At 42.1% G+C, this 115,343-nt stretch carries 117 protein-coding genes, 11 tRNA genes, 6 rRNA genes, 3 pseudogenes and 2 other annotated features (2 of these 139 cut by a window edge); of the genes and pseudogenes, 132 read left to right on the top strand and 5 right to left on the bottom strand.

Annotated elements, in window-relative coordinates; translation table 11 throughout:
- The 27 genes and pseudogenes from rsmA to QFZ73_RS10930 all read left to right on the top strand — a co-directional run.
- Positions 1-407 carry the final stretch of a 16S rRNA (adenine(1518)-N(6)/adenine(1519)-N(6))-dimethyltransferase RsmA gene (gene rsmA / locus QFZ73_RS11060; RefSeq protein WP_307265974.1) on the top strand. 472 nt of this gene lie to the left of the window's left edge, so only the last 407 of its 879 coding nucleotides appear in the window; the start codon falls outside the window, past its left edge; its stop codon occupies positions 405-407.
- A gap of 192 nt (positions 408-599) precedes the next feature.
- Positions 600-1,478, top strand: a complete 879-nt coding sequence (yabG, locus tag QFZ73_RS11055) for a sporulation peptidase YabG (RefSeq protein WP_251436701.1) — start codon at positions 600-602, stop codon at positions 1,476-1,478.
- Positions 1,479-1,792: 314 nt separating this feature from the next.
- Positions 1,793-2,044, top strand: coding sequence for a biofilm formation stimulator Veg (veg, locus tag QFZ73_RS11050; protein WP_034316343.1), 252 nt, complete (start codon positions 1,793-1,795; stop codon positions 2,042-2,044).
- Between the two features lie 152 nt (positions 2,045-2,196).
- Positions 2,197-2,373, top strand: coding sequence for a small, acid-soluble spore protein, alpha/beta type (locus QFZ73_RS11045; RefSeq protein ID WP_251436698.1), 177 nt, complete (start codon positions 2,197-2,199; stop codon positions 2,371-2,373).
- Positions 2,374-2,695: 322 nt separating this feature from the next.
- Positions 2,696-3,565 (top strand): 4-(cytidine 5'-diphospho)-2-C-methyl-D-erythritol kinase, encoded by an 870-nt coding sequence (gene ispE / locus QFZ73_RS11040; protein ID WP_251436695.1) that lies wholly within the window; start codon positions 2,696-2,698, stop codon positions 3,563-3,565.
- Between the two features lie 61 nt (positions 3,566-3,626).
- Positions 3,627-4,451 (top strand): pur operon repressor, encoded by an 825-nt coding sequence (gene purR, locus QFZ73_RS11035; RefSeq protein WP_063235908.1) that lies wholly within the window; start codon positions 3,627-3,629, stop codon positions 4,449-4,451.
- A gap of 13 nt (positions 4,452-4,464) precedes the next feature.
- Positions 4,465-4,839 (top strand): RidA family protein, encoded by a 375-nt coding sequence (locus tag QFZ73_RS11030; RefSeq protein WP_251436691.1) that lies wholly within the window; start codon positions 4,465-4,467, stop codon positions 4,837-4,839.
- A gap of 193 nt (positions 4,840-5,032) precedes the next feature.
- Positions 5,033-5,329, top strand: a complete 297-nt coding sequence (spoVG, locus tag QFZ73_RS11025; RefSeq protein ID WP_034316332.1) for a septation regulator SpoVG — start codon at positions 5,033-5,035, stop codon at positions 5,327-5,329.
- A gap of 638 nt (positions 5,330-5,967) precedes the next feature.
- Positions 5,968-7,341, top strand: a complete 1,374-nt coding sequence (gene glmU / locus QFZ73_RS11020; protein ID WP_307265969.1) for a bifunctional UDP-N-acetylglucosamine diphosphorylase/glucosamine-1-phosphate N-acetyltransferase GlmU — start codon at positions 5,968-5,970, stop codon at positions 7,339-7,341.
- 15 nt (positions 7,342-7,356) lie between these two features.
- Positions 7,357-8,295 (top strand): annotated as a pseudogene (locus tag QFZ73_RS11015) (ribose-phosphate diphosphokinase); the annotation flags it as partial.
- A 326-nt stretch (positions 8,296-8,621) separates the two neighbouring features.
- Positions 8,622-9,602 carry a sulfonate ABC transporter substrate-binding protein gene (locus QFZ73_RS11010; RefSeq protein WP_251436686.1) on the top strand — a complete coding sequence of 327 codons (981 nt, stop codon included), beginning with the start codon at positions 8,622-8,624 and terminating at the stop codon, positions 9,600-9,602.
- Between the two features lie 13 nt (positions 9,603-9,615).
- The gene (gene ssuD / locus QFZ73_RS11005) at positions 9,616-10,788 is read left to right on the top strand and encodes an FMNH2-dependent alkanesulfonate monooxygenase (protein ID WP_307265965.1); all 1,173 of its coding nucleotides are present in this window, start codon (positions 9,616-9,618) and stop codon (positions 10,786-10,788) included.
- Positions 10,757-11,536 (top strand): aliphatic sulfonate ABC transporter permease SsuC, encoded by a 780-nt coding sequence (gene ssuC, locus QFZ73_RS11000; RefSeq protein ID WP_307265963.1) that lies wholly within the window; start codon positions 10,757-10,759, stop codon positions 11,534-11,536. The genes ssuD and ssuC overlap by 32 nt, the downstream gene beginning before the upstream one ends.
- A 13-nt stretch (positions 11,537-11,549) precedes the next feature.
- Complete coding sequence (locus QFZ73_RS10995; protein WP_251436677.1) at positions 11,550-12,302, top strand: ATP-binding cassette domain-containing protein; 753 nt, start codon at positions 11,550-11,552, stop codon at positions 12,300-12,302.
- Positions 12,303-12,472: 170 nt separating this feature from the next.
- Positions 12,473-13,111: a 50S ribosomal protein L25/general stress protein Ctc gene (locus tag QFZ73_RS10990; RefSeq protein WP_251436674.1), complete on the top strand. Its 639-nt coding sequence runs from the start codon at positions 12,473-12,475 to the stop codon at positions 13,109-13,111.
- Between the two features lie 261 nt (positions 13,112-13,372).
- Complete coding sequence (gene pth / locus QFZ73_RS10985) at positions 13,373-13,933, top strand: aminoacyl-tRNA hydrolase (protein WP_251436672.1); 561 nt, start codon at positions 13,373-13,375, stop codon at positions 13,931-13,933.
- Positions 13,934-14,038: 105 nt separating this feature from the next.
- On the top strand, positions 14,039-14,269 hold the full coding sequence (gene fin / locus QFZ73_RS10980; protein ID WP_034316319.1) for an anti-sigma-F factor Fin: 231 nt from the start codon (positions 14,039-14,041) through the stop codon (positions 14,267-14,269).
- Between the two features lie 162 nt (positions 14,270-14,431).
- Complete coding sequence (gene mfd / locus QFZ73_RS10975; RefSeq protein ID WP_307265959.1) at positions 14,432-17,968, top strand: transcription-repair coupling factor; 3,537 nt, start codon at positions 14,432-14,434, stop codon at positions 17,966-17,968.
- A gap of 186 nt (positions 17,969-18,154) precedes the next feature.
- The gene (gene spoVT, locus QFZ73_RS10970; protein WP_063235918.1) at positions 18,155-18,691 is read left to right on the top strand and encodes a stage V sporulation protein T; all 537 of its coding nucleotides are present in this window, start codon (positions 18,155-18,157) and stop codon (positions 18,689-18,691) included.
- A 221-nt stretch (positions 18,692-18,912) separates the two neighbouring features.
- Positions 18,913-20,301 carry a polysaccharide biosynthesis protein gene (locus tag QFZ73_RS10965; protein WP_307265957.1) on the top strand — a complete coding sequence of 463 codons (1,389 nt, stop codon included), beginning with the start codon at positions 18,913-18,915 and terminating at the stop codon, positions 20,299-20,301.
- Position 20,302: 1 nt separating this feature from the next.
- Entirely contained in the window at positions 20,303-20,536 is a 234-nt protein-coding gene (locus QFZ73_RS10960) for a hypothetical protein (RefSeq protein ID WP_307265955.1), read from the top strand.
- Positions 20,529-22,001, top strand: a complete 1,473-nt coding sequence (gene yabN / locus QFZ73_RS10955; RefSeq protein ID WP_307265953.1) for a bifunctional methyltransferase/pyrophosphohydrolase YabN — start codon at positions 20,529-20,531, stop codon at positions 21,999-22,001. The genes QFZ73_RS10960 and yabN overlap by 8 nt, the downstream gene beginning before the upstream one ends.
- A 23-nt stretch (positions 22,002-22,024) precedes the next feature.
- Entirely contained in the window at positions 22,025-22,288 is a 264-nt protein-coding gene (locus QFZ73_RS10950; protein WP_034316386.1) for an RNA-binding S4 domain-containing protein, read from the top strand.
- Positions 22,289-22,364: 76 nt separating this feature from the next.
- The gene (gene yabP, locus QFZ73_RS10945) at positions 22,365-22,673 is read left to right on the top strand and encodes a sporulation protein YabP (protein ID WP_034316308.1); all 309 of its coding nucleotides are present in this window, start codon (positions 22,365-22,367) and stop codon (positions 22,671-22,673) included.
- Positions 22,670-23,302 carry a spore cortex biosynthesis protein YabQ gene (gene yabQ / locus QFZ73_RS10940; protein WP_251436659.1) on the top strand — a complete coding sequence of 211 codons (633 nt, stop codon included), beginning with the start codon at positions 22,670-22,672 and terminating at the stop codon, positions 23,300-23,302. Before yabP ends, yabQ begins: the two co-directional genes overlap by 4 nt.
- 13 nt (positions 23,303-23,315) lie before the next feature.
- Entirely contained in the window at positions 23,316-23,702 is a 387-nt protein-coding gene (locus tag QFZ73_RS10935; RefSeq protein ID WP_307265949.1) for an FtsB family cell division protein, read from the top strand.
- An 81-nt stretch (positions 23,703-23,783) separates the two neighbouring features.
- Positions 23,784-24,239 (top strand): S1 domain-containing RNA-binding protein, encoded by a 456-nt coding sequence (locus QFZ73_RS10930; RefSeq protein ID WP_063235924.1) that lies wholly within the window; start codon positions 23,784-23,786, stop codon positions 24,237-24,239.
- A gap of 162 nt (positions 24,240-24,401) precedes the next feature.
- On the opposite strand, the gene QFZ73_RS10925 is transcribed toward QFZ73_RS10930, so the two are convergent.
- Together QFZ73_RS10925 and QFZ73_RS10920 are read right to left on the bottom strand one after the other, a co-directional pair.
- Positions 24,402-24,473 (bottom strand) — tRNA-Glu (locus QFZ73_RS10925).
- Positions 24,474-24,493: 20 nt separating this feature from the next.
- Positions 24,494-24,567 (bottom strand) — tRNA-Met (locus QFZ73_RS10920).
- 327 nt (positions 24,568-24,894) lie between these two features.
- Here QFZ73_RS10920 and spoIIE point away from each other — a divergent pair.
- The 98 genes and pseudogenes from spoIIE (at position 24,895) to rpsI (ending at position 106,752) form a co-directional block, all read left to right on the top strand.
- A pseudogene (gene spoIIE / locus QFZ73_RS10915) lies at positions 24,895-27,370 on the top strand (stage II sporulation protein E).
- Between the two features lie 194 nt (positions 27,371-27,564).
- Positions 27,565-28,302: a VWA domain-containing protein gene (locus QFZ73_RS10910; protein WP_063235926.1), complete on the top strand. Its 738-nt coding sequence runs from the start codon at positions 27,565-27,567 to the stop codon at positions 28,300-28,302.
- The gene (locus QFZ73_RS10905) at positions 28,268-29,266 is read left to right on the top strand and encodes a protein kinase domain-containing protein (RefSeq protein ID WP_307265947.1); all 999 of its coding nucleotides are present in this window, start codon (positions 28,268-28,270) and stop codon (positions 29,264-29,266) included. The genes QFZ73_RS10910 and QFZ73_RS10905 overlap by 35 nt, the downstream gene beginning before the upstream one ends.
- A 93-nt stretch (positions 29,267-29,359) precedes the next feature.
- The gene (tilS, locus tag QFZ73_RS10900; protein WP_307265945.1) at positions 29,360-30,754 is read left to right on the top strand and encodes a tRNA lysidine(34) synthetase TilS; all 1,395 of its coding nucleotides are present in this window, start codon (positions 29,360-29,362) and stop codon (positions 30,752-30,754) included.
- A gap of 45 nt (positions 30,755-30,799) precedes the next feature.
- Positions 30,800-31,327, top strand: a complete 528-nt coding sequence (gene hpt, locus QFZ73_RS10895) for a hypoxanthine phosphoribosyltransferase (protein WP_307265943.1) — start codon at positions 30,800-30,802, stop codon at positions 31,325-31,327.
- A 117-nt stretch (positions 31,328-31,444) separates the two neighbouring features.
- Entirely contained in the window at positions 31,445-33,505 is a 2,061-nt protein-coding gene (gene ftsH / locus QFZ73_RS10890; RefSeq protein WP_251436649.1) for an ATP-dependent zinc metalloprotease FtsH, read from the top strand.
- Positions 33,506-33,672: 167 nt separating this feature from the next.
- The gene (locus tag QFZ73_RS10885; RefSeq protein WP_251436646.1) at positions 33,673-34,452 is read left to right on the top strand and encodes a type III pantothenate kinase; all 780 of its coding nucleotides are present in this window, start codon (positions 33,673-33,675) and stop codon (positions 34,450-34,452) included.
- A 26-nt stretch (positions 34,453-34,478) separates the two neighbouring features.
- Entirely contained in the window at positions 34,479-35,360 is an 882-nt protein-coding gene (hslO, locus tag QFZ73_RS10880; RefSeq protein WP_251436644.1) for an Hsp33 family molecular chaperone HslO, read from the top strand.
- An 18-nt stretch (positions 35,361-35,378) separates the two neighbouring features.
- Positions 35,379-36,275 carry a peptidyl-prolyl cis-trans isomerase gene (locus QFZ73_RS10875; RefSeq protein WP_307265938.1) on the top strand — a complete coding sequence of 299 codons (897 nt, stop codon included), beginning with the start codon at positions 35,379-35,381 and terminating at the stop codon, positions 36,273-36,275.
- Between the two features lie 129 nt (positions 36,276-36,404).
- Positions 36,405-37,331, top strand: a complete 927-nt coding sequence (cysK, locus tag QFZ73_RS10870; protein ID WP_251436639.1) for a cysteine synthase A — start codon at positions 36,405-36,407, stop codon at positions 37,329-37,331.
- 163 nt (positions 37,332-37,494) lie between these two features.
- Positions 37,495-38,331 carry a dihydropteroate synthase gene (folP, locus tag QFZ73_RS10865; RefSeq protein ID WP_307265936.1) on the top strand — a complete coding sequence of 279 codons (837 nt, stop codon included), beginning with the start codon at positions 37,495-37,497 and terminating at the stop codon, positions 38,329-38,331.
- Position 38,332: 1 nt separating this feature from the next.
- Complete coding sequence (folB, locus tag QFZ73_RS10860) at positions 38,333-38,692, top strand: dihydroneopterin aldolase (RefSeq protein WP_251436634.1); 360 nt, start codon at positions 38,333-38,335, stop codon at positions 38,690-38,692.
- A gap of 2 nt (positions 38,693-38,694) precedes the next feature.
- Positions 38,695-39,222, top strand: a complete 528-nt coding sequence (gene folK / locus QFZ73_RS10855) for a 2-amino-4-hydroxy-6-hydroxymethyldihydropteridine diphosphokinase (protein WP_251436632.1) — start codon at positions 38,695-38,697, stop codon at positions 39,220-39,222.
- Positions 39,174-39,386, top strand: a complete 213-nt coding sequence (locus QFZ73_RS10850; protein ID WP_251436630.1) for a helix-turn-helix domain-containing protein — start codon at positions 39,174-39,176, stop codon at positions 39,384-39,386. Before folK ends, QFZ73_RS10850 begins: the two co-directional genes overlap by 49 nt.
- A gap of 23 nt (positions 39,387-39,409) precedes the next feature.
- Complete coding sequence (gene dusB / locus QFZ73_RS10845) at positions 39,410-40,408, top strand: tRNA dihydrouridine synthase DusB (RefSeq protein ID WP_251436628.1); 999 nt, start codon at positions 39,410-39,412, stop codon at positions 40,406-40,408.
- Positions 40,409-40,596: 188 nt separating this feature from the next.
- Complete coding sequence (lysS, locus tag QFZ73_RS10840; RefSeq protein ID WP_285847385.1) at positions 40,597-42,096, top strand: lysine--tRNA ligase; 1,500 nt, start codon at positions 40,597-40,599, stop codon at positions 42,094-42,096.
- A 423-nt stretch (positions 42,097-42,519) separates the two neighbouring features.
- Positions 42,520-44,070, top strand: a 16S ribosomal RNA gene (locus QFZ73_RS10835).
- 176 nt (positions 44,071-44,246) lie between these two features.
- Positions 44,247-47,179, top strand: a 23S ribosomal RNA gene (locus QFZ73_RS10830).
- A gap of 63 nt (positions 47,180-47,242) precedes the next feature.
- Positions 47,243-47,358: ribosomal RNA gene (gene rrf / locus QFZ73_RS10825) — 5S ribosomal RNA — on the top strand.
- A 10-nt stretch (positions 47,359-47,368) separates the two neighbouring features.
- Positions 47,369-47,444, top strand: a tRNA-Val gene (locus QFZ73_RS10820).
- Positions 47,445-47,455: 11 nt separating this feature from the next.
- Positions 47,456-47,531, top strand: a tRNA-Thr gene (locus QFZ73_RS10815).
- 42 nt (positions 47,532-47,573) lie between these two features.
- Positions 47,574-47,649: transfer RNA gene (locus QFZ73_RS10810), tRNA-Lys, on the top strand.
- Between the two features lie 9 nt (positions 47,650-47,658).
- A tRNA-Leu gene (locus QFZ73_RS10805) sits at positions 47,659-47,740 on the top strand.
- Between the two features lie 5 nt (positions 47,741-47,745).
- Positions 47,746-47,820, top strand: a tRNA-Gly gene (locus QFZ73_RS10800).
- 12 nt (positions 47,821-47,832) lie between these two features.
- Positions 47,833-47,921 (top strand) — tRNA-Leu (locus QFZ73_RS10795).
- Positions 47,922-47,930: 9 nt separating this feature from the next.
- Positions 47,931-48,007, top strand: a tRNA-Arg gene (locus QFZ73_RS10790).
- 8 nt (positions 48,008-48,015) lie between these two features.
- A tRNA-Pro gene (locus QFZ73_RS10785) sits at positions 48,016-48,092 on the top strand.
- Between the two features lie 10 nt (positions 48,093-48,102).
- Positions 48,103-48,178, top strand: a tRNA-Ala gene (locus tag QFZ73_RS10780).
- 158 nt (positions 48,179-48,336) lie between these two features.
- Positions 48,337-49,887 (top strand): 16S ribosomal RNA (locus QFZ73_RS10775).
- A 176-nt stretch (positions 49,888-50,063) separates the two neighbouring features.
- A 23S ribosomal RNA gene (locus QFZ73_RS10770) occupies positions 50,064-52,996 on the top strand.
- Between the two features lie 63 nt (positions 52,997-53,059).
- Positions 53,060-53,175, top strand: a 5S ribosomal RNA gene (rrf, locus tag QFZ73_RS10765).
- Together the 16S, 23S and 5S rRNA genes with 9 tRNA genes alongside form the textbook arrangement of a ribosomal RNA operon.
- Positions 53,176-53,553: 378 nt before the next feature.
- Entirely contained in the window at positions 53,554-54,015 is a 462-nt protein-coding gene (locus QFZ73_RS10760) for a CtsR family transcriptional regulator (RefSeq protein WP_251436481.1), read from the top strand.
- Between the two features lie 21 nt (positions 54,016-54,036).
- Positions 54,037-54,588 (top strand): protein-arginine kinase activator protein McsA, encoded by a 552-nt coding sequence (mcsA, locus tag QFZ73_RS10755; protein ID WP_251436479.1) that lies wholly within the window; start codon positions 54,037-54,039, stop codon positions 54,586-54,588.
- Positions 54,585-55,661 carry a protein-arginine kinase McsB gene (gene mcsB, locus QFZ73_RS10750; protein ID WP_101225857.1) on the top strand — a complete coding sequence of 359 codons (1,077 nt, stop codon included), beginning with the start codon at positions 54,585-54,587 and terminating at the stop codon, positions 55,659-55,661. Before mcsA ends, mcsB begins: the two co-directional genes overlap by 4 nt.
- Before the next feature lie 130 nt (positions 55,662-55,791).
- Positions 55,792-58,233: an ATP-dependent protease ATP-binding subunit ClpC gene (clpC, locus tag QFZ73_RS10745; protein ID WP_307265928.1), complete on the top strand. Its 2,442-nt coding sequence runs from the start codon at positions 55,792-55,794 to the stop codon at positions 58,231-58,233.
- Between the two features lie 198 nt (positions 58,234-58,431).
- Positions 58,432-59,820: a DNA repair protein RadA gene (gene radA, locus QFZ73_RS10740; protein WP_251436475.1), complete on the top strand. Its 1,389-nt coding sequence runs from the start codon at positions 58,432-58,434 to the stop codon at positions 59,818-59,820.
- A 2-nt stretch (positions 59,821-59,822) separates the two neighbouring features.
- Positions 59,823-60,896, top strand: coding sequence for a DNA integrity scanning diadenylate cyclase DisA (gene disA / locus QFZ73_RS10735; protein WP_251436474.1), 1,074 nt, complete (start codon positions 59,823-59,825; stop codon positions 60,894-60,896).
- 226 nt (positions 60,897-61,122) lie between these two features.
- Positions 61,123-62,220 (top strand): PIN/TRAM domain-containing protein, encoded by a 1,098-nt coding sequence (locus QFZ73_RS10730; RefSeq protein WP_251436472.1) that lies wholly within the window; start codon positions 61,123-61,125, stop codon positions 62,218-62,220.
- Positions 62,221-62,241: 21 nt separating this feature from the next.
- Positions 62,242-62,928 (top strand): 2-C-methyl-D-erythritol 4-phosphate cytidylyltransferase, encoded by a 687-nt coding sequence (gene ispD, locus QFZ73_RS10725; RefSeq protein ID WP_063235782.1) that lies wholly within the window; start codon positions 62,242-62,244, stop codon positions 62,926-62,928.
- A gap of 14 nt (positions 62,929-62,942) precedes the next feature.
- Positions 62,943-63,422: a 2-C-methyl-D-erythritol 2,4-cyclodiphosphate synthase gene (gene ispF / locus QFZ73_RS10720; protein WP_134784433.1), complete on the top strand. Its 480-nt coding sequence runs from the start codon at positions 62,943-62,945 to the stop codon at positions 63,420-63,422.
- Positions 63,423-63,512: 90 nt separating this feature from the next.
- Positions 63,513-64,970, top strand: coding sequence for a glutamate--tRNA ligase (gene gltX / locus QFZ73_RS10715; protein ID WP_251436471.1), 1,458 nt, complete (start codon positions 63,513-63,515; stop codon positions 64,968-64,970).
- A 42-nt stretch (positions 64,971-65,012) separates the two neighbouring features.
- Positions 65,013-65,261 (top strand) — a binding site (T-box leader).
- 85 nt (positions 65,262-65,346) lie between these two features.
- The gene (gene cysE / locus QFZ73_RS10710) at positions 65,347-65,997 is read left to right on the top strand and encodes a serine O-acetyltransferase (RefSeq protein WP_251436469.1); all 651 of its coding nucleotides are present in this window, start codon (positions 65,347-65,349) and stop codon (positions 65,995-65,997) included.
- 1 nt (position 65,998) lies between these two features.
- Positions 65,999-67,396, top strand: a complete 1,398-nt coding sequence (gene cysS / locus QFZ73_RS10705) for a cysteine--tRNA ligase (protein ID WP_251436467.1) — start codon at positions 65,999-66,001, stop codon at positions 67,394-67,396.
- A gap of 3 nt (positions 67,397-67,399) precedes the next feature.
- Positions 67,400-67,822 carry a Mini-ribonuclease 3 gene (locus QFZ73_RS10700; RefSeq protein ID WP_251436465.1) on the top strand — a complete coding sequence of 141 codons (423 nt, stop codon included), beginning with the start codon at positions 67,400-67,402 and terminating at the stop codon, positions 67,820-67,822.
- Positions 67,819-68,562 carry a 23S rRNA (guanosine(2251)-2'-O)-methyltransferase RlmB gene (rlmB, locus tag QFZ73_RS10695; RefSeq protein WP_063235788.1) on the top strand — a complete coding sequence of 248 codons (744 nt, stop codon included), beginning with the start codon at positions 67,819-67,821 and terminating at the stop codon, positions 68,560-68,562. Before QFZ73_RS10700 ends, rlmB begins: the two co-directional genes overlap by 4 nt.
- 4 nt (positions 68,563-68,566) lie before the next feature.
- The gene (locus QFZ73_RS10690; RefSeq protein ID WP_251436463.1) at positions 68,567-69,076 is read left to right on the top strand and encodes an NYN domain-containing protein; all 510 of its coding nucleotides are present in this window, start codon (positions 68,567-68,569) and stop codon (positions 69,074-69,076) included.
- Between the two features lie 85 nt (positions 69,077-69,161).
- Positions 69,162-69,794, top strand: a complete 633-nt coding sequence (gene sigH, locus QFZ73_RS10685; protein WP_094246690.1) for an RNA polymerase sporulation sigma factor SigH — start codon at positions 69,162-69,164, stop codon at positions 69,792-69,794.
- A gap of 203 nt (positions 69,795-69,997) precedes the next feature.
- A complete protein-coding gene (gene rpmG / locus QFZ73_RS10680) occupies positions 69,998-70,147 on the top strand; it encodes a 50S ribosomal protein L33 (RefSeq protein WP_251436461.1) in 150 nt (49 codons plus the stop codon).
- A 51-nt stretch (positions 70,148-70,198) separates the two neighbouring features.
- The gene (gene secE / locus QFZ73_RS10675; RefSeq protein ID WP_214751063.1) at positions 70,199-70,381 is read left to right on the top strand and encodes a preprotein translocase subunit SecE; all 183 of its coding nucleotides are present in this window, start codon (positions 70,199-70,201) and stop codon (positions 70,379-70,381) included.
- Positions 70,382-70,639: 258 nt separating this feature from the next.
- The gene (gene nusG, locus QFZ73_RS10670; RefSeq protein ID WP_063235790.1) at positions 70,640-71,173 is read left to right on the top strand and encodes a transcription termination/antitermination protein NusG; all 534 of its coding nucleotides are present in this window, start codon (positions 70,640-70,642) and stop codon (positions 71,171-71,173) included.
- 174 nt (positions 71,174-71,347) lie between these two features.
- Positions 71,348-71,773, top strand: coding sequence for a 50S ribosomal protein L11 (gene rplK / locus QFZ73_RS10665; protein WP_063235791.1), 426 nt, complete (start codon positions 71,348-71,350; stop codon positions 71,771-71,773).
- A gap of 104 nt (positions 71,774-71,877) precedes the next feature.
- Positions 71,878-72,573, top strand: a complete 696-nt coding sequence (gene rplA / locus QFZ73_RS10660) for a 50S ribosomal protein L1 (RefSeq protein WP_307265917.1) — start codon at positions 71,878-71,880, stop codon at positions 72,571-72,573.
- Between the two features lie 46 nt (positions 72,574-72,619).
- Positions 72,620-72,770, top strand: a sequence feature (ribosomal protein L10 leader region).
- A 39-nt stretch (positions 72,771-72,809) separates the two neighbouring features.
- Positions 72,810-73,310, top strand: a complete 501-nt coding sequence (rplJ, locus tag QFZ73_RS10655) for a 50S ribosomal protein L10 (RefSeq protein ID WP_251436459.1) — start codon at positions 72,810-72,812, stop codon at positions 73,308-73,310.
- A gap of 62 nt (positions 73,311-73,372) precedes the next feature.
- Positions 73,373-73,732: a 50S ribosomal protein L7/L12 gene (rplL, locus tag QFZ73_RS10650; protein ID WP_053349071.1), complete on the top strand. Its 360-nt coding sequence runs from the start codon at positions 73,373-73,375 to the stop codon at positions 73,730-73,732.
- Positions 73,733-73,927: 195 nt separating this feature from the next.
- Entirely contained in the window at positions 73,928-74,533 is a 606-nt protein-coding gene (locus QFZ73_RS10645) for a class I SAM-dependent methyltransferase (RefSeq protein ID WP_251436487.1), read from the top strand.
- Positions 74,534-74,771: 238 nt separating this feature from the next.
- Positions 74,772-78,341 (top strand): DNA-directed RNA polymerase subunit beta, encoded by a 3,570-nt coding sequence (rpoB, locus tag QFZ73_RS10640; protein WP_251436457.1) that lies wholly within the window; start codon positions 74,772-74,774, stop codon positions 78,339-78,341.
- A gap of 180 nt (positions 78,342-78,521) precedes the next feature.
- Entirely contained in the window at positions 78,522-82,121 is a 3,600-nt protein-coding gene (rpoC, locus tag QFZ73_RS10635) for a DNA-directed RNA polymerase subunit beta' (RefSeq protein ID WP_251436456.1), read from the top strand.
- Between the two features lie 293 nt (positions 82,122-82,414).
- A complete protein-coding gene (locus tag QFZ73_RS10630) occupies positions 82,415-82,663 on the top strand; it encodes a 50S ribosomal protein L7ae-like protein (protein ID WP_034305040.1) in 249 nt (82 codons plus the stop codon).
- Between the two features lie 104 nt (positions 82,664-82,767).
- A complete protein-coding gene (rpsL, locus tag QFZ73_RS10625; protein ID WP_034305038.1) occupies positions 82,768-83,190 on the top strand; it encodes a 30S ribosomal protein S12 in 423 nt (140 codons plus the stop codon).
- A 41-nt stretch (positions 83,191-83,231) separates the two neighbouring features.
- Entirely contained in the window at positions 83,232-83,702 is a 471-nt protein-coding gene (rpsG, locus tag QFZ73_RS10620; RefSeq protein ID WP_048677878.1) for a 30S ribosomal protein S7, read from the top strand.
- A 44-nt stretch (positions 83,703-83,746) separates the two neighbouring features.
- Complete coding sequence (gene fusA, locus QFZ73_RS10615; RefSeq protein ID WP_061440380.1) at positions 83,747-85,825, top strand: elongation factor G; 2,079 nt, start codon at positions 83,747-83,749, stop codon at positions 85,823-85,825.
- A 120-nt stretch (positions 85,826-85,945) separates the two neighbouring features.
- On the top strand, positions 85,946-87,133 hold the full coding sequence (tuf, locus tag QFZ73_RS10610) for an elongation factor Tu (RefSeq protein WP_307265911.1): 1,188 nt from the start codon (positions 85,946-85,948) through the stop codon (positions 87,131-87,133).
- Positions 87,134-87,555: 422 nt separating this feature from the next.
- Positions 87,556-87,864 (top strand): 30S ribosomal protein S10, encoded by a 309-nt coding sequence (gene rpsJ, locus QFZ73_RS10605; protein ID WP_019244375.1) that lies wholly within the window; start codon positions 87,556-87,558, stop codon positions 87,862-87,864.
- A gap of 40 nt (positions 87,865-87,904) precedes the next feature.
- On the top strand, positions 87,905-88,534 hold the full coding sequence (gene rplC, locus QFZ73_RS10600; RefSeq protein ID WP_034305028.1) for a 50S ribosomal protein L3: 630 nt from the start codon (positions 87,905-87,907) through the stop codon (positions 88,532-88,534).
- A gap of 25 nt (positions 88,535-88,559) precedes the next feature.
- Positions 88,560-89,183: a 50S ribosomal protein L4 gene (gene rplD, locus QFZ73_RS10595; protein ID WP_034305025.1), complete on the top strand. Its 624-nt coding sequence runs from the start codon at positions 88,560-88,562 to the stop codon at positions 89,181-89,183.
- A complete protein-coding gene (rplW, locus tag QFZ73_RS10590) occupies positions 89,183-89,467 on the top strand; it encodes a 50S ribosomal protein L23 (protein WP_057915217.1) in 285 nt (94 codons plus the stop codon). The genes rplD and rplW overlap by 1 nt, the downstream gene beginning before the upstream one ends.
- A gap of 26 nt (positions 89,468-89,493) precedes the next feature.
- The gene (gene rplB, locus QFZ73_RS10585) at positions 89,494-90,324 is read left to right on the top strand and encodes a 50S ribosomal protein L2 (protein ID WP_034305021.1); all 831 of its coding nucleotides are present in this window, start codon (positions 89,494-89,496) and stop codon (positions 90,322-90,324) included.
- A gap of 60 nt (positions 90,325-90,384) precedes the next feature.
- On the top strand, positions 90,385-90,663 hold the full coding sequence (gene rpsS / locus QFZ73_RS10580; RefSeq protein WP_034305018.1) for a 30S ribosomal protein S19: 279 nt from the start codon (positions 90,385-90,387) through the stop codon (positions 90,661-90,663).
- A gap of 17 nt (positions 90,664-90,680) precedes the next feature.
- Positions 90,681-91,022: a 50S ribosomal protein L22 gene (gene rplV, locus QFZ73_RS10575; protein ID WP_034305017.1), complete on the top strand. Its 342-nt coding sequence runs from the start codon at positions 90,681-90,683 to the stop codon at positions 91,020-91,022.
- A 3-nt stretch (positions 91,023-91,025) separates the two neighbouring features.
- Entirely contained in the window at positions 91,026-91,682 is a 657-nt protein-coding gene (gene rpsC, locus QFZ73_RS10570; RefSeq protein WP_063235795.1) for a 30S ribosomal protein S3, read from the top strand.
- A gap of 1 nt (position 91,683) precedes the next feature.
- A complete protein-coding gene (gene rplP, locus QFZ73_RS10565; RefSeq protein WP_034305012.1) occupies positions 91,684-92,118 on the top strand; it encodes a 50S ribosomal protein L16 in 435 nt (144 codons plus the stop codon).
- Positions 92,108-92,311, top strand: a complete 204-nt coding sequence (gene rpmC, locus QFZ73_RS10560) for a 50S ribosomal protein L29 (protein ID WP_034305010.1) — start codon at positions 92,108-92,110, stop codon at positions 92,309-92,311. Before rplP ends, rpmC begins: the two co-directional genes overlap by 11 nt.
- Before the next feature lie 18 nt (positions 92,312-92,329).
- A complete protein-coding gene (rpsQ, locus tag QFZ73_RS10555; RefSeq protein ID WP_034305007.1) occupies positions 92,330-92,593 on the top strand; it encodes a 30S ribosomal protein S17 in 264 nt (87 codons plus the stop codon).
- Positions 92,594-92,634: 41 nt separating this feature from the next.
- A complete protein-coding gene (gene rplN / locus QFZ73_RS10550; RefSeq protein ID WP_034305005.1) occupies positions 92,635-93,003 on the top strand; it encodes a 50S ribosomal protein L14 in 369 nt (122 codons plus the stop codon).
- A 41-nt stretch (positions 93,004-93,044) separates the two neighbouring features.
- Entirely contained in the window at positions 93,045-93,356 is a 312-nt protein-coding gene (gene rplX / locus QFZ73_RS10545) for a 50S ribosomal protein L24 (RefSeq protein WP_034305002.1), read from the top strand.
- A 29-nt stretch (positions 93,357-93,385) separates the two neighbouring features.
- A complete protein-coding gene (gene rplE / locus QFZ73_RS10540; protein WP_063235797.1) occupies positions 93,386-93,925 on the top strand; it encodes a 50S ribosomal protein L5 in 540 nt (179 codons plus the stop codon).
- Positions 93,926-93,950: 25 nt separating this feature from the next.
- Positions 93,951-94,136, top strand: a complete 186-nt coding sequence (locus QFZ73_RS10535; RefSeq protein ID WP_034304998.1) for a type Z 30S ribosomal protein S14 — start codon at positions 93,951-93,953, stop codon at positions 94,134-94,136.
- Positions 94,137-94,166: 30 nt separating this feature from the next.
- Positions 94,167-94,565 carry a 30S ribosomal protein S8 gene (gene rpsH, locus QFZ73_RS10530; RefSeq protein ID WP_034304995.1) on the top strand — a complete coding sequence of 133 codons (399 nt, stop codon included), beginning with the start codon at positions 94,167-94,169 and terminating at the stop codon, positions 94,563-94,565.
- Positions 94,566-94,595: 30 nt separating this feature from the next.
- Entirely contained in the window at positions 94,596-95,132 is a 537-nt protein-coding gene (gene rplF, locus QFZ73_RS10525) for a 50S ribosomal protein L6 (protein ID WP_251436452.1), read from the top strand.
- Positions 95,133-95,164: 32 nt separating this feature from the next.
- Positions 95,165-95,527, top strand: a complete 363-nt coding sequence (rplR, locus tag QFZ73_RS10520; protein ID WP_053349055.1) for a 50S ribosomal protein L18 — start codon at positions 95,165-95,167, stop codon at positions 95,525-95,527.
- A gap of 22 nt (positions 95,528-95,549) precedes the next feature.
- Positions 95,550-96,050, top strand: coding sequence for a 30S ribosomal protein S5 (gene rpsE / locus QFZ73_RS10515; RefSeq protein ID WP_034304987.1), 501 nt, complete (start codon positions 95,550-95,552; stop codon positions 96,048-96,050).
- 16 nt (positions 96,051-96,066) lie between these two features.
- Complete coding sequence (gene rpmD / locus QFZ73_RS10510) at positions 96,067-96,249, top strand: 50S ribosomal protein L30 (RefSeq protein ID WP_034304984.1); 183 nt, start codon at positions 96,067-96,069, stop codon at positions 96,247-96,249.
- A gap of 32 nt (positions 96,250-96,281) precedes the next feature.
- Complete coding sequence (rplO, locus tag QFZ73_RS10505; protein ID WP_034304982.1) at positions 96,282-96,722, top strand: 50S ribosomal protein L15; 441 nt, start codon at positions 96,282-96,284, stop codon at positions 96,720-96,722.
- Entirely contained in the window at positions 96,722-98,017 is a 1,296-nt protein-coding gene (gene secY / locus QFZ73_RS10500) for a preprotein translocase subunit SecY (protein WP_057276478.1), read from the top strand. The genes rplO and secY overlap by 1 nt, the downstream gene beginning before the upstream one ends.
- A gap of 58 nt (positions 98,018-98,075) precedes the next feature.
- Positions 98,076-98,729, top strand: coding sequence for an adenylate kinase (locus QFZ73_RS10495; RefSeq protein WP_307265896.1), 654 nt, complete (start codon positions 98,076-98,078; stop codon positions 98,727-98,729).
- Positions 98,730-98,897: 168 nt separating this feature from the next.
- A pseudogene (locus tag QFZ73_RS10490) lies at positions 98,898-99,250 on the top strand (M24 family metallopeptidase); the annotation flags it as partial.
- A 42-nt stretch (positions 99,251-99,292) separates the two neighbouring features.
- The gene (gene infA, locus QFZ73_RS10485) at positions 99,293-99,511 is read left to right on the top strand and encodes a translation initiation factor IF-1 (protein ID WP_028390440.1); all 219 of its coding nucleotides are present in this window, start codon (positions 99,293-99,295) and stop codon (positions 99,509-99,511) included.
- 40 nt (positions 99,512-99,551) lie between these two features.
- Positions 99,552-99,665, top strand: coding sequence for a 50S ribosomal protein L36 (gene rpmJ / locus QFZ73_RS10480; protein ID WP_003156543.1), 114 nt, complete (start codon positions 99,552-99,554; stop codon positions 99,663-99,665).
- 22 nt (positions 99,666-99,687) lie between these two features.
- On the top strand, positions 99,688-100,053 hold the full coding sequence (rpsM, locus tag QFZ73_RS10475) for a 30S ribosomal protein S13 (protein WP_034304978.1): 366 nt from the start codon (positions 99,688-99,690) through the stop codon (positions 100,051-100,053).
- Positions 100,054-100,075: 22 nt separating this feature from the next.
- Positions 100,076-100,465: a 30S ribosomal protein S11 gene (gene rpsK / locus QFZ73_RS10470; protein WP_028390438.1), complete on the top strand. Its 390-nt coding sequence runs from the start codon at positions 100,076-100,078 to the stop codon at positions 100,463-100,465.
- 177 nt (positions 100,466-100,642) lie between these two features.
- The gene (locus QFZ73_RS10465) at positions 100,643-101,587 is read left to right on the top strand and encodes a DNA-directed RNA polymerase subunit alpha (RefSeq protein WP_034304976.1); all 945 of its coding nucleotides are present in this window, start codon (positions 100,643-100,645) and stop codon (positions 101,585-101,587) included.
- A gap of 83 nt (positions 101,588-101,670) precedes the next feature.
- Positions 101,671-102,033 (top strand): 50S ribosomal protein L17, encoded by a 363-nt coding sequence (gene rplQ, locus QFZ73_RS10460; RefSeq protein WP_034304973.1) that lies wholly within the window; start codon positions 101,671-101,673, stop codon positions 102,031-102,033.
- A gap of 367 nt (positions 102,034-102,400) precedes the next feature.
- Complete coding sequence (locus tag QFZ73_RS10455) at positions 102,401-103,240, top strand: energy-coupling factor ABC transporter ATP-binding protein (protein ID WP_251436485.1); 840 nt, start codon at positions 102,401-102,403, stop codon at positions 103,238-103,240.
- The gene (locus QFZ73_RS10450; RefSeq protein WP_251436446.1) at positions 103,216-104,082 is read left to right on the top strand and encodes an energy-coupling factor ABC transporter ATP-binding protein; all 867 of its coding nucleotides are present in this window, start codon (positions 103,216-103,218) and stop codon (positions 104,080-104,082) included. The genes QFZ73_RS10455 and QFZ73_RS10450 overlap by 25 nt, the downstream gene beginning before the upstream one ends.
- A complete protein-coding gene (locus QFZ73_RS10445; protein WP_251436444.1) occupies positions 104,082-104,879 on the top strand; it encodes an energy-coupling factor transporter transmembrane component T family protein in 798 nt (265 codons plus the stop codon). Before QFZ73_RS10450 ends, QFZ73_RS10445 begins: the two co-directional genes overlap by 1 nt.
- A gap of 14 nt (positions 104,880-104,893) precedes the next feature.
- Positions 104,894-105,634 carry a tRNA pseudouridine(38-40) synthase TruA gene (gene truA, locus QFZ73_RS10440; protein ID WP_285847374.1) on the top strand — a complete coding sequence of 247 codons (741 nt, stop codon included), beginning with the start codon at positions 104,894-104,896 and terminating at the stop codon, positions 105,632-105,634.
- A 267-nt stretch (positions 105,635-105,901) separates the two neighbouring features.
- Positions 105,902-106,339 (top strand): 50S ribosomal protein L13, encoded by a 438-nt coding sequence (rplM, locus tag QFZ73_RS10435; protein WP_034304960.1) that lies wholly within the window; start codon positions 105,902-105,904, stop codon positions 106,337-106,339.
- A gap of 20 nt (positions 106,340-106,359) precedes the next feature.
- Positions 106,360-106,752, top strand: a complete 393-nt coding sequence (gene rpsI, locus QFZ73_RS10430) for a 30S ribosomal protein S9 (RefSeq protein WP_034304957.1) — start codon at positions 106,360-106,362, stop codon at positions 106,750-106,752.
- Between the two features lie 160 nt (positions 106,753-106,912).
- On the opposite strand, the gene QFZ73_RS10425 is transcribed toward rpsI, so the two are convergent.
- Complete coding sequence (locus QFZ73_RS10425; protein WP_307265890.1) at positions 106,913-108,355, bottom strand: DHA2 family efflux MFS transporter permease subunit; 1,443 nt, start codon at positions 108,353-108,355, stop codon at positions 106,913-106,915.
- A gap of 177 nt (positions 108,356-108,532) precedes the next feature.
- On the opposite strand from QFZ73_RS10425, the gene QFZ73_RS10420 reads away from it, so the two are divergent.
- The 5 genes from QFZ73_RS10420 to QFZ73_RS10400 all read left to right on the top strand — a co-directional run bounded on the left by QFZ73_RS10420 (position 108,533) and on the right by QFZ73_RS10400 (position 112,906).
- The gene (locus QFZ73_RS10420; RefSeq protein ID WP_251436440.1) at positions 108,533-109,081 is read left to right on the top strand and encodes a TetR/AcrR family transcriptional regulator; all 549 of its coding nucleotides are present in this window, start codon (positions 108,533-108,535) and stop codon (positions 109,079-109,081) included.
- Positions 109,082-109,353: 272 nt separating this feature from the next.
- A complete protein-coding gene (locus QFZ73_RS10415) occupies positions 109,354-109,881 on the top strand; it encodes an ECF transporter S component (RefSeq protein WP_251436437.1) in 528 nt (175 codons plus the stop codon).
- Positions 109,882-110,481: 600 nt separating this feature from the next.
- Entirely contained in the window at positions 110,482-110,907 is a 426-nt protein-coding gene (locus QFZ73_RS10410; RefSeq protein WP_307265883.1) for a DUF2521 family protein, read from the top strand.
- Between the two features lie 83 nt (positions 110,908-110,990).
- Positions 110,991-111,707, top strand: coding sequence for an N-acetylmuramoyl-L-alanine amidase CwlD (gene cwlD / locus QFZ73_RS10405; protein WP_251436431.1), 717 nt, complete (start codon positions 110,991-110,993; stop codon positions 111,705-111,707).
- Positions 111,708-111,847: 140 nt separating this feature from the next.
- Positions 111,848-112,906, top strand: a complete 1,059-nt coding sequence (locus QFZ73_RS10400; protein WP_251436428.1) for an Mrp/NBP35 family ATP-binding protein — start codon at positions 111,848-111,850, stop codon at positions 112,904-112,906.
- Between the two features lie 39 nt (positions 112,907-112,945).
- On the opposite strand, the gene gerD is transcribed toward QFZ73_RS10400, so the two are convergent.
- Positions 112,946-113,506, bottom strand: a complete 561-nt coding sequence (gerD, locus tag QFZ73_RS10395; RefSeq protein WP_251436424.1) for a spore germination lipoprotein GerD — start codon at positions 113,504-113,506, stop codon at positions 112,946-112,948.
- Between the two features lie 137 nt (positions 113,507-113,643).
- Between gerD and QFZ73_RS10390 the strand changes: the two genes are divergently transcribed.
- Positions 113,644-114,324, top strand: coding sequence for a KinB-signaling pathway activation protein (locus QFZ73_RS10390; RefSeq protein WP_251436420.1), 681 nt, complete (start codon positions 113,644-113,646; stop codon positions 114,322-114,324).
- A gap of 93 nt (positions 114,325-114,417) precedes the next feature.
- Here QFZ73_RS10390 and pdaB read toward each other — a convergent pair whose 3' ends face one another.
- Positions 114,418-115,170: a polysaccharide deacetylase family sporulation protein PdaB gene (gene pdaB, locus QFZ73_RS10385; RefSeq protein WP_251436416.1), complete on the bottom strand. Its 753-nt coding sequence runs from the start codon at positions 115,168-115,170 to the stop codon at positions 114,418-114,420.
- 136 nt (positions 115,171-115,306) lie between these two features.
- Between pdaB and QFZ73_RS10380 the strand changes: the two genes are divergently transcribed.
- Positions 115,307-115,343 carry the 5' portion of a hypothetical protein gene (locus tag QFZ73_RS10380; protein WP_251436413.1) on the top strand. It continues 200 nt past the right edge of the window, so the window shows 37 of its 237 coding nt (coding positions 1-37); its start codon is at positions 115,307-115,309; its stop codon lies off the right edge, out of view.

Raw genomic sequence — 115,343 nt, 5'->3', positions numbered from 1 at the left:
TGGCTGATCGAATTGCCGCAAAGCCTGGGACAAAGGAATACGGTTCTTTATCCATTGCCATTCAATATTATACGGAAGCCGAAACGGTGATGATAGTACCCAAAACGGTATTCATGCCTCAGCCTAATGTTGATTCAGCTGTAATCCGCCTTACTAGGCGCGTGAAGCCAATCGTCGAGGTCCTGGATGAGGATTTCTTCTTCATTGTGACCCGGGCGAGCTTTGCACAGCGTCGGAAAACGATTTTAAATAACTTAACCAGTCAGCTGCCAGATGGTAAATCGAAAAAAGAACTCATACTTGCCGCTCTCGAAGCCGCAGAAGTGGATCCTTCCAGACGAGGAGAAACACTGAGCATCAAAGAATTTGGCCGCCTAAGTGATGCGTTATTGCCGAATTTCAAATAAAGAAGATTCAAGTCGGAATGGGGTAACTCCCAGCTTCCGGCTTTTTTCATTTTGAAATTGGCCCATCATGATGGAACGTACCCGAAAATGTAATCAATCCCCACCTTTCACCATTCAAGAATGGTTCGCATAACTTAAGAATGAAAATAAACTAGGGCGGGCTGAAAATAAGTCTTCTCATGGGGTGGGGCCATGAATATTCAAATAAACGATATTGTTGGTCGGGTTTCTTATAAATGCGACGTGTTGTTCCGGGTAATCGATATCCGTGATATTGACGGAAGACGTGAAGCCATTCTTTATGGGGAAGATATCCGACTGATTGCAGATGCACCTTTTCAAGATTTAATGATCATTAATGATAATGAAAGAAATGATCGACAAAGGTCGAATGAGGTACTTCAAGAACAATCTTACCGCTTATTAACACAAGATCTAGAGCTGCAACAACAAAAAAATGGCTATCAATCCAGTAATGGCTATCGTTATAGCGGTGAATATTTTCAGATACCAGGGAGGGTCCTCCATGTTGATGGGGATGCATCTTACTTAAGGAAATGCATGGATCTATATCAGAAATTCGGTATTCCGGTCAATGGCATCTATTGCAATGAAAAGGAAATGCCCCAAAGAATCGGGGGGTTGTTGGACCATTATCGGCCGGACATTCTTGTTGTCACCGGTCATGATGCCTATTCAAAATCAAAAGGACCGATGTCCGATATAAATGCCTACCGTCACTCAAAGGATTTTGTACAGACAGTTAGAGAAGCGCGAAGGAGGGTTTCTCATTTAGACCAACTGATTATATTTGCCGGGGCTTGTCAATCGCATTTTGAATCGCTGATCCAAGCGGGGGCAAATTTTGCAAGTTCTCCTTCCCGTGTTAATATACATGCTCTTGATCCGGTATATATCGTCGGAAAGATAAGCTTTACGTCTTTTTCCGATCATATTCATGTATGGGATGTCCTTCGGAATACATTAACGGGAGAAAAGGGGTTGGGGGGAATTGAGACAAAAGGGGTGTTACGGACCGGGTTGCCTTTCAGGCCCTTTCAGGAAGAATGAACGAGCTGCATTTTGAAAGAATGCAGCTTGCTTTTGATGGGGTAAGAATTCGGATATCCTCACAAAAAAACCGGTTTTTTGTTGAGTATTGTCACTAGGCAATGATTTAATTACGAAAATTCGGCTTAATAAATAATGAAATAGTTCGTTTACATAATTTTTCATTTCCCAGGATATAATAAAATTGTTCGCGATTTTGCCGAATTTCAGATAAAAATATATTGACTACATTTTTAAGTGCTGATATAATTTATTATTTTGTTTGCGTATATTTGTAAATTGTGATATACTTAACTTAGTGAGGTGGACCGAAAATGCCAAAAACTCTAGCTGATATTAAAACTGCACTTGATTCAAACCTAGGTAAAAGATTGCTCTTAAAAGCAAACGGTGGAAGAAGAAAGACTGTAGAACGATTTGGAACTTTGGCGGAAACTTATCCGGCTGTTTTTGTAATTGAGCTCGACCAAGATGAAAATGCGTTTGAAAGAGTATCTTACAGCTATGCGGATGTTTTAACGGAAACCGTAGAACTAACATTTTTAAACAAACAACAAGAGATGTAACTTAAACGAGGCAGCGAACAACTTTGTTTGCTGCTTTTTGTTTTGTATAGAATATCCTGCGACCTCCCAATAAAGGCTTAAAAAGGATGTAATGAAATAGCGTATGATGCAAACACTAGGCATGTGACGGCATGTGAAAGGGGTTGCTTCGCTTGAGCAGGAAAAAAGGGATTATGTCAAATGATCTTAAAGAGGAATTGGCTAAAGAACTTGGATTTTACGATGTTGTCCAGAAAGATGGCTGGGGAGGAATCCGGGCCAGGGACGCAGGGAACATGGTAAAACTTGCTATCGAAAAAGCACAACGTCAATTGGTGAACAAAGAGTAAGATAAAACACTTAATTGTACATGCCGTCATGTTGAAAGAAGCCGGACTCTTTATACAATGTATAGCTCTATTCATTTTTGCTTACATTGTAGTTAAGGAGTCTGGTTTTTTTATGTATCGGTGAATGCTATATGGATATGTAGCAAGTCTTTTGGGATGCAGGAAGTAGCTGCTCTCCCATGTGCCTACATGTGTCTATTCTCCTCTAAGGGCCATTGTTAGCTTCATTACATTGAAATTACGATGAAAAAACCTTTAGAATATAAACAAATATGATAGAATAGGACAAGAACTTTTAAGAACGTTAAAGTAGGTGGACATATTGAAGCTTATGGAAAAAGCCCCGGCTAAAATTAATTTGGCTTTGGATGTGCTTTTCAAAAGGCCTGATGGGTATCATGAGGTGGAAATGATCATGACGACAGTCGACCTTGCTGATAGAATTGAACTAAAGGAAATAACGGGAAATCATATTCAAATTCTATCCCATAATCGATTTGTTCCGGATGATCATCGGAATTTAGCTTATCAAGCCGCATTTATTCTAAAGGAACGTTTTGGAATCAATAAAGGTGTTTCTATAACTATAGAGAAAAATATACCTGTAGCCGCAGGACTTGCTGGTGGAAGCAGTGATGCCGCAGCTACCTTGAGAGGCTTAAATAGACTGTGGAAGCTTGGTCTTTCCATGGATGAACTTGCGGAAATAGGAGCTGAAATTGGCTCTGATGTTTCATTTTGTGTATATGGAGGTACGGCATTGGCCAGAGGGCGCGGGGAAAAAATCACGCATCTTCCTGCACCGCCAAAATGCTGGGTAATCTTGGCCAAACCGACGATCGGCGTTTCGACTGCAGATATATACAAAAGGCTCCAAACTTCAAAAATGGAGCATCCGGATGTACCTGGAATGATTTCGGCTATTATGGATAACAATTATCACGATGTATGTGAGGGGTTGGGCAATGTTCTGGAACAAGTGACATTGCAGTTATACCCAGAGGTTGCCAACATTAAAGATCAAATGAAGACATTTGGTGCAGATTCGGTCTTGATGAGCGGAAGTGGTCCGACCGTTTTTGGATTGGTGGAACATGATTCGCGCATGCAAAGAATTTATAATGGACTTCGCGGATTTTGTGATCAAGTTTATGCGGTCCGATTACTGGGTAATCGAAACAATCTTGAATAGAAACGTACATTAGTGGTATAGTTGCTATATAATATTCGGAATTCACAAAGGGGGTGTCTCAATGAAATTTCGTCGCAGCGAGAGGCTAGTCGATATGACCAATTATTTATTAGAACATCCAGGGGAACTTGTTTCGCTGACTTATTTTGCTGAAAGATATAGTTCGGCAAAGTCCTCGATCAGTGAAGATTTGACAATCATTAAAGATACCTTTGAACAACGCGGGATAGGTTCTTTAACAACCGTTCCAGGTGCGGCTGGTGGAGTGAAATATATTGTATCCATCAAGGAAGAAGAAGCCAATGCCTTCATTGATGGATTATGCGATACGATCGCTAGTCCCGAAAGGCTACTTCCTGGCGGTTATCTATATATGACAGACATATTAGGACATCCGCAAACCGTGAATAAGGTTGGAAGGATAATCGCTTCAATGTATGCCAAGAAAAATGTCTCAGTCATCATGACAATGGCAACCAAAGGGATATCATTAGCATACGCCGTGGCAAATTATTTGAATGTTCCAGTTGTCATTGTAAGTAGGAATAATAAAGTAACGGAAGGTTCTACAGTGAGCATCAATTATGTTTCAGGCTCTTCAAAGAGGATTCAGACTATGGTACTCTCTAAGAGAAGCTTGGTTGAGGGTTCGAATGTATTGATTGTAGACGATTTCATGAAGGCTGGAGGTACCATTAACGGTATGGTCAGTCTATTGGATGAATTTAAGGCAACAGTTGCCGGAATTGCGGTGCTGGTCGAATCCGAGCATACGGAGGAGTGCCTTGTCGAGGACTATGTTTCTTTAATCAAGTTGACACAGGTGGTCGAAAGAGACAAAAAAATCAAGGTCAGCCGTGGGAATTATTTTACGAAAAAGGAATAGGGGGAATCATTTCATGAAAACGATACATACGGATGAAGCACCGGCAGCGATCGGACCATATTCACAAGGCGTGATCGTGGATAAGTTATTTTTCAGTTCAGGACAGATCCCACTTACTGCTTCTGGTGAAATGGTAACAGGGAATGTCAAGGAACAAACGCACCAGGTCTTTAAGAATCTCCAAGCTGTATTGAAAGAAGCTGGGGCTTCACTGGAAACTGTCATTAAGGCTACAGTATTCATTAAAAGTATGGACGATTTCGGTTCGATTAATGAAATATACGCAGAATATTTTTCTGGTCACAAACCTGCTCGCTCTTGTGTAGAGGTTGCTCGGCTTCCTAAAGATGCACTAGTGGAAATAGAAGTGGTAGCGCTCGTTAAATAAACGGGCGTTTTTTCATTTTTTTAAAGGGAATTCGTAATGGGGAATTTTCCTGTAATATAAGGGTGATTTTTAGTATTTTTGAAAACTAGGCTGAATTTTCTAAAAAAATTACAGATAATAGAAGGAGTTCACGTTTTTTTGTTGAATATGTACTTTAAGTTTTAACAACAACAAAAAGGGATGGTGAGCTTAAATGGAAGTAACTGACGTAAGATTACGCCGTGTGAATACGGATGGTCGTATGAGAGCTATCGCATCAATTACACTGGATAATGAATTTGTGGTTCATGATATTCGTGTGATCGACGGAAACAATGGTTTATTTGTAGCAATGCCAAGTAAACGAACTCCAGATGGAGAATTCCGGGATATCGCTCATCCAATCAATTCCTCGACACGCGGGAAAATTCAAGAAGCTGTCTTGACAGAATATCATCGATTGGGAGAACTTGAAACCGAACTAGAGGAAGCTGGAGCAGGTGCTTCTTAAAATAACCTTACTTTTAAACTTTAAATTTATAATTCATGCATCTAGAGCCTACTTCATAAGTAGTGCTCTTTTTTATTTATTCAAAAACAGATAAGTTTAGAACTGATCCACTCATCATACAGACATTTGCTTTAATAAATTGTTAAACCTACGTTGTTATCTTCAAAAGTTTAAGTACCCGTCCTTTTTATTTTTTAAACCTTTTTGTTCATCCTGATATTGAAATTCCTGTGGGATTAAGGGGATACCACTTACTCCATCCCAACTAATGTGCTAAAGATGAAATGAACCGGTAAACTGACTTCGGAATGGGATTTAACAGAGGGGGAAGTACTCCTGAATGGCTTGTACATAGGGCATGGCGCGATCATGGCAGTGTTTTGGGATAATGGGGGTGTCTGGTGTTATAAAGGGGAGGAGACATGGTTTCTGTATTAAGCTGTTAATGAAAATGACATCGACCATGATTTAAAATAATGCTAAAGGGTCCAATAATAACACTTGTAAGCCTGTCGGAAATCGAACTTTTTTCACCTAAACAGTTGACAATTATATGTACTTTTAATTGTTACCTTGAAAAGAATCACTATTTGAGATAATATTTTTAGTGGATAAAAAGGTGAAAATGGAGGCCTGTTATGAGTAATCGCTATGCAATAATATTGGCCGCTGGGCAAGGTACTAGGATGAAATCTAAGCTTTATAAGGTTTTACACCCTGTTTGCGGGAAACCAATGGTACAACATGTTATCGATCAAGTCAATCAACTTCAAATAGAAGATATTGTAACAGTCATCGGCCATGGAGCTGAAAAAGTACAAGAACAACTTGGTGATTCATGCAAGTATGCCTTACAAGAACAGCAATTAGGTACGGCACATGCTGTAATGCAAGCGGAAAGCGTTTTATCCGTAAAAAGTGGAACGACCCTTGTTATTTGCGGTGATACGCCTCTGATTAAAGCGGAAACGATGAAAGAGCTTATAGCATTGCATGAGCAAAGTCAGGCGAAAGCAACAATCTTAACAGCATATGCAGATAACCCTGCTGGTTATGGAAGGGTCCTTCGCGGTGAAGGCGGTCTTGTAGAAAAAATCGTCGAGCATAAGGATGCCACTGATGAAGAAAGATATGTTAAGGAAATAAATACCGGTACATATTGCTTCGATAACCAAGCATTATTTAGCGCGCTGAAAAAAGTTTCAAATGAAAATGTCCAGGGAGAATATTACTTACCGGATGTTATTGAAATCTTAAAAGAGGAAGGCGAAGTGGTGACGGCCTTCCAATCCAGTGATTTCGAGGAGACATTGGGTGTAAATGACCGGGTGGCTTTATCGCAGGCGGAGCGAATTTTACGGAAACGCATCAATGAAATGCATATGAGGAATGGTGTAACGATCATCGATCCGCTTACTACGTTCATTGAAGCGGATGTGCAAATCGGACAGGATACAGTCATTAACCCTGGGTCATTCATTAAAGGTAAAAGCATTATCGGGCAGGATTGCTTGATTGGCCCGAATACGGAAATCAGTAATTGTGAAATTGGTGATGGAACGGAAGTCCTCCAATCGGTTGTACACGAAAGCAGTATTGGAAGCTTTGTTAAAATCGGCCCATTCGCACATGTTAGACCTCAATCAGATATTAAGGATTCCGTTAAGATCGGTAATTTTGTCGAAATTAAAAAGACCGTTTTTGGCGAAGGAAGCAAGGCCTCTCACTTGAGTTATATTGGAGATGCAGAGGTTGGGGAGAATGTTAATATAGGCTGCGGATCTATTACCGTGAATTACGACGGGAAAAATAAACATTTGACGAAGATTGAAGACAATGTCTTCATAGGCTGCAATTCTAATCTGGTTGCACCCGTGACGGTGGGAGAAGGGGCATATGTAGCTGCTGGGTCAACCATCACGCAAGATGTACCGCAGGAAGCCCTGTCCGTTGCCCGGGCTCGTCAAGTTAACAAAGAAGATTATGTCAAGAATTTGAAATTTAATAAATAACCGACGGAGGTCATCATGTCAAATCAGTATTTAGATCCTAATTTAAAAGTATTCTCTTTAAATTCAAACTTCGATTTAGCTCAGGAAATTGCTGCTGCAATCGGTGTTGAACTTGGAAAATGTAGCGTAACAAGTTTCAGTGACGGTGAAGTTCAGATTAATATTGAAGAAAGTATTCGTGGCTGTGACGTTTACGTAATCCAATCAACAAGCCAACCAGTCAATGAAAATTTAATGGAACTTTTAATTATGATCGATGCTCTTAAACGTGCTTCAGCTAAAACGATCAATATTGTAATGCCATATTACGGTTATGCCCGACAAGATCGTAAAGCGCGTGCGCGTGAACCAATTACAGCTAAACTTGTCGCAAATCTTTTAGAAACGGCTGGTGCCCACCGTGTTATCACATTAGATCTTCACGCACCACAAATTCAAGGTTTCTTCGATATTCTGATCGATCACCTTGTTGCTGTTCCAATTTTAGCTGATTTCTTCAAGGAAAAAGATTTAAGTGATATCGTCATCGTTTCCCCAGATCATGGTGGTGTAACACGTGCCCGTAAAATGGCCGATCGCCTAAAAGCACCGATTGCCATTATCGATAAGCGCCGCCCAAGACCGAACGTGGCTGAAGTCATGAACATCATTGGTAATATTGAAGGGAAGACAGCAATACTGATTGATGACATCATCGATACTGCAGGCACTATTACACTAGCGGCCAATGCCCTTGTGGAGAATGGTGCTAAAGCAGTGTATGCTTGTTGTACACACCCAGTCCTTTCAGGTCCTGCCATCGAAAGGATTCAAAATTCAACGATCAAGGAATTGGTCGTGACTAACTCGATTGCCCTATCTGAAGATAAGAAAATCGATAAAATCACTGGACTTTCTGTAGCACCTTTAATTGCAGAGGCAATTATTCGTGTGCATGAGGAACAATCAGTCAGCACATTTATTCGATTGATAACAAAATTAACCAAAACACGGCGGGCCTTCGGGCTCGCCGTGTTTTGGTTTGGAATTTTCAAAAAATATTAAATTCTCAGTTGACAGATATGAATACTAATAATAAAATGGCTATACAAATTCAATTCATATTCATGGAATGAAAACCTGTACTAACGCAAGTGCATATTGGTTAACGCCGATCGGACTACCGAAGGCTCCTTTTCACTTACCATTGAACATTAGGCATCTTTTGCCCTATTGTCCTATTGGTGAAGAAAAGGAGCCTTTTATTTTTATATAAATAGTTTAAGAAGGGTGTGCAGAATATGAAGAAAAAACGAAAGATATGGCTGCTGTCCATCTTCAGCATCTTCATGCTGATAGTAAGTGCATGCGGGCATGAAAAGAACAGTTCCACAAGTGCTGATGCAAAAGAATCGGATAAGACCATCCGAATCGGTTATCAAAAATTCGGGACATTAAATATTTTAAAATCAAAAGGGGAGCTGGAAAGCCATTTAAAAGAAGTGGGGTATACGGTCGATTGGACTGAATTCCCTGCAGGACCTCAACTGCTTGAAGCCTTGAATGTCGGCAGCATTGATTTTGGGCACACAGGGGAGGCGCCACCGATATTTGCACAGGCAGCCAATGCTCCGCTTGTCTATATTGCCAATCAGCCGGCAAACCCTTCGGGAGAGGCTATAGTCGTGCAAAAGGATTCACCCATTAAAAATGTGAAAGATTTAAAAGGTAAGAAGGTTGGCTTGAATAAAGGTTCAAATGTTCATTACCTATTGGTCAAAGCGTTAGAGGAAGCAGGTCTTACTCTTGATGACATTCAGCCCGTCTACTTGCCGCCGGCTGATGCAAGGGCTGCTTTTGAAGGGAACCAAATCGATGCCTGGGTAATATGGGATCCATTTTTATCAGCGGCGGAATTGGAACTTAAAACGAAAACGATTCAGGATGGAGAAGGACTAGTGGCGAATCGTGAATTCTTTTTGGCAACTGATTCATTTGCCGAGAACGAAGAGGCTTTGAAGATTATCAAAGAAGAACTGATAAAAGTTGATAAATGGATTGAAGAAAACCCAAGGGACGTCGCTGATTTTTTATCTCCGGAAATTGGAATGAGTGTTGAGGCATTGGAAAAAACATTAAAAAGAAAAGAATATGGACTTGAGGAGATTTCCAGTACGGTTTTGGATGATCAACAAAAGATTGCCGATACATTTTTTAATCTTAAATTAATTCCAAGCAAGATTAATGTTCTGGATGCATCTGCAGATGTTAAAAAAAATTAAGGGGGAAATAAAAATGAAAGTTTTTTGGTTTTTACCATCACACGGGGAAAGTCGCTATTTAGGATCGACAAAGGGAGGGAGGGCGATCACGCTTCCTTATTTAAAACAAATAGCACAGGCAGTCGATCATTTGGGTTTTGAAGGGGCTTTGCTTCCAACAGGACGGTCTTGTGAGGATGCTTGGGTAGTGGGTTCTTCATTGATTTCTGCAACGGAAAGAATGAAATTTTTAGTAGCGATTCGTCCAGGTTTAATGTCGCCAACCTTAGCTGCGCGTATGGCTTCAAGCTTTGACCGGTTGTCGAATGGCCGTCTCTTGATCAATGTAGTAACTGGAGGGGACCCAGTCGAATTGGCGGGTGATGGCGTATTTCTGAATCATAAGGAACGCTATGGGCAAACAGATGAATTTCTCGATATCTGGAGAAAGGAAATATCTGGTGATAGAGTGGACTTTGAAGGGGAGCACTTAAAGGTTGAAGGTGCAAGTATTCTGTTGCCCCCTGTACAAAAACCGTACCCACCGCTCTATTTTGGAGGTTCATCCGATCCAGCCATCGATATATCGGGAAAGCATATTGATGTCTACTTGACTTGGGGTGAGCCGCCGGTGCAAGTGGCTGAAAAAATTGAAAAGGTACGTAAAAAAGCAGAAGAGTATGGACGTGAAGTCAGATTTGGCATTCGCATGCATGTCATTGTAAGAGAAACGGAAGAAGAAGCTTGGCAGGCGGCGGAGGAACTCATTAAATATGTGGATGACGAAATGATTGAAAATTCACAAAAGATTTTTGAACGGTTTGATTCAGTGGGACAGAAGAGGATGTCGCAACTCCATAACGGAAACAGGGATTCACTCGAAATCAGCCCTAACCTATGGGCAGGTGTAGGTCTTGTGCGCGGGGGTGCCGGTACGGCACTAGTCGGAAGTGCAGAAAATGTTGCCGCCAGAATGAAGGAATATGAAGAAATCGGAATAGAATCCTTTGTTTTATCTGGGTACCCTCACCTGGAAGAAGCGTACCGTGTTGCGGAACTATTATTCCCTTTACTCCCTGTCGAACAGCTGCAAGTTCCCGTTTCGAAAGCGACGAGTCCATTCGGGGAAATTCTGGCGAATGACCACTACCCTACAAAAGGAAGTGAAATTGAAGATGCAGAAAAAGTTAAACAAAAAGTTCAATAGGTTCTACCTCATATCATGGCTTGTGCCCATTCTCCTTTTGGTAACTTGGCAGCTGCTGTCTTTGTGGGGGATTCTGTCGGAACGGATATTGCCTGCCCCGACTGAAGTCTTTCAAGCTGGCGTCGCTTTATTGAAAACAGGGGAACTTATAGATTATATCGGCATCAGTGCCCAGCGTGCCTTCATCGGCTTTTTAATCGGCGGGATTATTGGTTTTGTACTAGGGTTGTTAAATGGATTATCATCCATTGCTGAAAGCTTGTTCGATACATCGCTTCAGATGTTGCGTAACATTCCGCATTTAGCTTTAATACCACTGGTGATTCTATGGTTTGGTATAGAAGAAGAAGCGAAAATTTTCCTTGTCGCCTTAGGGGTTCTATTTCCTATCTATTTAAATACATTTCATGGAGTGAAATCGGTTGATAAGGAATTAATTGAGGCGGCAAGGGTTTATGGGTTAAGTGGTTTTTCTTTATTTTGGAATGTGATCCTCCCTGCAGCCTTTCCGTCCATTTTGGTGGGTATCCGCTTTTCCCTTGGAATCATGTGGGTCACATTAATTGTCGCAGAAACAATATCCGCTAATTCCGGAATAGGATATATGGCCATGAATGCCCGGGAATTCATGAGGATGGATATTGTTGTTCTCAGTATTCTCTTATATGCCTTATTGGGAAAAATATCGGACGTTGCGGCCAAAGTAATTGAAAAAAGATGCTTAAAGTGGCATCCATCATATCAATGAGGAGGTCATTAATATGAAAAATGGAAATTCGTTGGAGTTACAGGGTGTAAGAAAGGATTTTGGGGAGTTTGAAGTATTAAAGGGGATGGACCTCACATTTAAAAAAGGGGAATTTGTAGCCATTGTCGGTAAGAGTGGATGTGGAAAGAGCACCTTGCTTCGTCTTGTGGCAGGACTGGAAATGCCGACGGGCGGGCAGATACTGGTGAATGGAAAGCCATTGAATGGATTAAATAAATCGTCACGTACGATGTTTCAGGATGGAAGGCTTTTTCCTTGGAAAAAAACCCTTGAAAATATTGGTGTAGGCTTGAAAGGGGATTGGAAGCCAAATGCTATGGAATTACTGGAGCAAGTGGGCCTTGCAGATCGAGCAAATGATTGGCCCTCCGTTTTATCTGGGGGGCAAAAACAAAGGGTTGCATTAGCCAGGGCATTGGTGAACCAACCTGACATTCTCCTCTTGGATGAGCCATTAGGGGCATTGGATGCTTTGACGAGAATTGGCATGCAAAGGCTGATTGAAGAACTATGGAGGAAAAGGGACTTTACTGCCTTACTTGTAACACATGATGTTGAAGAAGCCGTAATGCTTGCCGACCGTGTCATATTAATCGAAGAAGGCAAAGTCGTCATGAATAAGGAAATCAATCTGCCGAGACCACGGAAAAAGGATAGTATTCAATATTCATCACTAGCAGCTCAAATCCTTAACCGAGTGATGCAAGTTGAGGGGGAAATCGAAAACAAAGCGATTCACGCTTGAATTAGAAAAAAAGAATGAAAAAAGATTTTGCGGCGAATTCCTATGTTTACCATATGTTTATCCTCTTTTTGCTCCCTTTGGATTTTACCTTTCATGTTTAATGATTCGCCATTTAGGGAAATGTTAAATATAGAGAAACTTGTAATAATATTTAGGAAGGCGGAGGATGTATGAGTAATATATTAGCTGCAAAAGAACGTACGGATTCAAAACACTCTAATTTAAGGAATTTAAGAGAAAATGGCGAAATCCCTGCGATAGTATATGGCAATAAAAATGACAGTACGGCCATTTCAGTCAATAATATCGAGCTTCAAAAGACAATCAAGGAAATAGGCCGTAATGGAATCATTTCTTTGGACTTGGAAGGCACGAGTTATAAAGTCATGCTCTCTGACTATCAAAAGGATCCAATAAAGAACTCCATTTATCATGCAGACTTTTTAATTGTAGATATGTCCGCTCAATTACAGGCACAAGTTCGCGTTAACCTTGTCGGTGTTTCTAAAGGCGTGAAAGACGGCGGGGTCCTTCAGCAGTCCCTTCATGAAGTGACGGTTACGGCTAAACCTAATGACATTCCTGACTCCATCGATGTTGACGTTACCGAACTTCAGGTAGGGGATACAATCTACATATCCGATATCCAAACGAATAAGCAAGTTACAATCGACAACGATGGTGAAGAAGTCGTTGCATCTGTTTTGGCTCCTCGTCAGGAAGAAGAAATAAGTACGGGTGAACAGCAAGATGGCGGTATCCCTGAAAATGAAGAAGGCAGGGAAACCAAGGCATCACCAGAGTCATGATGCCGGGATTAAACAAGTGAATCGTGATATAATAGACGTAGCTCTTAACGAGTTACGTCTTTTCAATCTCTGGATGCATCAATTTAAACCGGACCATTTTTTTCGTATTGGATTCCTTTAATTAGGATTTTTCCTAATTAGTTCTCCGGACGCTTGCAGGCCAGCTTGAAATTAGGGTACTATTTTTCTAAGGTCAATGATCTTGGAAAAACTTCGTCCCAGCGTAACTCCCTAAATAACCGTAGTGACGGAGTGTGAATCATGAAAATTATTGTAGGGTTAGGGAACCCAGGTAAACAATATGAAAAAACTCGGCATAACGTCGGATTTGAAGTAATAGATGAGTTATCCAAAAGATGGTCGATTCCACTTGATCAAGCAAAACATAAGGGAATATATGGTACGGGAATGGTAAAGGGAGAAAAGGTTTTATTGCTTAAACCCTTAACCTACATGAATTTGTCAGGAGAATCCATTTCGGCTGTCATGCATTTCTTTAAAGTGGATATCGCGGATGTGGTCATTATATATGATGACCTTGATTTGCCTCCAGGGAAGCTTCGCCTTCGTCAAAAAGGAAGTGCAGGCGGTCATAATGGGATAAAATCTTCAATTGCCCATTTGGGTACGCAAGAATTCAATCGAATCAGAATAGGCATTGGCCGCCCGATTGGCCGTATTCCGGTATCCGATTATGTATTAGGGCGTTTTTCGCCTGAAGAATGGGATCATGTCGGGGCAACGATCGAAAAAAGCGCAGCTTCTTGTGAAGCCTGGATTGAAAAACCATTTATACAGGTCATGAACGAATATAACCAATAAGCAGAGAGTAGATATAAGTAAAGAATAATATCTTCCTGTTTCGCTGAATAAAATCCCTCTACTTTTGTACATACTAACACTATTACTAAAATAGGGGGTTACCAAATGGCTCTCCATTATCGATGCCGACATTGCGGAACTAAGCTGGGCTCAATCGAGGCACACTCACTGAGTACGGAGCAGTTGGGTTTTAATCAACTTACCGATGAAGAGCGACAAGAGATGATCGTTTATGATTCTGAAGGGGATATGCATGTAAGGGCGATATGTGAAGATTGCCATGAATCGCTGCAAAGAAACCCTGATTTATATGAAAACGATTATATTATTCATTAGCGGGAGAGGGCTTTGGACAAAATCCAAAGCATTTTTCCGTTTGTCTGGAATGCCAGGGCAGATAAATTTTCCGTTAATAAAGAGGACGCTTGGTAAAATGGCCAAGTTCAAATAAAAGGATTTCAAATGGTTTTCGCACGTTAAAGAGAGGGGGGAAAGAAAATGAATGGATTGCAGAACTTGTTCTCCAAACAAGATGATGTTCATTCGTTAATAGCCGGCATCGATGAAGGACTTAAGGAGCAAATCGTCTCTGGTCTGACAGGTTCCTCGAGATCACTATTGCTGGCTTCCGTATATGAAAAGACGAATAGGCCTATTTTATTAGTTACCCATAATTTATTGCAAGCACAAAAATTCCATGAGGACTTATCCAGTTTCATACCCGAGGAAGAATTATATATATATCCAGCCAATGAATTGATTGCAGCTGATTTGAGTGTAGCCAGCCCGGAATTAAGGGCCCAACGTGTAGAGGCATTGAACTTTTGGGCGGAGGGAAAGAAAGGGATTGTCATTGCGCCAATTCCCGGGGTGCGTCGTGTGCTTCCTCCAAAGGATATTTGGAAGAGGCATCAGCTCGCGTTTAATTTAGGGGAAGACATCGAACTTGAACCAACGCTTAATAAATTCATTGCCATGGGTTATAGCCGGTCTGAAATGGTTGCTTCTCCAGGTGAGTTCAGTATCAGGGGCGGTATCATCGATATTTATCCGATCACCGAACCTAATCCAATACGAATTGAATTATTCGATACCGAAATAGATTCAATAAGGACTTTTTCAAGCGAAGATCAGCGATCCATCGAGAAACTCAAGAAAGTGACGATTGGTCCTGTCAGTGAGGCTTTGCTAGAGACGGAGCATATTGAAAGAATCATAACAAGGCTCGAGAGCGGATTAAGTAAAAGTTTGAAGAAACTTAAAGATGAGAAAACCAAGGAACAGCTGGTTCAAACGGTCAGTTATGAACTTGAACAGTTGAAAATGGGGAATAAACCCGACAAAATCTTTAAATACTTAAGTTTAGCGTATGAAGATCCAGCTAGTTTAATAGATTATTTACCGGTAAATGGTTTGGTTTTCTTAGATGAAATCAGTAGAATCCAGGAAATCAATGATTCTTTGGAAAAGGAAGAGGCTGGGTGGTACACGGATCTTTTAAGTCAGGGACAAATTATCCATGACATAAAATTGGCTCACCCCATGCAGGAATTAATAATGAAATCCAGCAGGCCGTTTGTATACCTTTCATTGTTTTTACGGCATGTACCGCATACGAATCCTCAGAATATCCTGAATTTTGCCAGTAAACAAATGCAGAATTTCCACGGACAGATGAATGTGTTCAAAGCTGAACTGGAACGTTGGAAAAAAGGGAAATATACAGTCGTCATACTTGGACAGGATGAAGAACGGGTAAAAAAACTGCATTCAGTTTTAGCCGATTATGATATAGAGGCAGCAGAACTGTTTAATGCGAACAGCATTCTTCCAGGTAAAGTACAGATTTTACGCGGCAGTCTGAATAGCGGCTTTGAATTACCTATGCAAAAATTCAGTATCATTACGGAAACGGAATTGTTTAATAAGAAATCAAAGAAATCAGTACGGAGACAGAAACTATCGAATGCGGAGCGAATCAAGAGTTATTCCGAACTGAAGATCGGTGACTATGTCGTTCATGTTAATCACGGAATCGGTAAATACTTGGGTATTGAAACCCTTACGATAAATGGGGTCCATAAAGATTACCTGAATATACGTTATCAAGCGGATGACAAATTGTATGTTCCTGTCGACCAAATTGATCTTGTCCAAAAATATGTCGGTTCTGAAGGGAAAGAACCGAAGCTTTATAAGCTAGGCGGAACGGAATGGAAACGTGTCAAAAGTAAGGTTCAATCATCCGTTGAGAACATTGCCGATGATTTAATCAAGTTATATGCAGAAAGGGAAGCGGCTAAGGGCTATGCCTTTTCACCTGATGGTGATATGCAGAGAGAATTCGAAACATCATTCGCTTATAACGAAACGGAAGATCAATTACGTTCCATAGTCGAAATCAAAAAGGATATGGAACGGGAACGGCCGATGGATCGTTTATTATGTGGGGATGTTGGTTATGGGAAGACAGAGGTGGCCATCAGGGCCGCTTTTAAAGCCATAATGGATGGCAAGCAAGTTGCATTTCTTGTTCCGACCACAATCCTCGCCCAGCAGCATTATGAAACATTAAGGGAGCGTTTTCAGGATTATCCCATTTCGATTGGTCTTATGAGCCGTTTCCGGACTAAAAAACAGCAAACGGAGACGATTAAAGGATTGAAGGCCGGCACGGTGGATATTGTGGTTGGCACGCATAGGATTTTATCCAAAGATATCGTGTACCGCGATTTGGGGTTGCTTATCATTGATGAGGAACAGCGCTTTGGCGTTACACATAAGGAAAAGATCAAACGGTTAAAAACTAATGTGGATGTACTGACTTTGACTGCGACGCCGATTCCGAGGACTCTTCATATGTCCATGTTGGGCGTGAGGGATCTGTCCGTCATCGAAACACCGCCTGAGAACCGATTCCCGATCCAAACTTATGTCATGGAGTATAATGGCTCGTTGGTAACGGAAGCGATAGAACGGGAATTGGCCAGGGGTGGTCAGGTTTATTTCCTTTACAATCGGGTAGAGGATATAGCAAGAAAAGCAGAAGAAATTTCCATGCTGGTGCCCGATGCCCGTGTCACCTATGCTCATGGGCAAATGTCAGAGCAAGAACTGGAAGCCGTCATGTTCGGCTTTTTAGAAGGCGAATATGATGTTTTGGTAAGTACAACCATTATAGAGACGGGTGTTGATATCCCGAATGTCAATACGCTTATAGTGAATGAAGCGGATAGAATGGGACTTTCACAGCTCTATCAGCTGCGTGGCCGTGTGGGGCGATCCAATCGGGTGGCATATGCATTCTTCACTTATAGGAAAGATAAAGTGTTGACGGAAGTGGCAGAAAAACGTCTCCAATCCATTAAGGAATTTACTGAATTGGGTTCAGGGTTCAAAATCGCGATGCGTGATTTATCCATCAGGGGAGCTGGAAACATTCTAGGGGCTCAACAACATGGCTTCATCGATTCAGTTGGCTTTGATCTGTATTCACAAATGTTGAAAGAAGCGGTAGATGCGAAACGTAATGACCAACCAGCCGAAGAAAAGAACACCCTGGAAATTGACGTTGAAGTGGATGCTTATATCCCTGATGCCTATATAATGGATGGACATCAGAAAATAGAAATGTATAAAAGGTTCAGAGGGATTGCTTCGCTTGAAGAAGTGGAAGAATTACAGGATGAAATGATCGATCGTTTCGGTGAATATCCAGAAGAAGTTTCCTATTTATTCATGATTGCCGAAATGAAGGTATATGCTGTAATGGCCGGAATTGAAAGCATTAAACAATTAAAGCAGGAAATCAGCATTATCCTTAGGGAAAAGGTCAGCAGCAATGTGGATGGACAAAAGGTGTTCGAGCTGGGGTCGAAGTATGGCCGTATGGTGGGCTTCGGCATGGACGGCAATCGAATGAAACTGGTCCTGCACATAAAAGGCGTAGAACAAAGCAAATGGCTTAATATTCTATTTGAGATGGCCAAGGGTTTACGGTATGTAAAAAAAGAGACGCAAGCCACAAAAAACTGAATTGAATGATTGTCCTCTTGAAGAATTTTTTTAGGTACCATGGTAAAAAAATGCAACAAAAAGAAAAATTTTTTCAAAGTGCATAGAACTTACCATTAGAAAAATACTAAGTACAATAGCTGGTGATGATTTTGCTACAAAATGAGGATTTATCAAATCAATTAGATGAAAGTGAGGCAACATTAGATGAAAGCAACTGGTATCGTTCGCCGAATTGATGATTTAGGAAGAGTCGTCATCCCGAAAGAAATTCGCAGGACCCTCCGTATTCGTGAAGGAGATCCACTGGAAATATTTGTGGATAGAGATGGAGAAGTCATTCTAAAGAAATACTCTCCTATTAGTGAATTAGGCGATTTTGCAAGGGAATATGCAGAAGCACTTTATGATAGTCTTGGAAACCCAGTTATGATTTGTGACAGGGATACTTACATTGCAGTGGCAGGCGGCTCAAAAAAAGAATACTTAAATAAAAGCGTGAGTGAACTAGTGGAAAAAATCATGGAAGAAAGAAATCCTGTCTTGGAGTCTCCGAACGGACAAATTTCATTCGTTGATTCCAATGATGAAGAGGTTCAATCTTATACTGCAGCTCCGATCATTGCGAGTGGCGACCCGATTGGTGCCGTCTTGATTTTCTCTAAAGATAGTACCATTGGTGAAGTGGAACAGAAATCGGTTGAAACAGCAGCAAGTTTCCTAGCTAGACAAATGGAACAGTAACCTTGGACATGCCATTATATTTTTAAAGATGGAAAGGGCAGCAATCGCGCTGTCCTTTTTGCTCTTTCCAAAAGGTTAACCGGATGGGGCAGACATAAAGAGGGGGAGAATATTCTTCGAGGTGAATATGGAAAATGATTAACAGTATGGCTGGAATTGAAAAATAACCATTGGAATTATGCTATAATAACTACCACATATGAGTGAAAAGGGGAAAAAGAATGGCTGAAAAGCCTTATAAATCATCAAATGAACTTTTTCGGGGTGCGCTGATTTTAAGCGCAGCAGCGATTATCGTAAAAGTATTGAGTGCGGCCTATCGCATACCTTATCAGAACATTGCGGGTGACATCGGGTTTTATATCTATCAACAGGTTTATCCCTTCTACGGTGTTGCTTTTACATTATCAACACTTGGCTTTCCGGTAGTCATATCCAAACTTATTGCAGAACGGGAATCTTCCAAAAATAACTTTGCGGTCAAGGACATTTTAGTGACATCATTCGTCGTCTTAAGTTCGATAGGAATCATGATGTTTGCTGCACTATTCCTTGCCGCTGATTGGATTGCAGGATGGATGAAGGATCCGCATTTAGCCGGTCTGCTGAGAATCGTTGCCTATTCCTATTTATTAATGCCGATTTCATCTGTTTTAAGAGGCTACTTTCAAGGAATAAACGACATGTTACCGACGGCAGGTTCGCAGGTCGCTGAACAATGCATCCGTGTATTGACGATACTTGTGCTTTCCACAATATTCGTGTATCTAGGGTACTCTCCTTATATGGTCGGCAAGGGGGCAGTCTTCGGTTCGATTACCGGCGGCATAACTGGCCTGGTACTGCTTATTGCTTTCGTTATTTTAAGAGAAGAATGGAAGCTTTTTTTACGAGTGAGAATCAAACCGTTAAATTTCATCAAAATTTCCAAGGTCCTGATTTTCCAAGGTTTGGCCTTTTGCATAACTGGCTTGATCCTTATCTTGTTTCAGTTTGTCGATTCACTGCACCTGTATTCCCTGCTAAGGGAAACGGGGATGGGGGAAAGGGAAGCCAAAGAATGGAAAGGGGTATATGACCGAGGACAGCCGTTGCTTCAGCTAGGTACAGTCGTGGCCAATTCCTTTGCATTGGCGCTTGTACCTGTAATATCCGGATTCGTTCAGAGGAAAAGTGAACTTGAATTATTGAATAAGATTAAATTGGCGCTTCGTGTAAGTGCGACGATAGGACTCGCTGCTGCGATCGGGCTGGTGGTGACGATGAAGCCTGTCAATCATATGCTGTTCACGGATGCCAAAGGGACAATTACTTTAGCGATTTTCTCTTTATCGATTTTATTCACATCCCTCATAATGGCAGAAGCAGCAGTGATTCAAAGTTTAGGCTATTCGTTCGTACCGGTGATCATTACGATTGTGGGGGTGGGCAGCAAGTGGGCTTTAAACCTTGTTCTGGTGCCCCATTACAAAATCGCGGGAGCAGCCTCGGCAACAGTTCTTGCATTTATGATCATGACTGTATTATTTTATTTGGTTTTGAGAGTACATATTAAAAAGACATTAATTGAAAAGAAGCACGTGTTAATAATCTTGAAGAGTACGGTTTAACATGGGTACGGCAGTTGTTTTATTCAATGGCTTATTCGAATTGATGTTTTCAGGCGAGAGCCGGCTGTTAGCTACGATCCAAGCTTTGATCGGTGTAGGGATCGGTGCAGCCGTTTTTGTGATGACCACCCTTCGTGCAGGCTTATTTGGTGAGGAAGAACTTTCGCTTATACCCGCAGGTTCAAAGCTTAAACGATTTATAATAACGAATAGGAGTATACGAAATCATGAATGAGATTACGATAATAGGCCTTGGTGCAGGGGATTTAGATCAGCTTCCGCTAGGGATTTATAAAAAATTGATACAAACAGAACAATGCTTCGTCAGAACGATCGATCATCCGGTAATCGTAGATTTGAAAAAGGAAGGAATCAATTTCACGGCGTTTGACGGAATATATGAAAAGCACGACCAGTTTGAAGCGGTATATGAAGAAATTTCCGGAACATTATTACAAGAGGCTTCAAAGCGTTCCGTTCTATACGCAGTTCCGGGGCATCCTATGGTTGCGGAAAAAACGGTTCAGCTTTTGCTCGAAAAGGGTCCGGCTATTGGAATAGCCATTAAGCTGGAAGGCGGGCAAAGTTTCCTTGATCCCTTGTTTCAGGCTGTTAAAATCGATCCGATTGAAGGGTTCCAGCTTTTGGATGGAACAGATCTTTCACCGGATGATTTGCACATTACCCAGCATATGATAATCGGGCAGGTGTATGATGCATTCAGCGCATCCAATGTGAAGTTGACTTTAATGGAAAAACTTCCGGATGACTACGAGGTATATATCGTTACAGCGGCAGGCAGCAGTCAGGAAAAAGTGACAAAATGTGCTCTGTTCGAGCTGGACCGTCAGATGGAGTTAAGTAACTTGACGAGTGTTTATGTCCCGCCTGTTAAAGAAGAAGCGTTACAGTATCGGGAGTTTTCTAAGCTACGGCAGATCATCGCAGAACTTAGAGGTCCTGACGGATGTCCTTGGGATAAGAAACAAACTCATGAAAGCTTGAAGAAATATCTAATAGAAGAGGCGTACGAGCTGATTGATTCCATCGATGAAGAGGACGATGAGGGCATGGTTGGTGAACTTGGGGATGTCCTGCTTCAGGTGATGCTTCATTCACAAATCGGTGAAGATGAGGGCATGTTCACGATTGATGATGTGATTGAAGGCATTACGGCGAAAATGATTCGACGCCACCCTCATGTATTCGGAAATGTTGAAGTGAACGGCGAAGAAGATGTATTAGTGAACTGGCAGAAAATCAAAGAAGATGAAAAAGGGAGCGAAACAAAAGCTCTGAAATCCATACTGGATGGTATTGAGAAATCGCTGCCAAACTTACTTCGGGCCGAAGAGTATCAAAAAAGGGCTGCGAAGGTCGGATTTGATTGGGATGAGGTTTCCGAAGCCTGGAAAAAAGTCAGGGAAGAAGTGCAGGAATTGGAAGAGGAAATAGTAAGCCCGAACAGGGATGTCGAAAGAATAAAATCAGAGCTGGGCGACCTCTTTTTTGCGCTTGTCAACATTTCACGTTATTATGACATACAAGCGGAAGAAGCCGTCTACAAAGCAAACCAGAAATTCCACCAGCGTTTTACATATATAGAAGAGTGCGTTCAAAGGGCAGACAAAAAGTTTGAGGATTATACATTGGAAGAACTGGATTCATATTGGGATGAAGCCAAAGCTAAAGGACTTTAATTAAGGGAGAGATTTGAATGTCGATGAGATTGGATAAATTCCTAAAGGTTTCAAGGTTGATCAAGCGCCGCACACTTGCGAAAGAGGTTGCGGATAAAGGGAGAATCACGATTAACGGACAACAGGCCAAAGCAAGTTCGAATGTGAAAGATGGCGATGAGTTGACTGTAAGGTTCGGACAAAAGCTGGTTACGGTACGTGTCGATAAAATTCAAGAAACGACGAAAAAAGAAGCGGCTGCAGATATGTATACCATCGTAAAGGAAGAAAAGCTAGCGGAGGAGTAAGGACAGGCTTGGTTCTAATTCCACTCTTACGGACATACACTTGTACAAAATCAGTGGTACTGTGAGGGATGAAAAAATGAGCCAATATATTGATCCGAATGCTGGTTACACAAAAGGAACGACCCAAGAGCATGATGTAACGATGAAAGGCCGCCGTTTACTTGATATTACCGGTGTCAAACAAGTTGAAAGTTTTGATAATGAAGAGTTTCTGCTCGAAACGTCAATGGGATTCTTATCTATCCGGGGCCAAAACTTGCAAATGAAGAATTTAGACGTTGATAAAGGCATCGTTTCCATTAAGGGAAAGATTTTCGACCTTGTTTATTTAGATGAGCAATCAGGGGAGAAAGCTAAAGGCTTCTTTGGCAAGTTGTTCAAATGACCTTAACGATCCAATTTTATACGTTGCTTGCGATGATAGGCATGGGCAGTGGCTTTGGAGCTGCCCTGGATACGTATAGCCGGTTCCTGAATCGTTCAGAAAGGAAAAGGTGGATTGTATTCATCCATGACTTCCTTTTCTGGATCATTCAGGGTCTCCTTATTTTTTATGTTTTGTTTTTAGTGAATGAGGGAGAGTTTCGCCTCTATTTATTTTTGGCCTTATTATGCGGTTTTTCAGCTTATCAAGCACTTTTCAAAGGTTTCTATCAACGTTTATTAGAGATTTTGATAATACTTGTGATAAAGTTGGCGAGATTTATAACGGATTCGGTTCACATGCTGATATTTCTACCGATAAAATGGGTAATAGTATCTGTAATAGCCATCATCATTGGGATAGGTAAGTTCGTTTTAGCATTATTAAAATGGGCTGGGAAAATACTTCTCTTTATTTTGAATATACTCTGGAGGCCATTAAAATGGATTCTGACTTATATATGGAATTTATTGCCGGTTTTTGTTACGAAAAACGTCGGGAAGTTTTATAATAAAGGAAAAGGGATTTTATTGAAAATAAAGAATTCTATATTTAGAACGATAAATGGATGGAGAAATAAAAAGAAATGAGGAGCGATAAAAAATGAGTAGCCTGCGTAAAAGGAAAGTGGCAAAAATAGAAAATCCCTACGTCGCTCAACAAGAGAAAAAAGTACAAACCGTAGAAAAAAAGAAGCGTGGTCTTATGCGTAGATTAACTCTTTACTCAGTTTTCGCCGCTGTCTTTTTGATTTTTGCCGTTTCCACCCTCATAACGCAAAATGTTGCACTGGATGGGAAAGTTAAACAGAAGGAAGAATTGAAGGGAAAGTTAGCTGAATTGAAAAAAGACGAGACCCTTCTTAAAGAAGAAATCGTAAAGCTTAATGACGACGACTATATAGCGAAAATAGCCAGACGGGATTATTTCTTATCTGAAAAAGGCGAAATCATTTTTACCCTTCCAAAAGGGAAGGAAGATAGTGACTAATATTGACACTGTTTTTTTACTTTCGTTATAATATAGTGTGAAGAGATTTTTTTAACATTTCTAAGGAGGAACATTTTTTTTATGTCAATCGAAGTAGGCAGCAAGTTACAAGGTAAAGTAACAGGCATAACTAATTTTGGTGCATTTGTAGAGCTACCTCAAGGTTCAACCGGTCTTGTCCATATCAGTGAAGTGGCTGATAACTATGTCAAGGATATCAATGATCATTTAAAAGTCGGCGATACAGTTGAGGTGAAAGTCATCAATGTTAAAGATGGCAAGATTGGCTTGTCCATAAAAAAAGCGATAGACCGTCCTGAAGGTGAGCAAAAACCTGCATACACACCACGTCCGCGCCAAGGAAGAGGGAATGACAGCCGTTCCAAAGACTTCCGCTCGAAAGGTAATAGTTTCCAACCAAAGGAAAACTTTGAGCAAAAAATGGCTAAATTCTTAAAAGATAGCGAAGACCGCTTAACGACCCTTAAACGTAGCACCGAAACGAAACGGGGAGGTCGAGGAGGAAGACGCGGATAAAACTGCTGCTGAAAATAATAGTTTAGCAACTTTCCTGTGAAATTATTCATAGTGTAGATAAAGGCAAGCTTGCCGGCTTGTCTTCTTTTAATATCAACAATAAAAAAAGCGCCTCTGTACACTTACTTAAGATAAGTGTACAGAGGCGCTTTTGGTATTTGATGACCCGTACGGGATTCGAACCCGTGTTACCGCCGTGAAAGGGCGGTGTCTTAACCGCTTGACCAACGGGCCGTGATTTTCATGATAAAAGATAGCGGCAGAGGGGATCGAACCCCCGACCTCACGGGTATGAACCGTACGCTCTAGCCAGCTGAGCTACGCCGCCATAATGGTAAGTGCTACTGAAGCACAAGTTATATCTTACATTCGTGAGGAAAAAATGTCAACAAAAAAAATAAAGATTGTCGGTTTCCATTTCCTGATTATTTATTCGTGTTATTTTCCGCAAAAATAACCTAAAAACTTTGCTTTTCTTCAAAAAAAAAAGAACACCCGTTTCTGTAATGAAAAAAAAGGCACAAAAACCTGTATACAAATGATTGTTCAAGAAGAATTTCGTCGAACGTTTTTCTTATCCGCTTATAAAATTCTGACAAAAAAATAGACAAGCCCTCTATATAATAAAAATCACTAATACGAATGGGGTGTTGAAATGGAAAAAGTAGAAAGACCTATGATGGAACCTCTTGGAGATGTTCAGTTAAAAGAAGCGAAGGCAGGGGCCATCAATTGGATCCAACAGCTGCAAATGAAGACGGAAGACATATTCATAAAAAAAGGCATTTCTTTAGCAATTATCGGTTTTTTATTAGGACGGGCATTGATTCTTTCACAGCTGGCACCATTTGGACTTCCGTTTTTCGCAGCCGTTTTTCTCATGAGACGTGACAGGGCGCCACTGGCTTTATTCGGATTGATTGCAGGTGGGTTGACCATTCACTATTCGAATAGTTTAGTCATCTTTGCATCGGCGTTCCTGCTCCTGTTATTTCATAAGATCAAGAGGCCCGCCGTGGAAGGACAATTCAAGACGATGTCGATGTACGTCTTTGCTTCACTATTCCTGGTCAACCTGGCCGAGCAATATCTGGTATTTCGAACGATTCAGCTGTACGACTTGATGATGATAGGAGTAGAGGCGGGACTCGCAATGATTTTAACCTTAATCTTCATACAGTCCATCCCGATGCTGACCATTCGGACAAAGTCCCAATCATTAAAGACGGAGGAAATCGTCAGCATTATCATCTTGCTGGCTTCGGTGATGACCGGAACCATCGGCTGGATGATATACGATTTATCACTCGACCATATATTCTCGCGATACCTGGTCCTCCTCTTCGGGCTGGCGGGAGGGGCCGCCATAGGCTCCACTGTAGGTGTGGTTACTGGATTGATATTCTCCTTGGCAAGTATTGCAAGTCTTTATCAAATGAGCCTTCTCGCATTTTCAGGGCTTCTGGGCGGTCTGTTGAAGGAGGGAAGGAAGATAGGGGTTGCCGCAGGCCTCTTGATTGCTACGTTACTGATCGGTTTATATGGTGAGGGCACCAATAATATTATGGTGACCCTTTATGAATCACTTATAGCTGTGGCCCTATTTTTATTGACACCGTCATCCATAATCAACAAAATAGCGAAACATATACCGGGAACAGTCGAGAATTCTGATGAACAGCAGCAGTATGCCCGAAAAGTGAGGGATGTCACCGCTCAAAGGGTGGAGCAATTTTCACATGTATTTGAGGCGCTCTCTAATAGCTTTTCCCAAGTGGATGAAAGAGGGAGATTGGAGGAAGATGAGAAAGAATTCGACTACTTCTTAAGTAATGTAACGGAAAAAACGTGCCAGCTTTGTTTTAAAAAGGAACAATGCTGGTCCAAGAACTTTAATACAACCTATGACGGCATGCAGGAAATTATGCTTCAATTAAGTGAAAATAATGGTCAGCTCCCCCAAAAAACTTCGAAAGAATGGGGGAAATATTGTAGTCGCGGGCCTCAGGTCATTGGGGCGATATCACAGGAGCTTACTTATTTTGAAGCTAACCAAAAATTAAAAAGGCAGGTGAAGGAAAGTCGGAAACTAGTGGCGGATCAACTGCGGGGCGTTTCGGCAGTAATGGATGATTTTGCGAAAGAAATTCAAAGGGAAAGGAAGAATCATCATGTACATGAAGAATCCATTTTGGAAGCCATCCAGGATTTTGGACTGCACATAGGTCATGTTGAAATATACAGTCTAGAACAAGGGAATGTTGATATAGAGATGAGTGTCCCATACTGCCAGGGCAGAGGGGAATGTGAAAAGTTGATTGCACCTATGCTTTCTGACATTTTAGGGGAAACGATAGTCGTTCATTCAGAAGAGTGTGCAACGTATCCAAACGGGCAATGTGAGGTGATATTTAGGTCAGCGAAAAAATTCACGGTCGAAACGGGTGTGGCTCATGCTGCCAAGGGGGGAGGGCTTGTATCAGGAGACAGTTATACGACCATGGAGATTGGTTGTGGCAAATTCGCAATAGCCATTAGTGATGGAATGGGAAATGGGGAAAGGGGCCCATTTTGAAAGTACAGAGACATTGAAGCTGCTTCAAAAATTTTTACAATCGGGAATAGAAGAAAAAATAGCCATTAAATCCGTAAACTCCGTATTATCTCTACGCACTACCGATGAAATATTTTCGACTCTTGATTTGGCAATGATTGATCTTCAGGACGCAAGGGCTAAGTTTTTAAAAATCTGTTCGATACCGAGTTTCATTAAAAGGGGGGATAGGATAATAAAAATTGAATCAAGCAACCTCCCTATGGGAATCATCCAGGATTTCGATGTTGATGTTGTATCAGAAGAGCTGAAGGCTGGGGACATATTAATCATGATGAGCGATGGAGTGTTCGATGGCCCCTCACATGTCGAAAATATCGAATTCTGGCTTAAACGAAAAATCAAGGAAATGGAAACAGACGATCCGCAGGAAATCTCTGATTTAATATTGGAAGAAGTCATCCGAACAAAAGGGATCATAGATGATGACATGACAGTGGTGACTTCGAAAATTAAGCATAACACACCGAAATGGGCATCCATTCCCGTTTCTCCAAAACGCAAAAAGGCCCAGTAGGGGCCGTTTATATATATATAAAATAAATAAAATCAAAAATGAGGTGGTGAAATGGAAGACGGATAAAGGGTAAAGAGATGAACTCTTTTCAATCACTCCCCTCCATGATATGACTTGATGCGATGTCTTTGGCGTATAATTTCCCCCTTTTTAGTCAATTATGGTAACAAATTGATAGGAAGGGAGAGCAAAACATGAAGGCAGGAACATTAAGACAGATTTTGCTTATAACCGACGGATGTTCAAATCATGGTGAGGAGCCGTCTGCCATGGCTGAATTAGCAAGGGAGCAAGGCATAACCATCAATGTCATAGGTGTCATGGAAAATGATGTGATAGATGAAAAGGGTCTTAAGGAAATCGAGAAGATTGCTGGTTCAGGAGGTGGCGTAAGTCAAATAGTCTATGCCCAGCAGTTATCCCAAACTGTCCAAATGGTGACCCAAAAGGCAATGACTCAAACTATACAGGGAGTTATCAATCGCGAACTTCAACAAATACTTGGAGATTCAAAAACGATGGAGGATCTTCCGCCGGATAAACGAGGGGAAGTGATGGAGGTGGTCGATGAGCTTGGGGAAACAAGCAAGCTCGAAGTGCTGATTCTTGTTGATACCAGTGCAAGCATGAAACATAAACTGCCTACAGTAAAAGATTCCTTATTAGATCTTTCCCTTAGTATGAATGCAAGAATGGGTGACAGTCGTTTTTCCGTATTCGTATTTCCTGGGAAAAGAAATGATGTTGAAAAGTTGCTGGATTGGACCCCGAACCTTGAAGCCTTGACGGCAACTTTTCCTAAGCTTAGTACAGGGGGACTCACTCCGACAGGTCCAGCCATTCGTGAAGCTTTAACATATTTCAATAAAAAACGTTCATTGAGGGGATTGTTATCACATGATGATGAACAATACTTTGAGGAATCAATGTAAACTCCTGCCTGGCAGTTTGGTCACTGGAAAATGGAATAAAAATCAGTACAAAATAATTAAGGAATTGGGGTGTGGAGCGAACGGGATCGTCTATTTGGTTGAAAGCGAAAATGGTCATTATGCTTTAAAGCTCAGTGATAATGGGACGTCCATTATTTCGGAGATGAATATACTAAAATCCTTCTCAAAGGTCCAGGGGTCTACCCTTGGACCTTCCTTTTTGGAAGCGGATGATTTCATGAAAACAGGAAAACAGCTCCCATTTTATGTCATGGAATATATCCACGGACACGATTTTTTGCGTTTCATCGATAAGAAAGGATCATCTTGGATTGGGGTCTTAATGCTTCAGCTTTTAACCAGTTTGTCTGCCTTGCATACCAATGGCTGGGTGTTCGGGGATTTAAAACCTGAGAATTTGATCGTGACTTCACCAGCCTATAAGGTGCGGTGCGTGGATGTTGGCGGAACCACCTTAATTGGGCGATCTGTTAAAGAATTCACCGAGTTCTTTGACAGAGGTTACTGGGGACTTGGATCAAGAAAGGCCGATCCGCAATATGACTTGTTCGCTGTGGCGATGATTATAATCAATTCTGCCTATCCTGGACGCTTCCACAAGAAAGGGGAAGGGTATAGACAGCTTAACGACTTGATTAAGCAGAAAAAGGAATTGCACCCATATAGAAAGATGTTGGATAAAGCACTCCAAGGGCAGTATGATTCTGCCCTTCAAATGCGGGAGGATTTGGTCACGGTGCTAAGTAAGCAAAACCACTCGAAGAAAAAGGGCCCGATTCAGGCAGCGACGGGTCAGCCACAAACAATGCAGCCTTCAACGAGGCAAGCAAGAAGGTCCCAGAACCATTCAAATAAGAAAAGTGGCGGGTTTTTTGAAACTTTCTTGCTGGTTGCCATCATATCGATGCTCTATGTTCTTTACATATATGAACAGTTGTTATGATATAGTTATTAGGTGAATGCCATGGAATAGTTGAAACCATTTCATGTTTGAATCGTATAATACTAATACCTGTCCATAAAGAAGGAAGATTGTATGTTAAAGGAAAAAGTCCTGAGCACCATTTATAGAAACGAATTGATTGAGGAAAACTCGAAGTTGCTAATAGGCGTTTCCGGAGGACCGGACTCGTTGGTGCTTCTCCATATCCTTAAGGAAATTCAATCTCTTTTTCATTACGAGATGACCGTTGCAAGTGTTGACCATATGTTCCGTGGTGAAGAATCCTATGAGGATTATAAATATGTCGAGCATATATGTGAACGGTGGGGCATTGCATTTGAGGGAAAAAGGATCGATGTTCCTGCCCGGATGGAGCAGACGGGGGAAAGTTCACAAATAACGTCAAGAAAGTTGCGTTTTGCTTTCTATGAAGAAATGATGGATAAGCATCATGCCTCTACACTTGTCCTGGGGCATCATGGAGATGATCAAATTGAAACGATGCTCATGCGTTTAACAAGAGGGGCGACAGGTAAGGCAAGAGCAGGCATTCCTATAAAGAGACGTTTCCATACCGGGAATCTGATCAGGCCTTTTCTTGAAATCACGAAAAGCCAAATAATCGAATATGCGGGCCTTCATAATATTGAACCAAGGTATGATCCGAGCAATGAAACGGGTGTCTATGCAAGAAATCGTTTTAGACATGTAGTTCTTCCATTTTTAAAGAAAGAAAATAGAAAGGTTCATGAGCATTTTCAACGATTCAGTGAAGAGCTTTATGAAGATGAAGAGTTTTTCTTGAACCTGGTTTCAAGCAAAATGTCAGAGGTTTGGATCCAACAGGATAAGGAACAAGCGGTTATTCAGATTGATAAGGTTCTCGCGATGCCTAAACCTTTACAAAGAAGGGCGATTCAACTAATATTAAACTATCTTTATTTGGAGAGACCTTCATCGCTTTCGGCATTACATATTGACCAACTTTTAGTTTTGTTTTTGAATCCTCAACCATCTGCAGAATTGCATCTTCCGGAGGGCCTTATTGCGGAAAAATCATATCAAACTTGCACTTTTAGATTTTTTCGGCAAAAAAGCCATGAATATTCCCTTAAATTACAAATTCCCGGTGAGACTATTCTTCCGAATGGATATAAGATTAAAGCGCACTATATAAAAGAAGAAATTCCGGTACTTAGAGGAAATCACTCTTTTATTCTTCCCGAATCAGCTGTTCAGTTTCCTCTTACAGTCCGAACCAGGAATGAAGGCGAACGGATGGCGGTCAAGGGATTAGGTGGAACTAAAAAGTTGAAGGATATTTTTATTAATGAAAAGATCCCGATGCTAGAAAGAAATGTGTGGCCGGTCATCATCGATCAAACGGGAACGGCCATTTGGCTACCTGGTTTAAAGAAATCGAATGTGGAGCCGGATATAATTTCTGATGAAAAATCTTTAATCTACTTAGAATATAAAAAAGCTTAATTCTTCATGGGGGGCAATTAATTACAATGACCATGCAAAACGACATTGGAAAAGGTTTTAATAACAGAGGAAGAACTTCAAAAAAAAATCAGGGAATTGGGTGCGCAGCTTGAAGCTGATTACCAAGGTAAGTTCCCGTTGGCCATCGGAGTGCTGAAAGGCGCCATGCCATTTATGTCAGATTTACTGAAACGTGTGGATACACATCTTGAAATGGACTTTATGGATGTTTCAAGCTATGGTAACTCCACTGTATCTTCCGGTGAAGTGAAAATCATCAAAGATCTTGATACATCAGTTGAAGGCCGGGATATTTTAATCATCGAAGATATTATCGACAGCGGTTTAACTCTTAGCTATCTTGCGGAACTTTTCCGTTATCGAAAAGCAAAATCAATTAAAATCGTTACCTTATTGGATAAACCAACAGGCAGGAAAGCGGATATCACTCCGGACTATGCCGGATTCATCGTTCCGGATGCATTTGTTGTCGGATATGGTCTAGATTTTGCGGAAAAGTATCGTAATCTCCCGTATATTGGCATATTGAAGCCTGAAATTTACTCGAATTAATCGTACCTGTTTGAAAGAGAAGACCAGATAAAAACAGCGGTGTTAAATTATTGTAATTCATTAATTTTGTATGATAGTATTTACTATAGTTTGTTTACCCGTGGGAGGAGGTAAGGGATGAATCGGATCTTCCGTAATACCATATTTTATTTACTGATCTTTTTGGTCATCATTGGGATTGTAAGCATTTTTAATAATAACAATGAACCAAACGTAAAATTGACCCAAGATGAATTCTATAAGCATTTGGAGAGTGGGGACGTTACATCACTTACGATGCAGCCCGAAAGCAGTGTTTTTGAAATCACAGGAAAGCTCAAAGGTTATGAGGAAAACAAATTCTTTGTGACGTACGTGCCTTTCAGTGAGTATTCGCAAAGCCGGATCAATGATGCCGTAACCAAGCTGGATAAAGACATCATCACTGTCGAACCTCCAGAAAAGACAAGTGGCTGGGTGACATTTTTCACTTCCATCATTCCATTTGTAATCATTTTTATCCTCTTCTTCTTTTTACTTAACCAAGCTCAGGGCGGCGGCGGTGGCCGCGTCATGAACTTCGGGAAAAGTAAGGCGAAATTGTATAATGATGATAAGAAAAAAGTACGCTTCAATGATGTTGCCGGAGCGGACGAAGAAAAGCAGGAACTTGTCGAGGTCGTTGAATTCTTGAAAGATCCTCGCAAATATGCCGAGCTTGGAGCCCGTATTCCTAAAGGGGTACTTTTAGTTGGGCCTCCTGGTACAGGTAAAACTTTACTTGCGCGAGCAGTAGCTGGTGAAGCCGGAACTCCTTTCTTCTCAATCAGTGGTTCTGATTTTGTTGAAATGTTTGTGGGTGTCGGTGCATCCCGTGTTCGTGATTTGTTTGAAAATGCAAAGAAGAATGCACCATGTATCATCTTTATCGATGAAATTGATGCAGTCGGACGTCAACGTGGCGCAGGTCTTGGTGGCGGTCACGATGAACGTGAACAGACATTGAACCAACTACTGGTGGAAATGGATGGTTTCGGTGGTAATGAAGGAATCATAATCATTGCTGCGACTAACCGTGCTGATGTATTGGATCCGGCATTATTGCGTCCAGGACGTTTTGACCGTCAAATAACGGTAGGCCGCCCTGATGTTAAGGGCCGTGAAGAAGTGCTGAAAGTGCATGCGCGTAATAAACCTTTAGCAGAAACAGTCGATTTGAAAGCGATCGCTCAGCGTACTCCAGGATTTTCTGGTGCAGATCTTGAAAACTTACTGAATGAAGCGGCGCTTGTTGCTGCCCGTCAAGATAAGAAGAAGATCGACATGTCCGATTTGGATGAAGCTTCGGATCGCGTTATCGCTGGACCTGCCAAGAAAAACCGTGTCATTTCCAAAAAGGAAAGAAATATCGTAGCGTGGCATGAAGCGGGCCATACCATTATTGGATTGGTTCTGGATGATGCCGAAGTCGTTCATAAAGTTACGATTGTCCCTCGTGGTCAAGCTGGGGGTTATGCAGTTATGCTGCCGAAAGAAGATCGTTTCTTCATGACGGAACCTGAGCTTAAAGATAAAATCGTAGGACTATTGGGTGGCCGTGTATCCGAAGAAGTTACATTCGGAGAAGTGAGTACCGGTGCGCATAACGACTTCCAGCGTGCAACGGGCATAGCTCGAAGCATGGTTATGGAATATGGCATGAGTAAGCTCGGACCACTTCAATTCGGTAATTCCCAAGGTCAGGTCTTCCTAGGCCGCGATTTCAACAATGATCAAAACTATTCAGATGCAATAGCATATGAAATCGATCTTGAAATTCAACGTATCATCAGGGAAGCTTACGAAAGATGTAAGACGATTCTTACTGAAAATCGTGAAAAACTTGATTTGGTTGCAAAAACCTTGCTTGAAGTGGAAACACTTGATGCTGAACAAATCAAAAGTTTATTCCATAATGGTAAATTGCCTGATCGGGATTATACGGCTCTGAATGGGAATTTGACCACTGATGAGAATGTCAAGGTGAACATCAATACGAAGAAGGAAGAAAAAGAGGCCCTATTAGATCCATTGGATAAGAGAGGACCTGAGGACCTTGAAATAACGGAGGAAGGATTGAATACTCCTCCAATTAAGGAAGGTGCACCTCAAGACCAGCCGCTTTCCTTCCCGAACGAAGATGACAATAAAAAGTCTTAAATTGATTAAATTCAAAAGGGTATTTCCGCCTCGGAAATACCCTTTTCTTAACCCTTGAATTAATTGTGATGAAGTTTCTGGGATACCTTTCGAAAAGTGCGACTAATAGCGTGGGAAATAACAGTGTGGTATGATGTTGGAGAATAATTTACCGGAGTGATGAAACGATGATTTTTGTATTGGATGTTGGTAATACGAATACTGTATTAGGCGTATACGATGAAGATATTTTAAAATATCATTGGCGAATTGAGACTAACCGTCACAAGACAGAAGATGAGTATGGAATGGTCATAAAGTCTTTGCTGCAACATGAAGGTCTTTCGTTTGATCAATTTGATGGAATCATTATTTCTTCGGTAGTTCCGCCAATTATGTTTGCGCTTGAACGCATGTGCAAAAAATACTTTGGAATTAAACCGCTTATAGTCGGACCTGGAATAAAAACTGGATTGAATATTAAATACGAAAATCCCCGTGAGGTGGGAGCGGACCGAATCGTTAATGCTGTTGCAGGCATTCATGAATATGGAAGCCCTCTCATTATCGTGGATTTTGGCACGGCAACGACATATTGCTACATAAATGAGGATAAACAATACATGGGCGGGGCCATTGCTCCGGGTATAAACATTTCTACTGAAGCACTTTATTCAAAGGCAGCCAAACTTCCAAGAATAGAAATCAGCCGGCCTGAAGGGATTATTGGGAAAAATACGGTATCCGCCATGCAGGCTGGTATTTTGTATGGATATGTTGGACAGGTAGAAGGAATCGTTAATCGAATTAAGGCGCAAAGTAATATAGAACCAACGGTAATAGCGACAGGTGGACTGGCTACCTTAATTGCTAATGAGTCTACTGTGATTGACGTTGTGGAGCCATTTTTGACCTTGAAGGGGTTGCAGCTGATTTATAAACGTAATCGTGAGCAAGTGAAGAAGTAATACACAGCATGGAAGGAGCAAAATAAATGAAGGATTATCTGATAAAGGCGTTAGGCTATGAAGGACAGGTTCGGGCATATGCTGTTTCAACAACAGACACCGTAGGAGAAGCTCAACGACGCCATTATACATGGCCTACTGCTTCAGCTGCCCTTGGACGGGCTATGACGGCAGGCGTTATGATGGGTGGAATGTTAAAAGGTGAAGAAAAGCTGACGATTAAAATCGAGGGAGGTGGACCGATTGGTTCCATCCTGGTCGACAGCAATGCAAAGGGAGAAGTCCGCGGATATGTCACACACCCGCAAACCCACTTTGATTTGAATGAGCAAGGAAAGCTGGATGTAAGGAAAGCGGTAGGCACCGATGGATTGTTGACTGTTGTCAAAGATATTGGTCTTCGTGATTACTTTTCAGGGCAAGTACCGATTGTATCGGGAGAATTGGGTGAAGATTTCACTTATTACTTTGTTACTTCCGAACAGGTGCCTTCATCTGTGGGAGTTGGGGTTCTGGTGAATCCGGATAATTCAATCCTTGCAGCGGGTGGATTTATCATTCAGTTGTTGCCAGGTGCATCCGAAGATACGATTTCCAAAATCGAAAATCGACTAAGCACGATAACTCCTGTTTCCAAGATGATTCAAAGTGGCATGACTCCCGAAGAAATCCTAACCGAAATTTTAGGTGAGGGCAATGTGAATATACTGGAAAAAATGGATGTCCAATTCTCCTGTCAATGTTCTAGGGAAAGAATTGCGAATGCATTGATTAGCCTAGGGAAAGCTGAGATTCGGGATATCATTGAGACAGAGGGACAAGCGGAGGCGCAATGTCATTTTTGTAATCAGACCTACCAATTCTCGAAGGAAGAACTCGAGGAACTAGAAGCAGAAACCAAAAAATAATATACGGGGGATAAGGGTTTGCCAAAACAAAAGCTTCGGGCGATTATTGCTGGCCTTGCCTTGTTGAACCTATTGACTATCATTATCTTTGTCATAAAACCAATAATCATTTCTAAAACCGTCATTGGGGAAGAAACGGCCGCAAAGGTTGGATCCAAGGATATTTCCCGGGACGCATGGATGACTGAGCTCGAAAAAAGATATGGGGAAGATGTACTTGAGGAAATGGTCGATAAAGAGGTAGTGAAACAGGCAGCTGAAAAATACAAAGTGAAAACTTCGGATGAAGAGCTTGATCGGGAACTTAAAATGATGAAAACGATGTATGGGACTGCCGGTCAGAACCTTAATAAAAGTAACGATCAACTGAGGCAGGAAATTCAGTCGAGTCTCCTCCTCGAGAAGCTCCTCACCAAGGACGTTTCGGTTTCCGAAACAGCAATGCGGAATCATTATGATGATAATAAGGATATTTACAGAATCCCTACTGCTTTCCATATTTCCCATATTACCTCGTCTACAAAAAAGCAGGCAGACCAAATCATACGTGAACTGGAGAAAGGTGTCTCCTTTGATGTCTTAGCGATGGAAAAGTCCCTTGATGAATTCACTGCCAATCAAGGAGGCGACATGGGTTTTATATCAGAGGATAACGAGCAAGTCTCCAAGGAATACATTACCGCTGCCGAGAAAATGAAGGTAAAGAAGTGGAGTGATGCAATCCAAACGGAAGATGGCTGGGCCGTTCTCTATCTGCATGAAAGGATAGAAGGCAAGCAGTATGAATACGAAGAAGTTAAAGACAAGATTCACCGCCAAATAGCTCTTGAACAGATTCAGGCACCGGTCTCAGGGGAAATTTTCTGGGACGAATTTGATGTAGAATGGTTTTATGGATTAAAAGAACAAAAGTAGGTCAATGGTTGTGTGAGAAAATTTAGAATATAGTATATAATCATTGACAATGAACTATTAAAACTGGTAACTTTAAATTAATAAAACCAATAAACATACTCGGTATTGAAATGATAAGGAGTGGAGAAAATGGCACGTATAGCTAATTCTGTAATCGATTTAATTGGACAAACGCCTATTGTGAAGTTAAACAAGCTTCAAAATGAAAACAGTGCAGATATTTATTTGAAACTTGAGTATTTTAACCCGGGCAGTAGTGTAAAAGACCGTATCGCCCTTGCGATGATCGAAGCGGCAGAAAAAAATGGTAACCTCAAGCCAGGTGATACGATCATTGAGCCTACAAGCGGAAATACTGGAATAGGACTAGCGATGGTAGCTGCGGCTAAGGGTTATAAATCAATTCTGGTCATGCCGGAGACGATGAGCTTGGAACGCCGTAACTTGCTTCGCGCTTATGGCGCAGAGTTAGTTCTTACTCCTGGACCTGAAGGGATGAAGGGTGCAATCGCAAAGGCGACTGAGCTGTCCAAAGAAAAAGGTTACTTCATTCCACAGCAATTCGAGAATGAAGCCAATCCTGAAGTTCATCGGAACACTACAGGCCCTGAAATCGTTGAAGCTTTTGGTGATGAAGGTCTTGATGCATTCGTTGCCGGAATCGGTACTGGCGGAACCATAACAGGTGCTGGTGAAGTCCTGCGTGAAAAATACCCTGACATTAAAATTTATGCTGTTGAGCCTGCGGACTCTCCGGTATTATCAGGTGGGACTCCAGGACCTCATAAAATCCAAGGAATCGGTGCAGGCTTCGTTCCAAGTATTTTGAATACAGATCTCTATGACGAAATCATTCAGGTCAATACAGAGGAATCATTTGATTATGCCCGCCGCGCAGCAAAAGAGGAAGGAATCCTCGGTGGAATTTCTTCTGGAGGCGCAATAGCGGCTGCCATTAAAGTGGCTGACAAACTGGGAAAAGGCAAAAAGGTACTTGCTATCATTCCAAGTAATGGTGAACGTTACTTAAGTACACCATTATATAATTTTGAGTAAGACCAGACACTAAAAATGAGAAGCGAAGTTCCTCAGGGGCTTTGCTTTTCTTTTTGTAGTAAAGTCTGCAGAAGTGTTTCAAATCTTAATGGAGCTTGCACTATGCCTATGTAAATGGGTACACTCGTATATATAGATTTCTTTAGGTGAAGGAGAACGTTGGATGTCATTAGCTGGAGCGTCAAAAATAAAATGCGGTTCATTTGATTTGGATTACAGCAATAAAACCTTAATTATGGGGATTTTGAATGTTACGCCGGACTCCTTTTCGGATGGCGGGAAATATAGTCGGATAGATGCTGCTTTGAAGCATGCCGAACGGATGGTCAACGACGGAGCGGATATATTGGATGTAGGCGGAGAGTCCACCCGTCCTAACTATGAGAGAATATCGGATGAAGAGGAAATAGAAAGAGTAGCCCCGATTATTGACGCCATATCCCGTAATATCGAGGTTCCAATATCGGTTGATACGTATAAATCAAGAGTAGCGGAAGAGGCGGTAAAAGCGGGAGCCCATATATTAAATGACATTTGGGGGGGAAAAGCCGATTCCTTGATGTCAAAGGTTGCTGCGGAATATAAGGTGCCGATTATTTTGATGCATAACAGGGATAATATGGGTTATGGACATTTTGTCCGGGATGTACTTCAAGATTTATTCGAAAGCATCAAGTTGGTAAAGGATGCGGGAGTCAAGGATGAAAACATCATTCTCGATCCAGGAATTGGCTTTGCTAAAGATTTAAAGTTGAATTTGGAAATGATGAGGAATCTTGATAAGCTGGTATCATTAGGTTATCCCGTACTGCTAGCCACATCAAGAAAGTCCATGATTGGACATGTTCTGGACCTGCCGCCTAGTGAGCGGATGGAAGGAACAGCCGCCACAATCTGCCATGGCATTCAACAAGGCTGTCAAATGGTTCGTGTACATGATGTGAAGGAAATGGCACGGACTGCAAAGATGATGGATGCTCTATTAGGAAAAGGTGAATGAAATGGATAAGATATATGTGAATAAAATGGAGTTTTACGGTTATCATGGAGTTTTTCCGGAAGAAACGAAGCTTGGTCAGCGGTTTAAAGTGGATTTAATCGTCCAGACTGATTTAGCCAAGGCAGGGAAAAGTGACAACCTTGAAGACTCAATCAACTATGGCGAGTTATATGAAGTGTGTAAAAGTGTTGTTGAGGGAGAACCTTTTAAGTTAGTGGAAGCTGTAGCTGAAAAAATTGCCTCTGAACTACTTGATAAATATTCTTCCATCGAGACATGCACCGTGAAGGTTTATAAACCAGATCCTCCAATAGCAGGTCACTATGATTCGGTTGCTATAGAGATTGTAAGGGGACGCTGATTGTGGTAAATATTGCTTACCTTTCAATAGGTTCGAACTTAGGGAATCGCCTTGAAACATTCCAAAGGGCTTTCCAATTATTGTCTGAAAATCCGCATATCAAATTGGTGACATGCTCTTCTTTATATGAAACGGACCCGATAGGATATGAAGACCAGGACTGTTTTTTAAATGCTGTCCTTAAAGTGAAAACCGATTTAGAACCCGAAAGATTACTTCACGCTTGTATGAAAATTGAACAGGATTTAGGGAGAAAAAGGGAAATTAGGTGGGGTCCCCGTACTTTAGACCTTGACATTTTGTTATATAATCATGAAAATATTGAGACAGAGATTCTTTCAGTCCCGCACCCTCGTATGCACGAGAGGGCTTTTGTTATCGTGCCTTTAATGGAAGTGGACCCTGATATATCACTTCCGCAAATGCTTGCACCTTTGAGCGACCTGCTTGAACAGATTTCGGATAAAGAAGGAGTTCGATTATGGAAGGTGAAAAATGGGGAAGGCGTATTCGCGCTTTTCGAAAGTTAAAGGGTTATACCCAGGAAGGGTTTGCGAGAGAAATAGGTGTTTCCGTTTCATTGCTGGGAGAAGTCGAACGAGGGAACCGCACCCCTTCAGAGGCATTTTTACTGGAAGTGGCGGAAATTCTTCATGTTTCCATTGAGGAGCTTCAGCCGCCTGAGGATAAATGAAAGAATGTTTTAGGAGGTCCAACGTGTTAAAAATAGGCGATATAGAAATGAAGAATCCCGTAGTGCTGGCGCCGATGGCGGGAGTCTGCAACTCGGCATTCCGCTTGACCGTCAAGGAATTTGGTGCTGGTCTTGTTTGTGCGGAGATGGTCAGTGACAAGGGAATCGTTATTCAAAATGCTAAAACGATGAATATGCTTTATATAGATGAAAGAGAAAAACCGTTAAGTTTGCAAATCTTTGGAGGAGAAAAGAAAACTTTGGTCGAAGCTGCACAATTTGTAGATAAAAATACAAATGCTGACATCATTGATATCAACATGGGCTGCCCTGTACCTAAAATCACCAAATGTGATGCGGGTGCGAAGTGGCTTCTCGATCCAAACAAAATTTATGAGATGGTCTCAGCGGTGGTTGATGCTGTTGAAAAGCCGGTAACGGTGAAAATGCGCATTGGCTGGGATGATGAGCATGTTTTTGCGATTCAGAACGCTCAGGCTGTTGAACGCGCAGGCGGTAAAGCCGTTTCCATGCATGGCAGGACACGAGTTCAAATGTATGAAGGAAAAGCTAACTGGGACATCATCCGTGAAGTGAAGAAGTCAATTAATATTCCCCTTATCGGTAACGGTGATGTGGAAACTCCACAGGATGCGGAAAGAATGCTGAAGGAAACGGGTGTTGATGGAGTCATGATCGGCCGTGCAGCTTTAGGTAACCCGTGGATGATTTACCGGACTGTAAAATATCTGGAAACCGGTCAACTGATGGATGAGCCTTCAGTTCGTGAAAAGATGGACGTTTGCGTGCTTCATATGGATCGTCTGATTGCGTTGAAAAATGAAAATGTAGCTGTTCGTGAAATGCGTAAGCATGCTTCTTGGTATTTAAAGGGTGTTAAAGGGAATGCTCAAGCTCGCAAAGGAATTAATGAATGTGAAACAAGGGAAGATGTTGTAAAGCTTCTTTATGGACTTGTGGATGATATCGAAGCTAAGCAACAAAATATCCAAATGGTCTGATGTTTGACATTACCTTCCTATTTACCTATAATACGCTTATCTTAAACTGCCAGTAATCCTGGCAGTTTTTATATGTACATAAACAATGTTTTATGATAAAAAGCTGTTGAATTCCTTTACTTTATGTAAGAATAAATATGTATGCAAAAGAGTTTCTGATTAATTATATAAGGCTTTTATTAATAAAGATGGAGATGATTTTCGTGAGTCATGAAGAATTGAATGACCAACTGCAGGTAAGGCGCGATAAAATGCAGGCCATGATGGATAATGGACAAGACCCTTTCGGGAGCAGATTCGAGCGCACACATAACACTCAGGAGCTAATCAGTGCTTATGGTGAATTAGAAAAGGAAGATCTTGAAGAAAAAGAAATTGAAGTTACGATCGCTGGCCGTGTCATGACGAAGCGTGGAAAAGGGAAAGCGGGATTTGCCCATATCCAGGATATTAGCGGTCAAATCCAAATCTACGTCCGTTTGGATAACATAGGTGAAGATTCTTACCAAATTTTCAACCAAACGGATCTTGGCGATATCGTAGGGGTAACTGGCGTTATTTTCAAAACGAAAGTCGGGGAACTTTCCATTAAAGCTAAAGAATATGTGTTCCTTGCTAAAGCGCTTCGCCCGTTGCCTGATAAATTTCATGGCCTAAAGGATGTTGAAGAGCGTTATCGGAAACGTTATGTCGATTTAATTACAAATGAGGAAAGCAAAAACACGTTGATCATGCGCAGTCGTATTGTACAAGCCATGAGACGGTATTTGGACGATCATGGATACCTTGAAGTGGAGACGCCTCTATTGCATTCTGTTGCCGGTGGAGCTGCTGCACGTCCTTTCCTTACTCACCATAATGCCTTGGATATGCCTTTGAATTTAAGGATTGCCATTGAACTTCATCTGAAACGCTTAATCGTTGGCGGGTTGGAGAAAGTTTATGAAATTGGCCGGGTTTTCAGAAATGAAGGAGTATCAACAAGACATAATCCTGAATTCACATTGATCGAATTATACGAGGCTTATGCGGATTACCAAGATATCATGAGTTTAACGGAAAACCTGATTGCCCATATAGCTCAAGAAGTCCTGGGTACGACTACCATCCAGTATGGGGAGTATGAGATAGAGTTGAAACCGGAATGGAAACGACTTCACATGGTTGACGCTGTAAAAGAATATACTGGTGTGGACTTCTGGACTCAAATGAGTAAAGAAGAAGCCCAACAGCTTGCTAAAGATAATGGGATTGAAGTTAAGGAATCCATGGAGTTCGGCCATATCGTAAATGAATTCTTTGAACAAAAGGTGGAAGATAAGTTAATTCAACCTACATTCATCTATGGACATCCAGTGGAAATCTCTCCTTTAGCAAAGAAAAATCCGGAAGATTCCCGTTTCACAGATCGATTTGAGTTATTCATTGTAGGTAGGGAGCATGCAAATGCCTTCACGGAACTTAATGATCCTATTGATCAACGTCAACGCTTTGAAGCTCAATTAAAAGAACGAGAGCAAGGTAATGACGAAGCTCATGAAATGGATGAAGATTTCTTGGAGGCGTTAGAATACGGAATGCCGCCTACTGGCGGACTGGGAATTGGTGTTGACCGTTTGGTTATGCTATTGACCAATTCTCCTTCTATACGTGACGTCCTGTTATTCCCTTTAATGAGACATCGCTAATATAGGCAAAATGAGTTTTGATTGCAGGGCCGAATTCGGATGGCTGGGATCATTGGGCGTAGCTCCTGATCCTGGTAGGTCCAATTCGGTTTTTGTTTTTTAATTATAATTTCATGTCTTTTAATAGATTGGATTTTAGGGTTTGAAAGAAAAACAACATTATCTCAAAAAAACTTTATAAAAGGTATTGCGCAGTTAACTTAATGGTGTTATATTTATATCTGTCGTTACGAACGAGTTGCAAACAGATTACAAACTTTAAAAAGTTTTAAAAAACTTGTTGACTCAGAGTAATGAAAATGTTATTATAAATAAGCTGTTCCGAAAGACATTGCTCTTTGAAAACTGAACAAAACAAAGCGCCAACGTTAAATTTTAAGTGAGCACACACTATCAAAAAAGCAAATGAGCAAGTCAAACATTTCTCCGGAGAGTTTGATCCTGGCTCAGGACGAACGCTGGCGGCGTGCCTAATACATGCAAGTCGAGCGAATCGATGGGAGCTTGCTCCCTGAGATTAGCGGCGGACGGGTGAGTAACACGTGGGCAACCTGCCTATAAGACTGGGATAACTTCGGGAAACCGGAGCTAATACCGGATACGTTCTTTTCTCGCATGAGAGAAGATGGAAAGACGGTTTACGCTGTCACTTATAGATGGGCCCGCGGCGCATTAGCTAGTTGGTGAGGTAATGGCTCACCAAGGCGACGATGCGTAGCCGACCTGAGAGGGTGATCGGCCACACTGGGACTGAGACACGGCCCAGACTCCTACGGGAGGCAGCAGTAGGGAATCTTCCGCAATGGACGAAAGTCTGACGGAGCAACGCCGCGTGAACGAAGAAGGCCTTCGGGTCGTAAAGTTCTGTTGTTAGGGAAGAACAAGTACCAGAGTAACTGCTGGTACCTTGACGGTACCTAACCAGAAAGCCACGGCTAACTACGTGCCAGCAGCCGCGGTAATACGTAGGTGGCAAGCGTTGTCCGGAATTATTGGGCGTAAAGCGCGCGCAGGTGGTTCCTTAAGTCTGATGTGAAAGCCCACGGCTCAACCGTGGAGGGTCATTGGAAACTGGGGAACTTGAGTGCAGAAGAGGAAAGTGGAATTCCAAGTGTAGCGGTGAAATGCGTAGAGATTTGGAGGAACACCAGTGGCGAAGGCGACTTTCTGGTCTGTAACTGACACTGAGGCGCGAAAGCGTGGGGAGCAAACAGGATTAGATACCCTGGTAGTCCACGCCGTAAACGATGAGTGCTAAGTGTTAGAGGGTTTCCGCCCTTTAGTGCTGCAGCTAACGCATTAAGCACTCCGCCTGGGGAGTACGGCCGCAAGGCTGAAACTCAAAGGAATTGACGGGGGCCCGCACAAGCGGTGGAGCATGTGGTTTAATTCGAAGCAACGCGAAGAACCTTACCAGGTCTTGACATCCTCTGACAACCCTAGAGATAGGGCTTTCCCCTTCGGGGGACAGAGTGACAGGTGGTGCATGGTTGTCGTCAGCTCGTGTCGTGAGATGTTGGGTTAAGTCCCGCAACGAGCGCAACCCTTGATCTTAGTTGCCAGCATTCAGTTGGGCACTCTAAGGTGACTGCCGGTGACAAACCGGAGGAAGGTGGGGATGACGTCAAATCATCATGCCCCTTATGACCTGGGCTACACACGTGCTACAATGGATGGTACAAAGGGCTGCAAACCTGTGAAGGTAAGCGAATCCCATAAAGCCATTCTCAGTTCGGATTGTAGGCTGCAACTCGCCTACATGAAGCCGGAATCGCTAGTAATCGCGGATCAGCATGCCGCGGTGAATACGTTCCCGGGCCTTGTACACACCGCCCGTCACACCACGAGAGTTTGTAACACCCGAAGTCGGTGAGGTAACCTTCATGGAGCCAGCCGCCTAAGGTGGGACAGATGATTGGGGTGAAGTCGTAACAAGGTAGCCGTATCGGAAGGTGCGGCTGGATCACCTCCTTTCTAAGGATAATTACGAGAGCGCTTTTGTTTTGTTCAGTTTTGAATGAGTGATTCATTCAAATAGGAAAGACAAACATCACGATGTGATGGATTCTTTCTGCTTTGTTCCTTGAAAACTAGATAATAGATAGAAGGCAATTAATTTTTTTCAAAGCATCTGTAAGATCTTTTTTAACGGTTAAGTTAGAAAGGGCGCACGGTGGATGCCTTGGCACTAGGAGCCGATGAAGGACGGGACTAACACCGATATGCTTCGGGGAGCTGTAAGTAAGCTTTGATCCGGAGATTTCCGAATGGGGAAACCCACTGTTCGTAATGGAACAGTATCTTTACCTGAATACATAGGGTACTGAAGGCAGACCCGGGGAACTGAAACATCTAAGTACCCGGAGGAAGAGAAAGCAAATGCGATTTCCTGAGTAGCGGCGAGCGAAACGGAATTAGCCCAAACCAAGAGGCTTGCCTCTTGGGGTTGTAGGACACTCAACATGGAGTTACAAAGGAACGGGGTAAATGAAGCGATCTGGAAAGGTCCGTCAAAGAAGGTAAAAACCCTGTAGTTGAAACTTCGTTCCCTCCTGAGTGGATCCTGAGTACGGCGGGACACGAGAAATCCCGTCGGAAGCAGGGAGGACCATCTCCCAAGGCTAAATACTCCCTAGTGACCGATAGTGAACCAGTACCGTGAGGGAAAGGTGAAAAGCACCCCGGAAGGGGAGTGAAATAGATCCTGAAACCGTGTGCCTACAAGTAGTCAAAGCCCGTTAATGGGTAATGGCGTGCCTTTTGTAGAATGAACCGGCGAGTTACGATTTCATGCGAGGTTAAGTTGATGAGACGGAGCCGCAGCGAAAGCGAGTCTGAATAGGGCGAATGAGTATGAGGTCGTAGACCCGAAACCAGGTGATCTACCCATGTCCAGGGTGAAGTTCAGGTAACACTGAATGGAGGCCCGAACCCACGCACGTTGAAAAGTGCGGGGATGAGGTGTGGGTAGCGGAGAAATTCCAATCGAACCTGGAGATAGCTGGTTCTCTCCGAAATAGCTTTAGGGCTAGCCTCAAGATGAGAGTATTGGAGGTAGAGCACTGATTGGACTAGGGGCCCCCAACGGGTTACCGAATTCAGTCAAACTCCGAATGCCAAATACTTATTCTTGGGAGTCAGACTGCGAGTGATAAGATCCGTAGTCGAAAGGGAAACAGCCCAGACCACCAGCTAAGGTCCCAAAGTATACGTTAAGTGGAAAAGGATGTGGAGTTGCTTAGACAACCAGGATGTTGGCTCAGAAGCAGCCACCATTTAAAGAGTGCGTAATAGCTCACTGGTCGAGTGACTCCGCGCCGAAAATGTACCGGGGCTAAACGTATCACCGAAGCTGTGGATTGACACCATTAGGTGTCGATGGTAGGAGAGCGTTCTAAGGGCGTTGAAGTCAGACCGGAAGGACTGGTGGAGCGCTTAGAAGTGAGAATGCCGGTATGAGTAGCGAAAGAAGGGTGAGAATCCCTTCCACCGAATGCCTAAGGTTTCCTGAGGAAGGCTCGTCCGCTCAGGGTTAGTCGGGACCTAAGCCGAGGCCGAAAGGCGTAGGCGATGGACAACAGGTTGATATTCCTGTACCACCTATACATCGTTTGAACGATGGGGGGACGCAGAAGGATAGGGTAAGCGCGCTGTTGGATATGCGCGTCCAAGCAGTTAGGCCGGAAACGAGGCAAATCCCGTTTCCATTAAGGCGGAGCTGTGATGGCGAGGGAAATATAGTACCGAAGTTCCTGATTCCACGCTGCCAAGAAAAGCCTCTAGTGAGATGTAAGGTGCCCGTACCGCAAACCGACACAGGTAGGCGAGGAGAGAATCCTAAGGTGTGCGAGAGAACTCTCGTTAAGGAACTCGGCAAAATGACCCCGTAACTTCGGGAGAAGGGGTGCTTTTTAGGGTGAATAGCCCAGAAAAGCCGCAGTGAATAGGCCCAGGCGACTGTTTAGCAAAAACACAGGTCTCTGCGAAGCCGCAAGGCGAAGTATAGGGGCTGACACCTGCCCGGTGCTGGAAGGTTAAGGGGAGAGGTTAGCGCAAGCGAAGCTTTGAACCGAAGCCCCAGTAAACGGCGGCCGTAACTATAACGGTCCTAAGGTAGCGAAATTCCTTGTCGGGTAAGTTCCGACCCGCACGAAAGGTGTAACGATCTGGGCACTGTCTCAACGAGAGACTCGGTGAAATTATAGTACCTGTGAAGATGCAGGTTACCCGCGACAGGACGGAAAGACCCCGTGGAGCTTTACTGCAGCCTGATATTGAATTTTGGTACAGCTTGTACAGGATAGGTAGGAGCCTGAGAAGCCGGAGCGCTAGCTTCGGTGGAGGCGTTGGTGGGATACTACCCTGGCTGTATTGAAATTCTAACCCGCGCCCCTCATCGGGGTGGGAGACAGTGTCAGGTGGGCAGTTTGACTGGGGCGGTCGCCTCCTAAAGAGTAACGGAGGCGCCCAAAGGTTCCCTCAGAATGGTTGGAAATCATTCGTAGAGTGTAAAGGCACAAGGGAGCTTGACTGCGAGACCTACAAGTCGAGCAGGGACGAAAGTCGGGCTTAGTGATCCGGTGGTTCCGCATGGAAGGGCCATCGCTCAACGGATAAAAGCTACCCCGGGGATAACAGGCTTATCTCCCCCAAGAGTCCACATCGACGGGGAGGTTTGGCACCTCGATGTCGGCTCATCGCATCCTGGGGCTGTAGTCGGTCCCAAGGGTTGGGCTGTTCGCCCATTAAAGCGGTACGCGAGCTGGGTTCAGAACGTCGTGAGACAGTTCGGTCCCTATCCGTCGCGGGCGCAGGAAATTTGAGAGGAGCTGTCCTTAGTACGAGAGGACCGGGATGGACGCACCGCTGGTGTACCAGTTGTCTTGCCAAAGGCATAGCTGGGTAGCTACGTGCGGACGGGATAAGTGCTGAAAGCATCTAAGCATGAAGCCCCCCTCAAGATGAGATTTCCCATGGCGCAAGCTAGTAAGATCCCTGAAAGATGATCAGGTTGATAGGTCAGAGGTGGAAGCGTGGCGACATGTGGAGCTGACTGATACTAATAGATCGAGGACTTAACCAACGCTTTAAAAAAATGAAATACCTTCTTATTATCTAGTTTTGAAGGAACGACGTTCCTGATATGTTTGGTGGCGATAGCGAAGAGGTCACACCCGTTCCCATTCCGAACACGGCAGTTAAGCTCTTCAGCGCCGATGGTAGTTGGGGGTTTCCCCCTGTGAGAGTAGGACGCCGCCAAGCAGTTATATATGGAGGATTAGCTCAGCTGGGAGAGCATCTGCCTTACAAGCAGAGGGTCGGCGGTTCGATCCCGTCATCCTCCACCATTTTTACACTTGCCGGTGTAGCTCAACTGGTAGAGCAACTGACTTGTAATCAGTAGGTTGGGGGTTCAAGTCCTCTTGCCGGCACCATTTTCATACAAGCTTGATATAGCATATATAAATAGTTTATATGAGCCATTAGCTCAGTTGGTAGAGCATCTGACTTTTAATCAGAGGGTCGAAGGTTCGAATCCTTCATGGCTCACCATTATATTATGCGGGTGTGGCGGAATTGGCAGACGCACCAGACTTAGGATCTGGCGCCGCAAGGCGTGGGGGTTCAAGTCCCTTCACCCGCATGTTTGCGGAAGTAGTTCAGTGGTAGAATACAACCTTGCCAAGGTTGGGGTCGCGGGTTCGAATCCCGTCTTCCGCTCCACTATTTATTTATGCCGGGGTGGCGGAACTGGCAGACGCACAGGACTTAAAATCCTGCGGTAGGTGACTACCGTACCGGTTCGATTCCGGTCCTCGGCACCATCTTAATATGCGCCCGTAGCTCAATTGGATAGAGCATCTGACTACGAATCAGAAGGTTGTAGGTTCGACTCCCGCCGGGCGCACCATATTTTTTCGGGAAGTAGCTCAGCTTGGTAGAGCACTTGGTTTGGGACCAAGGGGTCGCAGGTTCGAATCCTGTCTTCCCGACCATGATTATTTTGGGGCCTTAGCTCAGCTGGGAGAGCGCCTGCCTTGCACGCAGGAGGTCAGCGGTTCGATCCCGCTAGGCTCCACCAAAAAAACTTGACAAGCCCATTTGGATTTGTTATGATATGAAAGTTGATTCTTTTAGAAGAGTCAAATTGCTCTTTGAAAACTGAACAAAACAAAGCGCCAACGTTAAATTTTAAGTGAGCACACACTATAAAAAAAGCAAATGAGCAAGTCAAACATTTCTTCGGAGAGTTTGATCCTGGCTCAGGACGAACGCTGGCGGCGTGCCTAATACATGCAAGTCGAGCGAATCGATGGGAGCTTGCTCCCTGAGATTAGCGGCGGACGGGTGAGTAACACGTGGGCAACCTGCCTATAAGACTGGGATAACTTCGGGAAACCGGAGCTAATACCGGATACGTTCTTTTCTCGCATGAGAGAAGATGGAAAGACGGTTTACGCTGTCACTTATAGATGGGCCCGCGGCGCATTAGCTAGTTGGTGAGGTAATGGCTCACCAAGGCGACGATGCGTAGCCGACCTGAGAGGGTGATCGGCCACACTGGGACTGAGACACGGCCCAGACTCCTACGGGAGGCAGCAGTAGGGAATCTTCCGCAATGGACGAAAGTCTGACGGAGCAACGCCGCGTGAACGAAGAAGGCCTTCGGGTCGTAAAGTTCTGTTGTTAGGGAAGAACAAGTACCAGAGTAACTGCTGGTACCTTGACGGTACCTAACCAGAAAGCCACGGCTAACTACGTGCCAGCAGCCGCGGTAATACGTAGGTGGCAAGCGTTGTCCGGAATTATTGGGCGTAAAGCGCGCGCAGGTGGTTCCTTAAGTCTGATGTGAAAGCCCACGGCTCAACCGTGGAGGGTCATTGGAAACTGGGGAACTTGAGTGCAGAAGAGGAAAGTGGAATTCCAAGTGTAGCGGTGAAATGCGTAGAGATTTGGAGGAACACCAGTGGCGAAGGCGACTTTCTGGTCTGTAACTGACACTGAGGCGCGAAAGCGTGGGGAGCAAACAGGATTAGATACCCTGGTAGTCCACGCCGTAAACGATGAGTGCTAAGTGTTAGAGGGTTTCCGCCCTTTAGTGCTGCAGCTAACGCATTAAGCACTCCGCCTGGGGAGTACGGCCGCAAGGCTGAAACTCAAAGGAATTGACGGGGGCCCGCACAAGCGGTGGAGCATGTGGTTTAATTCGAAGCAACGCGAAGAACCTTACCAGGTCTTGACATCCTCTGACAACCCTAGAGATAGGGCTTTCCCCTTCGGGGGACAGAGTGACAGGTGGTGCATGGTTGTCGTCAGCTCGTGTCGTGAGATGTTGGGTTAAGTCCCGCAACGAGCGCAACCCTTGATCTTAGTTGCCAGCATTCAGTTGGGCACTCTAAGGTGACTGCCGGTGACAAACCGGAGGAAGGTGGGGATGACGTCAAATCATCATGCCCCTTATGACCTGGGCTACACACGTGCTACAATGGATGGTACAAAGGGCTGCAAACCTGCGAAGGTAAGCGAATCCCATAAAGCCATTCTCAGTTCGGATTGTAGGCTGCAACTCGCCTACATGAAGCCGGAATCGCTAGTAATCGCGGATCAGCATGCCGCGGTGAATACGTTCCCGGGCCTTGTACACACCGCCCGTCACACCACGAGAGTTTGTAACACCCGAAGTCGGTGAGGTAACCTTCATGGAGCCAGCCGCCTAAGGTGGGACAGATGATTGGGGTGAAGTCGTAACAAGGTAGCCGTATCGGAAGGTGCGGCTGGATCACCTCCTTTCTAAGGATAATTACGAGAGCGCTTTTGTTTTGTTCAGTTTTGAATGAGTGATTCATTCAAATAGGAAAGACAAACATCACGATGTGATGGATTCTTTCTGCTTTGTTCCTTGAAAACTAGATAATAGATAGAAGGCAATTAATTTTTTTCAAAGCATCTGTAAGATCTTTTTTAACGGTTAAGTTAGAAAGGGCGCACGGTGGATGCCTTGGCACTAGGAGCCGATGAAGGACGGGACTAACACCGATATGCTTCGGGGAGCTGTAAGTAAGCTTTGATCCGGAGATTTCCGAATGGGGAAACCCACTGTTCGTAATGGAACAGTATCTTTACCTGAATACATAGGGTACTGAAGGCAGACCCGGGGAACTGAAACATCTAAGTACCCGGAGGAAGAGAAAGCAAATGCGATTTCCTGAGTAGCGGCGAGCGAAACGGAATTAGCCCAAACCAAGAGGCTTGCCTCTTGGGGTTGTAGGACACTCAACATGGAGTTACAAAGGAACGGGGTAAATGAAGCGATCTGGAAAGGTCCGTCAAAGAAGGTAAAAACCCTGTAGTTGAAACTTCGTTCCCTCCTGAGTGGATCCTGAGTACGGCGGGACACGAGAAATCCCGTCGGAAGCAGGGAGGACCATCTCCCAAGGCTAAATACTCCCTAGTGACCGATAGTGAACCAGTACCGTGAGGGAAAGGTGAAAAGCACCCCGGAAGGGGAGTGAAATAGATCCTGAAACCGTGTGCCTACAAGTAGTCAAAGCCCGTTAATGGGTAATGGCGTGCCTTTTGTAGAATGAACCGGCGAGTTACGATTTCATGCGAGGTTAAGTTGATGAGACGGAGCCGCAGCGAAAGCGAGTCTGAATAGGGCGAATGAGTATGAGGTCGTAGACCCGAAACCAGGTGATCTACCCATGTCCAGGGTGAAGTTCAGGTAACACTGAATGGAGGCCCGAACCCACGCACGTTGAAAAGTGCGGGGATGAGGTGTGGGTAGCGGAGAAATTCCAATCGAACCTGGAGATAGCTGGTTCTCTCCGAAATAGCTTTAGGGCTAGCCTCAAGATGAGAGTATTGGAGGTAGAGCACTGATTGGACTAGGGGCCCCCAACGGGTTACCGAATTCAGTCAAACTCCGAATGCCAAATACTTATTCTTGGGAGTCAGACTGCGAGTGATAAGATCCGTAGTCGAAAGGGAAACAGCCCAGACCACCAGCTAAGGTCCCAAAGTATACGTTAAGTGGAAAAGGATGTGGAGTTGCTTAGACAACCAGGATGTTGGCTCAGAAGCAGCCACCATTTAAAGAGTGCGTAATAGCTCACTGGTCGAGTGACTCCGCGCCGAAAATGTACCGGGGCTAAACGTATCACCGAAGCTGTGGATTGACACCATTAGGTGTCGATGGTAGGAGAGCGTTCTAAGGGCGTTGAAGTCAGACCGGAAGGACTGGTGGAGCGCTTAGAAGTGAGAATGCCGGTATGAGTAGCGAAAGAAGGGTGAGAATCCCTTCCACCGAATGCCTAAGGTTTCCTGAGGAAGGCTCGTCCGCTCAGGGTTAGTCGGGACCTAAGCCGAGGCCGAAAGGCGTAGGCGATGGACAACAGGTTGATATTCCTGTACCACCTATACATCGTTTGAACGATGGGGGGACGCAGAAGGATAGGGTAAGCGCGCTGTTGGATATGCGCGTCCAAGCAGTTAGGCCGGAAACGAGGCAAATCCCGTTTCCATTAAGGCGGAGCTGTGATGGCGAGGGAAATATAGTACCGAAGTTCCTGATTCCACGCTGCCAAGAAAAGCCTCTAGTGAGATGTAAGGTGCCCGTACCGCAAACCGACACAGGTAGGCGAGGAGAGAATCCTAAGGTGTGCGAGAGAACTCTCGTTAAGGAACTCGGCAAAATGACCCCGTAACTTCGGGAGAAGGGGTGCTTTTTAGGGTGAATAGCCCAGAAAAGCCGCAGTGAATAGGCCCAGGCGACTGTTTAGCAAAAACACAGGTCTCTGCGAAGCCGCAAGGCGAAGTATAGGGGCTGACACCTGCCCGGTGCTGGAAGGTTAAGGGGAGAGGTTAGCGCAAGCGAAGCTTTGAACCGAAGCCCCAGTAAACGGCGGCCGTAACTATAACGGTCCTAAGGTAGCGAAATTCCTTGTCGGGTAAGTTCCGACCCGCACGAAAGGTGTAACGATCTGGGCACTGTCTCAACGAGAGACTCGGTGAAATTATAGTACCTGTGAAGATGCAGGTTACCCGCGACAGGACGGAAAGACCCCGTGGAGCTTTACTGCAGCCTGATATTGAATTTTGGTACAGCTTGTACAGGATAGGTAGGAGCCTGAGAAGCCGGAGCGCTAGCTTCGGTGGAGGCGTTGGTGGGATACTACCCTGGCTGTATTGAAATTCTAACCCGCGCCCCTTATCGGGGTGGGAGACAGTGTCAGGTGGGCAGTTTGACTGGGGCGGTCGCCTCCTAAAGAGTAACGGAGGCGCCCAAAGGTTCCCTCAGAATGGTTGGAAATCATTCGTAGAGTGTAAAGGCACAAGGGAGCTTGACTGCGAGACCTACAAGTCGAGCAGGGACGAAAGTCGGGCTTAGTGATCCGGTGGTTCCGCATGGAAGGGCCATCGCTCAACGGATAAAAGCTACCCCGGGGATAACAGGCTTATCTCCCCCAAGAGTCCACATCGACGGGGAGGTTTGGCACCTCGATGTCGGCTCATCGCATCCTGGGGCTGTAGTCGGTCCCAAGGGTTGGGCTGTTCGCCCATTAAAGCGGTACGCGAGCTGGGTTCAGAACGTCGTGAGACAGTTCGGTCCCTATCCGTCGCGGGCGCAGGAAATTTGAGAGGAGCTGTCCTTAGTACGAGAGGACCGGGATGGACGCACCGCTGGTGTACCAGTTGTCTTGCCAAAGGCATAGCTGGGTAGCTACGTGCGGACGGGATAAGTGCTGAAAGCATCTAAGCATGAAGCCCCCCTCAAGATGAGATTTCCCATGGCGCAAGCTAGTAAGATCCCTGAAAGATGATCAGGTTGATAGGTCAGAGGTGGAAGCGTGGCGACATGTGGAGCTGACTGATACTAATAGATCGAGGACTTAACCAACGCTTTAAAAAAATGAAATACCTTCTTATTATCTAGTTTTGAAGGAACAACGTTCCTGATATGTTTGGTGGCGATAGCGAAGAGGTCACACCCGTTCCCATTCCGAACACGGCAGTTAAGCTCTTCAGCGCCGATGGTAGTTGGGGGTTTCCCCCTGTGAGAGTAGGACGCCGCCAAGCCATTTAAAAAGATCAGCCATCCGGCTGGTCTTTTTTGATGTTCGTAATTAAAAAAAGTTTTATATTTCTAGGGACAGCATAGGGCTGGCCTTATTTGAGTTGGTTGCAATATCATGAGGAGGAATGGGTAAGCAGGGGAATTGGGCAGAGTTTAAGTGGTGAAATCTTAAAGAGAAGAAAAAAAACCAGGTTTTGCATGTATCTTTTCAGGGTATTTATGTAAGATATTTCAACTTTTAATGTTCAACGGGGTATGTAACTACATATAATTTGGAGAAAATGGATAATGCAGAAAGAAAGTGCGTTTAAGTTGCAAAATGGATTATTCCTTGTATAATAATAGTCAAATATAGTCAAAGTCAGAATGGAGGAGGCTGAGTGAGAAACATATCTGATGTTATCGAAACTTATTTGAAGCAAGTACTTGAAATAAGTCAAAAAGATATCTTAGAGATTAAAAGAAGTGAAATAGCAGATAAATTTCAGTGTGTTCCTTCTCAAATCAATTACGTAATCAATACCAGGTTTACAATCGAGAGAGGATACGTTGTAGAGAGTAAGCGTGGAGGCGGCGGTTATATACGCATCATGAAAGTCGAATCACAGGATTCCGTGCAACTTATCAACCAATTATTATCGCTTATTGGTACCAGGGTAACTCAATCGATGGCTGAAGGAGTCATTTCAAGGCTGATGAATGAAGACGTCATTAATGAAAGAGAAGCAAAGATTATGATGAGCGTCATAGATAGATCGGTGATTTATATCGACCTACCTGACCGCGATGAGCTTAGGGCAAGAATTTTAACTGCGATGCTTACGACTTTAAAATATAAATGAAACTGGCAGAGGTGATGAACGTTGATTTGCCAAGAATGTCATCAAAGGCCTGCTACCCTGCACTTCACCAAAATCATCAATGGAAAAAAGACTGAAGTCATGATTTGTGAGAAATGTGCTCAGGAAAAAGGTGAAATGTTCATGGATGCAGGTGGACCTGGTTTTTCAATAAATAATTTATTAGCAGGATTGTTGAATATGGAGTCGAATATTCAACAGACAAAGGCAAATGCATTTCCCAAAACGGAAGAGAGGCGTTGCCCGCATTGTCATCGATCTTATAAAGAATTTGTCCATATTGGTAAGTTTGGCTGTGCCGAATGTTATAAGACGTTCAATGAACAGTTAGATCCCATTTTAAAGAGGGTTCATAGCGGCAATACAGCACATATAGGGAAGATTCCAAAAAGGATTGGTGGCACCATATATCTTCGAAAGCAAATTTTGGATTTGAAAGAAGTTTTAAAGGTCCACATTGATCAAGAGGAGTTTGAGAAAGCGGCAGAGGTAAGAGATAAGGTTCGTTCCCTTGAAAAAAGGTATGAAGCACAAGAGGGAGGCGAGGAATTATGAGCTTGGAAAAGTTTGTAGAAAACGCCTTGAGTTCCTGGATGAGTGCAGAAGGGCCGGAAATCGATATTGTATTGAGTTCGCGGATTCGGCTGGCCAGGAATTTCAAAGACTTTACCTTCCCGACCTCCTTTTCTAATGAAGAAGCTAAAAAAATCATTGAATTGGTCAAAAAAAGAATCGAAGAGGAAGTAACTCCAGAGATTGGAAAACTTGAACTTTTGGAGATTGACCAATTGCAGCCACTGGAAAAGCGCGTTCTTGTTGAAAAACATTTAATCAGTCCTCATTTAGTTGAAGATTCAGCGAAAAGCGCATGTCTCCTTTCGGAAAATGAAGAAATAAGTATCATGATAAATGAAGAGGATCATCTCCGTATTCAATGTTTAATGTCGGGGTTGCAGCTAAAGGAAACCTTAAAGATTGCAAATGTTCTTGACGATTGGATTGAAGAATCCATAGACTATGCATATGATGAAGAAAGAGGATACCTAACTAGTTGTCCGACTAATGTGGGAACAGGATTAAGGGCTTCAGTCATGATGCATCTTCCGGGCCTGGTCCTTACACAGCAGATGAATAATATCATACCTGCTATCAACCAATTGGGGTTGGTGGTTCGAGGGATTTATGGAGAGGGCAGTCAAGCGTTAGGGAATATTTTTCAAATCTCTAATCAAATTACTCTTGGAAAGTCGGAAAGGGATATCGTTGAAGATCTAACAAGTGTAGTGCAACAAATCATAGCCCAAGAACGGTCAGCGAGGGATGCATTAGCGAGGACTTCCCACATACAATTAGAAGATAGAATTTTCCGTTCATATGGGATTTTGTCCAATGCTCGAATCATCGAGACCAAGGAAGCAGCTACCTGTATCTCCGATGTTAGGTTAGGGATAGATCTTGGGTATATAAAAAATATTTCTAAAAGCATTCTAAATGAGTTGATGATTTTGACACAGTCGGGATTTTTACAAAAGTACGCAGGTGGCCCTTTAAGACCCCATGAAAGGGATATCCGTCGAGCAGCACTCATTCGGGAACGCTTGAATTTTACGGAATCTTCCTCCTCATAGAGGTCATTGACCTCTTTAGGGAGTATTAAATTTCATGTAATAGATATGGAGCAAGAAGAAGCTTCTGCCATTACTTAGAGAATTGCCAGCAACTTTATTCAAAACGAAAATTCTTAAGGAGGAATTCCCTATGATGTTTGGTCGTTTTACTGAAAGAGCCCAGAAAGTATTAGCATTAGCCCAAGAAGAGGCAATCCGTTTAGGTCATAATAATATTGGCACGGAACATATTTTACTGGGCCTGGTCCGAGAAGGTGATGGTATTGCAGCCAAAGCGTTATATGCTCTTGGATTAGGTCCGGAAAAGATTCAGAAAGAAGTGGAAAATCTAATTGGCCGCGGACAGGATACGGCTCAAACGATACATTATACCCCAAGAGCCAAGAAAGTGATTGAGCTTTCCATGGATGAGGCAAGAAAATTAGGTCACTCATATGTTGGGACAGAGCATGTTCTTCTAGGTCTTATACGAGAAGGTGAAGGTGTAGCTGCACGTGTATTGAATAATCTGGGAGTAAGTTTAAATAAAGCTCGACAACAAGTATTACAGCTTTTGGGCAGTAATGAATCAGGTGGTCATCAGGGTTCAGCCGCTTCAAATGCAAGCACACCGACACTGGATGGCCTAGCCCGTGATTTAACGGCGATTGCCAGGGAAGGAAGCTTGGATCCCGTTATCGGAAGAAGTAAGGAAATACAGCGTGTCATTGAGGTATTAAGTCGTCGTACAAAAAATAACCCAGTATTAATCGGTGAACCTGGGGTAGGTAAAACAGCCATTGCTGAAGGGCTTGCCCAACAGATTATCAATAATGAGGTACCTGAAATTTTACGTGATAAACGCGTAATGACACTTGATATGGGTACTGTTGTGGCTGGTACTAAATACCGTGGTGAATTTGAGGACCGATTAAAGAAAGTTATGGATGAAATACGTCAGGCGGGTAATATCATTCTATTCATCGATGAATTGCATACATTGATTGGTGCAGGTGGTGCAGAAGGTGCCATTGATGCCTCCAATATCCTTAAACCATCATTGGCACGTGGTGAATTACAATGTATCGGTGCAACAACTTTGGATGAGTACCGTAAGTATATTGAAAAGGATGCTGCGCTTGAACGTCGTTTCCAGCCAATCCAAGTCGATGAGCCGACTATTTTGGAATCCATCCAAATTCTCAAGGGGCTGCGTGACCGTTATGAAGCGCATCACCGCGTATCGATTACTGACGAAGCGATTGATGCTGCAGTCAAATTATCCGACCGTTATATTTCCGATCGCTTTTTACCGGATAAAGCGATTGACTTGATTGATGAAGCTGGTTCCAAGGTTAGGCTGCGCTCATACACAACGCCACCTAATTTAAAGGAACTTGAAGTGAAGCTAGATGATGTTCGTAAGGAAAAGGATGCTTCCGTTCAGAGTCAGGAATTTGAAAAGGCTGCATCGCTTCGCGATACAGAACAACGCTTAAGAGAACAATTGGAAGAAACGAAAAAAACTTGGAAAGAAAAACAAGGCCAGGAGAACAGTGAAGTGACTGTGGATGACATTGCACACGTCGTATCCAGCTGGACGGGAGTGCCAGTCACTAAATTGGCGCAAACAGAGTCAGACAAACTGCTTAATATGGAGTCAATTCTCCATGATCGTGTTATTGGGCAGGAAGAGGCCGTCATTGCTGTTTCTAAAGCAGTACGACGTGCAAGGGCAGGTTTGAAAGATCCTAAACGTCCAATTGGTTCATTCATCTTCTTAGGACCTACAGGAGTCGGTAAAACCGAGCTAGCCCGTGCTTTAGCTGAATCCATTTTTGGTGATGAGGATGCCATGATCCGCATCGATATGTCCGAATATATGGAGAAACATTCGACTTCACGTCTTGTTGGATCCCCACCAGGATATGTTGGATACGAAGAAGGCGGTCAGTTAACGGAAAAAGTGCGGAGGAAACCATACTCCGTCGTTCTGCTAGATGAAATAGAAAAGGCGCATCCGGATGTCTTCAATATTCTTCTTCAAGTATTGGAAGACGGAAGACTGACAGATTCCAAGGGGCGCACTGTCGATTTCAGGAATACGATTCTGATCATGACATCGAATGTAGGGGCGTCGGCCTTGAAAACTGATAAGTATGTCGGCTTTAACATCCAGGATACTGGCCAGGACTATAAAAATATGAAAGGGAAAGTGATGGAAGAACTCAAACGTGCATTCCGTCCGGAATTCCTGAATCGTATTGATGAAACAATCGTGTTCCACTCATTAGAGAAGGATCATTTGAAACAAATCGTTACATTAATGTCAAATCAGCTTACTACCCGTTTGAAAGAACAGGAGATATATTTGGAGCTGACAGATGCGGCTAGAGATAAAATTGCTACGGAAGGTTTTGATCCGGAATATGGGGCACGGCCAATCCGCAGGGCGCTTCAGAAGCATGTGGAAGATTATCTATCCGAAGAGTTGCTTAAGGGCAACGTGAAAAAAGGGCAAACGGTCGTAATGGATGTCGTGAATAATGAGTTTGCAATCCGACAAGGCGAGCCTGTTAATGTAAGTGAATAACCTGATTCTAAACTTCGAGGTACACGCAGATTCTTTTGCAGTGTACCTCTGTTTTTTATCCATAGGTAGATAGGAGTATAAATGGGACCGGCAGGGTGAATATTTTTTTAAAAAAACTTAGCCTTAAGAAGGTTTAAATAAAACAGAGATATAATATCCTTAATATAGATATTTTTTCCAAAGGAAGAGGAGTAATTTATGGCTGTAAAGAAGAAAACAAAATTTATGTGTCAGTCTTGTGGTTATGAGTCCGCGAAATGGATGGGGAAATGCCCAGGATGCGGTGAATGGAACAAAATGGTCGAGGAAACCGAAATCGTTAAACCAGCTAGAAAAGGCGCTTTTACCCATTCAGAGGTTAGAAGTTCCGGGGAACGGGAGAAGGCAGCACCCATAACGACTATTCAATCAGAAAAAGAACCACGGATTAAGACGGATTTAATGGAATTGAATCGTGCTCTTGGGGGCGGGATCGTACAGGGATCACTTGTATTGATCGGTGGGGACCCGGGTATCGGTAAGTCCACCCTGCTTTTACAGGTATCATCCCAATTGGCGCATAAACAGAAAAAAGTGCTTTATATATCAGGTGAAGAATCAGTCAAGCAGACCAAATTGAGAGCGGACCGGCTTGGGACCATGTCGGAAAATCTATTCGTTTATGCTGAAACCGATATGGACTATATCCAACAGGCAATTACAGAGGTAAAACCGGATTTGGTCATTATTGACTCCATTCAAACGGTATACCATTCTGAGGTTACCTCTGCCCCGGGAAGCGTTTCACAAGTGAGGGAATGCACAGCCTCACTCATGCGCATTGCTAAAACGAACGGGATCGCGATTTTTATCGTCGGACACGTTACAAAGGAAGGGGCCATTGCGGGGCCACGGCTGCTTGAGCACATGGTTGACACCGTATTATATTTTGAAGGAGAAAGACACCATACATATCGAATTATACGTGCGGTCAAAAATCGCTTTGGTTCGACGAATGAGATGGGTATTTTTGAAATGAAGGAGCATGGTTTGGAAGAGGTTGCGAACCCATCGGAAATTTTCCTTGAAGAACGGTCGCAAGGAGCTTCGGGCTCCACAGTCGTCGCATCCATGGAGGGCACAAGGCCAGTGCTTGTGGAAATTCAAGCATTGATTTCACCTACGAGTTTTGGCAATCCAAGACGAATGGCCACGGGAATTGACCACAATCGAGTTTCGCTTTTAATGGCTGTTCTGGAAAAGAGGGTGGGATTGCTGCTCCAAAACCAAGATGCGTATTTAAAGGTTGCTGGTGGCGTCAAGCTGGATGAACCGGCAATTGACCTGGCTGTTGCAATAAGCATTGCATCAAGCTTCCGTGATAAACCAACAAACCCTGCAGATTGCATCATTGGTGAAGTGGGGCTTACTGGGGAAGTAAGAAGGGTTTCACGAATTGAACAAAGGGTGCAGGAAGCGGCGAAGTTAGGGTTTGAGCGGGTTATAATACCGGCTAATAATATAGGGGGATGGACCGCGCCGAAAGGTATTAAGATCGTTGGCGTTTCATCGGTTGCGGAGGCTCTTAAACAAACGTTAGGGGGTTAAGTATGACAGATAAAAAAGGGTTTGAGAAAACAAAATTGGAAATCCTGCAAATTGTGGCTCCAGGTACCCCGCTTCGGGAGGGTATTGAAAATGTCCTGAGGGCAAATACAGGTGGTTTGATAGTCGTCGGATATAACGAGAAGGTGCGAACGATCGTGGATGGCGGCTTCGAAATCAACTGCAGCTGTACCCCCAGCACATTATATGAGTTGGCGAAGATGGACGGGGCCATCATTTTAAATGAAACTGCCGATAAGATCATTTTTGCAAATGCCCAATTAGTGCCGGATAATAGTACCCCTTCCACTGAAACGGGAATGCGGCATAGGACAGCGGAGCGTGTGGCAAGGGAGACCAAGTCGTTGGTCGTCGCAATCTCACAGCGCCGGAATGTCATCACTTTATATCAAGGCAATTTCCGGTATGCCCTTAAAGATATAGGAGTCATACTTGCTAAGGCTAATTTAGCCATCCAGACCCTGGAAAAATACAAGGTGGTCCTGCAGCAGAGCATATCGGTTTTAGGTGCGCTGGAGTTTGAGGAAATCGTGACCTATGCCGACCTTTTGCAGGTATTTCACCGTTATGTAATGGTGCTCAGAATCAAGGCGGAGCTACTAACGTACCTTAATGAGCTTGGTACGGAAGGAAGATTGATCCGTTTGCAAATGAATGAAATCCTGGCAGATATTGAAACGGAAGGAAAATGGCTTATCAAGGATTATACCTCCAGTAATGATGAAAATCCTGAGGAAATCATTTTTAGGCTTCAAGAGTTGGCCATGCAGGAAAAACTGGATGAAAGCATACTTCTTAAGGTGCTGGGCTATCATGGATACATACATCTTGATGAGTCAGTACATCCCCGTGGTTACCGTATTCTTCATAAAATCCCACGCTTACCGGGTTTGATCATCGAAAATTTAGTGAAACAGTTCGGAAGCTTTAGTGAAGTCAATAAAGCTTCCGTTGAAAACCTTGACGATGTGGAGGGTATAGGCGAAGTCCGGGCCAATAAAATCAAAGAAGGACTCCGCATTTTAAAAAATCAGCTGGTCACAAATAGAAGGATGTAAGGTGCAGCTGACCTTCAGAATTTTCCTGAATTAGCTTGAAATTGATTGGTGTTTATTTTTGACACTCAAAACTCAGGGTGCTAGGCTAATATTACGAAAAAGATAAGAATTCATATTTGTAAATCCACTAATTCCTTAAGTGAGTTTAACGTATATAATGAAAACGAATTTTCGAAGGTTTCATTTTATTTTATTGGTCAATAATGAGTAGAGGGAGGTGAAAGGGATGTTAAAACGCATTATACAAGCATGCTTCTTAATAGTCGGCGGAACACTTGGTATGTTGCTTATTCCAGAATTATTAATTGTATTACATGCAGACGATATTGCTTTAATAAACAATCCTTATGTAAGTGTACTGTTGGGTGCCATTATCTTTTATCTTATTACTTTTTGGGCTGTAGATCATGTGATCTATTTTATGAAGTGGCTGGAGGAACAGCTTGTAAAGATACCAAGTACGGATATAATCTTTGGCAGCGTCGGTCTTTTAGTGGGACTGCTTGCGGCGTTCTTGGTTGGTTCCGCCTTTAGTGCCATCAAGGTTCCTATTTTAAATACAGTGGTTCCTATCATCCTTACGCTTTTATTTGGTTATCTTGGTTTCCAGGTGGGCTTTAAAAAACGTGATGAACTATTGAATTTATTCACGAAAAGCAATAAGAAAAAGAATGCAGACGGAGAAGCAAGCGAAGAAGATGAAGAGGGGTATAGCAAGCGGTTGAAGATTCTCGATACAAGCGTCATCATTGACGGTAGAATTGCGGATATCTGTCAGACAGGCTTTCTCGAGGGTACCATAGTCATTCCTCAATTCGTATTAAACGAACTGCAGCACATTGCCGATTCATCTGATGCATTGAAAAGGAATCGTGGAAGACGTGGTTTGGATATCTTGAATCGGATTCAAAAAGACCTTCCGATTAAAGTGGAGATGTACGAAGGGGATTTTGAAGACATTCAGGAAGTGGACAGTAAACTGGTGAAGCTTGCCAAAATATCGGGCGGAATGGTCGTTACCAATGATTTCAATTTAAACAAAGTATGCGAGTTTCAAAATGTGGCGGTCCTTAATATCAATGACCTGGCCAATGCGGTTAAACCTGTTGTACTTCCTGGGGAAGAGATGAATGTTCAGGTCATCAAGGACGGGAAAGAGCAGAACCAGGGCATCGCTTATTTAGACGATGGCACGATGATCGTTGTCGAGGGTGGCCGTGACCATATCGGGAAACGCATCGATGTACTTGTCACAAGTGTTTTGCAAACCTCTGCAGGCCGTATGATATTCGCTAAACCGAAACTATTAGAAAAAGCATTATAAAGAAGAGTAGGAGAAACCGTTATGTTTTATGAAGTAGTGATACCTGCAGCTGGACAAGGCAAAAGAATGAAGGCGGGCAAGAATAAACTTTTTATTGAACTATCGGGTATCCCGATTATTGTTTATACACTGCGTGTCTTCGAAGAAGATCCTGACTGTCGGGGGATTATCCTTTCGATAAACCCGGCAGAAAAGGATTATTTCAGTCAATTGATAGCGGCGTATGGGCTTAAAAAGGTCAAGAAACTGGTCATGGGAGGCAAGGAGCGTCAACAAAGCGTTCATAATGGACTGCAACATGCAGGAGAAGAAATCATCCTGGTCCACGACGGTGCCCGCCCTTTTATCAATCTTGGGCAAATCAGTGAATTGACTACTGCCGCCTCCCTTCATGGAGGTGCCGTAATTGCAGTGCCCGTTAAGGATACGATTAAAAAAGCGGCAAACAAAAAGGTAGTGGAAACAGTGGAACGATCAAGCTTGTGGGCGGTACAAACTCCACAAGCTTTTCGTGTATCCATATTAAAAAGGGCATATGAACAGGCAGAAGCGGAAGCGTTTTTAGGGACGGATGATGCAAGTTTGCTAGAGCGGATCAATGAACAGGTAGTTATTATTGAGGGCAATTATGATAATATTAAAATTACGACTCAGGAAGACCTATATTTTGCAGAAGCGATTTTACATAAACAACATGGAAAACGATGATTGGGGAGAATGATATGTTTAGAATAGGACAAGGATATGACGTTCATCAGCTTGTGGAGGGCAGACCTTTGATTATTGGCGGGATTACGATTCCGTATGAGAAAGGTTTGCTAGGGCATTCGGATGCGGATGTCCTTCTGCATACTGTTGCCGATGCCTGCTTGGGGGCAATAGGTGCAGGGGATATCGGTAAGCATTTTCCGGATACCGATCCTGAATTTAAAGATGCCGATTCGGCAAAACTGCTGCAGTATATTTGGGCGATTGTAAAAAAAGAAGGATATTCCCTAGGCAATGCGGACTGTACAATCATTGCACAAAGCCCGAAAATGGCACCGTATATTGAGGAAATGCGAGGCAGGATTGCTGAACTTTTAGATGCCTCGATAGACAGGATTAATGTAAAGGCGACCACTACCGAGAAACTTGGATTTACAGGCAGGAGCGAAGGAATCGCGGCACAGGCTGTGGTCTTATTGGTTAAATCAAACTAAATTCGTTTTTAGAGTGGATGCCTTTATCCCAATGTATTTAAATGATAATATATACAATAGAATAGAACGACTGGGAGGTCTATATATATCATGAGCAGCGATATTCGAGTTCGCTATGCACCGAGTCCGACTGGACATTTACATATTGGTAATGCACGGACTGCTTTATTTAATTATTTATACGCACGAAATAAAGGCGGGAAATTCATCATCCGTATTGAAGATACCGACCAAAAGAGAAATATTGAAGGCGGGGAAGAAAGTCAGCTTAAATATTTGAAATGGCTTGGTATGGATTGGGATGAAGGTGTTGATGTTGGCGGTGAATACGGGCCATATCGTCAATCCGAAAGGAACGACCTTTATCAGGAATTGTATCAAGAGCTTTTAGATAAGGGTTTGGCATATAAATGCTATTGTACGGAAGAGGAGCTTGAAGCAGAGCGTGAAGGACAGGTCGAACGGAATGAAACACCAAAATATTCAGGGAAGTGCAAGCATTTAACTGAAGAAGAGCAAGCGGAACTAGTGGCTCAAGGAAGAAAACCGAGCATTCGCTTTGCCGTTCCGGCTGGGAAGGTCCTTACTTTCAAAGATATGGTTAAGGATGAGGTTTCGTTTGAAACAGATGGCTTTGGTGATTTTGTCATCGTTAAAAAGGATGGCATTCCAACCTATAACTTTGCAGTGGCCGTCGATGATCACTTGATGAAGATTTCCCATGTCCTTCGCGGTGATGATCATATCTCCAATACTCCAAAACAATTGATGATTTATGAAGCTTTCGGCTGGGAACCGCCGGTATTCGGACATATGACGCTGATTGTAAACGAAAGCAGGAAGAAACTGAGTAAACGTGATGAGTCGATCATTCAATTCATTGAGCAATATGAAGAGCTTGGTTATGTACCAGAAGCTTTATTCAATTTCATTACATTACTGGGATGGTCTCCGGTCGGGGAAGAAGAGATTTTCACGAAGGAAGAATTCATTAATCTTTTCGATGCTGATCGGCTGTCTAAATCACCTGCACTTTTCGATAAACAAAAGCTTACATGGATGAATAACCAATATGTGAAGCAATTGGACGGAAATCGTGCAGTGGAATTGTCAATGCCTCACTTAATTAAAGCCGGGAAGGTTTCTGAGACACTGACTGCCGAAGAAGAAGAGTGGGTACATGGGCTAGTTTCCCTTTTTCAAGAGCAGATGAGCTATGGAGCGGAAATAGTTGAGCTATCTGAACTGTTTTTCAAGGATGAGGTCGTGTTCGAAGAAGAAGCTAAGGAAGTACTGGCTGAAGAACAGGTACCGGAAGTCATGAAAGCTTTCCTTCAGGAGATCGAAGGGCTTGAAGAATTTAACGCGGATGAAATCAAGAAGTCGATTAAAGCCGTACAAAAAAGCACAGGTCATAAAGGGAAAAAATTATTTATGCCGATAAGGGCGGCCGTAACGGGTCAAACACATGGTCCTGACTTACCTAAGGCGATTTCATTACTGGGCAAAGAAAAAATTAAACAGCGTATTCAGAGTATTTTATATTAACAATTTGTCGAAAATGTAATATAGTATTTAATAATCTTACAAAAGAACGCGTAGATGGGGAGAAGTAAGTAAACGAAGCTTTTTAGAGAGAACCATAACCTGCTGAAAGTGGTTCAAGCCTCTCGTTTTCTGAAATGCACCCTTGAGTCCTTTGCTGAACTAACCTATAGTAGGCACAGGCGGAATGTCCTCCGTTACAGGGATTAAAGTTGGGGATGAAAAAACAGGAAAAAGCTTTACCTGGTTCGTACATTCCAAACAGAGTGGAACCGCGCTTTAAGCGTCTCTGTCTATTTGGACAGAGACGCTTTTTTATATGCTTTAAAAGCTTCAAAAGGGGATGTTGGAAAAGGACGGAACATAGGGGGGAATCATTTTGTTAAAGATGTTTAAAGAGGATATCGAAGTGGTTTTTGATCAAGATCCTGCGGCGCGCAGCTATTTGGAAGTCATATTGACGTACGCGGGTTTACATGCGATTTGGAGTCATAGGATGGCTCACGCACTATTTAAGAAGAAATTCTTTTTCCTGGCAAGAAGTATATCTCAAATCAGTCGGTTTTTTACCGGAATTGAAATTCATCCAGGGGCGACGATTGGCCGTCGTTTCTTCATTGACCATGGCATGGGGATCGTCATTGGCGAAACTTGTGAGATTGGCGACAATGTATCTGTCTTTCAAGGTGTAACCCTTGGGGGGACAGGAAAGGAAAAGGGAAAACGTCATCCTACGATAAAGGATAATGTGTTGATTGCTACAGGAGCAAAAGTGCTGGGTTCCATCACTGTTGGGGAAAACTCAAAAATCGGTGCAGGATCGGTCGTTTTAAAGGAAGTGCCACCTAATTCTACAGTGGTGGGCATTCCAGGCAAAGTGGTCATTCAAGATGGTATCAAAATTAACAAAGACCTAAATCATTGTGATCTTCCTGATCCAATCGCTGATCGCTTTAAAGAATTGGATAGTGAAATCAGGACCTTAAGAGCGAAGCTGGCTGAGCAGAAGCAGGAAGAAAGGAGTTTATAATATGGCGATTAAAATATATAACACAGCTACAAGAAAAAAGGAAACCTTCGTCCCGATTGAAGAGGGAAAGGTGAAGATGTACGTATGCGGACCCACTGTCTATAATTACATTCATATTGGTAATGCAAGACCGGCAATCGTATTCGATACCGTTCGTAGGTATTTGGATTACCGTGGATATGATGTCCAATTCGTTTCGAACTTTACGGATGTGGATGATAAGCTGATTCGTGCGGCAAAAGAGTTGGGGGAAGATGTCCCTACCATATCAGAGCGTTTCATCAAGGCCTATTTTGAAGACGTGTCGGCATTAGGCTGCAAAAAAGCGGATGTGCACCCAACCGTGATGGAGAACATGGATGCAATCATTGAATTCATCTCGGCATTGATTGAAAAAGGATTCGCTTATGAATCTGAAGGGGATGTGTATTACCGGACTCGTAAGTTTGAGGGGTATGGAAAACTTTCACATCAGTCCATCGATGAGCTTCGAGTGGGTGCACGTATTGAAATAGGGGAGAAAAAACAAGATGCCCTAGATTTTGCCCTTTGGAAAACGGCCAAGGATGATGAAATATCTTGGGAGAGCCCATGGGGCAAGGGGCGTCCTGGCTGGCATATCGAATGCTCCGCAATGGTCAAAAAGTATTTGGGCGATACAATCGATATTCATGCAGGAGGTCAAGATCTGGCTTTCCCGCATCATGAAAATGAGATTGCACAATCCGAAGCATTGACGGGTAAGACCTTTGCGAATTATTGGATGCATAACGGGTATATAAATATTGAGAATGAAAAAATGTCTAAGTCCTTAGGCAATTTCGTCCTTGTGCATGACATCATTCAGAAGCATGATCCACAAGTGTTACGCTTCTTTATGTTATCGGTACATTACCGTCATCCCATCAATTATAGTGAAGAAGTGCTTGAAAATGTAAAAGCATCCCTTGATCGCTTAAGGACATCATATCAAAACTTAAAGCATCGCCTTCAAGTAAGTGACGGATTGACTGAGAATGATGATGTTTGGTTGGAGAAGCTGAATGATTTACATGAACAATTCATTAAGGAAATGGATGATGATTTCAACACAGCAAATGCAATATCCATGCTCTTTGAACTTTCCAAACAGGCAAATTATTATTTGATGGAGAAAAACACAGACAAGAAAGTGATTGATGCTTTCCTTGATAAATTCAACACCTTATTTTCTGTCCTTGGTTTGTCCCTTGAAGAAGAGGGGCTTTTGGATGAAGAAATTGAAGGGCTGATACAGCAGAGAATTCAAGCGCGGAAAGACCGCAATTTTGGGTTATCTGATGAAATTCGTGATCGCTTGAAAAACATGAATATCATATTAGAGGATACCCCTCAAGGTACAAGATGGAAAAGAGGGTAATTAATGCTTCATTACGATAGTAAGGTAGATGCAAAAATGCTGAACAGTCTTGCTTTAGCATATATAGGTGATGCTGTATACGAAACGTATATACGGCATCACCTCATTCAAAAAGGAGCGGTCAAGCCCAATCTACTTCACAAAAAAGCTACATCTTTTGTAGCTGCCAAAGCGCAAAATAAAATCATCCACTTTTTCCTGGAGTCAGATTGGTTATCGGAAGAGGAATCCGCTGTCGTCCGGCGTGGCCGAAATGCAAAATCCGGTACGGTACCGAAGAATACAGATGTGCAAACATATCGCTACAGTACAGCCTTCGAGGCACTTATGGGATTTTTGTATTTATCCGGTCGAATAGATAGAATGGAAGAACTCATCAAAAAATCCATTGAATACATTGAAGAAGAAAAGGGGAGTAACCCATGAGCGAAGAATATATCATTGGCAGAAACCCCGTATTGGAAGCACTTCGCTCCGAACGGGATATTAATAAAATTTGGATAGCTGAGGGCTCGCAAAAAGGCTCGATGCAACCACTCATCGGTCTGGCGAAGGAAAAAAAGGTATTCGTGCAAATCGTACCGAAGAAAAAAATTGACCAAATGGCAGAAGGCATCCATCAAGGCGTTATCGCACAAGTGGCTGCATATGAATATGTGGAGTTGGATGACTTATTCGCAAAAGCGGCTGAACGGGACGAAGCACCATTTTTCATGATCCTTGATGAAGTAGAAGATCCGCATAATTTAGGTTCGATCATGAGGACGGCTGATGCAGTCGGGGCCCATGGAATCATCATTCCAAAAAGAAGAGCGGTGGGCTTGACGGCAACAGTGGCAAAAGCTTCGACGGGTGCAATTGAATATATTCCGGTAGCCCGCGTTACAAATTTGGCAAGAGCAGTGGAAGAGTTGAAAGAGCGAGGGGTATGGATAGTCGGTACCGATGCGAAGGGCAGCGATGATTACCGTAACATGGACGGAAAGATGCCTATCGGACTTGTTATCGGAAGCGAAGGAAAAGGAATGGCCCGGTTAATGAAGGATAAATGTGATTTTCTAATCCGTCTCCCTATGGCAGGACAAGTGACTTCGTTAAATGCATCGGTAGCAGCCGGTTTATTGATGTATGAGGTTTATAGAAAAAGAAATCCCCTAGGGCAATGATGCAATGAATATTCTGTTGGTGGACGGTTATAACATTATTGGAGCTTGGCCGGAACTGAGAGAATTAAAAGAACGGGATCTTGCTGCTGCAAGGGACCGGTTGATAGAAATGATGGCGGAATATCAAGCATTTACCGGATACCGTGTAATTGTCGTATTTGACGCTCAATATGTTCAGGGAATTGCCCGGATATTCAAAAATCACAAGGTTGATGTAATTTTTACAAAAGAAAATGAAACTGCGGATGAAAGAATAGAAAAGATGGCCATTGAACTGAATAATGTCAAAACGCAAATTCAAGTGGCAACTTCCGACTTCACGGAACAGTGGGTGATCTTTGGCCAAGGGGCCCTAAGGAAATCTGCTCGTGAACTGCTTATTGAAGTGGAAGAAATTCAAGGCGAAATCAAGAAAGATGTAAGAAAAACAACGACGATAAGACCCGTGGCTAAAATTCCTTTAAGTGAAGAAGTGGCAGAAATTTTCGAAAAATGGCGCCGAGGTAAAATTTGAACCATTGACGGGTAAAATTTACCTGCTGTATAATATTTCTATCTGAGTCAGGTCAGGGGGATATAATGTGGGTCTCAAATTCGGAATGAAGCTGAACGAAAAGTATCTGCAGTTTGAGGATGATGAATTGATAGGGTTAGTGCACACTGGAGACAGTGAAGCGCTGGATTATTTGATCCAAAAGTATCGTAATTTTGTAAGAGCGAAGGCAAGGACTTATTTCTTGATTGGTGCCGATAAGGAAGACATCGTGCAAGAAGGTATGATTGGTTTATATAAAGCCGTCCGTGATTTTAAAGGGGATAAGTTATCTTCTTTTAAAGCATTTGCAGAACTATGCATTACAAGGCAGATCATCACAGCTATCAAAACAGCAACACGTCAAAAACATATTCCGCTCAATTCCTATGTTTCCCTGGACAAGCCCATTTATGATGAGGAATCGGACCGAACTCTAATGGATATTATATCGGGTACGAAAGTTTTGGACCCGGAAGAACTGATCATCAACCAAGAAGAGTTTGACGATATCGAATTAAAGATGGCCGAGCTCCTGAGTGATCTTGAGAGAAAAGTGTTAGCTCTTTACCTGGATGGACAAACCTACCAAGAAATTTCGGAAGAGTTGAACCGGCATGTTAAGTCAATCGACAACGCCCTTCAGCGGGTGAAAAGAAAGCTCGAGCGCTATCTGGAAGTAAGGGAAATCAGTTTATAATCCCTCCGCTTTTTCCGCTTAATTTCATCTGTCCCTTCTCCACATGGAAGTTTATTATTCACTAAGATTTTTTTAATGGAAGTTAAGTAAACCGATGTTTTGGTTCCCGGTGTCCATAATGGTCTAAACCCGCTTTGATATTGACAATAAAAAACAGTCGTGATAAGGTTTTATGGATATAGTAGATAGGATAGGTGTATCTAATGCGAAAAAAAATAGTTCTTGCCTGCACGGATTGCAGTTCAAGGAATTATAGTTATGAGAGCAAACAATCGACAAGCGGCGAACGACTGGAAATCAAGAAATTTTGCAGTACGTGCAATTCACACTCGATTCATAAAGAAACGAAATAACCGTTTTATAAATAGATTGACAGAAGCTTCTAATGCTTGGAGGATACATTCATGAAACGTTTTACCGAATTTTTCAGCGGAGTAGCTCGGGAAATGCAAAAAGTAAGCTGGCCGAAACGCAAGGAGCTTACCAAATATACAATCGTGGTAGTAACGACTGTATTGTTTATGGCTTTATTCTTTACAGTGGTCGATTTGGGCATTTCCGAATTAATTCGCTTAGTTATTGAATAAGAGATTCGAAAATAAGGTATAATAGTGATAGAATAATATGTGTCAGCAGAAAAGCCCGGAAACGGGTTTTTTAATTTGTCTTTTTTAAGAAGTGAAGAAGATCAAAATCGAGCACTGCTGTAATATGAATCATCACAATATATTCTAGTTAAGTCGGGATGACGCCGGTATGGTTTTTTTGGCTAAAACGTTCAAAGATAAAGATTAATAAAGAAAATGATTGATTGCAGGGAGGGAAGGACGTTAAAGTCCTAACACATGGAAAAGAATTGGTATGTAGTTCACACCTATTCAGGTTATGAGAACAAAGTTAAGGCTAACTTGGAAAAACGTGTTGAAACTATGGGGATGGAAGACAAGATCTTTCGCGTTGTAGTTCCAGAAGAAGAAGAAACAGAAGTGAAAGATGGCAAAAAGAAAGTGACCAAAAAGAAAGTGTTTCCAGGTTATGTATTGGTTGAGATCATCATGACGGATGATTCATGGTATGTTGTCCGGAATACGCCTGGCGTAACAGGTTTCGTAGGTTCATCTGGAGCTGGGTCAAAACCGACTGCATTGCTGCCGGAAGAAATTGAAGTTGTTCTTAAACGAATGGGCGTGGATGAAAGTAAAATCGAAGTTGATTTTGAACTCGGTGATACGGTTCAAGTTAAAGAAGGACCATTTGCAACCTTTGCAGGGCCGATTGAAGAACTTGATAAAGACAAAGGGAAAGTAAGGGTCCTAGTCAATATGTTCGGTCGTGATACACCGGTTGAACTTGATTTTAATCAAGTGGAAAAATTATAAACGGAAAAAAACTTGAAATTGCCTTTTGAAAGTGGTAAAATTTCAAAGGTCAGTATGTTTCAATTTTTAGGCCTCAACGATACAAGCATTCTTTATTAATATATAAAGAATTCAAGATGAGTGGGAGGGTATTACCCTATTACCACATCACGGACTTATAAGGAGGTGTGTCTCGTGGCTAAAAAAGTAATTAAAATGGTTAAATTGCAAATTCCTGCTGGTAAAGCGAATCCTGCACCGCCAGTCGGTCCTGCATTAGGTCAAGCTGGTGTAAACATCATGGGATTCTGTAAGGAGTTCAACGCTCGTACAGCAGATCAAGCTGGTCTAATTATTCCTGTTGAAATCACGGTATTTGAAGACCGTTCATTTACATTCATTACAAAAACTCCACCGGCTGCAGTATTGCTTAAGAAAGTAGCTGGTATCGAGTCTGGTTCTGGTGAACCTAACCGTAAAAAAGTTGCTACAGTCAAGCGTGATCAAGTGCGCGAGATTGCTGAAACTAAAATGCCTGACCTAAACGCTGCAAGCGTTGAAGCTGCAATGCGTATGGTTGAAGGTACTGCTCGCAGCATGGGTATTGTCATCGAAGACTAATCCATGTAATTGCTATTTGTTTCTACGGGGTTGCGATTGATACTCGCAACCTTTATTCGTGGGAGGTCATTCCGTTAAAACCACAATTTAGGAGGATTTATATCATGGCGAAAAAAGGTAAAAAGTATCTTGAAGCAGCTAAGCTTGTAGAAGTTTCTAAGGCTTATGCTGTAACTGAAGCAATCGAAGTTGCTAAAAAAGCAAACTTCGCAAAATTCGATGCGACTGTTGAAGTGGCTTTCCGTTTAGGCGTAGACCCTAAGAAAGCTGACCAACAAATTCGTGGAGCTGTTGTTCTGCCGAATGGTACTGGTAAAACTCAACGCGTATTAGTGTTCGCTAAAGGCGAAAAAGCAAAAGAAGCTGAAGCTGCTGGTGCTGACTACGTTGGCGAATCTGACTTCATCAACAAAATCCAACAAGGATGGTTCGAATTCGATGTAATCGTTGCGACTCCAGACATGATGGGTGAAGTTGGTAAACTTGGCCGTGTATTAGGACCTAAAGGATTAATGCCTAACCCTAAAACTGGCACAGTAACATTCGACGTAACAAAAGCTGTTAATGAAATCAAAGCTGGTAAAGTTGAATACCGCGTAGATAAAGCTGGAAACATCCATGCTCCAATCGGTAAAGTATCTTTCGAGGATGCTAAACTAGTGGAAAACTTCACTACTATCTATGATACATTAATGAAAGTTAAACCTGCGGCTGCTAAAGGAACTTACATGAAAAACGTTTCTGTAACAACTACAATGGGCCCTGGCGTGAAAGTTGATTCTTCTACTTTCAATAAATAATTGACATTCCAAAACTATTATTGTTATAATAAGTTTTGTTGTGAATAAATGAATATCATTTGTACCGTAGACAGTAGGTGCTCGTTACGAGCTTAATTCCCTGCCGAGGTAATTCGATAATAATAGTCACTGACTATGACTTTTGAAATTACTGCCTTCATGTCTGCAATAGAGATGAAGGCTTTTTCTTTGAAACGGTATAAATGTTTTCAAGCAAATCTACAGGAGGTGTAAGGATGAACGCAATTATTGAACAAAAGCAAAAAATCGTTGCTGAGATTACTGATAAATTAACTGCAAGCCAATCAACAGTAGTTGTTGACTACCGTGGATTGACTGTTGCTGAAGTAACAGAACTTCGTAAGCAACTTCGTGAAGCTGGCGTTGAGTTTAAAGTTTACAAAAACTCTATGACTCGCCGTGCTGCGGAAAGTGCTGAACTTAGCGCTTTGAACGAATCATTAACAGGACCAAACGCAATTGCATTCTCAACTGAAGATGTTATTGCGCCAGCAAAAATCCTTAACGATTTTGCGAAAAAACATGAAGCTTTAGAAATCAAAGCTGGAGTTATCGAAGGAAATGTTGCAACTGCTGAAGAAATTAAAGCTCTTGCAGAACTACCTTCACGCGAAGGCCTACTTTCAATGTTACTCAGCGTGCTACAAGCACCTATGCGCGGACTTGCTATTGCTACAAAAGCAGTTGCAGATCAAAAAGAAGAACAAGGCGCGTAAGCTAACCGCTTATTTAGCCTATTGATTCAAAAAAAACCAACCATTTCGAGGAGGAAATAAAAATGACTAAAGATCAAATCTTAGAAGCAGTTAAAAACATGACTGTTTTAGAATTAAACGACCTTGTAAAAGCAATCGAAGAAGAATTTGGCGTAACTGCTGCTGCACCTGTAGCTGTAGCTGCTGCTGGTGGCGCTGCTGCTGAAGAGCAAACTGAGTTTGATGTAATCCTTACATCTGCTGGAGATCAAAAAATCAAAGTTATCAAAGCTGTACGTGAAGTAACAGGTCTTGGACTTAAAGAAGCAAAAGAACTTGTTGACAACACTCCAAAAGCAATCAAAGAAGGCGCTTCTAAAGAAGAAGCTGAAGAAGTTAAAGCTAAACTTGAAGAAGTTGGAGCTGGCGTTGAAGTTAAGTAATCTTGCATAAACAAAAAGCTCGCTATCACTGGCGGGCTTTTTTTCATCATTTTTAAAGAAATGATGAAAACTGGCCGTTAATGATTTAATAACGAGGATTTCGTTATTCGGACATTCCGGCGTGCAAGCATCCATTCTTCAATTCTCTTCTCTCATTAAATCTTCAATATTCCTTTCTGATAGGGGGAGATGACTCTGACAGAGCATTACTACTCACATAAACCGGATGTCGTAAGCAATCCGAAATTTTGGGATTTCACATTAAAGGGACGTGCCTTTCGCTTCAAAAGTGATAATGGTGTTTTTTCGAAAAAGGAAGTTGATTTCGGATCGCGTCTTTTGGTTGAGAGTTTTAACCTTAATGAAGCTGTGGAAGGAGATATTCTCGATGTTGGTTGCGGTTATGGACCAATCGGAATATCGATTGCGGCAGCTTATCCCGATAGAGCGATAGAAATGATTGATATAAATAGCCGGGCAGTTGAATTGTCAAAAGAGAATGCCGCTTCCAATGGGATTGCAAATGTGAAGATTTACGAAAGTGATCGTTTTGACAAAGTTGGCTCCAATCAATTCGCGGCGATTCTTACGAACCCTCCCATTCGCGCAGGTAAAAGTGTAGTCCACGAAATTTTAGAAGAAAGCTATCGCAGTTTGGTAGCTGGTGGAGAATTATGGGTTGTCATTCAAAAAAAACAAGGGGCTCCATCCGCAATGGATAAAATGGAGCAATTATTTGGAAATATTGAAGTGCCCGTTAAGAAAAAAGGTTACTATATACTATTAGCCAAAAAGGTTTGACTCTAAATTTTCGCTATGTTAGTATTATAAAATGCATATATATAATTCCGTAACTATGCAATTTTTATACCATTGGTGTATAACCAATGGATAATATGGGAAAAATATATAAATAATAGTTCGTTTTATGAGAAATAGTGGTTTTTAAAATAAAAACCATTTTCTTTTTGTCTATGGAAATGATTCCTTTTCCGAGGCAAATGGATCCTTATAACGCTTGATTTAAGGGGTGAATCAGTTGACAGGTCAACTTGTTCAGTATGGACGACACCGCCAACGTAGAAGTTATGCAAGAATTAGTGAGGTTTTGGATCTTCCGAACCTGATTGAAATTCAAACAGCTTCTTATCAATGGTTTCTAGATGTAGGTTTAAAAGAAATGTTCCAGGATATTTCTCCTATTGAGGATTTTACAGGTAATTTATCGTTAGAATTCATCGATTACAGCTTAGCTGAGCCGAAGTATTCTGTGGAAGAAACAAAAGAACGCGATGTTACGTATTCTGCACCACTTCGTGTGAAAGTGCGCCTTGTTAACAAAGAAACAGGGGAAGTGAAAGACCAGGATGTATTTATGGGCGACTTCCCGCTGATGACTGAAACAGGTACATTTGTCATCAATGGTGCTGAACGGGTAATTGTATCCCAATTAGTGCGCTCACCGAGTGTTTACTACAATGGGAAAATGGATAAAAACGGTAAGCTTGGATTCTCTGCGACCGTTATTCCTAACCGTGGCGCATGGCTCGAATATGAAACAGACGCCAAGGATGTTGTGTATGTTAGAATCGATCGCACCAGGAAATTACCGATTACGGTATTGATGCGTGCCCTTGGATTCGGAACAGATCAAGAAATCATCGATTTAATCGGAGACAACGAATATCTTCGCAACACTCTTGAAAAGGATAACACCGAGAGTGTAGAAAAAGCATTACTAGAAATCTATGAGCGTCTACGCCCAGGTGAACCGCCTACTGTCGAAAACGCCAAAAGTCTTTTAGTATCACGCTTTTTTGATCCGAAACGGTATGATTTAGCTAATGTAGGCCGTTATAAAATAAACAAAAAACTGCATATTAAGAACCGTTTATTCGGACAACGTATTGCAGAGACTTTGATTGATCCTGAAACAGGTGAAATCATCGTTGAAAAAGGTACAATGCTTGATCGTCGTACCCTTGATAGGATTCTGCCTCATATCGAAGGTGGAATCGGATTCAAAACATTCCATCCATCAGGTGGTGTAGTAGAGGAAGAAACTCTTCTTCAACCTATTAAAGTGTTTGCACCAAACGATGCTGAAGGCGAAAAAGTGATCAATATCATCGGTAATGCCTATGTGACCGACCAGGTCAAAAACATTACTCCGGCTGATATCATTTCTTCCATCAGTTATTTCTTTAACTTATTGCATGGTGTGGGAATCACGGATGACATTGACCATTTAGGTAACCGTCGTCTGCGTTCCGTTGGTGAATTGCTGCAAAACCAGTTTAGAATTGGTTTATCCCGTATGGAACGTGTCGTTCGTGAAAGAATGTCCATTCAGGATACGAATACAATCACTCCACAGCAACTAATCAACATTCGACCAGTCATTGCATCCATTAAAGAGTTCTTTGGAAGCTCACAGCTTTCCCAATTCATGGATCAAACGAACCCGTTGGCTGAATTGACGCATAAACGTCGTCTATCTGCATTGGGACCTGGTGGTCTGACACGTGAGCGTGCTGGCTTTGAAGTACGTGACGTTCATTACTCCCACTATGGCCGCATGTGTCCGATTGAAACGCCTGAGGGACCGAATATTGGTTTGATTAACTCATTATCCAGTTTTGCAAAGGTTAATCCATATGGCTTCATTGAAACACCATATCGCCGTGTGGACCCTGAAACAGGCAAAATTACAAGTCAAATCGATTACTTAACAGCTGATGAGGAAGATAATTATGTAGTTGCCCAAGCGAATGTACGTCTATCAGATGACGGATCATTCCTTGATAATGATGTTGTTGCACGTTTCCGCGGTGAAAATACCGTTGTTCCGCGTGACCGCGTCGATTACATGGATGTATCTCCTAAACAGGTTGTATCTGCTGCGACAGCATGTATTCCTTTCTTGGAGAATGATGACTCCAACCGTGCCCTTATGGGAGCGAACATGCAACGTCAAGCAGTGCCTTTGCTGCAACCGGAAGCCCCTCGAGTCGGAACGGGTATGGAGTATGTTTCAGCGAAAGACTCCGGTGCTGCTGTAATCTGTAAACACCCTGGTATCGTAGAGCACGTTGAATCACGTGAAGTATGGGTACGTAGGGTAAGTGAGGTTGACGGACAGCAAGTAAAAGGAAACATTGATAAGTACCGTCTATTAAAATTCATTCGTTCTAACCAAGGAACGTGCTATAATCAACGCCCTATCGTAAGTGTTGGCGACAACGTTGTAAAAGGTGAAATTCTTGCTGATGGTCCTTCAATGGAAAAAGGTGAGTTGGCACTTGGACGTAACGTATTGGTAGCCTTCATGACATGGGATGGATATAACTATGAAGATGCCATCATCATGAGTGAACGATTGGTTAAGGATGATGTGTACACTTCTATTCATATTGAAGAATATGAATCTGAATCACGCGATACAAAATTAGGACCTGAAGAAATCACACGTGATATCCCTAACGTAGGGGAAGATGCGCTTCGTAATCTAGATGAGCGAGGAATAATCCGTGTGGGTGCTGAAGTGAAAGATGGAGACCTTCTCGTTGGTAAAGTCACGCCTAAAGGTGTCACGGAACTGACTGCTGAGGAACGTCTATTACATGCAATCTTCGGTGAAAAAGCACGTGAAGTAAGGGATACATCACTTCGTGTACCTCACGGCGGCGGCGGAATCGTTCTTGATGTTAAAGTATTCAATAGAGAAGACGGCGATGAACTGCCTCCTGGTGTAAACCAATTAGCACGTGTATATATCGTTCAAAAACGTAAAATCCATGAAGGCGATAAAATGGCTGGACGACATGGTAACAAAGGGGTAATCTCCAGGATCCTTCCTGAAGAAGATATGCCTTATTTACCAGATGGCACTCCAGTCGACATCATGTTAAACCCATTGGGTGTACCTTCACGTATGAACATCGGTCAGGTGTTGGAGCTTCACTTAGGTATGGCTGCACGCGCACTTGGCATTCATGTAGCATCTCCTGTATTCGATGGTGCCACTGAGGAAGATGTTTGGGGTACGATTGAAGAAGCCGGGATGTCCCGTGATGCAAAAACTGTCCTTTATGATGGCCGCTCAGGTGAAGCATTTGATAACCGTGTATCAGTTGGTGTCATGTATATGATCAAACTGGCACATATGGTCGATGATAAACTTCATGCACGTTCCACTGGACCTTACTCCCTTGTTACGCAACAGCCACTTGGTGGTAAAGCGCAATTTGGTGGACAGCGTTTCGGTGAGATGGAAGTATGGGCACTTGAAGCTTATGGTGCTGCTTATACATTACAAGAAATCCTAACCGTTAAATCAGATGATGTCGTAGGTCGTGTTAAAACTTACGAAGCGATTGTCAAAGGTGAAAATGTCCCTGAACCAGGCGTTCCTGAGTCCTTCAAAGTATTGATTAAGGAGCTTCAAAGTTTAGGATTGGATGTTAAAATTCTTAATGCCGAAGATCGTGAAATCGAAATGCGTGATTTGGAAGATGAAGAAGAAGCCAACCAAGCAGACAAAATAAGCCTTGATTCAGAAACTAAAGATATGGTCGCTTCCGAAGTAGGGGCACCTGTCAAAGAATAAAATTATAAACATATCTAGTTATTTATTACCCGCTCTGACTGGCAGCAAGATGTTCCTTTGAAGATCATGCTGCCTTGTTAGAGCCTTATTGATTCAATCAACCATCATCCGGTGTAAGATTGCCTGATATTTGACGGCAATCAAGGGTTAAACCTGGAGATTAAAAGGGAGGTAGGCCCCTTGTTAGACGTTAATAATTTTGAGTATATGAAAATTGGTCTTGCTTCACCAGACAAGATTCGTTCTTGGTCCCATGGAGAAGTTAAAAAACCAGAAACAATCAACTATCGTACGTTAAAGCCAGAAAAAGACGGTTTATTCTGTGAGAGAATTTTTGGACCTCAAAAGGACTGGGAATGTCATTGCGGAAAATATAAACGTGTTCGTTATAAAGGCGTAGTCTGTGACCGTTGTGGTGTTGAAGTCACTCGTGCTAAGGTGCGTCGTGAGCGTATGGGTCATATTGAGCTGGCAGCTCCAGTTTCACACATATGGTACTTTAAAGGGATCCCAAGCCGTATGGGTCTTGTACTTGACATGTCTCCACGGGCATTGGAAGAAGTTATTTACTTTGCATCTTACGTAGTAACTGAAACGGGCGATACAACTTTAGAAAAGAAACAGCTTCTTTCTGAAAAGGAATATCGTACATACCGTGAGAAATACGGTAAGAAGTTCCAAGCTGCAATGGGTGCGGAAGCTATTAAAAAACTTTTACAAGATATAGATACGGAAAAGGAAGTAGAGTCGTTGAAAGAGGAGCTTAAAACAGCTCAAGGACAACGCAGAACCCGTGCAATCAAACGCTTGGAAGTGCTTGAAGCATTCCGTAACTCCGGAAATGAGCCTTCATGGATGATTCTTGACGTGCTTCCGGTCATTCCACCGGAACTTCGTCCTATGGTTCAACTTGATGGAGGGCGTTTTGCCACATCTGATCTAAATGATTTATATCGCCGTGTTATCAACCGTAATAATCGGTTGAAAAGATTACTGGATCTTGGAGCACCAAGCATTATCGTTCAAAACGAGAAGCGTATGCTGCAAGAAGCCGTCGATGCTCTTATCGATAATGGCCGTCGCGGCCGTCCGGTAACTGGACCTGGTAACCGTCCGTTAAAATCTTTATCTCACATGTTAAAAGGTAAACAAGGACGTTTCCGTCAAAACCTTCTTGGTAAACGTGTTGATTATTCTGGCCGTTCCGTTATCGTAGTCGGACCAAACTTAAAGATGTACCAATGTGGTCTTCCGAAAGAAATGGCGATTGAATTATTCAAACCATTCGTTATGAAGGAGCTTGTTCAAAGAGGTCTAGCGCATAACATTAAATCAGCTAAGCGTAAAATTGAACGTTTATCTCCTGAAATATGGGATGTACTAGAAGAAGTTATTAGAGAACACCCAGTACTATTGAACCGTGCACCGACACTTCATAGACTTGGTATCCAAGCATTTGAACCAACGTTGGTTGAAGGTCGCGCAATTCGTTTGCATCCGCTCGTATGTACAGCTTACAACGCTGACTTTGACGGTGACCAAATGGCGGTCCACGTTCCTCTATCTTCTGAAGCCCAAGCCGAAGCACGCATGCTTATGCTTGCAGCACAGAACATTTTGAACCCTAAAGATGGTAAACCTGTCGTTACACCTTCACAAGATATGGTATTAGGTAACTATTACTTAACATTGGAAAGAGAAGGCGCTATCGGTGAAGGTATGATCTTTAAAGATACAAGTGAAGCATTACTTGCATACCAAAACGGATATGTACACTTGCATTCCCGTTGTGCTGTGCATGCATCGTCACTAAATAATGAAACATTCACTGAAGAACAAAACGGCCAACTTCTAATTACCACTGTCGGTAAATTGATCTTCAATGAAATTTTACCAAAATCATTCCCGTATATTAACGAACCAACACGATATAATTTGGAAACGAAAACTCCAGAGAAATATTTTGTGGAAAAAGGCGCTAATATCCCTGAATTGATTAATGCTCAACCTGCTATTGATCCTTTCAAGAAACAAATTCTTGGAAATATCATTGCGGAAGTCTTTAAACGTTTTAAAATTACCGAAACATCCAAAATGCTTGACCGGATGAAAGATCTTGGATTCAAATATTCGACAAAAGCTGGTATTACCGTTGGTGTGGCTGATATTGTCGTTTTAAAAGAAAAACAAGAAATCATTTCTGAAGCTCAAACCAAAGTGGATAACGTCTTGAAACAATTCAGACGTGGTCTAATTACTGAGGATGAGCGTTATGATCGCGTCATTTCAATTTGGAGTGCTGCCAAGGATACCATTCAGTCCAAACTTATGGACTCATTGGACCGACGCAACCCAATCTTCATGATGAGTGACTCCGGTGCCCGTGGTAATGCTTCCAACTTTACGCAGCTTGCGGGTATGCGTGGTTTGATGGCCAACCCGGCTGGACGTATCATTGAATTACCGATCAAATCAAGTTTCCGTGAAGGTTTAACAGTGTTGGAGTACTTCATCTCTACACATGGTGCGCGTAAAGGTCTTGCCGATACAGCACTTAAAACAGCCGATTCCGGTTACCTTACCCGTCGACTTGTTGACGTTGCCCAAGATGTTATCATCCGTGATGACGATTGTGGAACCGACCGCGGCTTGAAAATTTCAGCCTTGAGAGAGGGCACTGAAATAATTGAGCATCTTGAAGAGCGCCTGGTTGGCCGTTATGCAAGAAAAGCGATCAAACATCCAGAAACAAATGAAGTAATCGTGGCTGAAAATGATCTTATTACTGAAGATCTTGCTAATTATATTGAATCACTTGGAATTGAAACAGCATGGATCCGTTCTGCCTTTACATGTAACACCAGCCATGGTGTATGTAAAAAATGTTATGGACGCAACCTGGCTACAGGTCAAGAAGTTGAAGTGGGCGAAGCAGTCGGTATCATTGCCGCTCAATCAATCGGAGAACCTGGTACACAGTTGACGATGCGTACATTCCATACAGGTGGGGTTGCTGGGGATGATATCACTCAAGGTCTTCCTCGTATCCAAGAAATATTTGAAGCGAGAAATCCTAAAGGTCAAGCTGTCATTTCCGAAATCGAAGGAACAGTTGTTTCGATTAATGAAATTCGGGATAAACAACAGGAAATCGTTGTTCAAGGTGCAGTTGAATCACGCACATATACTGCACCATACACAGCCCGTTTAAGAGTAACTGTTGATACTCCTGTCCGTCGTGGTGAAGAGTTAACAGAGGGTTCCATCGATCCGAAAGAATTGCTGAAGGTTACAGACGTGCTTACTGTTCAGGAATACCTGCTTCATGAAGTTCAAAAAGTATACCGGATGCAAGGTGTTGAGATCGGTGATAAACATATCGAGGTAATGGTTAGACAAATGATGCGTAAAGTCCGTGTGCTTGATGCAGGCGAAACTGAAGTGCTTCCAGGAACATTATTGGATGTTAATCAGTTCACTACTGCAAACACAGATGCATTGCTGACTAACAAATTACCAGCTACAGGCCGCCCTGTATTGCTAGGTATCACAAAAGCATCACTTGAAACGGATTCCTTCTTGTCCGCCGCGTCATTCCAAGAAACAACCAGAGTCTTGACTGATGCAGCAATAAAAGGAAAACGTGATGAATTGCTTGGACTTAAAGAAAATGTTATCATCGGTAAACTTGTCCCTGCAGGAACGGGAATGCTTAGATACAGAAAAGCAAATCCTGTCGTTGTTGGTGACGAAAGTGCCGATACAGTAACAGTGGATTAAAGGAAAAAGGACCAGCTCAATAATTTAAACTGAAAACCGCACTCCTGTTTCCTATTGGAGCTGAAGGATCAGAATTTATTGAGCTGGTCTCTCTTATTACTCATGGCTGACTGAAAAGCCGTATGAGGATTTGAAATATTCCCTTTAGGCAAATTGATTATCTTAATAGAATTATGTAAGGAAAACCTTTTGCTGAAATTATTTTCTTGAAAGAAGTTGACAGTATCCGACTAATAATGATACTATAGCAAAGGTGCTCCTATGTTACCCTGTAACTTTGGAGGATATGGACCATGTCTTATGAAAAAGTAATACAGGCAAAGTCAGTGATTATAGGGACGAAACAAGCAGTTAGAGCTCTTAAAAACAATTTAATTCAAGAAGTTATCATCGCTGATGATGCAGATATATACTTGACTGGGCGTGTCGTTGAGACCGCCAAAGAATTGGATGTTCCTATCACATATGTTGATTCGATGAGAATGCTTGGCAAAGCATGTGGTATTGATGTCGGAGCAGCAACTGTTGCCATTAAAAAGTAAAAATGTTTTTGCAATTATATTTGCAAAGACTTTGTTTTTACCCATTTATGAACCACCTGGATGTGTGGTACTAGAAATGAAAACGTGAAGGGAGGAAAAATGTAATGCCTACTATTAATCAATTAGTGCGTAAAGGACGCGAGTCTAAAGAGGTTAATTCAAAATCTCCAGCACTTAACAAAGGCTACAACAGCTTTAAAAAAGCACAAACTAACGTATCATCTCCGCAAAAACGTGGTGTTTGCACTCGTGTGGGTACTATGACACCGAAAAAACCAAACTCCGCGTTACGTAAATATGCGCGTGTACGTTTAACAAACGGTATCGAGGTAACAGCTTATATCCCAGGTATCGGTCACAACCTACAAGAACACAGCGTGGTTCTTATCCGTGGCGGTCGTGTAAAAGATTTACCAGGGGTACGTTACCATATCGTACGTGGTGCTCTTGATACTGCTGGAGTTAACAATCGTATGCAAGGCCGTTCTAAATACGGTACTAAGCGTCCGAAAGCAGCTAAAAAATAATCTTAAACAAAAATTGAACTTTCTTGAAAGGAGGAAATATAATGCCTCGTAAAGGACCTGTAACGAAAAGAGACGTATTACCAGATCCAATTTATAATTCAAAACTTGTGACTCGCTTAATCAACAAATTAATGGTTGATGGACAAAGAGGTAAATCACAAAAAATTCTTTACTCTGCATTTGATTTAATCAAAGAACGTACTGGCAATGAGCCAATCGAAGTTTTCGATCAAGCACTTAAAAACATCATGCCTGTATTAGAAGTAAAAGCACGCCGTGTGGGTGGAGCTAACTACCAAGTACCAGTTGAGGTGCGTCCAGACCGTAAATCGACTCTAGGACTTCGTTGGTTAGTAAACTACTCTCGCCTTCGTGGAGAAAAAACGATGGAAGAGCGTTTAGCTTATGAAATCATGGATGCTGCTAACAATACTGGAGCAGCAGTTAAGAAACGTGAAGATACACACAAAATGGCTGAAGCTAACAAAGCTTTCGCTCACTATCGCTGGTAAGATTAATCACTATAAAATCCTTATAGAAGGAAGGAGAAAGACAAATGGCAAGAGAGTTCTCCTTAGCAAACACTCGTAATATCGGTATCATGGCTCACATCGATGCTGGTAAAACGACAACAACAGAACGTGTTCTATATTACACTGGTAAAATCCACAAAATTGGTGAAACGCACGAAGGTGCTTCACAAATGGACTGGATGGAACAGGAACAAGAACGCGGAATCACGATCACTTCCGCTGCAACAACTGCACAGTGGAAAGGTCACCGTGTAAACATCATCGATACACCGGGACACGTAGACTTCACAGTTGAAGTTGAACGTTCTTTGCGCGTACTTGATGGAGCTGTAGCAGTACTTGATGCCCAATCAGGTGTTGAGCCTCAAACTGAAACAGTTTGGCGCCAAGCTACAACTTATGGTGTACCACGTGTCGTATTCGTAAATAAAATGGACAAAATCGGTGCGGATTTCCTATATTCAGTTGGAACAATCCACGATCGTCTACAAGCTAATGCTCACCCGGTTCAGTTACCAATCGGTGCTGAAGATCAATTCTCTGCAATCATTGACCTTATTGAAATGAAAGCTCATTTCTATGCCAATGATCTAGGAACTGATATCACTGTTGGTGAAATTCCTGAAGAACATCGGGAATTAGCTGAAGAATACCGTGAAAAGTTAATTGAAGCAGTAGCAGAAGTTAATGAAGACTTAATGGAAAAATACCTTGGCGGCGAAGAAATCAGCATTGCTGAATTGAAAGCAGCTATTCGTACAGCAACTGTTAACGTTGAATTCTTCCCAGTTATCTGTGGATCAGCTTTCAAAAACAAAGGTGTTCAATTAATGCTTGATAACGTTATCGACTTCCTTCCATCTCCATTAGACGTGCCGGCTATTAAAGGTACTCTACCGGATACAGAAGATGAAGTAGAACGCCATTCAGATGATTCTGAACCGTTCTCCGCTTTAGCGTTTAAAGTTATGACTGATCCTTACGTTGGTAAACTTACATTCTTCCGCGTGTACTCAGGTACATTAGAATCAGGATCTTATGTAATCAACTCAACAAAAGGTAAACGTGAACGTATTGGACGTATCCTTCAAATGCATGCAAACAGCCGTGAAGAAATCTCAACTGTATACGCAGGGGATATCGCTGCTGCTGTTGGTTTGAAAGATACTACAACTGGGGATACTCTATGTGACGACAAGAACCAAGTAATTCTTGAATCCATGGTATTCCCAGAGCCAGTTATCTCACTGTCAGTTGAACCGAAATCCAAAGCAGACCAAGACAAAATGGGTCAAGCTTTACAAAAGCTACAAGATGAAGATCCAACATTCCGTGCGCATACTGACCAAGAAACTGGTCAAACGATTATCGCTGGTATGGGTGAACTTCATTTGGACATCCTTGTTGACCGTATGCGTCGCGAATTTAAAGTGGAAGCTAACGTCGGTGCTCCTCAAGTAGCATACCGTGAAACTTTCCGTGGTTCAGCTAAAGTTGAAGGTAAATTCGTTCGCCAATCAGGTGGTCGTGGACAATTCGGACACGTATGGATTGAATTTGGTCCAAACGAAGAAGGTAAAGGATTCGAATTTGAAAATGCTATTGTCGGTGGTGTAGTACCACGTGAATACATCCCTGCTGTACAAGCTGGATTAGTTGATTCACTTGACCGTGGTGTACTTGCTGGTTACCCGCTAGTTGACATCAAAGCAAAATTATTTGACGGTTCTTACCATGACGTTGACTCCAACGAAATGGCATTTAAAATTGCTGCATCAATGGCACTTAAAAATGCTGCATCTAAATGTAAGCCGGTTATCCTTGAACCAATCATGAAAGTAGAAGTAGTTATTCCAGAAGATTACCTAGGCGACATCATGGGGGATATCACATCTCGTCGTGGTCGTGTAGAAGGTATGGAAGCTCGCGGTAACACACAAATGGTTAAAGCGATGGTTCCACTATCCGAAATGTTCGGATATGCTACATCTTTACGTTCTAACACTCAAGGACGCGGAACATTCTCTATGCACTTCGATCATTATGAAGAAGTACCTAAGAGCATTTCTGAAGAAATCATCAAAAAAAATAAAGGTGAATAATTGATTTTCATCTCTTATTAAAGTATAACTATCTTATGTAAGCTGTGATGGAAGAATTAGTCTTCTTTCACAGCCCTATATACTTAATCTTTTATTTATAATTTTAAGGAGGAATTCCTAATGGGAAAAGCTAAATTTGATCGTTCAAAACCGCACGTTAACGTTGGAACAATTGGTCACGTTGACCATGGTAAAACAACTCTAACAGCTGCAATCACAACTGTACTTGCTAAATCTGGTGGCGCAGAAGCTCGCGCTTATGACCAAATTGATGGTGCTCCAGAAGAAAGAGAACGTGGTATCACAATCTCTACTGCACACGTTGAGTATGAAACAGCTACTCGTCACTATGCACACGTTGACTGCCCAGGACATGCTGACTATGTTAAAAACATGATCACAGGTGCTGCACAAATGGACGGCGGTATCCTAGTAGTATCTGCTGCTGATGGCCCAATGCCACAAACTCGTGAGCACATCCTTCTTTCACGTCAAGTAGGTGTACCATTCCTTGTAGTATTCATGAACAAATGCGACATGGTTGATGACGAAGAACTTCTTGAATTAGTAGAAATGGAAATCCGTGATCTTCTATCTGAATACGATTTCCCTGGCGATGACATTCCAGTTATCAAAGGATCTGCACTAAGAGCTCTTGAAGGAGACGCTGCTTGGGAAGAAAAAATTCATGAATTAATGGCAGCTGTTGACGAGTATATCCCAGAACCAACTCGTGACACTGAAAAACCATTCATGATGCCAGTTGAGGATGTATTCTCAATTACTGGTCGTGGAACAGTTGCAACTGGTCGTGTTGAGCGTGGACAAGTTAAAGTCGGTGACGTTATTGACATCATCGGTTTCAACGAAGAGTCTAAACCAACAACAGTAACTGGTGTTGAAATGTTCCGTAAACTTCTTGACTATGCTGAAGCTGGTGACAACATCGGTGCACTACTTCGTGGTGTATCCCGTGAAGATATCCAACGTGGACAAGTACTTGCTAAACCAGGTACAATCACTCCACACACAAAGTTCAAAGCTGAAGTTTATGTTCTTTCTAAAGAAGAAGGTGGACGTCACACTCCATTCTTTACAAACTACCGTCCTCAGTTCTACTTCCGTACAACTGACGTAACTGGTATTTGTAACCTTCCTGAAGGCGTAGAAATGGTTATGCCGGGAGACAACATCGAAATGACTGTAGAACTTATCGCTCCAATCGCTATCGAAGAAGGTACTAAATTCTCTATCCGTGAGGGTGGACGTACTGTAGGCGCTGGCGTAGTTGCTACAATCACAGAGTAATTGATTCATAAAACAATATTGGAAGGGACGCCTTCCGGGAGAAGCAGATGGGACGCCATCTGCTTCTTTTCTATTTTCTAAAGGTTATTTATTTTTTTCTTCTATAATATCGATAAAAAAATTAGTGAATTTATTAAGTTTCATGAAGATTTTCGAATTGAAGAAAATGGATATGAAAGACCATGTAGAATGTACTTGTAAATACTTGTGATAGTATGTATAATAATAAAAGTGTGTTGCACAAGAAAAATCTAAGTTTAACTTGCATTCTACTTGTGTTTTATGTATAATAGACAATGTTGGTCTTTGACTGCGATGATATGGAAGGTTGCTGACACACCCGGCCGCTTTGCCATGGCGAGTGTGTGGGAAATTTCCATTGAGAAGGTCTATTTTAAAATAGGCGAAAAGGAGGGAAAATTATGGCAAAACAAAAAATTCGTATTCGTTTAAAAGCATATGATCACAGAATTCTTGATCAATCTGCTGAGAAAATTGTTGAAACTGCAAAACGTTCTGGTGCGGCTGTATCTGGTCCAATTCCATTACCTACTGAAAGATCGGTATATACGATCCTACGTGCGGTTCATAAATACAAAGATTCTCGTGAACAATTCGAAATGCGTACGCATAAACGTCTAATCGACATCGTTAATCCAACTCCACAAACAGTTGATTCATTGATGCGTTTAGATTTACCATCAGGCGTTGACATTGAAATCAAATTATAATTCATATAAATATGAACAATTACTCTAGGAGGTGTGACTTATGACCAAAGGAATCTTAGGAAGAAAAATCGGTATGACTCAAGTTTTTGCTGAAAACGGTGAACTTATTCCGGTAACAGTTATCGAAGCTGCTAATAACGTGGTTCTTCAAAAGAAAACTGTTGAAACTGATGGCTATGAAGCAGTTCAAGTTGGTTTTGAAAACAAACGTGAAAAGCTTTCTAACAAACCTGAAAAGGGCCATGTTGAAAAAGCAAATACTACTCCTAAGCGCTTCATTCGCGAATTCCGCGGAACGGATCTTACTGAATATGAGATCGGTCAAGAAGTCAATGTTAGTATTTTCGCTGAAGGCGATTTAGTAGATGTATCAGGAATTTCAAAAGGTAAAGGTTTCCAAGGCTCTATCAAGCGTCATGGACAATCTCGCGGACCTATGTCTCATGGTTCTCGTTACCACCGTCGCCCAGGTTCAATGGGTCCTGTAGCTCCAAACCGCGTATTCAAAGGTAAACTATTACCAGGACGTATGGGTGGAGAACAAATTACTGTTCAAAACTTAGCTATCGTTAAAGTTGATGTTGAACGCAACCTACTATTGATCAAAGGTAATGTACCTGGTGCTAGAAAAGCATTGATCAAAGTTAAAACTGCTGTTAAAGCAAAGTAATTTCTGAGAAAGGAGGAGCAATAGAATGCCAAAAGTTACATTGTTCAACCAAACAGGTTCACAAGTTGGCGACATCGAACTAAATGAATCCATCTTTGGTATCGAACCTAATAATCATGTGTTATTTGAAGCAATCATCATGCAACGAGCTTCCTTACGTCAAGGAACTCATAAAGTTAAAAACCGTTCTGAAGTTGCAGGCGGTGGACGTAAACCTTGGAAACAAAAAGGAACTGGACGTGCGCGTCAAGGTTCTATCCGTTCTCCACAATGGCGTGGCGGTGGCGTTGTTTTTGGACCTACTCCAAGATCTTACGCTTACAAGCTACCTAAAAAGGTACGTCGTTTAGCTATTAAATCTGCATTGTCTGCAAAGGCATTGGAAGAGAACATTTTGGTACTTGAAAGTTTGTCTTTCGAAGCTCCAAAAACAAAAGAGTTTGTAGCGGTACTTAAAAACCTTTCTGTTGATACTAAAACGTTAGTCGTTACTGACGGTTTAGATGAGAAAGTTGCTCTTTCTGCACGTAACATCCCTGGTGTTACTGTAGTTGAAGCTGATGGTCTTAACGTTCTTGATGTTGTTTCACACAACAAATTGATCTTGACTAAATCAGCTGTCGAAAAAGTAGAGGAGGTGCTTGCATAATGGATGCACGCGATATCATTAAGCGCCCCGTAATCACTGAACGCTCTTCAGACGTAATGGCTGAAAAGAAATATACTTTTGAAGTTGATGTTAGAGCTAATAAAACTCAAGTTAAAGATGCTGTTCAAGAAATTTTCGGCGTTAAAGTTGAGAAAGTAAACATCATGAACTACAAAGGTAAATTCAAACGCATGGGCAAACATGCAGGCTATACTAACAAGCGCCGTAAAGCTATTGTTAAATTAACTGCTGACAGCAAAGAAATCGAGCTATTCGAAGCTTAATTCATTAGAGAAGGAGGGAAATACAAATGGCGATTAAGAAGTATAAACCTACCTCTAACGGTCGACGTAATATGACAACTTCGGATTTTGCTGAGATCACTACAGACAAACCGGAAAAATCATTACTTGCTCCTTTACACAGCAAAGGCGGCCGTAATAACCAAGGTAAGTTAACAGTTCGTCATCAAGGTGGCGGCCACAAGCGTCAATACCGTATCATCGATTTCAAACGGAATAAAGATGGTATACCAGGACGCGTTGCTACTATTGAGTACGATCCAAATCGTTCTGCAAACATTGCATTAATTAATTACGTTGATGGAGAAAAACGTTATATCCTAGCTCCGAAAAACCTAGAAGTAGGTTTGGAAGTTATGTCAGGTCCAGAAGCTGACATCAAAGTGGGTAACGCACTACCTCTTATTAACATCCCAGTTGGTACAGTAATTCATAACATCGAACTTAAACCAGGAAAAGGTGGACAATTAGTCCGTTCAGCAGGAACATCTGCTCAAGTACTTGGTAAAGAAGGTCGTTATGTACTTGTACGTTTAAACTCAGGTGAGGTTCGTATGATTCTTGCTACTTGCCGTGCTTCAATCGGTCAAGTTGGTAATGAACAACATGAACTTATCAACATTGGTAAAGCTGGCCGTAACCGTTGGTTAGGTAAACGCCCAACAGTTCGTGGATCTGTAATGAACCCGAATGATCACCCACACGGTGGTGGTGAAGGTAAAGCACCAATCGGACGTAAATCACCAATGTCTCCATGGGGTAAACCTACTCTTGGATTCAAAACTCGTAAGAAGAAAAATAAATCCGATAAATTTATCGTACGTCGTCGTAAAAAATAACGGGATTGAGCTACGGTTCATATATAGAACCGTAGAACAGTCACGAAGGGAGGTACTCGCATGGGTCGTAGCTTAAAAAAAGGGCCTTTTGTTGATGATCATTTATTGGTAAAAGTTGAAAAATTAAATGAAGCTGACAAGAAACAGGTAGTAAAAACTTGGTCTCGTCGCTCAACAATCTTCCCGCAATTCATCGGACACACAATCGCCGTTTATGACGGTCGTAAGCATGTGCCGGTTTATGTTACAGAAGATATGGTAGGTCACAAACTAGGCGAATTCGCGCCTACACGCACTTATAAAGGTCACGCAAGTGATGACAAGAAAACAAGACGTTAATGAGAGGAGGGCATCTCATGCAAGCTAAAGCTGTCGCTAAAACAGTTCGTATTGCTCCTCGTAAAGTGCGTTTAGTCGCAGATTTAATTCGAGGAAAACAAGTAGGTGAAGCAGTAGCGATTCTTCGCTTAACACCAAAATCTGCTTCTCCAGTCGTAGAAAAAATTCTGAAATCTGCTATTGCAAATGCAGAACACAACTACGAAATGGATATTAATAACCTAGTCGTTTCAGAAGCATACGTTAACGAAGGACCAACATTAAAACGTTTCCGTCCTCGCGCTCAAGGTCGTGCGAGTGCAATAAACAAACGTACTAGTCATATTACAATCGTTGTATCAGAAAAGAAGGAGGGGTAATCTGTGGGTCAAAAGGTAAATCCTATCGGTATGCGTATCGGGATCATCCGTGATTGGGAATCCAAATGGTACGCTGATAAAGACTACGCTACTCTTTTGCATGAAGACATTAAAGTTCGTGAATATATTGCGAAACGCTTAAATGATGCTTCTGTATCCAAGGTTGAAATCGAACGTGCTGCTAACCGCATCAATGTATCAGTTCACACTGCTAAACCAGGAATGGTTATCGGTAAGGGCGGTACTGAAGTCGAAGCACTACGTAAAGCTTTGAACCAGCTGACTGGCAAAAGAGTTCATATCAATATCATTGAAATTAAAAGAGCAGATCTTGACGCAAAATTGGTTGCTGAAAACATCGCTCGTCAATTAGAAAACCGTGTTTCATTCCGTCGTGCTCAAAAACAAGCTATTCAACGCACTATGCGTTCTGGCGCAAAAGGAATCAAAACACAAGTTTCTGGTCGTCTTGGCGGTGCTGATATTGCTCGTGCTGAACATTACAGCGAAGGAACAGTTCCACTTCACACACTTCGTGCTGACATAGATTATGCTCATGCTGAAGCAGATACTACTTACGGTAAGCTAGGCGTGAAAGTTTGGATCTACCGTGGAGAAGTTCTTCCTACTAAGAAGAAATCTGAGGAAGGAGGAAAATAATATGTTATTGCCAAAACGCGTAAAATACCGTCGTGAACACCGCGGTAAGATGAGAGGGATGGCTAAGGGCGGCACTGAAGTTCATTTCGGAGAATTTGGACTTCAAGCTCAAGAAGCTTCCTGGATCACGAACCGTCAAATCGAAGCAGCTCGTATTGCGATGACTCGTTATATGAAACGTGGAGGAAAAGTTTGGATCAAAATCTTCCCAAGCAAACCTTACACAGCTAAGCCGCTTGAAGTACGGATGGGTTCCGGTAAAGGTGCTCCTGAAGGTTGGGTAGCAGTTGTTAAACCGGGCAAAGTTATGTTTGAAATCTCTGGTGTATCTGAAGAGGTGGCAAGAGAAGCATTGCGCCTTGCAGCACACAAACTTCCAATCAAATGCAAGTTTGTAAAAAGAGAGGAAATTGGTGGTGAAACAAATGAAAGCTAATGAAATCAAAGATCTAACCACTGCTGAAATTGAACAAAAACTAAAATCTCTTAAAGAAGAACTATTTAATCTTCGTTTCCAGTTAGCTACTGGACAACTTGAAAATACAGCTCGCATCCGTGAAGTTCGCAAATCGATTGCTCGTATGAAAACAGTTGTTCGTCAAAGAGAGATCGGTGTCACTAATCGATAATGAATGGAGGTTTGCAGAATGAGCGAACGCAACCAACGCAAAATCTACACTGGACGCGTAGTATCCGACAAAATGGATAAAACAGTTACAGTAGTTGTAGAAACCTATAAAAAGCATTCTTTATACGGTAAACGCGTGAAATACTCTAAAAAGTTAAAAGCTCATGACGAGCTAAACGAAGCTAAAGCAGGCGACGTAGTACGTATCATGGAAACTCGTCCACTTTCAGCTACTAAACGCTTCCGTCTTGTAGAAGTAGTAGAAAAAGCAGTAATCATTTAATATAGTTCGGATTAAGCTAATTCCGAAGGGAGGTACCGTACATGATTCAACAAGAATCTCGTTTAAAAGTCGCTGACAATTCAGGTGCTCGTGAAGTGCTAACAATTAAAGTCCTAGGTGGTTCTGGCCGTAAAACTGCAAACATCGGTGATATCATCGTTTGTACAGTTAAACAGGCAACACCAGGAGGCGTTGTTAAAAAAGGTGAAGTCGTTAAGGCTGTTGTTGTCCGTACAAAACGTGGTATGCGTCGTCCTGACGGTTCTTACATTCGTTTTGATGAAAACGCATGTGTAATTATCCGTGACGATAAGAGCCCACGTGGAACACGTATTTTTGGACCTGTTGCTCGTGAATTACGTGACAATAGTTTCATGAAAATCGTTTCTCTTGCTCCAGAAGTTCTATAATGTAAAATTTGTATAAAGCCTTTCAAGGAGGTGCCAAGCTAATGCATGTTAAAAAAGGTGACAAAGTCGTAGTCATCTCTGGTAAGGACAAAGGCAAACAAGGAACAATTCTTTCTGCATATCCGAAACAAAATCGTGTGCTTGTTGAAGGAATTAACATCGTGAAAAAGCATTCCAAGCCATCTCAACTTAATCCACAAGGTGGAATTATCAGCAAAGAAGCTGCTATTCACGTATCCAATGTAATGCCACTTGATCCTAAATCAGGTAAACCGACTCGTGTAGGATATAAGATCGAAAATGGTAAAAAAGTACGCGTAGCTAAAATATCAGGTGAATCTTTAGATAAATAAGTCATAAATGAAGGGAGGTACACTAAGCAATGAGCCGCCTTAAAGAAAAATTAAAAAGTGAAATTACACCGTCATTGATGGGTAAATTCAACTATCAATCAGTAATGCAAGTACCAAACATTGAGAAAATCGTTATTAACATGGGTGTGGGTGACGCAGTATCTAACTCGAAAGCTTTAGATACAGCTGTTGAAGAACTTACATTGATCACTGGTCAAAAACCAGTTATAACAAAAGCAAAAAAATCAATCGCAGGCTTCCGTTTGCGTGAAGGTATGCCTATCGGAGCGAAAGTTACATTACGTGGAGAGCGTATGTATCAATTCCTTGATAAGCTAGTATCTGTATCTTTACCGCGTGTACGTGATTTCCGCGGCGTTTCAAAGAAATCCTTTGACGGACGTGGGAACTATACATTAGGCGTTAAAGAACAACTTATCTTCCCTGAGATTGATTACGATAAAGTGAGCAAAGTTCGTGGTATGGACATCGTTATCGTAACGACTGCTAACACTGACGAAGAAGCTCGTGAACTACTTACTCAAGTTGGAATGCCGTTCCAAAAGTAATCTCTAAATAAAGGGAGGCGAAATCGTGGCTAAAAAGTCTATGATCGTAAAGCAAAAACGCGAACAGAAGTTTAAAGTACAAGAATATACACGTTGCGAACGTTGCGGACGTCCACATTCTGTATTACGTAAATTTAAACTTTGTCGTATTTGTTTCCGCGAACTTGCATATAAAGGACAAATTCCTGGCGTTAAAAAAGCTAGCTGGTAAAACCCGAGTTTGGGAAGGAGGTAAAATATAATGGTCATGACAGATCCTATTGCAGATATGCTTACTCGCATCCGTAATGCGAATATGGTTCGTCACGAAAAACTGGAAGTTCCTGCTTCAAAGATCAAAAAGGAAATTGCTGAGATCTTAAAAAGTGAAGGCTTCGTACGTGACTTTGAATTAATCGAAGACAACAAACAAGGTATCATCCGTATCTTCTTAAAATACGGTGCAAACAACGAACGTGTTATAACTGGTCTAAAACGTATCAGCAAACCTGGTTTGCGTGTATATGCAAAAACTGGAGAGGTACCACGCGTTCTTAACGGTTTAGGTATCGCAATTGTTTCTACTTCTCACGGAGTTTTAACAGACAAGGAAGCTCGCTCTAAACAAGTTGGCGGAGAAGTTTTAGCATACGTTTGGTAATACATTTTCACAAGAATGGAGGTGCACATTATGTCTCGTATAGGTAAAAAACCTATTGAAATTCCTGCAGGCGTCACAGTTACTGTTACTGGAAGTGAAGTAACTGTTAAAGGACCTAAAGGTGAATTAACTAGATCATTCAATCCTGACCTTTCAATCGTTGTTGAAGAGAACGTGTTAACTGTTACACGTCCGTCTGACGAGAAGGCTCACCGTTCTTTACACGGTACTACTCGCGCACTTATCTCTAACATGGTTGAAGGTGTATCAACAGGATTCGTAAAATCACTTGAACTTATTGGGGTTGGGTACCGTGCACAAAAGCAAGGTAACAAGCTTGTCCTTAACGTAGGATATTCCCACCCTGTAGAAATAGAGCCAGAAGCTGGCGTTGAAGTCGAAGTTCCTTCTAATACAAAAGTAATCATCAAAGGTGCAAACAAAGAACGTGTAGGAGCTCTAGCAGCTAATATCCGTGATGTTCGCCCACCTGAACCGTATAAAGGTAAAGGTATCCGTTACGAAGGCGAATTCGTTCGTCGTAAAGAAGGTAAAACTGGTAAGTAATGCCGCATAAGTAAACGAAAGGAGTGACGTAAATGATTACGAAGCTTGATAAAAATGCTACTCGTCAGAAAAGACATGCGCGTGTACGTGCTAAGCTTTCTGGAACAGAAGCTCGTCCTCGTTTAAATGTGTTTCGTTCAAACAAACACATTTACGCACAATTAATTGACGATGCAAAAGGCGTAACATTAGCAAGTGCTTCAACTCTTGATAAAGAGATCGGTATCGAAGCTAGTAGCAATGCTGAAGCAGCTCAAAAAGTTGGCGAACTTATTGCGAAACGTGCTGTTGAAAAAGGTTTCAAAGCTGTGGTATTTGACCGCGGTGGTTACCTCTTCCATGGTCGTGTTAAAGCATTGGCTGACGCTGCTCGTGAAAACGGCTTAGAATTTTAATGGATAAGGAGGGACATAACAGATGCGTAGCATTGATCCTAATAAATTAGAACTTGAAGAACGCGTAGTTACAGTAAATCGTGTAGCTAAAGTTGTTAAAGGCGGACGTCGTTTCCGTTTCACTGCACTAGTTGTTGTTGGTGATAAAAATGGTCATGTTGGATTTGGTACTGGTAAAGCTCAAGAAGTTCCGGATGCTATCCGTAAAGCTATTGAGGATGCTAAGAAAAATCTAATTACTGTACCAATGGTTGGTACTACTATTCCTCACCTTGTGAACGGTCGCTATGGCGCAGGTCACATTCTATTGAAACCAGCTTCTGAAGGTACAGGAGTAATTGCTGGTGGTCCTGTTCGTGCGGTACTTGAATTAGGCGGAGTTAGCGATATCTTGTCTAAATCACTAGGTACTAATACACCTATTAATATGGTTCGCGCAACAATTGAAGGATTGAAGCAATTGAAACGTGCTGAAGACGTAGCTAAGTTACGTGGAAAATCAGTACAAGAACTGTTAGGATAAGGAGGGAAATCGAATTATGGCTAATAAATTAGAAATCACCCTCACTCGCAGCTTGATTGGTCGTCCTGAAGATCAACGTGTTACAGTTAACACTTTGGGTTTACGCAAAATGCATCAAACGGTTGTTCAAGAAGATAACCCTGCGATTCGCGGTATGATTACCAAAGTTGCTCATCTTGTTACTGTAAAAGAACAATAAAATAATTTTTAACTTAACAAGGAGGTGCCAACATGAAACTTCATGAGTTAAAAGCTGCAGAAGGTTCTCGTAAAGAACGTAAACGTAAAGGTCGCGGTATTGGATCTGGTAACGGTAAAACAGCAGGTAAAGGACACAAAGGACAAAACGCTCGCTCCGGCGGCGGTGTGCGTCTTGGATTTGAAGGGGGACAAACTCCTCTATTCAGACGTTTACCTAAACGTGGATTTACCAACATCAACCGTAAAGACTATGCTATCGTAAACCTTGATACGTTAAATCTTTTCGAAGACGGTACTGAAGTAACACCAGCTCTTTTACTTGAGACTGGAGTTGTAAGTAAAGAAAAAGCAGGAATCAAAATTCTTGCAAAAGGAAGCATTGAGAAAAAGCTTACTGTTAAAGCTCACAAATTCTCGTCTACTGCTAAAGAAGCTATCGAAGCTGCTGGCGGTAATACAGAGGTGATCTAATGTTTCGCACGATCTCCAATTTTATGCGCGTGGGTGAAATAAGGAATAAGATTATTTTTACCCTTCTAATGTTAATCGTCTATCGCATCGGTACATTTATACCTGTACCGCATGTGAATGCCGATTTTCTCGCTGAACAGGACCAGCTGAGCGTCATCGGTCTTTTAAATACCTTTGGCGGCGGAGCACTGCAAAACTTTTCCATATTAGCGATGGGTATCATGCCGTACATCACGGCATCCATCATCGTTCAGCTGTTACAGATGGATGTTGTTCCTAAGTTCACTGAATGGTCTAAACAAGGAGAAGCAGGGCGCCGTAAATTAGCTCAATTCACTCGTTACTTCACCATTATCCTAGGATTTATCCAAGCGGTTGGTATGTCTTATGGGTTCAATAATATGTCAGGTGGCCAGTTGATTGAAAATCCTGGAATTGCAACATACTTGCTTATTGCGACTGTCTTAACGGCAGGAACAGCTTTTCTTTTGTGGTTAGGGGAGCTGATCACTGCTAAGGGTGTGGGTAATGGGATTTCCATCATAATCTTTGCTGGTATCGTAGCTAGTTTGCCAAATACGGCAAATCAGATTTACGCCCAACAATTTGAAAATGCCGGTGATCAATTATTCTTACGAATCATAACGATTATCCTCATTGTTTTAGCAGTATTAGCAATCGTGGTTGCTGTTATCTTCATTCAGCAGGCATTACGAAAAATTCCTATTCAGTATGCGAAACGTGCTGCGGTAGGTCGTACACAAATGGGTGGCCAGTCTACTCATTTACCATTGAAAGTAAATGCTGCGGGGGTTATTCCGGTAATCTTTGCAATGGCATTTATCATTACTCCCACTACAATCGCTTCTTTCTTTGGAAAGAACAGCGTGACTAGTTGGATATCAACAAATCTTGATTACACCAAGCCAATTGGTATGATCATTTATGTTGCTCTTATCATTGCTTTTGCGTATTTTTATGCATTCATTCAGGTTAACCCTGAACAAATGGCTGAGAATTTGAAAAAGCAAGGTGGCTATGTGCCGGGGATTCGTCCAGGTAAGAGTACACAAGAATATTTAACACGTGTTTTATACCGTTTGACGTTTGTAGGCTCTATATTTTTAGCCATCATTGCCGTTTTACCGGTATTTTTCATTAAGCTTGCTGATCTACCTCAATCTGCACAGATTGGTGGTACCAGTTTGCTGATCGTGGTGGGGGTTGCCCTTGATACGATGAAGCAGCTGGAATCACAACTTGTGAAGAGACACTATAAAGGCTTTATAAAGTAATGAGTTTTGGGAACGGCTTGTTCCCTTTACCCATTATAGAGTTTGAGGGGGAAGAAAATTGAATCTAGTGTTAATGGGTCTGCCGGGTGCTGGTAAGGGCACTCAAGCTGAACAAATCGTAGAAAAATATAATATCCCTCATATCTCTACTGGAGATATGTTCCGAACAGCTATCAAAGATGGAACAGAATTAGGTCTAAAGGCGAAATCATTCATGGACAAAGGCGAATTGGTACCTGATGAAGTTACCATTGGCATCGTACGTGAACGTTTAAGCAAGGAAGACTGCCTAAAAGGATTTTTGCTTGATGGATTTCCACGTACTGTGGCACAGGCAGAGGCACTTGAAAGCATTCTTACTGATTTAGATCGCAAAATGAATTTTGTCATTAATATCGATGTTGATAAAAGCATCTTAATGGAAAGATTGACAGGACGTCGTATTTGCAAATCATGTGGTGCGACATACCATCTTGTATTCAATCCTCCTGCTAATGATGTTGTATGCGACCGCTGCGGCGGAGAATTATATCAACGTGCCGACGATAATGCAGAAACGGTTCAAAATCGCTTAGATGTGAATTTGAAACAAACCAAGCCACTTCTTGATTTCTATGGAGACAAAGGATACTTGGTCAACATTAACGGACAGCAAGATATTGATAAGGTATTTGAAGATATCGATGTGTTTCTTGGTGCTTTACAAAATTAATCATTCGTATTGATTTATGAAATTCATACCATTTTTATAACTTACTAGTTAAACTTGGTGCATTCCTATAATACAAAGGGTATAATGGATTTCGCGAGCATTCGCACATTTATTAATCAGGTTCTTGTACTTGGTATTCCCTGAATTGGGCGATTACTTTTTAAGTGATCTTCATGGACATATCCGGTCGGCAAAATTGATGAAGAAATGCAGTGACTCTATTGGGATTCCTAAAGAGTCGTGATATAGAGGGTTGAAAGAAGCTATGTCAGGCGTGCGCCTTTCAAACATCTCCCATGCTATTCAAACCTATGTCGAGACTAATTGCTTCTCTATTTCGAGAGTATGTCGGTCACGGAATCGGTCAAGACTTACATGAGGACCCATAAAATCCTCATTTCGGTCCAACTGATAAAGGTCCTCAGTTAAAGCCTGGTTCTACAAAATGGTGAATACTTGATGCAGAATTGTAAGACTTATGAGGATAATTGGACTGTAGTAATGTTGACGGAAAGATGTGCACCTTTAATAGGTTCACGCATAGAGAAGGGAGAATCACTTTAATGGCGAAAGATGATGTAATTGAAGTAGAAGGCACAGTACAAGAGACTTTGCCAAATGCAATGTTTAAGGTAGAATTAGAAAATGGTCATACTGTTTTAGCTCATGTATCCGGTAAAATTCGTATGCACTTTATTCGCATTTTGCCTGGAGATAAAGTTACGGTTGAGCTTTCCCCGTATGATCTAACTCGCGGCAGAATCACATACCGGTTCAAATAATCCGGTTACGCTCCGATCTGTATAAGGAGGTTAGATAGCAATGAAAGTCAGACCATCAGTCAAACCAATCTGCGAAAAGTGTAAAGTTATCCGCAGAAAAGGTAAAGTTATGGTTATTTGCGAAAACCCTAAACATAAACAAAAACAAGGCTAAATAGAAGGAGGTGCACTCAAGCATGGCACGTATTGCTGGAGTAGATATTCCCCGTGACAAACGTATTGTTATCTCATTAACATATATATATGGTATTGGAAAACAAACAGCGATCAAGATTCTTGCAGAAGCAGGCGTTTCTGAAGAAACTCGCGTTCGTGACTTAACGGAAGACGAATTGAACAAAATTCGTGATATCATTGACAAGCTTAAAGTAGAAGGCGACCTTCGTCGTGAAATCTCCCTAAACATCAAACGTTTAATGGAAATCGGTTCTTACCGTGGTTTACGTCACCGTCGTGGTCTTCCTGTTCGCGGTCAAAATACAAAAAACAATGCTCGTACGCGTAAAGGACCTCGTCGTACTGTAGCTAACAAGAAAAAATAATTAGTAAAGGAGGTTACTTTTCATGGCACGTAAAACTAATACACGTAAACGTCGTGTGAAAAAGAATATAGAAACTGGTATTGCACATATTCGTTCAACATTCAATAACACTATCGTTACGATCACTGACTCTCATGGTAATGCTATTTCTTGGTCAAGTGCTGGAGCTCTAGGATTCCGTGGATCTCGTAAATCCACTCCATTCGCTGCACAAATGGCTGCTGAAACAGCTGCTAAAACATCAATTGAACATGGTATGAAAACTCTTGAAGTTACAGTTAAAGGACCTGGTGCTGGACGTGAGGCTGCTATTCGTGCACTTCAAGCTGCTGGCCTAGAAGTAACTGCAATTAAAGATGTAACTCCAGTTCCACATAACGGATGCCGTCCACCAAAACGTCGCCGTGTTTAATTTTTCTGTATAGATTTTGTATTCCTGTCAATAATGGGATATAATACTGAGTTTGCGTTCTTACAGAGGATTAATTTTCAGTTGTTGCGCACAGCGGGAACGTATACATGGGGAATTTCGGTTTAAGTGAATTCGTTTACTTGCCGGGGTTTTGACGTTTTGAAGGAGGGTTTATTGATGATCGAAATAGAAAAACCAAAAATCGAAACGGTTGAAATCAACGACGATACCAAATACGGTAAATTCGTCGTAGAGCCACTAGAGCGTGGGTATGGTACTACATTGGGTAACTCCTTACGTCGTATCCTTTTATCCTCACTCCCAGGTGCTGCTGTCACAGCTATACAAATTGATGGAGTGCTACATGAGTTCTCAACAATTGAAGGCGTCGTGGAAGATGTAACATCTATCATTCTTAATGTGAAAAAACTAGCTCTTAAGATTTACTCTGATGAAGAGAAGACGCTGGAAATTGACGTTCAAGGTGACGGAGTCATCACGGCTGCTGATATCACTCATGATAGTGATGTAGAAATTCTTAATCCGGATTTATATATTGCTACAATTGGTAAAAACGGTCATATGCGTATGCGTTTATCTGCACGTCGCGGCCGCGGCTACACTCCTGCTGTTCAAAACAAGAGAGAAGACCAGCCAATTGGTGTAATTCCAATCGATGCTCTTTACACTCCAGTTTCACGCGTATCTTTCCAAGTTGAAAATACACGTGTTGGACAGTTGTCTAACTTTGACAAGTTAACGTTCGATGTTTGGACTGATGGCAGTACTGGTCCGCAAGAAGCGGTAGCACTTGGAGCTAAGATTTTAACAGAGCATTTAAATATCTTTGTTGGTTTAACCGATGAAGCTCAAAATGCTGAAATCATGGTTGAAAAAGAAGAAGATCAAAAAGAAAAAGTTCTTGAGATGACGATCGAAGAATTAGACCTTTCTGTTCGTTCTTACAACTGCTTGAAACGTGCTGGAATCAATACCGTTCAAGAGCTAGCTCATAAAACGGAAGAAGATATGATGAAAGTACGTAATCTAGGTCGTAAATCACTTGAAGAAGTGAAAGCGAAACTAGAAGAATTAGGCTTAGGTCTTCGTAAAGACGACTGATAACATGGCGGAATCAATCCATTATGTTGTGAGCCTTGTTTTAGACACACAATATAGAACTTCAACAAAGGAGGGAATCTCTAATGGGTTACAGAAAGTTAGGACGCACTAGCGCACAACGTAAAGCATTACTTCGTGATTTAGCTACGGATCTTATTATCCATGAGCGCATTGAAACTACTGAAGCACGTGCTAAAGAATTACGTTCTGTAGTAGATAAAATGATCACTCTTGGTAAACGTGGTGACTTGCATGCACGCCGTCAAGCTGCATCTTTCATCCGTAACGAAATCGCTGACGCTGAGAATGGCACAGATGCCCTTCAAAAACTATTCAGTGACGTGGCTCCACGTTATGAAGAACGTCAAGGTGGATACACTCGTATCATGAAAGTTGGTCCACGCCGCGGTGACGGTGCACCAGTCGTGGTTATTGAGTTAGTTTAATAACAACGATGAAAAAGGGCGGGACAAATGAATATACTCACTTGTTCTATGCCCTTTTTCTTTTTTTAAAATAGAAATTCCGTCATTTAGAAATTCGCATTGAGTGTTACGATGGCTGGCGGAACCTGTATTATGCAGGGAGCCTTCACGTCTAGCTCAAGCATCCCTTCCCGCTTTTGATAAGCGATTATAAGATAACCTGTTTTTCGTAACAGGCCCGCTGTTAGCTGCTCTTAATTTACCGAAAATTCTTTCGGTGGAAGGGGTGCAGCGTTTTTTTATATTTTCAGAAGGAAAAACTACTATATTCACATTGATTGAGCAGAGTTTAGATTAGACGAGTGCAGTCGAGGACGAGGAGGGCCACATAGTGAAGAAGCTGGTTTCTTTAAATAATATTGTTTTTAAATATGAGGGTCAGTCTCGAAACGCCTTGGATGATGTTTCTTTTGATATTCATCAGGGGGAGTGGCTTGCGATTGTCGGGCATAATGGTTCTGGCAAGTCGACATTAGCGAAGTTATTGAATGGTCTTCAGTTCGCTAACTCAGGTACCATCACTATTAATGATCAACTTTTGACAGAAGAATCCGTTTGGGATGTACGCCAGAGAATTGGCATGGTTTTTCAAAACCCAGATAATCAATTTGTAGGCACTACAGTTCAGGATGATGTGGCTTTTGGTTTAGAAAACGCCGGTGTTTCTCAGCAGGTTATGGTGGAGCGTGTTCATGGTGCGTTAAATAAGGTTAAAATGAATGCCTTTCTTAATCAAGAGCCGCACCATCTATCCGGCGGTCAAAAGCAAAGAGTGGCCATAGCAGGTGTAATAGCCCTGCAGCCAGACATAATCATCTTAGATGAAGCAACCTCCATGCTTGACCCAAGAGGCCGTGAAGAAGTGCTTGAAACAGTTAGGGAATTAAAGCAGGAAAACGAGATTACTGTCATATCAATCACCCATGATCTTGAGGAAGCTGCGAAAGCTGATCGAATGATAGTCATGAACCAAGGTCGGTTATATCGTGAAGGACCGCCTCAGGATATTTTTGAGTTAGAGGAAGAATTGATTGCTCTTGGTCTGGATATTCCCTTTTCAGTGAAACTAACCAAGGAGTTACAAAAAAATGGTGTTCGTGTAGTTGATGGGCATTTGACAGAGGAAGAGTTGGTGAAGGATTTATGCGAATTACACTCGATGATGTAGAATACCGCTATCAGGTGAATACTCCTTTTGAACATCTAGCCCTTCATGATGTCAATATTTCAATGGAGCCGGGAACCTATACCGCAATCATCGGGCATACAGGGTCCGGGAAATCCACGCTACTGCAGCATTTGAATGCTCTATTAAAACCGACGAAGGGTCGGGTCTTCATTGGGGATCGGACGATTGAGGCCGGAAGAAAAGAGAAGGCGTTGCGGCCAATTAGACAAAAGGTCGGGATTGTTTTTCAGTTTCCGGAACATCAGCTATTTGATGAAACGGTTGAAAAGGATATATGTTTCGGACCCATGAATTTTGGCGTTTCTGAAATCGATGCTAAGAAACTGGCCAGGAAAGCCATCGCGCAAGTCGGATTGAATGAGGAAATTCTTGAAAAATCCCCATTCGACTTATCCGGCGGACAAATGCGACGGGTTGCCATCGCTGGGGTACTTGCCATGGAGCCGGAAGTATTGGTACTTGATGAGCCCACAGCGGGACTGGATCCGCGAGGACGCAAAGAAATCATGGATATGTTTTATGATTTGCATAAAGCAAGGGGCATTTCAACGATTCTGGTGACACATAGCATGGAGGATGCAGCCAAGTATGCGGATGACATCATTATCATGCATAAGGGTACGGTTTTCAAAAAGGGAACCCCCCAGGAAATTTTCTCAGAGCCGGAACAATTAATGGAGCTTGGCCTGGATGTTCCTGATACGGTCCGTTTTCAGCTAAAGCTCCAGAAGGAACTTGGTGTCCGATTTGATCATCCATGTCTTAATATCGGTGATTTAGCGATAGAAATAGATAAAGCCATGAAACGGGGGAACCGCTGATGCTGGATAAAATGATTATCGGGCGTTATGTCCCTGCAAATTCACTGATGCACAAGATGGACCCAAGGGCTAAATTGCTCCTCGTGTTCCTGTTTGTTTGTGTCGTCTTTTTGGCGAATAATGTCGTTTCTTACGGTTTGCTTGCTGTATTCACCATCCTATTGATCAGTCTTTCCAAAATACCGCTTCGCTATATTTATAATGGGTTAAAACCAATCTTTTTCTTGATCGTATTTACATTCCTTCTCCATATATTGTTTACGAAAGAAGGGGAATTGCTTTTTGAATATGGTTGGTTTGAAATCTATGAAGGCGGGCTGATTCAAGGTCTTTTCATATCCGTTAGATTTACTTTACTAATCCTTGTTACGTCACTGTTAACTTTGACGACTTCACCGATATCCATTACAGATGGCATGGAAGAGCTGTTGGGGCCCTTGAAAAAGTGGAAAATGCCTGTACACGAACTGGCATTGATGATGTCCATTGCCCTTCGATTCATTCCAACGCTAATGGAGGAAACGGAAAAAATCATGAAGGCCCAAACTGCAAGGGGCGTTGACTTTTCATCTGGCCCGATAAAGGACAGGGTTAAATCGATTGTACCGCTGCTTGTTCCTTTATTTGTTAGTTCGTTCAAACGGGCGGAAGAATTGGCAACTGCCATGGAGTCTAGAGGGTACCGTGGCGGGGAAGGCCGCACGAAATATCGCAAATTGGACTGGAAGACGAGTGATAGCCTTTTGATGGTCTCATTAGGTGTTCTAACGGTCATGTTATTTTTATTACGTTCATAATAAGGAAGAGAACTATGCCAAAATATAAATGTGTGATCGCTTATGACGGCACAGATTTTGCTGGTTATCAGGTGCAGCCGGAGAAACGCACCATACAAAGTGAATTCGAGGCAGTCTTGGCCCAAATGCATAAAGGCACAATTATAAAAGTGACTGCTTCAGGCAGGACAGATTCAGGAGTTCATGCAAAGGGGCAGGTACTTCACTTTGAATCGCCCCTTACATTTCCTACGGAAAATTGGGTAAAGGCGTTCAGCGCCCTTCTTCCGACCGATATCATCGTTCTGGAGGTCGAAGTCGTGCCCGACGATTTTCATGCGAGGTTCCATACGACTGGGAAAGAGTACCGTTATATCATAGCCCGCTCGAAACTACGGGATCCGTTCCAACGAAATTACGCCTATCATTATCCCTATCCATTAGATGGGGAGGCGATGAGGGAAGCGATCTCCCATTTGATAGGGACACATGATTTTACAAGTTTTTGTTCGGCAAAAACGGAAGTGGTCGATAAAGTTCGAACGATACAAGAAATGGATTTTGAAGAGAGCGATGGTTTCATGGTTTTCCGCTTCGTTGGCGAAGGTTTTTTGTATAATATGGTGCGTATTTTGGTTGGGACGCTCCTGGATGTCGGCAGCGGCAAGATGTCACCCCGTGATATGAGCGGGATTTTGGACAAAAAGGACCGCAGTTTTGCAGGGAAAACAGCACCAGCCCAAGGCTTGTATTTATGGAAAGTATTTTACAAATAAAAATATTTCCGAAGTGATACCAGTTTTTTTACAACTGGGAAACCGGATGGAATCAGTAATGGAGCGGTTTGACGCTATACTGAACTTTTCATGGAGTTGCAGAGAGTGTTTTATAGACAACTTATCCTAGTGTAACATTCCCTTGACAATGAATCTGGGAGAAGTTAATATAATATGGTATGTATTTTAATCCCACGATAAGCCCCGGAAGTTTATTGTGATTGAAAATAAATATAAAAAATTAAAAAGTTTTTTAGGAGGTTAACCATGCGTACGACATTTATGGCGAAAGCTAATGAAGTAGAACGTAAATGGTATGTGATTGACGCTGAAGGCAAAACTTTGGGTCGCCTTTCTACTGAAGTAGCATCCATTCTACGTGGTAAACATAAACCAACTTTTACACCGAACATTGACACTGGTGATCATGTAATTCTAATCAATGTTGAAAAAATCCATTTGACTGGTAAAAAATTGACTGACAAAATTTATTACCGTCACACTATGCATCCAGGCGGTCTTAAAACTAGAACTGCTCTTGAAATGCGTACAAACTACCCTGAGAGAATGCTTGAACTTGCTATCAAAGGTATGCTTCCAAAGAATTCTCTTGGTCGTCAAATCTACAAAAAATTACACGTATACGCTGGAGCTGAGCACCCACACGCTGCTCAACAACCAGAAGTATACGAATTACGCGGATAATTACTAAGGAGGTTACTATCTTGGCACAAGTTCAATATTATGGTACTGGTCGCCGTAAGAGCTCAGTAGCTCGTGTACGTTTAGTACCAGGCGAAGGTCGCATCGTTATTAACGGTCGTGACATCAATGAATATATTCCTTTCGCAGCATTACGTGAAGTTGTTAACCAACCACTAGTTGCAACAGAAACTACTGGAAATTACGACGTTCTAGTAAACGTTAGCGGTGGTGGATACACTGGTCAAGCTGGAGCAATCCGTCACGGTATCGCTCGTGCATTGCTTCAAGTTGATCCAGAATACCGTCCATCTCTTAAAACTGCTGGTTTACTTACTCGTGACCCACGTATGAAAGAACGTAAAAAATACGGTCTTAAAGGCGCACGTCGTGCACCTCAGTTCTCAAAACGTTAATTCTATTACCGTTTCGAAAGGCTCTCAACCATTTTGGTTGGGAGTCTTTTTTTGTCCGGAAAAAGGTTTTGGCCTCATGCTCCATGAACCTATATATTAAATAAAGCATATCCGGGATATCCAGGATATGCTTTATTTAAAAATCGTATTGTTAACAAATTTAGTTATGTGATTCGCTTTTTTTGATTGCAGCTTTTTTAGGCATGAAGCATGTAAAAATTAACGCAACAAAAGATAAGATTAACATAAAAACATAGGCATCACTTGAGCCAAAGATAGAAGCTAATGCCTCTAGTTGTATAGCTGTAATGTTTTCATTTTGCATCGATAGCTCAGAGGCATGTAAAGTTGCTTGCATTGTATACACTGTGATGACGACTGCTGTGCCAATAGCACCTGACAATTGGCGAATGGTATTATTTACTGCTGAACCATGGGAACCCAGTTCTCTTGGTAAGGCATTAAACCCAGCGGTATTTAAAGGCATGGTAATAAAGCTTAATCCAATCCGTAAAATAAGGGTACGAACCATTAAATAGATATAGGTTGTGGATTCGTCTATATCAATGACTCCCCACATCGAAACGATGATAAATAGTAAACCTGTAATAAAGAGTGGTTTAGCACCGTATTTATCATACATTTTACCTGTGATGGGGGATAAGAAGGCATTAATGACAGCTCCAGGTAATAACAGTAAACCTGCTTCAAATGCTGTAAAACCTCGTCCATTCTGCAAGTAAATTGGTAAAAGTATTAAATCAGCATACATGATCATTGTAATTAGTACATTGATGAATGATGTGAGAGTGAAAGTTTTATACTTAAATACGGATAAATTCAATAATGGATCATTGGATTTACTTTGACGTATACAGAATAGAGTCGTCACGATTATTCCGACGACAATTGTAGTTATGACAACGAGATTATCCCATCCCTTGCTTCCTGCGCTACTAAATCCAAATAAAATACAGCCAAAACCAATCGTTGATAAAATGACACTTGTGATATCTAACTTTGCTTTTGTTGTCTCTGCAACATTCATTAAATATTTGAACGCTAGAACAATGACGATTAATATAAAAGGGGTTAACCCAATAAATAGCCATCTCCATGAAATATACTCAATGATAAAACCAGATAATGTAGGAGCGATGGCTGGAGCAAAAATCATCGCAAATCCAATTGTCCCCATAACGCTTCCACGCTTTTCGCTAGGATATAAATATAAAATAACTGTCATCATTAGAGGCATAATAATCCCGGCACCAATTGCTTGAATCATTCTGCCCGTTAACAGCATGCCAAAATTCACCGCACATGCACAAAGTACAGATCCAATGAACAAAAAGAACATCGAGCTAATAAATAGCTGCCTTGTTGTAAACCGTTTCATTAAAAATGCCGTAATCGGCACTAGAACACCGTTTACTAACATAAAGCCTGTTGATAACCATTGTACAGTTGCAGCCGTTACATGAAATACGTCCATTAAGCCACTCAATGCAACATTTAATAAAGTCTGATTTAATGTTGATAAAAAACAGCCAGCAATCAATACAATTATTAAAACTTTTTTATTTCCTTCTGTTATGTCCATTTCTTTCGACAACCCCTTTATTTTTGACTTGCATTCTCAACATCGTGTCGATAAAATCGATGGTAACAAAAATATGTGTTCCTTACCATGAACAGTTTTCTTGAAGATGTTCACTAATCGACATAGAAAATATATGCTGTTGTGAAAGTCAGGGAAAAATCTATAAAGGAGTTTAAAATGTCTATATCTAAAAAAGAAGATCCTCGTTCAATTCGGTCAAGGGAAATGTTTAAAAATGCTGTCATTGCTCTCTTATGCGAGGATCCCGCAATTTCAAATTTAACGGTTCAGAAAATCGCAGCCAAAGCAGGATTAAATCGGACAACATTCTACTTACATTATCAGGATATTCATGATTTACTAAAGCAAATCACCGATGAGATTTTAAATGAGCTTTCTGATAAAATTGTTGCTTTAATACATGCAAAAGATTTATCGGAAAAGCAACAGCTAACACAATTGCTTGATTATTTATATATCCATCGAAATTATTTACTTATTTTATTTAAAACGAATCAGTTCGAGGACCAATTGTTTTTATTATTAAAGCAATTAGTAGAAATAAGAAGGAAGAATACCAAGAAGGATTTACCTGCTGATTATGTTGACATTGATATTAAAACTGCCTCATTGGTAGGTATTATAATATGGTGGTTAAGAAAGGGGCTTCATTTTAGTTCAGATTATATTGCCAATCAAATTTATTTAATGTACAGAGTGCAATGATTCTAAAACCGTTTGTATGACCCTTGAATTTCATCAAGTTCGCAGTTTTGTTCAATAATTTGGTTGGGGGTTTTTTTATGCCCGGAAAAAGATTTGACCACATTTCCAGCATCGGATGCAAATGAAACGCCGCGGAGACGTTGGTGACAGCTGGGTTCCATTTGTTTACACCTGAGTTTATTTATGTAAAGCAGGTTTATTTGTAAAATCCATATTTATTAAGTTTCTAATTAGGAGTATGATAATACTAAAAAAAAGAAAGAGGACTTCATATGAATTCAACATTCCCAGCGACAGAAACAACTAAAACAAAGGCCTTAGTCATCAATGCCCTTTTCATCGCATTAACCATTGTAGCGACAATGATCAACATCAAACTCCCGATAATGGGTAACGGGGGCCTAATCCATTTGGGTAACATTCCTCTTTTTATAGCAGCCTTGGTTTACGGCAAAAAAACAGGAGCCATAGCAGGAGCATTCGGAATGGCCCTAGCCGATTTTCTCTCTCCTTGGGCAGCATGGGCACCGTTTACATTCATCATAGTAGGTGCAATGGGCTTTTTAGTCGGACTCATATCCGAAAAGGTACCCGGCAAAAGAGAATATGTATATATATTGGCCGTTGCCGTTGCATTGATCATAAAAATCGTGGGCTATTATTTTGCTGAAGTTATCCTTTACGGTAACTGGATACAGCCATTCGGCTCCATCCCTGGAAACGTAATGCAGGTCATAATAGCCGGTATAATTGTAGTGCCGCTTGCTGGACGATTAAAGAAAAGAGCTGGACAGATATAAATTGAAACAAATATGGAAGCCATTTCAAACTTTGAGCTGCACCACCGATTAAATGTTGTACTGCGCTCTGAATTTGAGGCAGTTTAAAAGACATCCTGCTAAGTAAGCGGGTATTAAATGACTTTTGTTATATCAAGATAAAAAGGACATCCGTTTACCATGGATGTCCTTTTTATCTTGTAAATCGAAAAGCCTGAAGGTGTCATACAGGATGGCTGGCTTAAATTTAAGGGAAAACACGACATGAATAATTAGTATTGATCAAAGTCAGCATGCGCAGTGAGCGACCCAAGTCGGCAAGGTCAGCCTCGGGTAGCCGCCTGAGAGGCGGGTTACGGAGGATAATTCCATGTTTTTCCTGGATTATCATAACCCTTGCAGGGGACTTTTATCATCCGAAATGTGCAGTCAGCACTTTAACAGGTTTCTTATAGAAGATAGCATATCGCATATCGATAGGCCTTTTTCAAATACCAGCCAATCCTATCCTCATTATTTTTTGCCAATGGAATAAATGAATGGTTCAAAATTGAAAGCAAAAACTAAATTATGTCTTGGGAAATAATTTTGGGAAATGGGGAATTGCCCCGGAGGTGAAATATGGCTGTGATATTAGGTTTACAGGAGATGCAAAGGGAAAGGCAATTGAAGTTCGAACGTAGGTTGCTCAGGGAACTTTCCATCGAGGATATGAAGGGAAGGATTCAGCGTTACTTCGGACAGGATTTGATGGATGTTTTGGAGGAAGGCTACTTTGATGTTGCCATCGAGGCTTATTTATTAGGAGCGAACTATAGTAAGTTTGGCTATTATGGTGAGTCGGAAGAAGATGTAAGGTCCAGGTGCTGGAAGGAAGAGAAGTTTTTGGTCGATACTCTTTTTAACTTTATTTTGTATTGGCGGGAAGTTACGGCAAATAACGCTTTCGATGAAGGGTTGTTTTATTGCTGTGAAGGGTTTGTAGGGGATTGGTGGATGGACGGCTTTAAGACTGGAGAAAAACGATATAAAATGAAACTGCATTAAGAAGGCAAAAATCCCATTCCTTGTTCTAATTCCATGGTTTGTCCCATACTTTTTAGTAGAGAGATCATGGAAGGGGAACGGTCATGCGCAGAAAGCTGAAATATACAGGAATCGCTATGGGATTGTTTGTCCTTTTTTTAATTGTGACTTTTAAATTTGTTGAAGATGATTCTTGGGACTCCTGGAACCTTCCGTTGGCAGGTAAGGTCATCATTCTGGATGCAGGTCACGGAGGAATGGACGGCGGGGCAAATGTACAAGAGGTAATGGAAAAGGAAATTGCCCTTTCCGTTTCATTAAAGGTCAGGGACTATTTACAGGAACAGGGTGCCCTTGTCATCATGACCCGTGAGAAGGATGAGGATTTGGCACAGGGAGATACAAAAGGGATCCGCCAGCGAAAACAGGAGGACTTACGGAATCGGGTTGAAATGATCAATGATTCGGAAGCGGACTTATTCTTAAGCATTCATTTGAATTCTTTTCCATCAGCGTCATCGAAAGGTGCACAGACTTTTTATACAAGCAGGTTCGAGGAAAATGAACAGGTGGCAAAATTCATTCAGACTGAAATCATTAGAAACCTGGAAAATACAAAGCGTGATGCAAAAACGATTAATAATGTGTATTTGATGAATTATGCTAAGAAACCGGGAGCGCTTGTGGAAATTGGCTTTCTTTCCAACTCTGAGGAAAGGGAACGCCTTATCAGTGATGCATATCAAGAAAAGGTAGCCAGTTCGATTTATATGGGTATTTTACGTTACTTTACAGAGGAAAAACTATCGGATGAAGAGTGATGTCTGGGTCTTGTAAGGTACAAGGCCTTTTTATTATGCGAAAATAATCAGGTTTTCGCATGCAGGGTAGATAATAAGCTTTCTTTCCGTAATATGTTATACTGAAAAATGGGAAAATAAAATTCAAAGGGGTGCTCGACTTGTTAACAGAAGAGAAAGTACTGAATTTATTAAAGGATCTTAAAGACCCTTTTCTACATAAAAACCTTGAAGAGACAAATGGAATTATAGAAATCAAAATAAAACCTGAAAAAAGTCATGTAAGCGTCAAACTTGCGATTGCGAAAACGGGGACTGCCGAACAAATGCAAATGCAATCGGAAGTTGTGGACTTACTGAAAACGAACGGAGCGGAATCGGTAGGCATCCGTTTCACGGAACTTTCGGAAGAAGAGTTAGCTAAGCATCGTGAAAGCATTCCTCAGGATGAAGCGGACCAAGGTTTGCTTGGGCCTAACAGCAAGACACAATTCATCGCGATCGCCAGTGGTAAAGGCGGAGTGGGAAAATCCACGATTTCAGTGAATTTCGCTACTTCACTTGCTCGTTTGGGTAAAAAGGTCGGATTGGTTGACGCCGATATTTATGGATTCAGCGTACCAGATATGATGGGGATAACAAAAAGACCGGTTGTTCGCGGAGAAAAAATCATCCCTGTTGAACGCTTTGGCGTTCAAGTTATCTCAATGGGCTTTTTTGTAGAGGATAACGCGCCGATCATCTGGAGAGGACCGATGCTGGGTAAAATGCTTAACAGTTTCTTTAATGAAGTGGAATGGGGAGATTTGGACTATTTGGTCCTTGACTTACCGCCGGGTACGGGCGATGTTGCTTTGGACGTTCATACGATGCTCCCTTCATGTAAAGAAATCATCGTTACGACACCGCATCCGACTGCAGCCTTCGTTGCTGCAAGAGCTGGTGCCATGGCCATCAAGACAGAACACGAAGTCATTGGTGTCATAGAGAATATGTCATTTTTCGAAAGTAAAACGACCGGTGAAAAAGAATATGTATTCGGAAAAGGCGGCGGCGTTAAACTTGCAGAAGAGCTTCGTACAGAAGTTTTAGGTCAACTTCCCCTGCAACAGCCGGATTGGAACGAAGAGGACTTTGCTCCATCCATTTACGCAGCTGACCATAGGCTCGGCAGGATTTACGAAGATATTGCTAAAAAGGTCATTGAAAAATTACAATAATAATAAGGCTGATTCCGATTGGAATCAGCCTTATTTCATTCACTTTTTCTCCTTCTCAACCGCTTTAGTGGCTGCTTTATCCAATCTCTCTTGCATTTTCGCCTGAACGAGAGGACTCTCCATGGTTTCGATGATCAGCTCTTTATAGACCGACCGCATCTCCTTGGTTTTTAATAATTTATTCATTTCTTTTTCCATATCCGGTTCTTTCATTATTTCCATGAGCATTCCACGATACTGAGGATCAGCAGTCAAGTCCTTCAATACCTTTTTATGTTCGTCTTCTAATGCCTTAGCATAAGCGGAAGCAAATTCGGGATCATTAAATGTCTTTTTCCAAAATTCCTTCCCTTTATCTGAAGTGACCATATCTTCAATGGATTTCTTAACGGCATCCGAATCCATAATAAGTTCAGCTTTCGTTTTATCATCAGTAATGATATCCTGGATGGCTTTTTTTCCATCATCTGTCTTCAAGATATCGACGACCATTTTCTTTGTCTCTTCATATTCCATTTTTTCTGCGCCTGCTCCATTTTGAGCACAACCGGAACAAACGAGTAAGAATGACGTGAAAAGCAAAGCAACTCCCACTCTCATACGCAGGGCCCCTTTCATCCTTCTTACTGTTAATATGGTTCCAATCGGCGATATTATTCCTTGTTGGAATAAGTGGATTTTTCCAAATTTGGTTGGTACAATTAAGGAAATGAAATAGAAATGTATGGAGGAAAACAATGAACAGCCGTAATTTAGTTAAATTGTTTTTAACAACATTGCTTATAGGTGGTGTAACGGGCGGAGTTATAGGGTTCTTGGCTCGATGGAGTGAGTTTAAGCCTTATTTTTCTTCTTTTGAAGTCAGTGCCATCCTATCAACTTTTATTTGGTTATTCGGTGTTGGATTAATTTTCAGTGTCATAAGCCAAGCCGGCTTTTTTGCCTATTTAACGATACATCGTTTTGGTCTGGGGATATTTAAAAGCGCTTCCTTATGGAATGCCGTTCAGCTTGTATTCATTCTTTTTGTTGTATTCGATCTTGTTTACCTGCGATATCTTAGCTTTGGTTCAGGTGAGGGGATCAGTTCCTACATCGTGTTAGCATTGGTTGTATTGGCCGCAGGGCTTGTTACAGCTTATTTCAAAATGAAACAAACGAATAAACAGTCGTTTATACCGGCCTTATTTTTCATGGTCGTGGTCACGGTTTTGGAGTGGATACCTGTCCTAAGTGCCAATGATGAAAGCTGGCTCTACTTCATGCTGTTTCCATTGCTGGTCTGCAATGCTTATCAATTATTGGTCCTGAGCAAATTGATTGAACGTTCACAAAAGGAATTGGCCAGTAAAAGAGGGCGTAAGGAAACTCCAGCAAAGGGAAAGATGAAAGCCGGTGAACTGGGTAAAGGTGGCTAACCTATATGTAAGTCGGTCCATACATAAGGAAGTCAATACATAAAAACTGCGTACTAAAGGTTCATGGAGACCATTAGTACGCAGTTTTTTCAGTCAGCGGATTTCCTCACTGCTTGCTGATGAATTTGAAATCATCTCTGAAACGTTAACGAAGTTTAAATTTTTTGATCGAAGTTCACTTATTAACTCCGGTAAAGCTTTATTCGTTTGTTTTGCTGAGTCTGAAGCATGTAATAAGATGATATCACCCTTTTGGGCCTTGGTGATGTTCTGAACGATCTGATCCACACCTGGATTGGTCCAATCTTTTGAATCGATGCTCCAATGGACAACGGTATATCCAAATTTCTCGCTGATCTTTAAGAGGCGTTTATCAAAGTGACCGGTGGGGGCGCGTAAAAGTTCTATATTCTTTACATTAAGTTTTTTAAATGCTTCCTGTGCTTTAGAAATATCACGGATGATTTCTTGATCTTCCATTTCGGAATAATCCTTATAATCGTAACCAAGCATGCCGATTTCATATCCTTCTTTCACAATTTCAGCTACTATATCCGGATGACGTTCAGCCCAAGATCCCGATAGAAAAAAAGTGGCAGATTTAATCTTTTCCCTTTTTAATGTCTCTATTATCGGAGCGGCTTTCTCATCACCCCAGCCAATATTGAACGTGATCGCAACATTCTTTTCCCCTTTATAAACCGCTTTCGGCCCATCCTCTGTAGAAAAAACGGGGGCATGAAGAATGTTTTGTACAAAAAGGAACCAAGCGGTAAAAAGTGCCGTAAGTAAAATTAACGAATAATATTTGATGTTCTTGGCTTGAAGCACCATGAAAAATTTCATTAATCCATCCATCCCCTTGTCCAAAAGACTCTTGTCTTCAAATTTATGCGCGAGGATTCTTGTTATGCAAAAAAATCAGTTGAAAATTCATAAAATTGATGGGAATGGGGAAAGCTGTTTGGTGGAGGTGTGAACCATGCTGGGTTTATTGATTAACGACAAAGAAAAGATGG

Origin of the sequence: Peribacillus sp. V2I11, assembly GCF_030817135.1 — a bacterium.
Lineage (GTDB): Bacteria > Bacillota > Bacilli > Bacillales > DSM-1321 > Peribacillus > Peribacillus simplex.
Note: the sequence above shows the minus strand (reverse complement) of the source record. Positions and strands in the feature narration are given on the sequence as shown.

Excerpts from the sequence above, each read along its gene's own strand:
- yabG (WP_251436701.1), top strand. The coding sequence starts at position 600 with ATGAATATTCAAATAAACGATATTGTTGGTCGGGTTTCTTATAAATGC.
- veg (WP_034316343.1), top strand. The coding sequence starts at position 1,793 with ATGCCAAAAACTCTAGCTGATATTAAAACTGCACTTGATTCAAACCTA.
- purR (WP_063235908.1), top strand. The coding sequence starts at position 3,627 with ATGAAATTTCGTCGCAGCGAGAGGCTAGTCGATATGACCAATTATTTA.
- QFZ73_RS11030 (WP_251436691.1), top strand. The coding sequence starts at position 4,465 with ATGAAAACGATACATACGGATGAAGCACCGGCAGCGATCGGACCATAT.
- spoVG (WP_034316332.1), top strand. The coding sequence starts at position 5,033 with ATGGAAGTAACTGACGTAAGATTACGCCGTGTGAATACGGATGGTCGT.
- glmU (WP_307265969.1), top strand. The coding sequence starts at position 5,968 with ATGAGTAATCGCTATGCAATAATATTGGCCGCTGGGCAAGGTACTAGG.
- QFZ73_RS11010 (WP_251436686.1), top strand. The coding sequence starts at position 8,622 with ATGAAGAAAAAACGAAAGATATGGCTGCTGTCCATCTTCAGCATCTTC.
- ssuD (WP_307265965.1), top strand. The coding sequence starts at position 9,616 with ATGAAAGTTTTTTGGTTTTTACCATCACACGGGGAAAGTCGCTATTTA.
- ssuC (WP_307265963.1), top strand. The coding sequence starts at position 10,757 with ATGCAGAAAAAGTTAAACAAAAAGTTCAATAGGTTCTACCTCATATCA.
- QFZ73_RS10995 (WP_251436677.1), top strand. The coding sequence starts at position 11,550 with ATGAAAAATGGAAATTCGTTGGAGTTACAGGGTGTAAGAAAGGATTTT.
- QFZ73_RS10990 (WP_251436674.1), top strand. The coding sequence starts at position 12,473 with ATGAGTAATATATTAGCTGCAAAAGAACGTACGGATTCAAAACACTCT.
- pth (WP_251436672.1), top strand. The coding sequence starts at position 13,373 with ATGAAAATTATTGTAGGGTTAGGGAACCCAGGTAAACAATATGAAAAA.
- fin (WP_034316319.1), top strand. The coding sequence starts at position 14,039 with ATGGCTCTCCATTATCGATGCCGACATTGCGGAACTAAGCTGGGCTCA.
- mfd (WP_307265959.1), top strand. The coding sequence starts at position 14,432 with ATGAATGGATTGCAGAACTTGTTCTCCAAACAAGATGATGTTCATTCG.
- spoVT (WP_063235918.1), top strand. The coding sequence starts at position 18,155 with ATGAAAGCAACTGGTATCGTTCGCCGAATTGATGATTTAGGAAGAGTC.
- QFZ73_RS10965 (WP_307265957.1), top strand. The coding sequence starts at position 18,913 with ATGGCTGAAAAGCCTTATAAATCATCAAATGAACTTTTTCGGGGTGCG.
- QFZ73_RS10960 (WP_307265955.1), top strand. The coding sequence starts at position 20,303 with ATGGGTACGGCAGTTGTTTTATTCAATGGCTTATTCGAATTGATGTTT.
- yabN (WP_307265953.1), top strand. The coding sequence starts at position 20,529 with ATGAATGAGATTACGATAATAGGCCTTGGTGCAGGGGATTTAGATCAG.
- QFZ73_RS10950 (WP_034316386.1), top strand. The coding sequence starts at position 22,025 with ATGAGATTGGATAAATTCCTAAAGGTTTCAAGGTTGATCAAGCGCCGC.
- yabP (WP_034316308.1), top strand. The coding sequence starts at position 22,365 with ATGAGCCAATATATTGATCCGAATGCTGGTTACACAAAAGGAACGACC.
- yabQ (WP_251436659.1), top strand. The coding sequence starts at position 22,670 with ATGACCTTAACGATCCAATTTTATACGTTGCTTGCGATGATAGGCATG.
- QFZ73_RS10935 (WP_307265949.1), top strand. The coding sequence starts at position 23,316 with ATGAGTAGCCTGCGTAAAAGGAAAGTGGCAAAAATAGAAAATCCCTAC.
- QFZ73_RS10930 (WP_063235924.1), top strand. The coding sequence starts at position 23,784 with ATGTCAATCGAAGTAGGCAGCAAGTTACAAGGTAAAGTAACAGGCATA.
- QFZ73_RS10910 (WP_063235926.1), top strand. The coding sequence starts at position 27,565 with ATGAAGGCAGGAACATTAAGACAGATTTTGCTTATAACCGACGGATGT.
- QFZ73_RS10905 (WP_307265947.1), top strand. The coding sequence starts at position 28,268 with ATGATGATGAACAATACTTTGAGGAATCAATGTAAACTCCTGCCTGGC.
- tilS (WP_307265945.1), top strand. The coding sequence starts at position 29,360 with ATGTTAAAGGAAAAAGTCCTGAGCACCATTTATAGAAACGAATTGATT.
- ftsH (WP_251436649.1), top strand. The coding sequence starts at position 31,445 with ATGAATCGGATCTTCCGTAATACCATATTTTATTTACTGATCTTTTTG.
- QFZ73_RS10885 (WP_251436646.1), top strand. The coding sequence starts at position 33,673 with ATGATTTTTGTATTGGATGTTGGTAATACGAATACTGTATTAGGCGTA.
- hslO (WP_251436644.1), top strand. The coding sequence starts at position 34,479 with ATGAAGGATTATCTGATAAAGGCGTTAGGCTATGAAGGACAGGTTCGG.
- cysK (WP_251436639.1), top strand. The coding sequence starts at position 36,405 with ATGGCACGTATAGCTAATTCTGTAATCGATTTAATTGGACAAACGCCT.
- folP (WP_307265936.1), top strand. The coding sequence starts at position 37,495 with ATGTCATTAGCTGGAGCGTCAAAAATAAAATGCGGTTCATTTGATTTG.
- folB (WP_251436634.1), top strand. The coding sequence starts at position 38,333 with ATGGATAAGATATATGTGAATAAAATGGAGTTTTACGGTTATCATGGA.
- QFZ73_RS10850 (WP_251436630.1), top strand. The coding sequence starts at position 39,174 with ATGGAAGGTGAAAAATGGGGAAGGCGTATTCGCGCTTTTCGAAAGTTA.
- lysS (WP_285847385.1), top strand. The coding sequence starts at position 40,597 with ATGGAGATGATTTTCGTGAGTCATGAAGAATTGAATGACCAACTGCAG.
- mcsB (WP_101225857.1), top strand. The coding sequence starts at position 54,585 with ATGAGCTTGGAAAAGTTTGTAGAAAACGCCTTGAGTTCCTGGATGAGT.
- clpC (WP_307265928.1), top strand. The coding sequence starts at position 55,792 with ATGATGTTTGGTCGTTTTACTGAAAGAGCCCAGAAAGTATTAGCATTA.
- radA (WP_251436475.1), top strand. The coding sequence starts at position 58,432 with ATGGCTGTAAAGAAGAAAACAAAATTTATGTGTCAGTCTTGTGGTTAT.
- disA (WP_251436474.1), top strand. The coding sequence starts at position 59,823 with ATGACAGATAAAAAAGGGTTTGAGAAAACAAAATTGGAAATCCTGCAA.
- QFZ73_RS10730 (WP_251436472.1), top strand. The coding sequence starts at position 61,123 with ATGTTAAAACGCATTATACAAGCATGCTTCTTAATAGTCGGCGGAACA.
- ispD (WP_063235782.1), top strand. The coding sequence starts at position 62,242 with ATGTTTTATGAAGTAGTGATACCTGCAGCTGGACAAGGCAAAAGAATG.
- ispF (WP_134784433.1), top strand. The coding sequence starts at position 62,943 with ATGTTTAGAATAGGACAAGGATATGACGTTCATCAGCTTGTGGAGGGC.
- gltX (WP_251436471.1), top strand. The coding sequence starts at position 63,513 with ATGAGCAGCGATATTCGAGTTCGCTATGCACCGAGTCCGACTGGACAT.
- cysS (WP_251436467.1), top strand. The coding sequence starts at position 65,999 with ATGGCGATTAAAATATATAACACAGCTACAAGAAAAAAGGAAACCTTC.
- QFZ73_RS10700 (WP_251436465.1), top strand. The coding sequence starts at position 67,400 with ATGCTTCATTACGATAGTAAGGTAGATGCAAAAATGCTGAACAGTCTT.
- rlmB (WP_063235788.1), top strand. The coding sequence starts at position 67,819 with ATGAGCGAAGAATATATCATTGGCAGAAACCCCGTATTGGAAGCACTT.
- QFZ73_RS10690 (WP_251436463.1), top strand. The coding sequence starts at position 68,567 with ATGAATATTCTGTTGGTGGACGGTTATAACATTATTGGAGCTTGGCCG.
- sigH (WP_094246690.1), top strand. The coding sequence starts at position 69,162 with ATGAAGCTGAACGAAAAGTATCTGCAGTTTGAGGATGATGAATTGATA.
- rpmG (WP_251436461.1), top strand. The coding sequence starts at position 69,998 with ATGCGAAAAAAAATAGTTCTTGCCTGCACGGATTGCAGTTCAAGGAAT.
- secE (WP_214751063.1), top strand. The coding sequence starts at position 70,199 with ATGAAACGTTTTACCGAATTTTTCAGCGGAGTAGCTCGGGAAATGCAA.
- nusG (WP_063235790.1), top strand. The coding sequence starts at position 70,640 with ATGGAAAAGAATTGGTATGTAGTTCACACCTATTCAGGTTATGAGAAC.
- rplA (WP_307265917.1), top strand. The coding sequence starts at position 71,878 with ATGGCGAAAAAAGGTAAAAAGTATCTTGAAGCAGCTAAGCTTGTAGAA.
- rplJ (WP_251436459.1), top strand. The coding sequence starts at position 72,810 with ATGAACGCAATTATTGAACAAAAGCAAAAAATCGTTGCTGAGATTACT.
- rplL (WP_053349071.1), top strand. The coding sequence starts at position 73,373 with ATGACTAAAGATCAAATCTTAGAAGCAGTTAAAAACATGACTGTTTTA.
- QFZ73_RS10630 (WP_034305040.1), top strand. The coding sequence starts at position 82,415 with ATGTCTTATGAAAAAGTAATACAGGCAAAGTCAGTGATTATAGGGACG.
- rpsL (WP_034305038.1), top strand. The coding sequence starts at position 82,768 with ATGCCTACTATTAATCAATTAGTGCGTAAAGGACGCGAGTCTAAAGAG.
- rpsG (WP_048677878.1), top strand. The coding sequence starts at position 83,232 with ATGCCTCGTAAAGGACCTGTAACGAAAAGAGACGTATTACCAGATCCA.
- fusA (WP_061440380.1), top strand. The coding sequence starts at position 83,747 with ATGGCAAGAGAGTTCTCCTTAGCAAACACTCGTAATATCGGTATCATG.
- tuf (WP_307265911.1), top strand. The coding sequence starts at position 85,946 with ATGGGAAAAGCTAAATTTGATCGTTCAAAACCGCACGTTAACGTTGGA.
- rpsJ (WP_019244375.1), top strand. The coding sequence starts at position 87,556 with ATGGCAAAACAAAAAATTCGTATTCGTTTAAAAGCATATGATCACAGA.
- rplC (WP_034305028.1), top strand. The coding sequence starts at position 87,905 with ATGACCAAAGGAATCTTAGGAAGAAAAATCGGTATGACTCAAGTTTTT.
- rplD (WP_034305025.1), top strand. The coding sequence starts at position 88,560 with ATGCCAAAAGTTACATTGTTCAACCAAACAGGTTCACAAGTTGGCGAC.
- rplW (WP_057915217.1), top strand. The coding sequence starts at position 89,183 with ATGGATGCACGCGATATCATTAAGCGCCCCGTAATCACTGAACGCTCT.
- rplB (WP_034305021.1), top strand. The coding sequence starts at position 89,494 with ATGGCGATTAAGAAGTATAAACCTACCTCTAACGGTCGACGTAATATG.
- rpsS (WP_034305018.1), top strand. The coding sequence starts at position 90,385 with ATGGGTCGTAGCTTAAAAAAAGGGCCTTTTGTTGATGATCATTTATTG.
- rplV (WP_034305017.1), top strand. The coding sequence starts at position 90,681 with ATGCAAGCTAAAGCTGTCGCTAAAACAGTTCGTATTGCTCCTCGTAAA.
- rplP (WP_034305012.1), top strand. The coding sequence starts at position 91,684 with ATGTTATTGCCAAAACGCGTAAAATACCGTCGTGAACACCGCGGTAAG.
- rpmC (WP_034305010.1), top strand. The coding sequence starts at position 92,108 with ATGAAAGCTAATGAAATCAAAGATCTAACCACTGCTGAAATTGAACAA.
- rpsQ (WP_034305007.1), top strand. The coding sequence starts at position 92,330 with ATGAGCGAACGCAACCAACGCAAAATCTACACTGGACGCGTAGTATCC.
- rplN (WP_034305005.1), top strand. The coding sequence starts at position 92,635 with ATGATTCAACAAGAATCTCGTTTAAAAGTCGCTGACAATTCAGGTGCT.
- rplX (WP_034305002.1), top strand. The coding sequence starts at position 93,045 with ATGCATGTTAAAAAAGGTGACAAAGTCGTAGTCATCTCTGGTAAGGAC.
- rplE (WP_063235797.1), top strand. The coding sequence starts at position 93,386 with ATGAGCCGCCTTAAAGAAAAATTAAAAAGTGAAATTACACCGTCATTG.
- rpsH (WP_034304995.1), top strand. The coding sequence starts at position 94,167 with ATGGTCATGACAGATCCTATTGCAGATATGCTTACTCGCATCCGTAAT.
- rplF (WP_251436452.1), top strand. The coding sequence starts at position 94,596 with ATGTCTCGTATAGGTAAAAAACCTATTGAAATTCCTGCAGGCGTCACA.
- rplR (WP_053349055.1), top strand. The coding sequence starts at position 95,165 with ATGATTACGAAGCTTGATAAAAATGCTACTCGTCAGAAAAGACATGCG.
- rpsE (WP_034304987.1), top strand. The coding sequence starts at position 95,550 with ATGCGTAGCATTGATCCTAATAAATTAGAACTTGAAGAACGCGTAGTT.
- rpmD (WP_034304984.1), top strand. The coding sequence starts at position 96,067 with ATGGCTAATAAATTAGAAATCACCCTCACTCGCAGCTTGATTGGTCGT.
- rplO (WP_034304982.1), top strand. The coding sequence starts at position 96,282 with ATGAAACTTCATGAGTTAAAAGCTGCAGAAGGTTCTCGTAAAGAACGT.
- secY (WP_057276478.1), top strand. The coding sequence starts at position 96,722 with ATGTTTCGCACGATCTCCAATTTTATGCGCGTGGGTGAAATAAGGAAT.
- infA (WP_028390440.1), top strand. The coding sequence starts at position 99,293 with ATGGCGAAAGATGATGTAATTGAAGTAGAAGGCACAGTACAAGAGACT.
- rpmJ (WP_003156543.1), top strand. The coding sequence starts at position 99,552 with ATGAAAGTCAGACCATCAGTCAAACCAATCTGCGAAAAGTGTAAAGTT.
- rpsM (WP_034304978.1), top strand. The coding sequence starts at position 99,688 with ATGGCACGTATTGCTGGAGTAGATATTCCCCGTGACAAACGTATTGTT.
- rpsK (WP_028390438.1), top strand. The coding sequence starts at position 100,076 with ATGGCACGTAAAACTAATACACGTAAACGTCGTGTGAAAAAGAATATA.
- QFZ73_RS10465 (WP_034304976.1), top strand. The coding sequence starts at position 100,643 with ATGATCGAAATAGAAAAACCAAAAATCGAAACGGTTGAAATCAACGAC.
- rplQ (WP_034304973.1), top strand. The coding sequence starts at position 101,671 with ATGGGTTACAGAAAGTTAGGACGCACTAGCGCACAACGTAAAGCATTA.
- QFZ73_RS10450 (WP_251436446.1), top strand. The coding sequence starts at position 103,216 with ATGCGAATTACACTCGATGATGTAGAATACCGCTATCAGGTGAATACT.
- QFZ73_RS10445 (WP_251436444.1), top strand. The coding sequence starts at position 104,082 with ATGCTGGATAAAATGATTATCGGGCGTTATGTCCCTGCAAATTCACTG.
- truA (WP_285847374.1), top strand. The coding sequence starts at position 104,894 with ATGCCAAAATATAAATGTGTGATCGCTTATGACGGCACAGATTTTGCT.
- rplM (WP_034304960.1), top strand. The coding sequence starts at position 105,902 with ATGCGTACGACATTTATGGCGAAAGCTAATGAAGTAGAACGTAAATGG.
- QFZ73_RS10425 (WP_307265890.1), bottom strand. The coding sequence starts at position 108,355 with ATGGACATAACAGAAGGAAATAAAAAAGTTTTAATAATTGTATTGATT.
- QFZ73_RS10420 (WP_251436440.1), top strand. The coding sequence starts at position 108,533 with ATGTCTATATCTAAAAAAGAAGATCCTCGTTCAATTCGGTCAAGGGAA.
- QFZ73_RS10415 (WP_251436437.1), top strand. The coding sequence starts at position 109,354 with ATGAATTCAACATTCCCAGCGACAGAAACAACTAAAACAAAGGCCTTA.
- QFZ73_RS10410 (WP_307265883.1), top strand. The coding sequence starts at position 110,482 with ATGGCTGTGATATTAGGTTTACAGGAGATGCAAAGGGAAAGGCAATTG.
- cwlD (WP_251436431.1), top strand. The coding sequence starts at position 110,991 with ATGCGCAGAAAGCTGAAATATACAGGAATCGCTATGGGATTGTTTGTC.
- gerD (WP_251436424.1), bottom strand. The coding sequence starts at position 113,506 with ATGAGAGTGGGAGTTGCTTTGCTTTTCACGTCATTCTTACTCGTTTGT.
- QFZ73_RS10390 (WP_251436420.1), top strand. The coding sequence starts at position 113,644 with ATGAACAGCCGTAATTTAGTTAAATTGTTTTTAACAACATTGCTTATA.
- pdaB (WP_251436416.1), bottom strand. The coding sequence starts at position 115,170 with ATGAAATTTTTCATGGTGCTTCAAGCCAAGAACATCAAATATTATTCG.